Annotated in this window: 101 protein-coding genes and 2 riboswitches; of the genes, 70 read left to right on the top strand and 31 right to left on the bottom strand. The window is 58.5% G+C overall.

What is annotated here, in order from left to right:
* Positions 1-517, top strand: a 517-nt coding sequence (locus B5F98_RS12975) for an FIVAR domain-containing protein (protein WP_087370797.1), incomplete at its 5' end; no start/stop codon positions are given.
* A 307-nt stretch (positions 518-824) separates the two neighbouring features.
* A complete protein-coding gene (locus B5F98_RS06970; RefSeq protein ID WP_158099811.1) occupies positions 825-5495 on the top strand; it encodes a glycoside hydrolase family 97 catalytic domain-containing protein in 4671 nt (1556 codons plus the stop codon).
* A 97-nt stretch (positions 5496-5592) separates the two neighbouring features.
* On the opposite strand, the gene B5F98_RS06965 is transcribed toward B5F98_RS06970, so the two are convergent.
* The 5 genes from B5F98_RS06965 to B5F98_RS06945 are packed head-to-tail and all read right to left on the bottom strand — an operon-like array spanning position 5593 to position 10557.
* Positions 5593-6600 carry a TRAP transporter substrate-binding protein gene (locus B5F98_RS06965; RefSeq protein WP_087370792.1) on the bottom strand — a complete coding sequence of 336 codons (1008 nt, stop codon included), beginning with the start codon at positions 6598-6600 and terminating at the stop codon, positions 5593-5595.
* Between the two features lie 21 nt (positions 6601-6621).
* Entirely contained in the window at positions 6622-7908 is a 1287-nt protein-coding gene (locus tag B5F98_RS06960) for a TRAP transporter large permease (RefSeq protein ID WP_087370790.1), read from the bottom strand.
* The gene (locus B5F98_RS06955) at positions 7909-8502 is read right to left on the bottom strand and encodes a TRAP transporter small permease (protein ID WP_087370785.1); all 594 of its coding nucleotides are present in this window, start codon (positions 8500-8502) and stop codon (positions 7909-7911) included.
* 31 nt (positions 8503-8533) lie between these two features.
* Positions 8534-9295: a type I 3-dehydroquinate dehydratase gene (gene aroD / locus B5F98_RS06950; RefSeq protein WP_087370782.1), complete on the bottom strand. Its 762-nt coding sequence runs from the start codon at positions 9293-9295 to the stop codon at positions 8534-8536.
* Between the two features lie 44 nt (positions 9296-9339).
* A complete protein-coding gene (locus B5F98_RS06945) occupies positions 9340-10557 on the bottom strand; it encodes an MFS transporter (protein ID WP_087370778.1) in 1218 nt (405 codons plus the stop codon).
* A gap of 249 nt (positions 10558-10806) precedes the next feature.
* Here B5F98_RS06945 and B5F98_RS06940 point away from each other — a divergent pair, with 249 nt between their 5' ends.
* The 7 genes from B5F98_RS06940 (at position 10807) to B5F98_RS06910 (ending at position 18342) form a co-directional block, all read left to right on the top strand.
* On the top strand, positions 10807-11694 hold the full coding sequence (locus B5F98_RS06940; protein WP_087370775.1) for a LysR family transcriptional regulator: 888 nt from the start codon (positions 10807-10809) through the stop codon (positions 11692-11694).
* A gap of 131 nt (positions 11695-11825) precedes the next feature.
* Entirely contained in the window at positions 11826-13850 is a 2025-nt protein-coding gene (locus B5F98_RS06935) for an FAD-dependent oxidoreductase (protein WP_087370772.1), read from the top strand.
* A 30-nt stretch (positions 13851-13880) separates the two neighbouring features.
* The gene (locus B5F98_RS06930) at positions 13881-14768 is read left to right on the top strand and encodes a quinate/shikimate dehydrogenase (protein WP_087228589.1); all 888 of its coding nucleotides are present in this window, start codon (positions 13881-13883) and stop codon (positions 14766-14768) included.
* Between the two features lie 153 nt (positions 14769-14921).
* The gene (locus B5F98_RS06925; RefSeq protein ID WP_087370770.1) at positions 14922-15506 is read left to right on the top strand and encodes a helix-turn-helix domain-containing protein; all 585 of its coding nucleotides are present in this window, start codon (positions 14922-14924) and stop codon (positions 15504-15506) included.
* 157 nt (positions 15507-15663) lie between these two features.
* Positions 15664-16224 carry an RNA polymerase sigma factor gene (locus B5F98_RS06920; protein ID WP_087370767.1) on the top strand — a complete coding sequence of 187 codons (561 nt, stop codon included), beginning with the start codon at positions 15664-15666 and terminating at the stop codon, positions 16222-16224.
* On the top strand, positions 16221-17093 hold the full coding sequence (locus B5F98_RS06915) for a hypothetical protein (protein ID WP_087370764.1): 873 nt from the start codon (positions 16221-16223) through the stop codon (positions 17091-17093). Before B5F98_RS06920 ends, B5F98_RS06915 begins: the two co-directional genes overlap by 4 nt.
* A gap of 19 nt (positions 17094-17112) precedes the next feature.
* Positions 17113-18342 (top strand): serpin family protein, encoded by a 1230-nt coding sequence (locus B5F98_RS06910; RefSeq protein ID WP_158099810.1) that lies wholly within the window; start codon positions 17113-17115, stop codon positions 18340-18342.
* Between the two features lie 46 nt (positions 18343-18388).
* Here B5F98_RS06910 and B5F98_RS06905 read toward each other — a convergent pair whose 3' ends face one another.
* A complete protein-coding gene (locus B5F98_RS06905; RefSeq protein ID WP_087370758.1) occupies positions 18389-19687 on the bottom strand; it encodes an FAD-dependent oxidoreductase in 1299 nt (432 codons plus the stop codon).
* A gap of 142 nt (positions 19688-19829) precedes the next feature.
* Positions 19830-21341, bottom strand: a complete 1512-nt coding sequence (locus B5F98_RS06900) for an LCP family protein (RefSeq protein ID WP_087370755.1) — start codon at positions 21339-21341, stop codon at positions 19830-19832.
* Positions 21342-21584: 243 nt separating this feature from the next.
* Here B5F98_RS06900 and B5F98_RS06895 point away from each other — a divergent pair, with 243 nt between their 5' ends.
* Together B5F98_RS06895 and B5F98_RS06890 are read left to right on the top strand one after the other, a co-directional pair.
* Positions 21585-23495 carry a nucleoside-diphosphate sugar epimerase/dehydratase gene (locus B5F98_RS06895; RefSeq protein WP_087370752.1) on the top strand — a complete coding sequence of 637 codons (1911 nt, stop codon included), beginning with the start codon at positions 21585-21587 and terminating at the stop codon, positions 23493-23495.
* A 93-nt stretch (positions 23496-23588) separates the two neighbouring features.
* On the top strand, positions 23589-24341 hold the full coding sequence (locus B5F98_RS06890; protein ID WP_143482755.1) for a CpsB/CapC family capsule biosynthesis tyrosine phosphatase: 753 nt from the start codon (positions 23589-23591) through the stop codon (positions 24339-24341).
* Positions 24342-24423: 82 nt separating this feature from the next.
* Here the strand turns inward: B5F98_RS06890 and B5F98_RS06885 are convergent, their stop codons facing one another.
* A complete protein-coding gene (locus tag B5F98_RS06885) occupies positions 24424-24945 on the bottom strand; it encodes a nitroreductase (protein WP_087228571.1) in 522 nt (173 codons plus the stop codon).
* Between the two features lie 118 nt (positions 24946-25063).
* Positions 25064-25441 carry a RidA family protein gene (locus B5F98_RS06880; protein WP_087370747.1) on the bottom strand — a complete coding sequence of 126 codons (378 nt, stop codon included), beginning with the start codon at positions 25439-25441 and terminating at the stop codon, positions 25064-25066.
* Between the two features lie 150 nt (positions 25442-25591).
* Positions 25592-25711, top strand: a riboswitch (molybdenum cofactor riboswitch).
* 98 nt (positions 25712-25809) lie between these two features.
* Here B5F98_RS06880 and B5F98_RS06875 point away from each other — a divergent pair.
* Genes B5F98_RS06875 through B5F98_RS06830 form a run of 10 tightly spaced genes read left to right on the top strand, consistent with a single transcriptional unit; the run spans position 25810 to position 33469 of the window.
* Positions 25810-26835 carry a molybdopterin-binding protein gene (locus B5F98_RS06875; RefSeq protein WP_087370744.1) on the top strand — a complete coding sequence of 342 codons (1026 nt, stop codon included), beginning with the start codon at positions 25810-25812 and terminating at the stop codon, positions 26833-26835.
* A gap of 9 nt (positions 26836-26844) precedes the next feature.
* On the top strand, positions 26845-28047 hold the full coding sequence (gene glp, locus B5F98_RS06870; RefSeq protein ID WP_087370741.1) for a gephyrin-like molybdotransferase Glp: 1203 nt from the start codon (positions 26845-26847) through the stop codon (positions 28045-28047).
* Between the two features lie 18 nt (positions 28048-28065).
* Entirely contained in the window at positions 28066-28548 is a 483-nt protein-coding gene (moaC, locus tag B5F98_RS06865) for a cyclic pyranopterin monophosphate synthase MoaC (RefSeq protein ID WP_087370739.1), read from the top strand.
* Positions 28532-29041, top strand: coding sequence for a molybdopterin-guanine dinucleotide biosynthesis protein B (gene mobB / locus B5F98_RS06860; RefSeq protein WP_087370734.1), 510 nt, complete (start codon positions 28532-28534; stop codon positions 29039-29041). Before moaC ends, mobB begins: the two co-directional genes overlap by 17 nt.
* The gene (moaA, locus tag B5F98_RS06855) at positions 29038-30015 is read left to right on the top strand and encodes a GTP 3',8-cyclase MoaA (protein ID WP_087370731.1); all 978 of its coding nucleotides are present in this window, start codon (positions 29038-29040) and stop codon (positions 30013-30015) included. The genes mobB and moaA overlap by 4 nt, the downstream gene beginning before the upstream one ends.
* A 5-nt stretch (positions 30016-30020) precedes the next feature.
* Complete coding sequence (locus B5F98_RS06850) at positions 30021-30461, top strand: MOSC domain-containing protein (protein WP_087370728.1); 441 nt, start codon at positions 30021-30023, stop codon at positions 30459-30461.
* A complete protein-coding gene (locus B5F98_RS06845; protein WP_087370724.1) occupies positions 30458-30958 on the top strand; it encodes a MogA/MoaB family molybdenum cofactor biosynthesis protein in 501 nt (166 codons plus the stop codon). The genes B5F98_RS06850 and B5F98_RS06845 overlap by 4 nt, the downstream gene beginning before the upstream one ends.
* A gap of 29 nt (positions 30959-30987) precedes the next feature.
* Positions 30988-31791, top strand: coding sequence for a molybdate ABC transporter substrate-binding protein (gene modA / locus B5F98_RS06840; RefSeq protein ID WP_242961618.1), 804 nt, complete (start codon positions 30988-30990; stop codon positions 31789-31791).
* Positions 31791-32447: a molybdate ABC transporter permease subunit gene (gene modB / locus B5F98_RS06835; protein WP_087370718.1), complete on the top strand. Its 657-nt coding sequence runs from the start codon at positions 31791-31793 to the stop codon at positions 32445-32447. The genes modA and modB overlap by 1 nt, the downstream gene beginning before the upstream one ends.
* 5 nt (positions 32448-32452) lie before the next feature.
* Positions 32453-33469 (top strand): ATP-binding cassette domain-containing protein, encoded by a 1017-nt coding sequence (locus B5F98_RS06830; protein WP_087370716.1) that lies wholly within the window; start codon positions 32453-32455, stop codon positions 33467-33469.
* Between the two features lie 67 nt (positions 33470-33536).
* Here the strand turns inward: B5F98_RS06830 and B5F98_RS06825 are convergent, their stop codons facing one another.
* Together B5F98_RS06825 and B5F98_RS06820 are read right to left on the bottom strand one after the other, a co-directional pair.
* Positions 33537-33893 carry a CoA-binding protein gene (locus B5F98_RS06825; protein WP_087228547.1) on the bottom strand — a complete coding sequence of 119 codons (357 nt, stop codon included), beginning with the start codon at positions 33891-33893 and terminating at the stop codon, positions 33537-33539.
* A 36-nt stretch (positions 33894-33929) separates the two neighbouring features.
* On the bottom strand, positions 33930-34745 hold the full coding sequence (locus B5F98_RS06820) for a histidinol-phosphatase HisJ family protein (protein ID WP_158099809.1): 816 nt from the start codon (positions 34743-34745) through the stop codon (positions 33930-33932).
* Between the two features lie 222 nt (positions 34746-34967).
* Positions 34968-35158, top strand: a riboswitch (cobalamin riboswitch).
* Between the two features lie 107 nt (positions 35159-35265).
* Between B5F98_RS06820 and B5F98_RS06815 the strand changes: the two genes are divergently transcribed.
* The 6 genes from B5F98_RS06815 to B5F98_RS06790 all read left to right on the top strand — a co-directional run bounded on the left by B5F98_RS06815 (position 35266) and on the right by B5F98_RS06790 (position 44631).
* Entirely contained in the window at positions 35266-38715 is a 3450-nt protein-coding gene (locus tag B5F98_RS06815) for an Ig-like domain-containing protein (protein ID WP_087370709.1), read from the top strand.
* 27 nt (positions 38716-38742) lie between these two features.
* Positions 38743-39465 carry a DUF4430 domain-containing protein gene (locus tag B5F98_RS13455; protein ID WP_087370706.1) on the top strand — a complete coding sequence of 241 codons (723 nt, stop codon included), beginning with the start codon at positions 38743-38745 and terminating at the stop codon, positions 39463-39465.
* 19 nt (positions 39466-39484) lie between these two features.
* Positions 39485-40375: an energy-coupling factor transporter transmembrane component T gene (locus tag B5F98_RS06805; RefSeq protein WP_158099808.1), complete on the top strand. Its 891-nt coding sequence runs from the start codon at positions 39485-39487 to the stop codon at positions 40373-40375.
* Positions 40348-41997 carry an ABC transporter ATP-binding protein gene (locus tag B5F98_RS06800; RefSeq protein WP_087370700.1) on the top strand — a complete coding sequence of 550 codons (1650 nt, stop codon included), beginning with the start codon at positions 40348-40350 and terminating at the stop codon, positions 41995-41997. Before B5F98_RS06805 ends, B5F98_RS06800 begins: the two co-directional genes overlap by 28 nt.
* A complete protein-coding gene (locus tag B5F98_RS13275) occupies positions 41979-43280 on the top strand; it encodes an ECF transporter S component (protein ID WP_242961617.1) in 1302 nt (433 codons plus the stop codon). Before B5F98_RS06800 ends, B5F98_RS13275 begins: the two co-directional genes overlap by 19 nt.
* A gap of 76 nt (positions 43281-43356) precedes the next feature.
* Positions 43357-44631 carry an L-serine ammonia-lyase, iron-sulfur-dependent, subunit alpha gene (locus B5F98_RS06790; protein ID WP_087370697.1) on the top strand — a complete coding sequence of 425 codons (1275 nt, stop codon included), beginning with the start codon at positions 43357-43359 and terminating at the stop codon, positions 44629-44631.
* Between the two features lie 68 nt (positions 44632-44699).
* Here the strand turns inward: B5F98_RS06790 and B5F98_RS06785 are convergent, their stop codons facing one another.
* The 6 genes from B5F98_RS06785 to B5F98_RS06760 all read right to left on the bottom strand — a co-directional run bounded on the left by B5F98_RS06785 (position 44700) and on the right by B5F98_RS06760 (position 48846).
* The gene (locus B5F98_RS06785) at positions 44700-45077 is read right to left on the bottom strand and encodes a desulfoferrodoxin family protein (protein WP_087370693.1); all 378 of its coding nucleotides are present in this window, start codon (positions 45075-45077) and stop codon (positions 44700-44702) included.
* 102 nt (positions 45078-45179) lie between these two features.
* On the bottom strand, positions 45180-46520 hold the full coding sequence (locus tag B5F98_RS06780) for a hypothetical protein (RefSeq protein WP_087370690.1): 1341 nt from the start codon (positions 46518-46520) through the stop codon (positions 45180-45182).
* A complete protein-coding gene (locus B5F98_RS06775; protein WP_087370687.1) occupies positions 46505-47260 on the bottom strand; it encodes an ABC transporter ATP-binding protein in 756 nt (251 codons plus the stop codon). Before B5F98_RS06775 ends, B5F98_RS06780 begins: the two co-directional genes overlap by 16 nt.
* Positions 47261-47273: 13 nt before the next feature.
* Entirely contained in the window at positions 47274-47747 is a 474-nt protein-coding gene (locus tag B5F98_RS06770) for a hypothetical protein (RefSeq protein ID WP_087228527.1), read from the bottom strand.
* A complete protein-coding gene (locus B5F98_RS06765; protein ID WP_087228525.1) occupies positions 47744-48466 on the bottom strand; it encodes a hypothetical protein in 723 nt (240 codons plus the stop codon). The genes B5F98_RS06770 and B5F98_RS06765 overlap by 4 nt, the downstream gene beginning before the upstream one ends.
* A complete protein-coding gene (locus B5F98_RS06760; RefSeq protein WP_087228523.1) occupies positions 48463-48846 on the bottom strand; it encodes a GntR family transcriptional regulator in 384 nt (127 codons plus the stop codon). The genes B5F98_RS06765 and B5F98_RS06760 overlap by 4 nt, the downstream gene beginning before the upstream one ends.
* A 165-nt stretch (positions 48847-49011) precedes the next feature.
* Here B5F98_RS06760 and B5F98_RS06755 point away from each other — a divergent pair, with 165 nt between their 5' ends.
* The 7 genes from B5F98_RS06755 to B5F98_RS06725 all read left to right on the top strand — a co-directional run bounded on the left by B5F98_RS06755 (position 49012) and on the right by B5F98_RS06725 (position 52890).
* A complete protein-coding gene (locus B5F98_RS06755) occupies positions 49012-49335 on the top strand; it encodes a PadR family transcriptional regulator (protein WP_087370684.1) in 324 nt (107 codons plus the stop codon).
* Positions 49332-49835, top strand: coding sequence for a DUF2812 domain-containing protein (locus tag B5F98_RS06750; RefSeq protein ID WP_087370681.1), 504 nt, complete (start codon positions 49332-49334; stop codon positions 49833-49835). The genes B5F98_RS06755 and B5F98_RS06750 overlap by 4 nt, the downstream gene beginning before the upstream one ends.
* Positions 49832-50098 (top strand): cysteine-rich small domain-containing protein, encoded by a 267-nt coding sequence (locus tag B5F98_RS06745; RefSeq protein ID WP_087370678.1) that lies wholly within the window; start codon positions 49832-49834, stop codon positions 50096-50098. The genes B5F98_RS06750 and B5F98_RS06745 overlap by 4 nt, the downstream gene beginning before the upstream one ends.
* Positions 50095-50964: an NAD(P)H-hydrate dehydratase gene (locus B5F98_RS06740; protein ID WP_143482753.1), complete on the top strand. Its 870-nt coding sequence runs from the start codon at positions 50095-50097 to the stop codon at positions 50962-50964. The genes B5F98_RS06745 and B5F98_RS06740 overlap by 4 nt, the downstream gene beginning before the upstream one ends.
* 155 nt (positions 50965-51119) lie before the next feature.
* Positions 51120-51887 (top strand): EFR1 family ferrodoxin, encoded by a 768-nt coding sequence (locus B5F98_RS06735; protein ID WP_087370672.1) that lies wholly within the window; start codon positions 51120-51122, stop codon positions 51885-51887.
* A gap of 15 nt (positions 51888-51902) precedes the next feature.
* A complete protein-coding gene (locus B5F98_RS06730) occupies positions 51903-52256 on the top strand; it encodes an arsenate reductase family protein (RefSeq protein WP_087228511.1) in 354 nt (117 codons plus the stop codon).
* A 70-nt stretch (positions 52257-52326) separates the two neighbouring features.
* Entirely contained in the window at positions 52327-52890 is a 564-nt protein-coding gene (locus B5F98_RS06725; RefSeq protein ID WP_087370669.1) for a 3'-5' exonuclease, read from the top strand.
* 58 nt (positions 52891-52948) lie between these two features.
* Here the strand turns inward: B5F98_RS06725 and B5F98_RS06720 are convergent, their stop codons facing one another.
* Both B5F98_RS06720 and B5F98_RS06715 read right to left on the bottom strand, forming a co-directional pair.
* Positions 52949-53542, bottom strand: a complete 594-nt coding sequence (locus B5F98_RS06720; RefSeq protein ID WP_087370666.1) for a TetR/AcrR family transcriptional regulator — start codon at positions 53540-53542, stop codon at positions 52949-52951.
* 86 nt (positions 53543-53628) lie between these two features.
* Positions 53629-54087 carry a PaaI family thioesterase gene (locus B5F98_RS06715; RefSeq protein ID WP_158099807.1) on the bottom strand — a complete coding sequence of 153 codons (459 nt, stop codon included), beginning with the start codon at positions 54085-54087 and terminating at the stop codon, positions 53629-53631.
* 173 nt (positions 54088-54260) lie between these two features.
* Between B5F98_RS06715 and B5F98_RS06710 the strand changes: the two genes are divergently transcribed.
* From B5F98_RS06710 to raiA, 9 genes are all read left to right on the top strand, one after another.
* Complete coding sequence (locus tag B5F98_RS06710; protein WP_087370659.1) at positions 54261-55139, top strand: prephenate dehydrogenase; 879 nt, start codon at positions 54261-54263, stop codon at positions 55137-55139.
* 103 nt (positions 55140-55242) lie between these two features.
* Complete coding sequence (locus tag B5F98_RS06705; protein ID WP_242961616.1) at positions 55243-56391, top strand: AI-2E family transporter; 1149 nt, start codon at positions 55243-55245, stop codon at positions 56389-56391.
* A gap of 53 nt (positions 56392-56444) precedes the next feature.
* On the top strand, positions 56445-56726 hold the full coding sequence (yabP, locus tag B5F98_RS06700) for a sporulation protein YabP (RefSeq protein ID WP_087370654.1): 282 nt from the start codon (positions 56445-56447) through the stop codon (positions 56724-56726).
* A gap of 113 nt (positions 56727-56839) precedes the next feature.
* Positions 56840-57148, top strand: a complete 309-nt coding sequence (locus B5F98_RS13105; RefSeq protein WP_204210528.1) for a hypothetical protein — start codon at positions 56840-56842, stop codon at positions 57146-57148.
* Between the two features lie 53 nt (positions 57149-57201).
* Positions 57202-57480: a septum formation initiator family protein gene (locus tag B5F98_RS06690; RefSeq protein ID WP_087228497.1), complete on the top strand. Its 279-nt coding sequence runs from the start codon at positions 57202-57204 to the stop codon at positions 57478-57480.
* 55 nt (positions 57481-57535) lie between these two features.
* Positions 57536-58009: a S1 RNA-binding domain-containing protein gene (locus tag B5F98_RS06685; protein WP_087228495.1), complete on the top strand. Its 474-nt coding sequence runs from the start codon at positions 57536-57538 to the stop codon at positions 58007-58009.
* Positions 58010-58215: 206 nt separating this feature from the next.
* Positions 58216-59352 carry an amidohydrolase gene (locus B5F98_RS06680; protein WP_242961619.1) on the top strand — a complete coding sequence of 379 codons (1137 nt, stop codon included), beginning with the start codon at positions 58216-58218 and terminating at the stop codon, positions 59350-59352.
* Positions 59352-60194, top strand: a complete 843-nt coding sequence (locus B5F98_RS06675; RefSeq protein WP_087370646.1) for a fumarate hydratase — start codon at positions 59352-59354, stop codon at positions 60192-60194. Before B5F98_RS06680 ends, B5F98_RS06675 begins: the two co-directional genes overlap by 1 nt.
* Before the next feature lie 130 nt (positions 60195-60324).
* Positions 60325-60870 (top strand): ribosome-associated translation inhibitor RaiA, encoded by a 546-nt coding sequence (gene raiA, locus B5F98_RS06670; protein WP_087228489.1) that lies wholly within the window; start codon positions 60325-60327, stop codon positions 60868-60870.
* Positions 60871-60944: 74 nt separating this feature from the next.
* Here the strand turns inward: raiA and B5F98_RS06665 are convergent, their stop codons facing one another.
* The 4 genes from B5F98_RS06665 to B5F98_RS06655 form a co-directional block, all read right to left on the bottom strand.
* Positions 60945-61400: a low molecular weight protein-tyrosine-phosphatase gene (locus B5F98_RS06665; protein ID WP_087370644.1), complete on the bottom strand. Its 456-nt coding sequence runs from the start codon at positions 61398-61400 to the stop codon at positions 60945-60947.
* A gap of 103 nt (positions 61401-61503) precedes the next feature.
* Positions 61504-61707, bottom strand: a complete 204-nt coding sequence (locus tag B5F98_RS06660; protein ID WP_087370641.1) for a hypothetical protein — start codon at positions 61705-61707, stop codon at positions 61504-61506.
* Positions 61686-62015, bottom strand: coding sequence for a hypothetical protein (locus tag B5F98_RS12720; protein ID WP_143482752.1), 330 nt, complete (start codon positions 62013-62015; stop codon positions 61686-61688). Before B5F98_RS12720 ends, B5F98_RS06660 begins: the two co-directional genes overlap by 22 nt.
* A gap of 94 nt (positions 62016-62109) precedes the next feature.
* Positions 62110-62400, bottom strand: coding sequence for a CD1845 family protein (locus tag B5F98_RS06655; RefSeq protein ID WP_036744856.1), 291 nt, complete (start codon positions 62398-62400; stop codon positions 62110-62112).
* Between the two features lie 220 nt (positions 62401-62620).
* Here B5F98_RS06655 and B5F98_RS12970 point away from each other — a divergent pair, with 220 nt between their 5' ends.
* Positions 62621-62773 carry a hypothetical protein gene (locus tag B5F98_RS12970; protein WP_158099806.1) on the top strand — a complete coding sequence of 51 codons (153 nt, stop codon included), beginning with the start codon at positions 62621-62623 and terminating at the stop codon, positions 62771-62773.
* Positions 62770-63642, top strand: coding sequence for a hypothetical protein (locus B5F98_RS06645; RefSeq protein ID WP_087370634.1), 873 nt, complete (start codon positions 62770-62772; stop codon positions 63640-63642). The genes B5F98_RS12970 and B5F98_RS06645 overlap by 4 nt, the downstream gene beginning before the upstream one ends.
* Positions 63643-63686: 44 nt before the next feature.
* Here the strand turns inward: B5F98_RS06645 and mobC are convergent, their stop codons facing one another.
* Together mobC and B5F98_RS06635 are read right to left on the bottom strand one after the other, a co-directional pair.
* The gene (gene mobC, locus B5F98_RS06640; protein WP_027643551.1) at positions 63687-64028 is read right to left on the bottom strand and encodes a plasmid mobilization relaxosome protein MobC; all 342 of its coding nucleotides are present in this window, start codon (positions 64026-64028) and stop codon (positions 63687-63689) included.
* On the bottom strand, positions 64028-64210 hold the full coding sequence (locus B5F98_RS06635; RefSeq protein WP_087370631.1) for a DUF4316 domain-containing protein: 183 nt from the start codon (positions 64208-64210) through the stop codon (positions 64028-64030). The genes mobC and B5F98_RS06635 overlap by 1 nt, the downstream gene beginning before the upstream one ends.
* 120 nt (positions 64211-64330) lie before the next feature.
* Here B5F98_RS06635 and B5F98_RS06630 point away from each other — a divergent pair, with 120 nt between their 5' ends.
* On the top strand, positions 64331-64450 hold the full coding sequence (locus B5F98_RS06630; RefSeq protein WP_343219399.1) for a TetR-like C-terminal domain-containing protein: 120 nt from the start codon (positions 64331-64333) through the stop codon (positions 64448-64450).
* Between the two features lie 67 nt (positions 64451-64517).
* Here the strand turns inward: B5F98_RS06630 and B5F98_RS06625 are convergent, their stop codons facing one another.
* On the bottom strand, positions 64518-65411 hold the full coding sequence (locus tag B5F98_RS06625) for a helix-turn-helix transcriptional regulator (RefSeq protein WP_087370628.1): 894 nt from the start codon (positions 65409-65411) through the stop codon (positions 64518-64520).
* Positions 65412-65509: 98 nt separating this feature from the next.
* Entirely contained in the window at positions 65510-66292 is a 783-nt protein-coding gene (locus tag B5F98_RS06620) for a hypothetical protein (protein WP_087370626.1), read from the bottom strand.
* Positions 66293-66496: 204 nt separating this feature from the next.
* On the opposite strand from B5F98_RS06620, the gene B5F98_RS06615 reads away from it, so the two are divergent.
* Positions 66497-67120 carry a lactate utilization protein gene (locus B5F98_RS06615; protein WP_162613539.1) on the top strand — a complete coding sequence of 208 codons (624 nt, stop codon included), beginning with the start codon at positions 66497-66499 and terminating at the stop codon, positions 67118-67120.
* 61 nt (positions 67121-67181) lie between these two features.
* Here the strand turns inward: B5F98_RS06615 and B5F98_RS06610 are convergent, their stop codons facing one another.
* The 3 genes from B5F98_RS06610 to B5F98_RS06600 are packed head-to-tail and all read right to left on the bottom strand — an operon-like array spanning position 67182 to position 71721.
* Positions 67182-69005 (bottom strand): ABC transporter ATP-binding protein, encoded by a 1824-nt coding sequence (locus B5F98_RS06610; protein WP_087370623.1) that lies wholly within the window; start codon positions 69003-69005, stop codon positions 67182-67184.
* Complete coding sequence (locus tag B5F98_RS06605) at positions 69005-71197, bottom strand: ABC transporter ATP-binding protein (RefSeq protein ID WP_087370620.1); 2193 nt, start codon at positions 71195-71197, stop codon at positions 69005-69007. The genes B5F98_RS06610 and B5F98_RS06605 overlap by 1 nt, the downstream gene beginning before the upstream one ends.
* Before the next feature lie 23 nt (positions 71198-71220).
* Positions 71221-71721 (bottom strand): MarR family transcriptional regulator, encoded by a 501-nt coding sequence (locus B5F98_RS06600; protein WP_087370617.1) that lies wholly within the window; start codon positions 71719-71721, stop codon positions 71221-71223.
* Between the two features lie 203 nt (positions 71722-71924).
* On the opposite strand from B5F98_RS06600, the gene B5F98_RS06595 reads away from it, so the two are divergent.
* From B5F98_RS06595 to hisC, 23 genes are all read left to right on the top strand, one after another.
* The gene (locus B5F98_RS06595) at positions 71925-72881 is read left to right on the top strand and encodes a M23 family metallopeptidase (RefSeq protein ID WP_087370614.1); all 957 of its coding nucleotides are present in this window, start codon (positions 71925-71927) and stop codon (positions 72879-72881) included.
* The gene (locus B5F98_RS13450; protein WP_087370611.1) at positions 72865-73482 is read left to right on the top strand and encodes a site-2 protease family protein; all 618 of its coding nucleotides are present in this window, start codon (positions 72865-72867) and stop codon (positions 73480-73482) included. Before B5F98_RS06595 ends, B5F98_RS13450 begins: the two co-directional genes overlap by 17 nt.
* 112 nt (positions 73483-73594) lie before the next feature.
* Positions 73595-73936: a 50S ribosomal protein L19 gene (gene rplS, locus B5F98_RS06585; protein WP_087233883.1), complete on the top strand. Its 342-nt coding sequence runs from the start codon at positions 73595-73597 to the stop codon at positions 73934-73936.
* Between the two features lie 138 nt (positions 73937-74074).
* Entirely contained in the window at positions 74075-74935 is an 861-nt protein-coding gene (gene ylqF / locus B5F98_RS06580) for a ribosome biogenesis GTPase YlqF (protein WP_087370608.1), read from the top strand.
* A complete protein-coding gene (locus tag B5F98_RS06575; protein ID WP_087370605.1) occupies positions 74928-75557 on the top strand; it encodes a ribonuclease HII in 630 nt (209 codons plus the stop codon). Before ylqF ends, B5F98_RS06575 begins: the two co-directional genes overlap by 8 nt.
* A complete protein-coding gene (locus B5F98_RS06570) occupies positions 75554-75925 on the top strand; it encodes a YraN family protein (protein WP_087233889.1) in 372 nt (123 codons plus the stop codon). Before B5F98_RS06575 ends, B5F98_RS06570 begins: the two co-directional genes overlap by 4 nt.
* 11 nt (positions 75926-75936) lie before the next feature.
* The gene (locus tag B5F98_RS06565) at positions 75937-76872 is read left to right on the top strand and encodes a membrane dipeptidase (RefSeq protein ID WP_087370603.1); all 936 of its coding nucleotides are present in this window, start codon (positions 75937-75939) and stop codon (positions 76870-76872) included.
* Positions 76869-78356 carry a threonine synthase gene (gene thrC / locus B5F98_RS06560; protein WP_087370601.1) on the top strand — a complete coding sequence of 496 codons (1488 nt, stop codon included), beginning with the start codon at positions 76869-76871 and terminating at the stop codon, positions 78354-78356. Before B5F98_RS06565 ends, thrC begins: the two co-directional genes overlap by 4 nt.
* 21 nt (positions 78357-78377) lie before the next feature.
* Positions 78378-79067, top strand: coding sequence for a metallophosphoesterase (locus tag B5F98_RS06555; protein ID WP_087233895.1), 690 nt, complete (start codon positions 78378-78380; stop codon positions 79065-79067).
* Positions 79068-79171: 104 nt separating this feature from the next.
* On the top strand, positions 79172-80494 hold the full coding sequence (tig, locus tag B5F98_RS06550; protein WP_087370598.1) for a trigger factor: 1323 nt from the start codon (positions 79172-79174) through the stop codon (positions 80492-80494).
* Positions 80495-80587: 93 nt separating this feature from the next.
* Positions 80588-81169 carry an ATP-dependent Clp protease proteolytic subunit gene (locus B5F98_RS06545; RefSeq protein WP_087233899.1) on the top strand — a complete coding sequence of 194 codons (582 nt, stop codon included), beginning with the start codon at positions 80588-80590 and terminating at the stop codon, positions 81167-81169.
* A gap of 68 nt (positions 81170-81237) precedes the next feature.
* On the top strand, positions 81238-82551 hold the full coding sequence (gene clpX / locus B5F98_RS06540; RefSeq protein ID WP_087370595.1) for an ATP-dependent Clp protease ATP-binding subunit ClpX: 1314 nt from the start codon (positions 81238-81240) through the stop codon (positions 82549-82551).
* 84 nt (positions 82552-82635) lie between these two features.
* Positions 82636-85050 carry an endopeptidase La gene (gene lon, locus B5F98_RS06535; protein WP_087370593.1) on the top strand — a complete coding sequence of 805 codons (2415 nt, stop codon included), beginning with the start codon at positions 82636-82638 and terminating at the stop codon, positions 85048-85050.
* A gap of 10 nt (positions 85051-85060) precedes the next feature.
* Positions 85061-85654: a ribosome biogenesis GTP-binding protein YihA/YsxC gene (gene yihA / locus B5F98_RS06530; RefSeq protein WP_087370590.1), complete on the top strand. Its 594-nt coding sequence runs from the start codon at positions 85061-85063 to the stop codon at positions 85652-85654.
* Between the two features lie 3 nt (positions 85655-85657).
* On the top strand, positions 85658-86410 hold the full coding sequence (locus B5F98_RS06525) for a fumarylacetoacetate hydrolase family protein (protein ID WP_087370587.1): 753 nt from the start codon (positions 85658-85660) through the stop codon (positions 86408-86410).
* Between the two features lie 153 nt (positions 86411-86563).
* The gene (locus tag B5F98_RS06520) at positions 86564-87043 is read left to right on the top strand and encodes a CarD family transcriptional regulator (protein WP_087370584.1); all 480 of its coding nucleotides are present in this window, start codon (positions 86564-86566) and stop codon (positions 87041-87043) included.
* A gap of 49 nt (positions 87044-87092) precedes the next feature.
* Positions 87093-87812: a 2-C-methyl-D-erythritol 4-phosphate cytidylyltransferase gene (gene ispD / locus B5F98_RS06515; protein ID WP_087370581.1), complete on the top strand. Its 720-nt coding sequence runs from the start codon at positions 87093-87095 to the stop codon at positions 87810-87812.
* The gene (gene ispF, locus B5F98_RS06510; RefSeq protein WP_087370800.1) at positions 87812-88282 is read left to right on the top strand and encodes a 2-C-methyl-D-erythritol 2,4-cyclodiphosphate synthase; all 471 of its coding nucleotides are present in this window, start codon (positions 87812-87814) and stop codon (positions 88280-88282) included. Before ispD ends, ispF begins: the two co-directional genes overlap by 1 nt.
* A 1570-nt stretch (positions 88283-89852) precedes the next feature.
* Complete coding sequence (locus B5F98_RS06500) at positions 89853-90107, top strand: DUF3343 domain-containing protein (protein ID WP_087370576.1); 255 nt, start codon at positions 89853-89855, stop codon at positions 90105-90107.
* Entirely contained in the window at positions 90104-91243 is a 1140-nt protein-coding gene (locus B5F98_RS06495) for an aminotransferase class V-fold PLP-dependent enzyme (protein ID WP_087370573.1), read from the top strand. The genes B5F98_RS06500 and B5F98_RS06495 overlap by 4 nt, the downstream gene beginning before the upstream one ends.
* An 88-nt stretch (positions 91244-91331) precedes the next feature.
* Entirely contained in the window at positions 91332-92594 is a 1263-nt protein-coding gene (locus B5F98_RS06490; RefSeq protein WP_087370570.1) for a replication-associated recombination protein A, read from the top strand.
* 21 nt (positions 92595-92615) lie between these two features.
* Entirely contained in the window at positions 92616-92807 is a 192-nt protein-coding gene (locus B5F98_RS06485) for a DUF951 domain-containing protein (RefSeq protein WP_087233933.1), read from the top strand.
* Complete coding sequence (hisC, locus tag B5F98_RS06480; protein ID WP_087370568.1) at positions 92804-93856, top strand: histidinol-phosphate transaminase; 1053 nt, start codon at positions 92804-92806, stop codon at positions 93854-93856. The genes B5F98_RS06485 and hisC overlap by 4 nt, the downstream gene beginning before the upstream one ends.
* A 64-nt stretch (positions 93857-93920) precedes the next feature.
* Here hisC and B5F98_RS06475 read toward each other — a convergent pair whose 3' ends face one another.
* The gene (locus tag B5F98_RS06475; protein WP_087370565.1) at positions 93921-94847 is read right to left on the bottom strand and encodes a hypothetical protein; all 927 of its coding nucleotides are present in this window, start codon (positions 94845-94847) and stop codon (positions 93921-93923) included.
* Positions 94848-95516: the final 669 nt, after the last annotated feature.

Genomic DNA, 95516 nt, shown 5'->3' with positions numbered 1-95516 from the left:
CGATAAGTATGTGGAGACTCACTGGCAGGAGCTGTTGGACGCTCTGACGGGGGCTCAGGCAATCATGGCTGATCAGACTCTTTCCGAGGATGACCAGGCCAAGGTAGACGAAGCCGCCGCCGCCCTGCTGGACGCCATCCTGGCCCAGCGCTTTAAGGCGGACAAGTCCATCCTGGACGACCTCATTAACCAGGCCGAGGGCATCAACCTGGACGGCTACACCGCCGAGTCCGTGGCTACTTTCCGCACCGCCCTGGCCAATGCCCAGGCTGTGATGGCTGACAACAGCCTCTCCGAGGACGATCAGGCTATCGTGGATGCCGCTGTGGCTGCCCTCAGCGATGCCATGAACGGCCTCACCGCCGGTGGCGCTCCCGAGGCCACCCAGAAGCCTGAGAACAACGTGCCCCAGACCGGGGACAACGCCCACATGATGGGCTATGTGCTTGCCACTCTGGCTGCCGCCAGCCTGCTGCTGGGTGCAGTTGTGGTGGAAAAGCGCCGCCGCAACGGCTAAAATAATCAATCCAAATGGAGCTCCGGCTAAATGCCGGAGCTCCATTTTTTGTGAGGGCATATGCATAACTTACAAAATATTACGATGGACTTTTGAAATATTACGGACGTTGCACAAAGCTGTTGACACCAAAAGGGTGTGGTCGTAAGATAAGCTTGAATTCGGATGTGGTGCAATCTGGAAGGGGAGGGAAATATAAGAGGGCGCCAGGGTGCGCCGGATCACCGTACCGCAGACCAAGATATCGGAACACGGACCATAGGGGACCAAATGCCCCACTGAAACGGACTTTGAGGAGGGAATGTACGTGAAAAAAGGTTGGAAGATGATGGCCGCCGGAATTCTGGGCTTGCAGATGTTGATACAACCTGTGGCTATGGCCATCCCGGCGTCCTCCGCTCGGGAGGATGGAGGGGTTGCGTACCTGAGCAATCAGACTCAGCGGAATGCAGGGGAAGAACTGGATGGGGCCTACTATTTGAGTGATATCCCGGTATCCGACTACAAGACAGGCTGGGGTGACCTGGGCATCAACCAGGGCGTAGACACTTCCGCCAAGGGCCTGCGCCTGCGTATGAACGGCGAAGTGAAGGACTTTACCAAAGGCGTTGTCATTCACCCTGGAACCTCCCAGGACGGCTATGCCACTTGGGATGTCTCCCGGTACGAGGCCACCCGGTTCACTGCCTACGTAGGCATCAACACAGGTGCTGACGGGGAAGGCAGAGACCGGGGCGACGCTGCCTTTGAAGTGTGGGCGGACGACCAAAAGATCTGGGGCGACGGCGTGTTCTATAAGGAGAGCGGCGACGCTGCTTACATTGACGTGGCCATCCCGGCTGGGACCCAGCAGCTGAAGCTGGTTACCAAGTCCGGACCGGACATGTCCTGTGACCACGCTCTGTTTGCCGAGCCCAAGCTGTACCTGTCCAATCTGGACCAGCGGTGGTTTACCCTGTCCGCTCAGTCCTCCATTATCTCCGGCCAGGGCAGCACTGTCATGGTGCCCCGGGTGGAGAACATCTTTGGCACCGAGGACTTTACCCAGGAGTACACCGTGACCTATGCCACGGAAGATACCGATGTGGTTTCTGTGGAGGAGACCACCGGATCTGTCACTGCCGTGTCTGCGGGTGTGGCCACCATTCGTGGCACCGCTGTGCCCAAGGCTGGCGGCGACACCCTCACTGCCACGACCCAAGTGGAGGTCACCGAGAACGGCTGGACGCTGGCCTCTCCCGACGGCGCCATCGTGGCAGACCTGGCTTTGGACCAGGAGGGCAGCCTGCGCTACACCGTGACCCGGGACGGGGAAGTGACGGTCAGCAATGGCCGTCTGGGCCTCCAGACTTCCCTGGGCGATTTTGTCACCGGTATGACCCTGCAGGGCGAGCCGGAGGTCACCGAGATCAACGAGGACTATGAGATGATCTCGGGCAAGGCCTCTATCTATCACAACCACGCCAATCAGGTGACCCTGACCCTGGCCCTGGAGGACAGCCAGGCCCAGCTCCAGGTGCTGTGCCGCAGCTACGACGACGGCTTTGCCTACCGCTATCGCATCGTAACCGATGAGGAGCAGGAGATGGTGGTCAACGGTGAGGTGGGCTCCTTTACCGTGCCTGCCGATGCAGCCTCCGTGTCCATGCCCAACGGCAGCGGCAACTTCTCCCACGAGGGTCTGTACTCCATGAAGGAGGCGGGCACCCTCAGCGGAAAGATCGTGCTTCCCTTCCTCTATCAGATGGGAGACAACTGGGTGCTGATGAGTGAAGCGGCTCTGGACGGCAACTACACCGGCTCCGTGCTGGATGCCTCCGGCTCCACCTTCACCTTGGGCTATCCCCAGCAGCAGGGTGAGACCGTGAGCACCACCGCTCCCTTCCAGTCTCCTTGGCGCTTTGCCGTCATCGGGGACATCACCGACATCATGGAGAACACCATGGCGGAAAACCTCAGCCCCGCCCCCGATGAGGACACTTACCACTTCAGCGAGTGGGTGGACCCCGGCGTGTCCTCCTGGACCTGGCTCCAGGGTGGCTTCAACGTCCAGCGGGACCCCGAGGCCATCAAGTCCTATCTGGACCTGGCCTATGAGATGGGCTGGAACTACTTCATTCTGGATGAGGGCTGGCAGCCCAATAACCCCAACTACGGACAGCCCGGCGAGACCAAGTACGAGGGCGTGTTCGACTGGTTCTCCGAGATCGTGGAATACGCCGAAGAGCGGAACATTGGCCTGATCGCATGGGTACCCTGTGACGACCTGGCCACCGAGGAGCAGCGCAACGAGCGCCTGCCCTACTGGTCCGAACTGGGCATCAAGGGCATTAAAGTGGACTTCTTCGACCGAGAGAGCCAGGACCGCATCGCCCTGATGCAGGAGATTTATAAGGACTGTGCCGAGAATCGCCTGTTGGTCAACGTCCATGGCGCCAACAAGCCCACCGGCGAAGTGCGCACATATCCCAACGTGCTCAACCGAGAGGGTATCAACGGTGAGGAGATGGGCTACAACCGCTATGAGCAGCTGACCCTGGCCCCCCTGACCCGTGGCGCGGTGGGTCCCACCGACTACACTCCCCGCATTACCCCCACCGGTAACATCACCTATGCCTACCAGCTGGCCATCGCCATCCTCTTTGAGAGTGGCCTGCCCTGTATGGCTGGCAGCGTGCAGCAGTACGAGACCCTCACCGGCGCCTCCTTCCTGAAGGACCTGCCCGCCGCCTGGGATGAGACCGTGGGCCTGGATACGGTGCCCGGCCAGTACATCACCGTGGCCCGCCGCAACGGACAGCAGTGGTATCTGGCCGCCAACCAGGGCTCTGGCACCCGTGAGGCCTCCATCCCCCTGGACTTCCTGGGTGAGGGCAAGTATCTGGCCGAAATCTACACCGATACCGAGAGCGGCGTGGACGTTCAGCGCACCACCCGCATCGTGTCCCGGGAGGACACCATCTCCGCCTCCCTCAAGCAGGGCGGTGCCTGCGTGGTGCGGCTGAGCCAGCTCAACGCCGTGGATACCATCGACATCGTGGAGAGCGACATAGTTGTGAAGGAAGGGGAGAGCGTGCAGCTGACCCTGGATGTCATCCCGGAGGACTACAAGAACGCCGACATCCTCTGGAGCGTGGACAACGACCAGCTGGCCCAGGTCACCGACGGCCTGGTGTTCGCTAAGAACGACGGTGTGGTCACCGTCACCGCAGCTTCTGCCCTGGACGGCACCGTGTTTGACACCTGCCGGGTGGCCATCACCGCCAAGGCCCAGCTGTCCGACCAGTGGACGGTGGTCAATCCCACCAACGCCCTCACTGTGGCAGAGGACCAAGACAACCAGATCACCATTGACACAGAGGCTGGCGACTTCACCCAGAAGAATGTGCCCAAGAACAAGTTGGTGCTGGAGATTGGCCAGGGTGACTTTGAAATCTCGGTAAAGGTCAACGCGGAGATGACCGCAGACTTCCAGACCGCGGCCCTCTACGTCTGGGACGACACTGGAGCGCTGTTTGCAGCCCAGCGCCGCTATCACAGCTTCTTCGGTCAGAATGATAACCACCATATCTACGCCGCCCCCAACCGCAACGACGTCAACAGCAACATGGAGGAGCCCTGGGTCCAGGCCAATCCCCAGGACATCCAGTGCTACTTGAAGGTGGTCAAGAAGGACGGCGTGCTGTCCGCCTGGTACAGCCTGGACGGCAGCCAGTGGAATCCCATTCGGGAGGACGTGACCATTCCCAACCTGAACACCAGTGAGACCCTCCAGGTGGGCGTCTTCACCAGCAACGGTGAGCGGAACACCGTCAGTGTCCCCGTCACCTTCACCGATTTCACGCTGAATGGTGAGGTCATCCCCTTCCGGGGCGAGGAGGACGTCTACGTGCTGTGGACCGACGCCCTGGAGAACGTGAACGCAGACTATGGCACCTCCGCGCAGGACCTGAACCTGCCCGAGACGGTGACGGTTCTGCTCTCCGACGGGACCAGCAAAGAGGTTGCCGTGAGTTGGGACGTGTCCACCTATGATCCCCAGACCTCCGGCGCTCAGACCCTGACTGGCACCTTGGAGGACTTGGGCGACGTAGTGAATACTCTGGACGTCACCGCCCAGGTGACCGTGGTGGTGGGGGACAAGCCCATCGCCGCCGACAAGACCCTGCTGCAAAAGACCTATGACTACGCTCTGACCCTCTCTACCGACGGCGTCACCGACAGCGCCAAGCAGTACTTTGTTGACACCATGGCTGAGGCCAAGGCGGTGTTGGACGATGCCAACGCCACCCAGGAGCAGGTGAATGCCGCATGGGATAACCTGCTGGAGGCCATCTGGGGACTGGGCCTCACCCAGGGCGACAAGACCATGCTGGAGCTGCTCATTGGCCGGGCAGACGGCATGATGGACGATGCCGACAAGTATATGGAGGCCAACTGGCAGCAGCTGGTGGACGCTCTGGCAACTGCTAAGGACGTTCTGGCTGATGGCGACGCCATGCAGGAGGATGTGGACAAGGCCGCCGACGCCCTGCTGGATGCCATTCTAGCCCAGCGCTTCAAGGCGGACAAGTCCATTCTGGAAGAGCTCCTGAACAAGGCCGAGGGTATCAACCTGGACGGCTACACGGCCGAGTCTGTGGCTACCTTCCGCACGGCTCTGGCCAATGCCCAGGCTGTGATGGCAGACAACAGCCTCTCGGAGGACGATCAGGCTGTGGTGAATCAGGCCGTGGAGCAGCTTACCGCCGCCATGGACGGTCTCACCGCTGGTGGTGCCCCCGAGACCACCGATAAGCCTGAGGCGACCGACAAGCCCGAGACCACGCAGAAGCCGGAAGCCACCCAGAAGCCCGAGAACAACGTGCCCCAGACCGGGGACACCGCCCACATGATGGGCTATGTGCTCTCTGCTTTGGCCGCTACCAGCCTGTTGCTGGCTGTGGTTGTGGTGGAGAAGCGCCGCCGCAACGGTTAATGAAGATTGGAGCCCCGGCCATTTGGCCGGGGCTCCAGCGTAAAAGAATTGCCCCACAGGGAGGCTATGCAAGCCGACCCTGTGGGGCGTTTTTTCTTTATTGGGTGTACCCTTGATACAGCTCCGGGGAAATGGCCTGTTCAATGGCATCGTATACCCCTTGGCACCGCGCTCGAATCTCATCCCGAAGTTCCTGGGAGAGGGTGATGATCTGGGTGCCGCTCTCCTCGATGACGTCAATGCGCTGGGAGATACGGGCGTCCGACTGCTCCCGGGCGTACTGGGTGGCGGTCTGTGCCGCCTGGGTGAGAATCGCCTGGTCCTCTTCCGAGAAGCTCTGGAACAGCTGGTCGTTGACGATCAGGGAGATGAGGTGGGGGAGGTGGTTGGTCTCTACAATATAGTCCTGCTGCTCGTACAGCCGATTGGAGACGATGACCTCATAGGGATTCTCCTGGGCGTCAATGGTGTGCTGCTGGAGGCCGATATACACCTCGCTGAAGCTCATGGGGGTGGGTTTGGCGCCCAGGGCCTGCCAGAAATCCAGGTGGTAGGGATTTTCCATGGTGCGGATTTTCTGTCCTTTGAAGTCGTCCAGGCTGTACACTGCCCGGTTGGTGCTCATGACCCGGAAGCCCTGGTCTGCCATGCCCAGCAGGTGATAGCCCCCCTGGGTGTACACATCGCATACCGACTGATAGAAGTCAGGGTCGTCCAGCTTGGCCCGGCAGTCGTCCAGAGAGTCGAACACACAGGGCAGGTCAAACACGGCTAGGTCGGACATGAAGGTGACCTGCGGGGCGGTGTTCTGCACCAGAAAGGGGATGTCCCCATCGTAGCAGCTCTCCAGCAGCTCCCGGTCTCCCCCCAACGTGGAGTTGGGGTAGACCTTGATGAGAATCTCTCCGCCGCTGAGCTCCTCCACTTCCTGAGCAAACCGCTCAGCAAACAGCTGGGTTACAGTGTCCTCGGGGCTGGCAGTGGCCAACACCCACACCGGACGGGTGTCCCGCTCTCCGGTGCACCCGGACAGAAACAGGGAGAGGCACGTGGCTCCTGACAGGACGGCGGCCAGCAAGTGGCGTCTGAATTTCAACGATTTCATACCGATTTCTCCTCCGTTGTGTCAGATGAGGGCCAGGGAAAGGGCGGGGATATAGGTGATAAGCAGTAGCGCCACCAGGAAGTAGATGATCATAGGCAGCGACTTTTTGGCGATGGACATCACCGGCAAGTCCGTCAGCGAGCTGGCCACAAAGAGGTTGACGCCAACGGGAGGCGTGACAAACCCGATGGCCAGGTTGACCACCATGACCACGCCGAACTGAATGGGATTCATACCAAAGGCCTGCACCACGGGCAGGAGGATGGGGGTGAGAATCAGAATGGCGGGGGTGGTGTCCATGACCATACCCACAATGAGCAGGAACAGGTTGATGACCAACAGTACCACCACAGGGCTGTGGAAATGGGTGCTGATGAAGTCACTCACCGTCTGAGGCACCTCCATCAGAGTCAATACCCGGGAGAACGCGGTGGAGGTGGCCAGAATGAAGAGAATGGGGGTAAAGGTGCGGATGGACTCCTGCAAAATACTCCAGATGTCCCGGATGCGGATGGTGCGATACACCACCAGGCTGATGAACAGGGCGTAAAACACCGAGATCACAGCGGCCTCTGTGGGAGAGGCTACGCCGGTGTAGATGCAGCCCAGGATGATGATGGGGCTGAGAATGGCAAAGAAGCTCTCTCGCAGGACCCGGAACAGACCCTTTTGGTGGAGTTGCCCCACGGCGGCGCGGATTTTCACCTTGTCCTCGCCGTGCTTCCGGCAGTAGAACACGGAGTAGCACATGAGCAGCAGACCGATCATGAGGCCGGGGATAATGCCAGCCAAGAACAGGTCGCTCACTGAGGCCCCCGAGGCCATGCCATACATGATAAAGGGAATGCTGGGGGGGATGATGACCCCCAGGCCACCTGCCACCGCCACAATGGCGGTGGAGAAGGTGACGTCATAGCCCAGGGAGGTGAGGATGGGGATGGTCATGCTGCCCACTGCCGCCACGGTGGCTGGGGCGGAGCCGGAGATGGCCCCGTAAAAGAGGCAGGTGACAATCACCGCACAGGGCATGCCTGCGGTGCGGTTGCCCAAAAAGTAGGTGAACACGTCAAACAGTTTTCGGGAGATGCCGCCTTTGGCCATGATGATGCCGGACAGCACGAACATGGGCACGGCCAGCAGGGGAAAGGAGTCCAGACCGCTGAACATGGAGCGGATGAGGAACTTGGCGCTCACCGTAAAGGAGGGGTCAAACACAACGGGCAGCGCGGATGCAATGCCCAGGGAGATGGACACAGGGATGGCAATGACCAAGCAGATGATGAAAATCAAAAACAGCAGTGCGACCATTTATCCATCCTCCTTATCCGTGTGTTTGTAGTGGTTTTCATCCCCTGCCTCGGTGTTGGCCTCAATAAAGGACTCCGGGGTGTTGCGCTCGGGGTGGGCCGGGTCGTATACCGGCTTTCCCCGGGCCACCTGGAACTCAATGACCCAGCGCTGGAGAATGCGGAAGCTCACCAGCACAAAGGAGACAAAGGGGGCGGCCTGTACGTAGTACATGGGAATAGAACAGGCCGGAGAGACCTGGCCGCTGACCACCGCAGACATCATATAGGAGTAGGCGGCAGGGAGCAGAAAGAGGAAGAAGATCAGCTCGCAGGTGTGGTTGACCACCTTGATGGCGGCTTTGACCCGGCGGGAGAAGGCAGCGACGAACTGCTCGATCTTGATGGACAGGCACTTCTTGCTGCAATAGCTGACGCTGATGAATCCGCACCAGATGAAGAGATAACGGGTCACCTCCTCGGACCAGGACAGGGACATCCCCAGGGCGTACCGGCAGAACACCTGTACCCCCATGATGACCGTCATGGCCACCAGAAGGATGACCAGGACAAACTCTTCCAGGTTTGCATCAAGCCAACGAATCGCTTTTCTCATAGACCTTCTTCCTCACTGTATCAGGTTTGAATTACAGAGCGCCGTGGAGCAGGGTGAGGACGGTGCTCAGGTCGTTGACGCCCATCTGACCGGGGGCAGAGGCCTTCTTGGCAGCGCCGAAGGTGAGGGCGGAGCCGAACACCTCGCCGCACAGGCGGCTGATGACGCCGGTGCTGGACATGGACATGGTGATGATGGGGCGGTCGGCGTACTGGGTGGCCATCTCCTCGGTGGCGGCCAGCAGGGTGAGCACGTCCTTCTTGTTCTGGGGCATCACGGCGATCTTGGGAATGTCGGCACCCAGGTCCTGCATCTTGCGCAGACGGCCCACGATGTCGGCCTGGTCGGGGGTCTTGGAGAAGTCGTGGTTGGAGGCCACCACCTTCACCCCGGCGGCGTGGGCGCCGTCAATGATGGTCTTGACAATCTCGTCGCCGGTGAAGGCCTCCACGTCCACCAGGTCCACATACCCGGACTGGGCGGCCTGGATGTTCAGCTGAGCATAGGCCTGGGGCTCAATGGCCTTCTCGCCGCCCTCCTTGGAGGTGCGGAAGGTGAACAGCAGGGGAATCTCGCCCAGGGCCTCCCGCAGGCCCTGGAGCACGTCCAGCACCTGGGAGAAGTCGAACACGCCCTCGAACCAGTCCACACGCCACTCCACCACATCCACAGGGATGGAGTCGAAGGTCTTGGCCTCGGCGAGGATGTCCTCTTTGGTCACGCCCACGATGGGCACACAAATCTTGGGAATTCCAGTTCCAATCTCAACATTTCTCACGCGAACAGTATTCATAGCAAAGCTCCTATCTTCAACCTGAAATTGATATTGTGTATAGATTAGCTGTTTTTCTGCTCAAATGCAAGAGAAACCATCTTGGTGTAGCGGAAATTCACGAACAGGCCCAGGAGCACGCCGATGAGGGTGAGGACGATGTTCATGGTCATCACGCCGGAGGGGGTCATGTTGGCGGCGGCGGTGAGAATGGTGTAGTTGCACAGAGAGGAGGCGATCATCACCAGAGCGGTGACGGTGCCCTTGATCTTGGGGAAGAGCATGTTGCACACGGCGGTGACGATCTGGAGCAGGCCGCCGGCGCCGGCCCAGCCAATGGCGAAGGCGCCCACGATGCACATGGTCTGGGTCTTGGTCACCAGTACCAGAATCAGAGCAGCCAGGCAGATAACGGGGTAGACCATAATGAAGCGCACGTCCTTGATCTTACGGGTGAGCAGGGCGGTGACAATCAGGGCCAGCATGGTGCCCACGGAGTAGTAGGTCTGCATGATGGAGGGATCAGCCCAGCCCACAACTTCCTTGGCGAAGTTCTGAGCGCAGTTGAGCCACAGCTGGAAGGTGCCGGTGCAGGTGAAGCCGATGAGAATCATGGCGATGGACTCCACGGAGAAGCGGGTGGTCTTCAGGCTCTGGATGAGGCCCTCCTTCTTCTCCTTCTTGGCATCGGAGTCGGGCAGGGGAGCGAAGAGGATGAGCACGGCCAGCACGATGTAGCAGATGCCGCAGATGTAGAACAGGGTGTTGTAGGAAGTCAGGCCAGCAGCAGTGGTGGCCACGGTAGCGCCCAGAGCGAAGGGCAGGAGCATCTGGGAGATGGAGATGAAGAACTTGATGCCCATGGTGGCGACGCCGGGAGCAGCATAGAACACCTCACCCACAGCGGGGTAGATGCCGGTGTCCAGGAAGGAGTTGGCCACGCCGCCCAGGATGGCGCACACATAGGCGATCTGATAGCCGCCGTTGGTGCCGGCGTTGAAGGCCAGAGCCAGACCGATGAGGTAGATGGCATAGGAAGCGCCGCCGATGACACAGGAGATGCGGCGGCCCAGCTTATCGGACAGAGGACCGGCGAAGGGCAGGGCGATGAGTCGGCCCAGACCCAGGGCGGCGGAAATGGCGGTGATGGCCATGGCGGTCACGTTCCAGCTGCCAGCCAGAGCCTCTTTGATGACAGCTTGTCCCAGGATGGAGCATCCCACACCGTGCAGGAAGTAGTTCAGGTACAGGATGAGGGCGCTGGGGAGGTACTTCTTGTTCATACTGTTGTTCTCTCCTTTGAGTCTTTTCCAAGTCAGTGTCCTATATTCCGTCACAAACATAAGAAACACGTTGCGCAGTCGTTAAAAAAATAACGATCACTTACGTATAAAATTTTATCGGTTTCCGTCTAAAAATTCCAATGCCAATAACGACGAAAAATGATGCATATACGCTATGAAAGTGGTATAATCAGTTTAACTGGAAATTATGAATGAGTTTGGGAGAAACATGGAGGAAGGAGACACGTTATGACATTCAACCAACTGTACCACTTTCAGACGGTGGCCAAGTATGAAAATTACCGAAAGGCGGCGGAAGAGCTGTACATTTCCCAGCCCTCTCTCAGCCGCTCCATTGCCGCCCTGGAAGAGGAGCTGCAAGTGCCACTCTTTGAAAAGAGCGGACGGGGGGTACACCTGACCAAGGGCGGGCATATTTTTCTAGAATACGTGGACCGGATTTTGGAGGACTGCCGGGTGGCCAAGAGCAAGATGCAGGAGATTGCCAGCGGCGGCGGCAAGATTGACATTGGCTATGTGTTCCCGCTGGCCAGCCACTATATCCCCCACAGTGTGAGAAGCTTTCTCCTCCGGGAGGAGAACCGCAACGTCACCTTTAACTTCTATCAGAACCACACGGCGGCCATCCATCAGAAGGTGAAGTCCGGCGAGCTGGATGTGGGCTTTGGGGGCTACATCGACCGGGAGGAGATGGATTACTTTCAGATTTTGTCGGCAGAGATCGTCTTAATCACGCCCAAAGGGCACCAACTGGAGGGGAAAGAGATGGTGTCGGTGTACGAGCTGCAAAACTATCCCGTCATCGGATATGACCGGGAGTCCTGGCTGGGCAACTACACCCAGCAGCTCTACCGCCGCCTGGCGTTTCAGCCCAACATCGCCGTGGAGTGCCCCGACGAGCACTCCATTGTGGCCATGGTCAGCGAGGACTTCGGCATCGCCCTAGTCCCCGACATTCAGGAGATCGACCCCCAGCGGGTGAACATCCACCGCCTCTATGATATGGAGCTGGAGCACCGGGTCTATATGTTCTGGATGCGGGACCGCTACCAGCTCCCGGTGGTCAAGCGATTCGTGGAATATATGAAGGAGCAGGGGGCTGTGGAGCGGCTCTAACTATATTGATAGCTTGAATGCATCGAATTTGCACGAAAAATGTATTTTGATTTATTGGTTGCGAAGGCTATAATGAGTGTGTCACAAACAGAAGAAACACCTTGTGCGAAAAACAAACGAGGAGAAGATTCATGAAAACACACTATCCAAAAATCTTTGAACCGATCACGGTGAAGAGGATGACCATTCGCAACCGCATTGCGATGACTCCCATGGGCACCAACTATGGTGAGACCAGCGGCGAAATGAGTAACCGTCACATGAATTACTATTCCTTGCGCGCAAAGGGCGGCGTTGGCCTGATTATCCTGGAGAACGCCAATGTGGAGTACCCCGTGGGCTCCAACGGCACCAGCCAGATCCGTATTGATCACGACAGCTTCATGCCCCGGTACTATCAGCTGGTGGAGAACCTGCACAAGAACGGGGCCACCGTGGCCATCCAGATCAACCATGCAGGCGCTTCCGCATCTTCTGCCCGAACTGGGATGGAGACGGTGTCCTCCTCCAACATTCCCACTAAGGTGGGGGGAGAGGTGCCCCGTCCCATGACCCGTGAGGAGATTCTCCACACGGTGAAAAAGTACGGAGAGGCGGCCAAGCGTGTGCAGGCCATCGGCTTTGACGCCGTGGAGATCCACTGCGGCCACTCCTACCTCATGAGCCAGTTCATCTCCCCCTACTACAACAAGAGAACCGACGAGTTCGGCGGCTCCATGGAGAACCGTCTCCGCTTCCCCCGCATGGTGCTGGAGGAAGTGCGCCGCCAGGTGGGGCCCTGGTTCCCCATCATCGTCCGTGTGTCCGCCGAGGAGCGGGTGCCCGGTGGCAACACTCTGGAGGACACCCTGAAGTATCTGGAATACCTGGACGAGTTCGTGGACATTTACGACGTGTCCTGCGGTCTGAATCCCTCTCTGCAGTATCAGATCGACTCCAACTTCCTGCCTGACGGCTGGCGTGCTTACCAGGCCCGAGCCGTGAAGGAGAAGTTTGGCAAGCCCGTCATCAACGCTGGCAACTACCGGGACCCCGCCGTGGTGGAGAAGGTGCTGGAAAGCGGCGACGTGGACATCGTGGGCATGGGCCGTGGCCTCATCGCTGACCCCGAGTGGGTCAACAAGGTGAAGAACGGGGAAGAGGACATGCTGCGCAAGTGCATCTCCTGCAACGTGGGCTGTGCTGGCAACCGCATCGGGGTCAACCGCCCCATCCGCTGCACCGTCAACCCCGCTGTGCCTGAGGGCGACGTATACAAGAAGCTGAAGGTGAAGAAGAACTGCAATGTTGTGGTAGTGGGCGCTGGTACTGCCGGTATGGAGGCCGCCTGCACTGCCGCTGAAGTGGGGTGCAACGTGTTTGTTCTGGAGAAGCAGGACCACATCGGCGGTCTGTCCTCCTTCATCTCTGATCTGCCCAGCAAGTCCCGGATGAAGGACTTTCCCACCTACCTGGAGCGTCGGGCCGCCAAGCTGCCCAACCTGTACCTGTTCTTGAACACCGAGGCCACCCTGGATAAGATCAAGACCTTCAAGCCGGACGTGGTGGTCAACGCCACCGGTTCTGTGCCCCTGGTGCCCCCCATTCCCGGTCTGAAAGAGAATATTGCCGCTGGAAATGTGTCTACCATCTTTGACATGATCCGCGATGTGAACGCCGGGAAGTATCCCGAAGAAGCCTGCAAGGGCAAGAAAGTGGTGGTCATGGGCGGTGGCTCCGTGGGTCTGGATGTGGTGGAGTATTTTGCTCCCCGAGGCGCTGAGTGCTCCATTGTGGACATGCTGCCCCAGATTGGCATGATGGCCGACCCCATCACCAAGTGCTCCATGCGGGAGACCCACGACACCTACGGCGTCAAGGAGTATGTGAATACCGCTCTGCAGGAAGTGAAGGAGAATGCCTTCGTGGTCAAGACTCCCGAGGGGAACATTGAGGAGCTGACCTTTGACCTGGGCTTTAACTGCCTGGGCATGCGGGCCAACAACCCTATTCTGGAGGCCCTGGAGCAGGAGTTCGGCGGCACCGACACCGTGGTGTACAACATTGGTGACTCCGTGCGGGCCCGCCGCATCATGGAGGGCACCATGGATGGCCGCGCCATTCTCAACGTGCTGGAAAACCAGGGCTATCTGGACTCCCTGGATGAGATTCGATAACAACATTGGATAGAATGAGAGGTAATTACTATGCCTAATATCACTGGACATACCGAACTGGTGGGCCTGATGGCCTATCCCATCCGCCACACCCAGTCCCCCACCACCCACAACCTGGCCTATGACAAGAACGGCGACGACGTCATTCAGCTGGCCTTTGAGGTGGACAACGACTCTCTGGAGGCCGCGGTCAACAGCATCCGTGCTCTGAAGATGCTGGGCTCCAACATCTCCATGCCCAACAAGACCGTGGTGCACAAGTACCTGGAGGAGGTGGATGAGGCCGCTCAGCTGTGCGGCGCCATCAACACCGTGGTGAACACCCGGGACGAGAATGGCCAGGTCACTGGCAAGCTCAAGGGCTACAACACCGACGGCATGGGCTATTGGCAGGCCATCAACGAGGAGGGCATTGACTACACCGGCATGAAGATGGTGCTCATCGGCACCGGTGGCGCTGCCACCGCCATCGCTGTGTATGGCGCGCTCCACGGCATCTCCGAGATGCACGTGTTCAACATCAAGGACAAGTTCTATGGCCGTGGCGAGGAGATCGTGGCCACCATCAACGAGAAGACCAACTGCAAGGCCTACATGCATGATCTGGCCGACCTGGATCTGCTCAAGGAGAAGATGCACGAGGCCGACCTGTTCTGCGATGCCACCGGCGTGGGCATGCACCCCCTGGAGGAGCTGTCCAACATCCCCGATCCCTCCTTCTTCCGCCCCGACCTCATCGTCACCGACACCGTGTATGCTCCCCGTGAGACCGTGATGATGAAGCAGGCCCGTGAGGCCGGCTGCCAGAAGGTGTACAACGGCCTGGGCATGATGCTCTTCCAGGCCCTCATTGCCATCAAGCTCTACACCGGCAAGGACACCGATGTGGCTTACATGAAGGAGCAGCTGGGCATCTGATTGTCCTATAAGAACCATCACAGATAGAACCAACCAGTCCCTCCGACAGACGTCGGGGGGACTGTCTTTTGCCCGGTCTACGATGCGTAGGTTGAGGGGACAGGGATTCCCTGATATAATGGCACAACAAGAACAAACCAAAGGAGAACAGCTATGAATTCCTATGTCACAGGGAGTACCATCAAACGGCTACGGGAGGGGCGAACCCTGACCCAGGCCCAGCTGGGGGAGAAAATCGGGGTGAGCAGTAAGACCGTTTCCAAGTGGGAGACCGCCAAGGGACTGCCCGACGTGTCGCTGCTGGAGCCGTTGGCCTCTGCTCTGGGGGTATCGGTGCTGGAGCTGATGAGCGGGGACACCATGTGCAATGGCAACCGCTCGGCCAACATGCTCCGCTCCAAGCTGTACGTCTGCCCCATCTGCGGCAATGTCATCCACACCATGGGGGAGATGGTGGTGAGCTGCTGCGGTGTCACTTTGCCCCCGCTGGAGGCAGAGGAGGTGGACCAGGACCATTCCATCACCCGAGAAGTGGTGGAGGATGAGGTGTACCTGACGGTGGACCACCCCATGACCAAGCAGCACTACATTTCCTTTCTGGCCTACGTCACCTCGGATGGATTCCAGATGGTGAAGCTCTACCCGGAGGGAAATGCCGCCTGCCGCTTCCGCCTCCAGCGCTCCGGATATCTGTACCTCTACTGTAATCAGCACGGACTGATGCGGGAAAAAGTGTAAAGAGAGATTACGCCCCGGCTGGGTACGTTTTGTACCTGGCCGGGGTGTTGCCTTATGTGTGCCAAATTTGATAGGATAAAAAATAGAAACACACTGCAACCAACCCCTGCGTTTTACGGGATATCAAGTGAAGGGCACCGAGAAGGGAGGGAGCTGGATGGAGGACCAGGAGATTGTGGAGCTGTACTGGAAGCGGGACGAGTCCGCCCTGGAGCACAGCCGAGAGAAGTATCACGGGTACCTCAGCCGCATTGCCCAGCAGATTTTGTATGACCGGGAGGACAGCGAAGAAGTGGTCAACGACACCTATTTCAAGGCGTGGCAGTCCATGCCGCCCCAGCGGCCCAGCAAGCTGTCCATTTACCTGGGCCGCCTGACTCGGCACGGGGCCATTGACTATCTGCGCCGCCGCACCAGCCAGAAGCGGGGCGGTACCACCTATGAGATGTGCGTGGAGGAGCTGGAGGAGAGTGTGCCCGGCGGGGAGACGCCCCAGCAGGCCATGGAGGAGAAGCTGTTGGTGCAGCTGCTCAATCAGTTTCTGGAGACCCTCTCACCCCAGGCCAGAGCGCTATTCCTGGGCCGATACTACTACTTCGACCCGCTGTGGGAGGTGGCCCGCTACTGCGGCCTGGGGGAGGGGCAGGCTAAGAGCCAGCTCTTTCGCATTCGGAAACGACTGAAAGCCTATTTGGAACAGGAGGGGTTTGTGGTATGAAGGGAGAACAATTGCTCCACGCTCTGGGTGAGGTGGACGAGGAATATTTGCGCCAGGTGGATGAACTGCGGCGGATCCCCCCGAAAAAGAAGCGATATACCTGGATTCCCATGGCTGCCTGCCTCTGTCTGGTGGCGGGGGTGACGGCGTGGGCGCTACGCGGTGGAATGGGGATGCCCACCAAGGAGGGGGGGCAGGCAAACTCCAATGGGATGAGCGGCAGTGCCCAGGGGGTATATGTGCCACCCCTGAAGGTGGAACATGAGAGCGCGGATATGACGGGCTTTTTTATCTACCAAGGCCGCATGTATTCCCAGGTTGACATGGTGCAGGAAGGCCAGAAACTGGTGGGAGCGCAGCTGGGGGAGTCCAGCGGTACCATTGACGAGTGGACGTCCGAGGACCAATATCTAGAGGGTACAGGCAGTATCGGAGGAGCTTTTTATGAGGTGAGGGGCTATGACCCCCAGCACCTGCTGTGCATGGTATATGACTACGGAGTGGAGCTGTTCTGGAACAACTGCGACATCACCGTGTCCACTGGTGGGGATGTGTTGGAAGAGGTGTTCCGCCTGTCAGACGGAATTGCCCAGGCAGAGTTCCAGAGCGAATCGGACTTCCAGGGGGATACCGGGTGCACGACCCGGATCACCAGACTGGAGCAACTAGAGGCCTGGGTGAATGCCCTGACCCAGGCCCCGGCCCTTTCCAGCGCTGAGACGGATATGGGGCAGTGCTTTGGACACCTGTACCTCACCAAGGCAGATGGGGTGATGGTGCACCTGAAATTGATGGGAGAGGATTATGTGCAGATCGAAAATCTGCCGGGTGTATGCTGGCAGGTGGAATGGCTGTCCATCCTGCCGTGACAGAAAGGAGGAGGACCGTATGAAAAAGAAGTGTTTGGCCCTATTGGTGGCGGGAGGTTTGCTGTGTAGTACCCTGATGGGGTGTACCCGAACCTATGCCACTGATCTGATGGATGGAGTGAAAGCTGGAACTCCCACGGAAGTACAGGTCCAGAAGGAGACCTGGACGGGGATGTATGATTTCTCGGTAAAATTGCTACAGACCACCTGTGATAGGGGGGAAAATACCCTGGTGTCGCCCATGTCCGTGCTATCCGCTCTGGCCATGACCGCCAACGGAGCCCAGGGAGAGACCCGGACCCAGATGGAGAAAATTCTGGGAGGAAGTGTGGAACAGCTCAACGGGGCGTTGGCGGGGCTGGGTCAGGAGAACGATTCCCCCCTCTATCTGGCAAACTCCATCTGGTTTGCGGAAGGGGGAGGTATCACTCCCAATCCAGACTTCTTGCAGGTGAATGCAGACTACTATCGTGCGGGGGTGTTTGAGGCTCCCTTTGACCAGACCACCGTCACCGACATCAATCGGTGGGTGAAGGAGCACACCCACGGCATGGTGGAGGAAGTGTTGAGAGAGATTCCCCGTAATACGGTGATGTACCTCATTAACGCTTTGGCGTTTGAGGCGGAGTGGGAGGACCCCTATGAGGATTCGGATGTGTGGCAGCAGGCGTTTACCAACCAGGAGGGGAAGGTCCAGCAGGTGAGCATGATGCACAGTGAGGAGCAGTTCTATCTCCGGGACGACCAGGCCCAGGGATTTGTGAAGTACTATCAGGGAGGCCGATATGCCTTTGTGGCGCTGCTGCCGGACAAGGGAATTTCTGTTTTGGACTATGTGGAGGGCCTGGACGGCCAGCAATTGAAGGCGCTGCTGGACAACCCGACATCCGTGTCCGTGGTGGCGACTATGCCCAAATTTGAAAGCGAGATGCAAGTAGACCTTCAGGAAGTGCTGAAGAAGATGGGGATGGACCTCCCCTTTGACATGGAACAGGCAGATTTTACCGACCTTGGCACCTGTCCCGAGGGAAAACTCTACATCAACCAGGTCTTGCACAAGACCTATATCGAAGTGGAGGAGAAGGGCACCCAGGGCGGGGCGGCTACGGTGGTTGGCATGAATTCTGCAGCAGCACCCGAGGAACCAGAGGAACAGATGGTTGTGACCTTGGACCGCCCCTTTGTCTACATGGTGGTGGACACCTCCTCCATGTTGCCTGTATTTATGGGCACGGTACTCTCCGTATAACGACAAGACAACGAGCCACTCTCTGGTGAGGGAGTGGCTCGTTGTTTCACGGTTTCAAATCCTTGGTGGCCGGGTTATCGATGAGTGTTCCATCCCGAGTAAACCGGGAGCCGTGGCAGGGACAGTCCCAGGTGTGCTCAGCGGCGTTCCACTTCAAAGCGCAGCCCAGATGAGAGCAGCGGCGGGTGGAGGGGGTGAGCAGGGTTACCGTGGACTCCAAGGCGTTGACCGCCAACTGGGGGCGGAAGATGGAGCGGGCGGGAGAGAAAACCTCGGCGTATGGGTTTTGCTTGCCCTGAACCAGGTCGCACAGTAGGGTGGCTGCCACCATGGAGTTGGTCATGCCCCACTTATTGAAGCCTGTGGCCACATATACATCGGACGTGTTGGACCAATAGGGTCCGATATAGGGCAAGTTGTCCAGACTCATGCAGTCCTGAGTGGCCCAGTGGTATTTCTCCGTGGACTCTGGATAATATTCCTTGACAAATTGACGCAGTTCCCGCCAATTTCCACCCGGTTTCCCTGTACGGTGTCCGCCGCCACCCACCAGAAGCATACTGCCATAATTTCGAAAGGACAGCCCCGTTTGAGTCTGGTCCACATACATCCCGTTGAGATTAGGGGCGTGTTCCAGGGCGAGAACGTAGGAGCGGTGTTGGTAGAGCTTGATGAAGTAGCTGCCATGGCGGCTGAGAAAGGGAAAGTGGGTGGTGACCACGATGTGCTTGGCATGGATGCGTCCGTGGTTGGTGATGGCGGTGCGGCCAATGAGTTCCTTGACCATAGTGTGTTCGTAGATGTGCAGCCCCTGGGAGATGGCAGCGGCAAATTTCAGAGGGTGAAACTGGGCCTGACGGGGAAATTTTACCCCGCCTGCCACAGCAAAGGGCAGGGGTAGCTGGCTGGCGAATTCCCCGGGAAATCCAAGACGGTGCAGGGCGTCCAGCTCTCGCTCAGTATTCCGCAGGTTATCCCGGGCGTAGACGTAAGAGTCCGCTTCTTCATAGTCGCAGTCAATCTTACGACAAAGCGTTCGGTATCGCTTCAGCGCCTCTTCTTGGGCGGACAGATATCCTTTGGTTCGCTCGTTGCCAAACCGGCCCAAGAGTTTGTGGTAGATGAGCCCGTGCTGGATGGTGAGTTTGGCGGTGGTATTCTTGGTGACGCCGCTGCAGATGGTGTCTGCCTCTGCCAATACATAAGGCACCCCGGCCTGATGCAGTTGGTAGGCGCACAGAAGCCCCGCCATGCCTCCGCCGATAATGAGTACATCGGTCTTGATATCCCCGTCCAGGCAGTCAAAGTGGTTCAGCTCTGCGGTCTGTTCCCATAGTGATTTCATGTGTAAAAGCCCCCTAACACCAGATAACTCTAGTGTCCTGCAAATGACGGGAACTATACCGGAAAGAGAAAAAGATTTAGATTGAAAGAATAGCGCCCATCCTGAGAAAATCGGGATGGGCGCCGTGTAAAATGGTAGGGGATCAGGAGGTAGCCAGGGAGTGACCCAAACGCACCTTCCGCATCATCTCCTTAGCGGTATCCACCGTGGAGTAGTCGGGAATGGTGACATAGGCCTTCTGGTTGGGAATGGAGTAGGTGTAATCGCTGGACCCGGTGCCGGACACATAGTAGCTGTTGATGGTCCATGCTCCGCCGTTGGACAGCTGGCTGCGCACCAAAGTGCCGACGAGGTCATAGGGGACCGAGGTGACGAAGCTGTTCTGAGCGGCGTTCATGAGAGAATTATAGTTGGTGAGGATTTCGGGGGACATGGCCTTCTGAATGACGGCGGTGATGACCTGCATCTGATGGATGCCGCGCTGATAATCACCGTTGGGGAAGGCGTATCGCTCTCGGACGTAAGCCAAAGCTTTGGCACCGTCCATGTAGTTGATACCCTGGTTAAAGTGGTAAGAGCCTGTATCAAATTCGTACTGAGAATTCACTTCGATGCCGCCCAGAGCGTCAATGATATCCTCAAAGCCGGTAAAGTTGACCCGGAAGTAGTAGTCGATATCGATATCATAGAACTGGGCCAGGGTGTCCTTGCTGACATCAATGCCGTAAATACCTGCATGGGTGAGTTTGTCGGGGAGATCGCCCTCATCGGCAATGGACAGAGGTACATAGTAGTCACGAGGAGTGGAAAGCAAAAGTACTTGACGGGTGTTGGGGTTGACGGTGGCAATGATATTCACGTCGCTGCGGCCTGTGGCTAGCACATCGCTGCTGCGGGAGTCGCTGCCGCTGATGTAGACGGTAAAGACCTCGTCGTCCTCCTCCGGGTCTTTGGAGTGCTCCGGCAGAGGTACCGGGGAAGGCGTATCTGTATCATCTTCGCTGGTGACAGAGATGGTGCGTACTTCCCGAATCTTGGTATCTAAATCCTGGTAGCCGTCCAGTTCAGAGAGCATGTCCAAATAGGCACGGTTGATGAGCATGACATTGATGTCTGAGTTCAGTAGGGCGTCTACCAGCTCCGAGGCAGAGGCGTAGGACTTGGTGTTGGCGGTGACGTAGAACTCGTCCTGAATCTTGAGCAGGGCCGCCTTGGTGTTGTGGGGGTCCAACTCCTCCAGTACACCGAACCGCTCCCGCAACAAGTCCGACAGTTCCCGCTGGTCGTCAATTCGGACACACACCACCATCTCAGCGGTTTCCACACCACCGGAGGTAATGTTTTTCAGGGCATTGACGGTAATCTGAGCATAGTAGATGCCGACAGCAAAAGCAGCCGATAGGATGAGAGCCAGTATGGTAGCTATGGTGCGGCGGACCTTGGTGGGGTGGAGAAGGCTCAAAAGCCAGACCAGCAGCAGCAAGATCACCACCGTACCGATGAGGACTCCAGTGAGCAGCGGTGTGAGCATCTTACTGGTGATGGCGACAAACACAAGCGCAAGAGAGAGGAGCGTGAATAGCACCAAAAAGATACGGTTGATGATGCAGCTTACCTCTTGGTTTTCAGAGCGAGAAAAAAATCGCTGATTCATAGTATTGTCATCCCCTTGTGTATATATTTGTGGTGTAGAACAGGGAAGCGAAAGTAGTTTGGATCATTATAGTATAAAATTGGTCAAATCGCAATGCCGGGTGGAGAATTTAAGGTAAACTCCCCAAAAATAGGTACTGGGAATTGACAGTTGTGGGGCGTGAAGCGTATACTAATAACCGATAAAGATATAAAATGTCTAGAAATTCGGTAGGAAAACGAGAAAATGATAGAGAAATGAGAGATGGATATGAATCTGCACAAGCTTTGGCGTATGCTGGTGATTGCGGTGATGGATGCTCTATTGCTGGGAGCGTCAGCTGGACTGGCCATGTTGGTCCGATTTGATTTCGCCCTTAGCCAAGTGCCTCCAGAGTATCTGGACAAAATGGGGTATTGTCTACTGGTACAGATCGTGGTTACCATTGCTGTATTTGCGTGGCGGCGCATGTACCAGTATGTGTGGCGCAGCATCAATGTGCTAGACGTAACACAGATGTGTGTGTCAGTGCTGATTGCGTATGCTGTGAGTTTTGTATGCTGTAGTTTTATACAGCTGCCGCTGTCCCGCAGCATTTGGTTTTTGATGCTGATCTTCCAACTGGTGTTTTTGGTGGGAATGCGTTGCTCGCTGCGATTTTTCCTGGTATGCTATCATTTCTTTCGGTCACACGGGCCAGATGGACAGCGCATTATGCTGATTGGAGCCGGGCAAGCAGGGCAAATTCTAGCCCGTGAACTGCGTCAAAGCAGCCGGGTAGAGGGAAAACTGTGCTGCGTCATTGACGACAATCCCAGAATTCACGGAAAATATATAGACGGTGTGCGCGTTGTAGGGGGACGAGATAAGATTGAGTCTGCGGTAAAGCAGTACGGCATTACTCAGATTATTTTTGCTATCCCTACCATTGAGCCGGACCAGAAGTCTGAAATTCTCAATATCTGTAAAATGACTGGTTGTCGTCTTCGAGTGCTCCCTGGCCTTTACCAGATGCTCAACGGTGAGGTTAGCCTTTCCGCCGTGAAGGATGTTCAGGTAGAGGACCTGTTGGGACGCACTCCGGTGCAGCTGAACAAAGCGGTGGTATCCGACTTCCTGGAGGACAAGGTGGTCATGGTGACCGGTGGCGGTGGGTCCATCGGCAGTGAGCTGTGTCGGCAAATCGCCACCTGTCATCCTCGACGCCTCATCATTTTGGATATCTACGAAAATAATGCCTATGATATTCAGCAGGAGCTAAAGCGACTGTATGGGGTAAAACTGGATTTGAGAGTGGAAATTTGTTCGATCCGAGACAAAAGACGCATCTATCAGATTTTTGATCGATATCACCCGGATGTGGTGTTCCACGCTGCAGCTCATAAGCATGTGCCTTTGATGGAGGACTGTCCGGATGAGGCCATCAAGAACAACGTTTTTGGTACCTATCATGTGGTGCGTGCTGCCGAGAAGTATGGCGTGAAGAAGTTTGTAATGATTTCCACCGACAAGGCGGTGAATCCCACTAATCTGATGGGGGCCACCAAGCGATTCTGTGAGATGATTTTGCAGAGCAAGCGTGCAAGTCAAACAGAGTACTGTGCAGTGCGCTTTGGAAACGTCTTGGGCTCCAACGGCTCCGTGATTCCCCTTTTTAAACGGCAGATTGCCAATGGTGGACCAGTAACCATTACGGATAAACGGATCATCCGCTACTTTATGACCATTCCTGAGGCAGCCATGTTGGTGCTGGAGGCTGGCGCTATGGCCAAACAGAGCCAGATTTTCGTGCTGGATATGGGACAGCCGGTGAAAATTCTCACGCTGGCGGAAAATCTCATTCGCCTGTCTGGCCTGGAGCCCTATAAAGACATTGAAATCAAGGAAATTGGCCTGCGACCTGGTGAGAAATTATACGAGGAGCTTTTGATGAAAAGCGAGCATTTGCTCACCACGGAAAACAAAAAAATATTTGTGGAAGAGCAGCAAGTGATTTCGGGCTATGAAATTCGGTGCGGGTTGAAGTCTCTGGATAACTTTGTCTCTGCCCAGCGGCCCAAAGAGGAATTAGTGGCTTTGATGCGGTACCTGGTGCCCACCTATCGAGACCCGGAAGAGGTGAACCGTGAGGCAGTTCAGCGGCTGGGCGAGCCAAGTGGACAACAGGTCGGATAGTCAAAGAATAAATAGCGTGTTGAGTAGGAATTCCCTGCAAATAGAATCAACCGATTTGGATGGTTTTCGCAATTGCCTGGGGGAGTAGAGTGAGTGAAAACAGATATGATAGATATTCATGTACATATTTTGCCGGGGATAGATGATGGAGCATCCAATTGGAATGAGGCTGTGCATATGGCACAGATGGCAGTGGACGGAGGCGTGTCTGCCATGATTGTTACGCCGCATTGTAATATGAGATACCAGAATTTCTACACGCCAGATTTGATTGAGCACAAACGCCACTTCCAGAACATGCTCCGAGAATACCAGATTCCTTTAAAACTGTACTTTGGAATGGAGATTATGGGAAGCTATGATGTGGGTCAACAGCTGAGAGCAGGTAGGCTGGCGACCTTGAATGATTCCCGCTATCCTCTGGTAGAGTTCCATTTTACGGGAAGTGGGCAGGAAGAGACTGAGATTCTTGACTCGATTCTGCGGCATGGTTATCGTCCCATCGTGGCGCATCCTGAACGCTACCTCTATGTACAGGAGCAGCCAGAGCTCCTAAACACTTGGGGGGAAATGGGATGTTTATTTCAAATTAACCGGGGCAGTTTGCTGGGGCGGTTTGGACAGCGCGCAGAGGAACTCTCTTATTCTATGGTGGACCGAGGGTATGCGGATGTGGTTGCCAGCGACGCCCATTCAGCGACCCAGAGAACTCCGTGGATGGCAGATGTACGAGAGATGCTGGAGGAGGAATTTTCCCAGGAGGTGGCGTATACATTGCTGGAGAAGAATCCAAGGAGAATTCTGGAGGACCGAGATATGCCCAAGAGAATGGTAAATTGGTTTTAAAGAACAGAACTTACACAAGAGCCAGGGAAACCGGTGCATGCACTTGGTTCCCCTGGCTCGTTTCAACTGGGACCGATCATGGTCAAACCCGTACGATGTAGTTTCCCTTGCGGGGCGCGGCTTCCTTCACTCCTCCTGGGGCGCGATAGCCCAGAACGCAGTTTCCGATGCCCTCATAGTGCTCCGGAATCCCCCATTCACGCAGCAGAGCTTTGCCCTCGTCACTGGCGAACATCTCCTTGGCCCGGAAGATGTAGCAGGAGTCCACCCCCACAGCCTGAGCGGCGTTCATCAGGTTTCCCATGACCAGGGCACCGTCGTAGAGATAGGTGGGGCGCTGGGTGTCTGCCAGAACCACGAGGACGCAGGGAGCGCCGTAAAAGGGGTCCATGTCCCGGCCCATGATGGCGGCATTCATTTTGGACAGTTTGGCCACCAGCTCCGGCTTCTGTACCACCACAATCACCGGGGACTGCATGCCCATACCCGTGGGGGCGTAGGTGCCCGCCTCCAGAATGGCATTGAGCTGCTCCTCCTTGACCTGCTGGGGGAGAAAGCTCCGGCAGCTGCGTCGCTCTTTCAAATCTTGTAAGGTCTCTTTCATCACGCATGCCTCCTAGTAAAATTGCTCTAGCTTCATTATATCACTGAAAATCAGAAATTCTAGTACAGGAAAAGAGAAAACAGGACTCCGCCTTTGTTCGGCGGAGCCCTGTGGGAGATTACTTCACGGCAATGGCCTCAATTTCAAACAGGCCGCCCTTGGGCAGGGCACCAGCCTGCACGCAGGAGCGGGCAGGGGGATTCTCCGTGAAGTAGGTGGCGTAGACCTCGTTGATGGCGGCGAAGTCGTTGATGTCTGCCAGGAATACAGTGGTCTTCACCACGTGGGAGTAGTCCATCCCGGCGGCCTGGAGCACAGCGCCCAGATTCTCCAGTGCCTGCTTGGCCTGGGCCACAACGCCTTCAGGCAAGACGCCGGTCTCGGGGATCAGGCCCAGCTGTCCAGAGGTATACAGGGTATCGCCGCACAGCATCGCGTGGCAGTAGGGCCCCACAGCGGCGGGGGCATGGGCGGCGTGAATGGTTTGATGGTTCACAACAGATCACTCCTTGTTTCATTGGTGAGATGGTTGTTAAAACGCAGCGGCATCTATGCCAGTATACAAGAGAATAGGTAATTAGGCAAGGGCAGGAGGCCTGAGAAACATATTGTACTTCTTGATTTGTTATGATACACTGGAGTAAATATTATAGGAATGCTTCGAGCCAGTGTTTCTAAGGGTTATGTGCCTATGAAGCGCTGGCCAGGGTCATGCTGGAAACGGAATGGCCTTCCGTGTTTGAAAAGAAGCTGCTCCAGCCCCAGTCCCAGTCCCTTTCGGAAAGAAAGGGGCTTGTGTGTCGTGCTTTTGGAGGAGTGCTGTCTTTTCAGATGGCACTCCTTTTTTGATTGGAGGTAATCCCCATGAAACTCGTTGAAACCCGTCAGGCGGTGGGCCATGTGCTGTGCCATGACCTGACCCAGATCATCCCCGGTGTCACCAAGGATGCCCGGTTCCGCAAGGGACATATCGTCACCCCAGAAGACATCCCTGTGCTACTGTCTATGGGGAAGGAGCACCTCTACGTGTGGGAGCAGCAAGAGGGAATGCTCCATGAAAATGAGGCGGCGGAGCGTTTGTGTCGGCTGTGCCGCAATGAGCATATGACCACCACCCCAGTAAAGGAGGGGAAAATCGAGTTACTGGCAGACTGCGACGGCCTGTTCCAGGTGGATGTGGACCGGCTGGAGACCATCAATGACGATGATGCCATCATCATCGCCACTCGCCACACCAATACCCCGGTGCACCGTGGGGACAAGCTGGCAGGTACCCGCATTATCCCTCTGGTCATCGAGGAGGAGCGGCTACGCCGAGTGGAAGAGGGGGCGGGAGATACTCCCATTCTATCTCTGACTCCCTGGAAGGTACGCACTTGCGGGGTGATCACCACAGGCAGCGAGGTGGCCAAGGGGCTGGTCCAGGACAGCTTTACCCCGGTGGTGAAGGAGAAACTGGCCGCCTACGGCATCACCGTCACCCACCACTGTCTGCCAGGCGATGATCGGGCCGCCATCACCGCTGCCGCCTTAGACTTCCACGCCAAAGGTGTGGATATGATTCTGTGCACCGGGGGCATGAGCGTGGACCCTGACGACAAGACTCCCGGCGCCATCAAGGACACTGGAGCGAAGATCATCTCCTACGGTGCCCCGGTACTCCCTGGTGCTATGTTCCTGCTGGGGTATTTCCAGGATGGAACCCCCATTTTGGGCCTGCCTGGGTGTGTGATGTACGCCAAGGCCACCATCTTTGACCGGGTGCTCCCCCGCATTGCCGCAGGACTGCCCATTGACCGCCGGGACATCAAGAAAATGGGCCACGGCGGGCTGTGTTTGGGCTGTGCCCAGTGCCACTATCCCATCTGTCCCTTTGGCACAGGACTGTGAGGGGATAGGATGCGGGAACGCATTTCATTGGAGGAGGCCTGGGCGCTGATCACGGCCTCGCTCCGTCCTCTGGGGGAGGAGCGGGTGGACCTGGACCACGCTTTAGACCGGACGTTGAGCCGGGATGTGTGGTCCTCCATAGACCAGCCCCCCTTTGACCGCTCACCCTTGGACGGCTACGCCCTGCAAAGCCAGGATGTCCATGGGGCATGTCCAGAGCACCCGGTTTCTCTCCGTGTGGTGGAGCGGGTGTGTGCCGGAGAGGTGCCCCACCAAAGCGTCACCCCGGGCACCGCCGTGCGCATTATGACCGGGGCCCCGTTGCCCCAGGGGTGCGACTGTGTGGTGCGCCAGGAGGACACCGACCTGGGAGAGAAAGCGGTGCAGGTCTATGCCTCCGTGGGGGCCTATCAGAACTTTATTGGGCGGGGGGAGGATTACACCGCCGGGACCTGTCTGCTCTCTGCTGGAACCCGGTTAGACGCCGCCGCTCTGGGCCTATTGGCCAGTGCTGGGTGTGATCGGGTGAGGGTGTATCGCCGCCCCCGGGTGACTCTGCTGGTTACGGGGGACGAGGTGGTGCCGCCCCAGGTACACCCGCTCCCGCCGGGAAAAATCTACACCGCTAACTCCCATCTGCTCTCCGCCCGGCTGCGCCAGTTAGGGGTAGAAGTGGTGACCTGTGCCACTGTGGGGGACGACCCCCAGGAGACGGCCCAGCAGATGAGAGGGTTGTTGGAGCACTGCGATTGCCTCATTACCACCGGCGGGGTGTCGGTGGGGGAGCGGGATGTGCTCCACCAGGCCCTGCCCATGGCCGGGGCACAGCAAGTGTTTTGGCGGGTGCAGGTGAAGCCGGGCACCCCGGCCATGTATTCTCTGGTGGAGGGAAAACCCGTTTTGTCCCTGTCCGGCAATCCCTTTGCCGCGGTTGCCACCTTTGAGCTGTTGGGGCGACCCATGCTCCACGCCTTGTGCCTTGCACCTCAATTTGAGCTTGAGACACGCCGGGCGGTGCTGGACACCCCCTTTGACCGCCCCAGCGGTATGCGCCGATTTTTGCGTGGGACGTATCAGGACGGGCATGTGAGACTGCCTCAGGACCATTCCTCTGGGTCGCTGCGCTCCCTGGTGGGGTGCAACTGCCTGCTGGAGGCGCCCGCTGGAAGCCAAAACTTGCAGGCAGGGGAGAAATACACCGTCTATCTGTGAATCCGGGAGGAAGATACCATGGAACCCCAATTCAATCACTTTGACAGCGACGGCAACGCCATTATGGTGGATGTCTCAGAAAAACAGCCCACCTTGCGTACCGCTGTGGCAGAGGGCACCATCCGGGTCTCCCAGGAGGTGCTGGAGGCCATATCCGGCGGCACCGCCGCCAAAGGGGACGTGCTGGGAGTGGCCCGGGTGGCGGGAATTATGGCCGCCAAGCGCACCAGCGACCTCATCCCCCTGTGCCATCCCCTGGCGCTGAGTCACGTCAGCGTGGACTTTGAGCTGATGCCCCAGCAAAGCGCCGTGAAGGCCCGGTGTACCGCCAAGCTTACCGGAAAGACTGGAGTGGAGATGGAGGCCCTCACCGGGGTCAGTGTGGCCCTGCTCACCATCTACGACATGTGCAAGGCCATGGATAAGAGTATGGAGCTGGGGGACATCCACCTGGTGCACAAAGAGGGGGGCAAGTCGGGGGTATATGAGCGTGGCCAGTAAGCCCACAGTGGTGGCGGTGTCCGGGGTGAAAAACTCCGGAAAAACCACCCTTATTACCGCCATGCTCCCCTACTTTCATCGGGCTGGGGTACAGGTGGCGGTGATCAAGCATGACGGCCACACTTTTCCCCCCGACCCGCCAAACACGGACACGGGACGATACCTCCAGGCTGGGGCTATGGGGGCCGCCATTTACGACGGGGAGACCACCAAAGTGATCTGGCGTCAGACGCCAGACCTGCCTGGGCTGTTGGAGCTCTTTCCCCAGGCCGACCTCATTCTACTGGAAGGGGGGAAGCACAGCCCCTGGCCCAAGCTGGAGCTGGTGCGGGCGGGCAACTCCGCCCAGTCGGTGTGCGACCCTGCCACCTTGCTGGCCTTGGTCACGGACACCACGCTGTGTCTGCCGGGGATACCCACCCTGTCCCTCAATGACCCGGCGGGGGTGGCGGACTTTTTGATGAAATACCTGGAGAGGGGGCGGAGCACATGAGAGACCAGTATGGGCGGGACATCTGTTATCTGCGCATCTCGGTCACCGATCGGTGCAACCTGCGGTGTGTGTACTGTATGCCGGAGGAGGGGGTGGCGTGGATGCCCCACAGCCAGATCCTCACCTATGAGCAGATCACCCAGGTGGTGGAGGCGGCGTCCCGTTTGGGCGTGCGCCACATCCGCCTCACCGGAGGAGAGCCCTTGGTGCGCCCCCAGCTGTACCGCCTGGTGGAGGTGGTCAAAGGGGTAGCGGGGATTGAATCAGTATCCCTCACCACCAATGGGGTGCTGTTGGCCCAGCAGCTGTCCCAGCTGCGCCTGGCGGGGCTGGACGGGGTGAACTTGAGCTTGGACACCCTGGACCCTCAGCAGTTTGCAGCCATCACCCGCCGGGAGGGGCTGCTGCCCCAGGTCTTGGAAGGGCTGGAGGCTGCGGCAGGTACCCCCGGTTTGACCGTGAAAGTGAACTGTGTTCCCACCCAGTTCAATGAGGACCAGGTGGTGCCTCTGGCCAGATTGGCCCAGGAGCGGGAGATCTCCGTGCGGTTCATTGAGCTGATGCCCATCGGACTGGGGCGGGACCGCCACGGACTGACCCAGGAGCAGGTGATGGAGCGGTTGACCGATGCCTTCGGCACTCCCGTGCCCTGTGCCCGTCCCAAGGGAGCGGGACCTGGGGCGTATGTCACCTTCTCCGGGTTTGCAGGACGGGTGGGATTTATCAGTGCATTGAGCCACCAGTTTTGCCACCAGTGTAACCGGGTGCGTTTGACCGCCGATGGTCACTTGAAAACCTGCCTGCAATATCAGGACGAGGTGGACCTGAAGCCGTATCTGGCGGAGGGTGTCTCCCCCACGGCGTTGGAGGGGGCTCTGGAACAGGCCATGTACCACAAACCCGCCGGGCACCACTTTTCCACCCAGACCCAGGCGGGAGACGAGAAACACAACATGAACCAAATAGGAGGATGAGGCCCATGGGACAAGTGATGGCTGTGTGTATCAGCGAGAAGAAGGGGACCCAGAAGAAAAATGTGAACACCGCCACCTTTGTGGAGAACTGGGGCATCCAGGGGGACGCCCACGCCGGGAAGTGGCATCGACAGGTGTCTCTTCTGTCCCATGAGCAGGTGGAGGCCTTTCGGGCCCGGGGCGCTGTGGTGGACCACGGGGCCTTTGGAGAGAACCTGGTGGTGTCGGGCTTTGACTTCAAAACCCTGCCCATTGGCACCAAGTTCCGGTGTGGGAACGTGGTGCTGGAGCTGACCCAGGTGGGGAAGGAGTGCCACGCCCACTGCGAAATTTACAAAGTCATGGGGGACTGCATCATGCCCCGGGAGGGGGTATTCACCCGGGTGCTCCACGGGGGGACCATCTCTGTGGGGGATGCGCTGACCATCTGGGAGGGAGAAGCATGAGAGTTGCCATTTTGACCCTCAGTGATTCCGGTTATGCCGGGACACGGGAGGACCAGAGCGGGCCCCTCATTGCCCGCATGGTGGAGCAAGAGGGACACCATGTAGTGTATACCAAGCTGCTCCCTGACGGGATCGAGCCCTTGTACACCACCCTGTGCCAGCTGTGCGACGAGAACCGTGCAGACCTCATTCTCACCACCGGGGGCACTGGATTTTCCCCCCGGGACCTGACCCCAGAGGCCACCGCCCAGGCCATTCAGCGCCCCTCCCCGGGGATAGCCGAGGGAATGCGCTACCACTCCCTGCAAATCACTCCCAAGGCCATGCTCAGCCGTGCCACGGCGGGCATCCGAGCCCAGACCCTGATTGTGAATCTGCCGGGCAGTCCCAAGGCGGTGGGGGAGTGCCTGGAGTACATTCTGCCGCCTCTGGCCCACGGGCTGGAAATTTTGACAGGGCAGAGTGGAAACTGTGCCCGAACGGAGGAGAGAACATGAAACGGAAGCCACTGGTATGCGCATGCCTCATGAGCGCCCTGTTGCTGCCCATGTGGGGCTGCCACTCCACGCCCACCACCTCAGAGCAGACGGAGGTGGTGGTATTTGCCGCTGCCTCTTTGGAATCTGCCCTGACCCAGATTGCCCAGACCTATGAGGCCCAGCATGAGGATGTCAAGCTCACCTTTACCTTTGACTCCTCTGGGACCTTAAAGACCCAGATTGAGGAGGGGGCGGTGTGTGACCTGTTCCTCTCGGCGGCCCAGAAGCAGATGAATCAGCTGGACAGCCAGGACACCACCGGGGCCAACACCGACGGCCTGGATTTTGTCTACTCGGACACCCGCATCGACTTGCTGGAAAATCAGGTGGTGCTGGCGGTGCCCCCGGAGAACCCCGGCAAGATCAACTCCTTTACCGACCTTGCGTCCGGGGACGATCTGCTGTGCATTGGCAACGATGACGTGCCGGTGGGAGCCTACTCTCTGGAGATTTTGGACTACCTGGGCTACTCTCTGGACCAGCTGGAGGACCAGGGCAAGGTGACCTACGCCTCCAACGTCTCGGAGGTGGCCCGCCAGGTACAGGAGGGGATGGTGGACGCCGGAATGGTGTATGCCACCGATGCCAGCACCTATGGCCTCAACGTGGTGGATGCCGCCACGCCGGAGATGTGCCAGCAGGTGATCTATCCCGCCGCTGTGATGAAGAGCGGACAGGCGGACAGCTATGACGCAGCAGAGGATTTTCTCACCTATCTCTACACCAATGAGGAGGCCATTTCTGTCTGGAAGGATGTGGGCTTCACCCTGATCGCCCAAGGGGAGAACTGATGGACCTGTATCCACTCTTCAACTCTCTGCGCATTGCCGCCCTGTCCACCGTCCTCATCTTCTTTGTGGGCCTGTGGGCAGCCCAGGTGATCTCCCGGTGCCATCCGGTGGTGAAGGGGGTTCTGGACGTGGTGCTCACCCTGCCCCTGGTGCTGCCCCCCACGGTGGTGGGGTATCTGCTGCTGTGCCTGTTGGGACCCAACGGGGCAGTGGGGAGTGTGGTGGCCCGCTTGCTGGATGTGCGCCTGACCATGGTGTGGTATGCGGGGGTGTTTTCCTCGGCGGTGGTGGCCTTCCCCCTGATGTACCGCACCGCCCGGGGCGCCTTTGAGAGCTATGATACCACCCTTACCGATGCCGCCCGGACCTTGGGGCGGGGAAATGTGTGGATCTTCTGGCACATTCAGCTGCCCTGTTGCCGCCAGGGTATTTTGGCGGGGACGGTGCTGGCCTTTGCCCGGGCTCTGGGGGAGTACGGAGCCACCTCTATGATCGCAGGGTATACCCCAGGAAAGACCGCCACCATCTCCACCACAGTCTACCAGTTTTGGCGCACGGGTAACGATACTATGGCGCTGCGCTGGGTGCTGGTGAATCTGGCCATCTCTGGGGTGGTGCTGCTGGCCATCAATCTGTTGGAGCGCAAGGAGAGGTGACGGACATGTCCCTGATGGTAGACATCGAAAAACAGCTGGGGAAGTTTCGGCTCCGGGTCTCCTTTACTGCCCCTTTGGAGGAGGTGACCGGACTGCTGGGTGCCTCAGGCAGCGGCAAGACGGTGACACTGCGGTGTATTGCCGGACTGCTCACCCCGGACGCAGGACACATCGAACTAGACGGTCGAGTGCTGTTTGACCACAAACAGGGGGTGAACCTGCCGCCCCAGCAGCGGAAGGTGGGGTATCTCTTCCAGCAGTACGCCCTGTTCCCCCATTACACCGTGGAGCAGAACATCGCCGTGGCTACCCGGGACCGAATGGCGGTGGAGGAGCTGCTACGCCGCTTTCAGTTGCAGGAGCACCGACACAAGCGCCCCCGTCAGCTCTCAGGGGGACAGCAGCAGCGGGTGGCCCTGGCCCGGATTCTGGCCGCCCAGCCCCAGGTGCTGCTGCTGGATGAACCTTTTTCAGCCCTAGACACCCATCTGAGAGGGGAGATTCAGGGGGAGCTATCCCGGTTTCTGGAGCAGTTCTCCGGCCCCTGCCTTTTGGTCACCCACAGCAGGGATGAGGTGCGGCGGATGTGCCATCAGGTGTGTGTGGTCCACCACGGGGCCTCCCAGCCCATGCAGACCACAGAGGCGTTTTTCAACCATCCCCGCACCTTGTCGGCCTGCCGCCTCATGGGCTGCCCTAACATTTCCCCGCTGGAGCATCGGGGGAATGGAGTGGCGTATGCCACAGCCTGGGGACTACCAGTGCAGGTGCCCCAGAATGCCGCCTATGTGGCCATTCAGCCCCACCACATCCGTCTGGTGGATGGCCCCGGGGACCATCGGCTATTCTGTCGCTGCACCCAGGTGGACCAGGGGCCCTTCTCGGTATCGGTGTTCCTGGCATGTGGAGATGGAGCGCTGCAAATGGAGGTGTCCAACTGGGATTGGCAGGCAGTAGACCATGCCCAGGGGGTGTGGATTGAGCTGCCACCCTCCCAATTGCTCCCTCTGACAGATGAATGAAGATGCGAAAACCGCCCCGGCTCTTGAGAAACGAGAGCCGGGGCGGTTGTTGTCATGGGGATGGGGCTTATTTGCTGTACAGCCGGAGGCCCACCAGGGCGCAGCCGTCCAAGTAGGGAATGTGGTGCTCCTGGAGGTAGGCCAGCAGGGCCTCGTCGGAAGCGCCGGGCTGGATGAGCACGCAGCGGAAGGGCTTTTTGCACTCCTGGAGCAGGTTCAGACCCTTGGTGGGGTGGATGCACAGGTCGATGACATCAATGTCGTCCGGGATGTCGTTGAGGGAGGCCAGCTCCTTGCCCACAGGATAGACGGTGTAGCCCTTCTCCAGAAGGGCGTGCTTGATCTTATAGGCGTATTTTTCCGGGTTGAGGGTATCGCCCAAAACGGCGAAGCGAGACAGGGCCATGATTTCCTTGAGTTCCATGAAGATACCTCCTTTTGTCTGATGGTAGGGGTGAGGTCAGCGGATGGAGTGAAATTGGGGCTTTCTCTGGCGATAGGTACACACATAGCGGTAGCCCAGGTGTTGGAGCATCTGGGCGGCCTCTTGGAAGCCGGCGCCGATGAACTGGGGGCGGTGGGCATCCGAGCCCAAAGTGAGGATTTCGCCCCCCAGCTCCCGGTAGCGGGTGAGCAGGGGCAGCCACTGGCGGACGGTGGTGCCCTGGGTGGTGTTCAATTCGATGCCCTTGCCGCTGTGGATGACCCGGCGGAGAATCTCGTCCAGCCGGTCCTGCCAGGGGTCCAGGGTGAGGTGAAAGTCCGGGGAGAAGTAGCGCAGGGGATAGATGATATGGCCCAGCACGTCAAAGGTGCCGTCCTCCGCCAGCTCCTCCATCTGCCGGATGTAGTCCTCCAAAACGGAATTGGCCCGCTGGGGGTCGGTGCAGGACTTGGCATAGGTGAAAATACCGATGCCCCCCAGGTCCAGGCTCACGGAGTGGAGGGAGCCGATGACAAAGTCCAGCTCGGGAAAGTCCAGACAGGCCTGGACGGCGGCGGTGTCCACGGTGCTGTTGCCCAGCTCGATGCCCACCCGCACCTCCACCCGGTGGGCCCAGTCGTCTTTGAGCGCTGCCCACTGATTCAGTACGGCATCAAAGTCGTAGTGAGTGGGAAGGCGTTCTCCCCGCTGGTTTAAGAGGTTCCAGTGCTCGGTCATGCACAGTTCGGGAATCCCCGCCTGACAGGCGGCGTTGAGGTTTTCCCACAGCTGGGATTTGGAGTCGCCGGACAGGTGGGTGTGGGTATGGTAGTCAGCCAAATAAGATGGCATACAGTGACCTTCTTTCTGTAGCTCGTGAAATGTTATGGTTCTTGCTTTTAGTATACCGGAATTTTGCAAAAGAGAAAAGGAGAATGTCATGGAAAAATATATTATGTGGAAATAGAACAGTTTGGCCCAGGTAAACGGAGGGTATGGGGATAAAATCACTAGAAATGGTCTGGGTGCAAAATTCCCCTTTTCGTTTGCCTGCCTGCCATGTATAATAGAGATAATTGCATAAACCACATGTGTGATCTGTGATCGGGCAGATTGAAAAGGGAAACAGGTGCAAAACCTGTGCGGAGCCGCCGCTGTAATGGAAGAGTGCTGGCCAATATGTCACTGGAAACGGAAGTTTCTGGGAAGACGGCCAGGGCGATGAGGCCAGAGCCAGAAGACCTGCATATGATGGGACCAAGGTGCGCCCAAGGCGATGGGCGGGCCTTCCTTTTGTGTTGCCTGAAAGCGGCTGCAACCATGGGTTGCAGCCGCTTTTTGATATTCATTTCCCAGGAAAGGACTTGAGAACATGAGAGCAGAAGCGAGAAGAAGGGGGCGGCGGTGGCTGAGTCTGCTGCTGACCCTGGCCATGGTGTGGACCCTGGTATCCGGGGCGTTGGCCCTGAACACCAGCCGGAGCGGAGTGCAGACCGTGACGGTGACCATGGAGTACGCCGACGAGAGTGGCCACACCATGTACTATCTGCCCCCCACCCAGGTGGAGTTGGAGGAGGGAGATATCCTGGTGGACGTGCTGCAACGGGGCTATCAAGACCGGGGCAGCGTGACCTACAGCACCCTATACGGCTTTACTGTCACCCCAAACGATGGCCAAGCGGTGGGTGAGGTGAACTGGGGCAAAAAAGCCTGGTGGCCATTTGTGGACAGCGTCAAGGTGGGCAACAAGTACCAGGTACAGGCGGGAGAAGTGATTCGCCTCATTTACGTTCAGGACAGCGCTCAGGGTACTCCCGACTACATCCCGCCTGCCGCAGAGGCCGGACAGGGTGCTCTGGGGATCAACAAGGACAAGCTGGTATCCAGCCTGGCCCAGCTGACCCAGGCCCAGATTGACGCCAACGCCCAGGTCTATGAGCAGGCGTTGCAGGTGGCGGTGGATGGGACGGCCACCCAGGAGCAGGTGAATGAGCAGACCCAGATTGTCTCCCAACTGCTGGCCCAGAAGGTCCCCGCCACCGACATCACCGTGACTCCTGGGGAAGTGACCCTGATGGTGGGAGAGACCCAGGCCCTCACCGCCACGGTGATCCCGGAGGAGAGCAACGACACCGTGGTGTGGTACAGTGAGGACACCCATGTGGCCCAGGTCACCGATCAGGGCGTGGTCCGGGCTGTGGGAGAGGGCACCGCTGTCATCACCGCCCAGGCCAACGAGACGGTGAAGGCCACGGTGATGGTGACCGTGACGGGCATTGCCGCCCAGTCCGTTACCCTGAGTGAGACCAAGCTGGACCTGGAGGAGGGCCAGGGGGTGCGGCTCACCGCCACGGTAACCCCGGCCGACTCCACCGACGCTGTGGTGTGGCAGAGCAGTGCCCCCGACATTGTTAGCGTGGATGACAGCGGCCTGGTGGTGGCCCACCAGGCGGGAAGCGCTCAAATTACGGTGACGGCTGGCGCCTGTAGTGCCGTATGCACCGTCACCGTCACCCCTCGAGAAGTGCCCACCACCCCCACGGTGGTGTTTTACCACACGGACGGGCGCATTACCCAGTGGGACGACACCCACACCTTCACCCTCTCCGCGCTGGATGAGGGGCGGTTTGTGCTGGAGGGCGTAGCTGAGGGACAGAGCACCTATTGGAGCTGCAGCCAGCAGAACGGAGGCTCGGAGTCCTCCACCATCCACATTTCCTCCAGCGGTAAGTTTTATCCTTCGGTGGGCGAGTATCAAGCCTATGTGTACGACAAGAACCCCGACTGGTATGTGGCTCAGGAACTGGCCACCTTTACCTTGAAGGTGGTGCCCACCCAGGTCACCGACCTGAAGCTGTACCAGGATGGCTGGCCCGTCACCGGGGAGAAACCCCTCCATTTGAGCGGTACCCAGCCCCAGCAGTTGACGGTGAAGGGCTGCCTGGACGGGGTGTACATCACCATCCCCAATCAGGCTCTGGAGATGACCTCCACCGAAGGCTCCTATATCTATACCCTGGATGGGGAGAACGGCCTGGAGTTCTTTGCCGAGGACCAGTCCATGCACACCTTCACTGTGTCCCTGGCGGATAACCCCCAGGTCACCGTGAGCTTCCAGGCCACCGCCCAGCGCATTGACGTGACCGGTCTGACGGTGACCTATCCTGAGGTGTTCTACATCGAGGGGTGGAACGGCCTGGGCAACCAGTACGTGGGCATTACCTCCCATGATACCGACCCGGAACGGCGGTATGAGATCAACATTGAGCCCCACAACGCCACCGTCAAGGACGTGGTGTGGGTGTCCCACGACCCGGATGTGGCGGAGTTCCAGGCCACGTATGGCAACGGTATCGTTCCCAAGAAGGCGGGCACGGCCCGGTTTACCGTCACCAGCGTGGACAACCCCGCAGCCACCCAGGACATTACCATTCGCTTTGAGTATAAGCATCCCCTGGAGCAGGTGGAGATGGAGGAGACCACGCTCACTCTGGCTCAGTATGAGTCCATGAACCTGGACCTGCTGGTGACTCCTGCAAACGCCACCAACCAGCGGTTTACCTGGACCTACAGCCAGGACGGGATTGTGAAGGTCAACGACTATGTCACCAGCACCCCCGGCACCATGACCACCACTCACACCCTGTCCGCCCTGGAGCAGGGCACGGTGACAGTGACGGGCACCCCTCTGGACGACACCAAGGGAGCCAAGCCCATCCAGTTCACCGTGACGGTGACTCAGCCGGACGCTGTGGAGGACCTGGACTTTGACCGATATGTGACGGATAACATCCGTCACGCTCTGTCCTACCTGGACAGCCAGCTGGAGGGCAACTACACCTATGGGGCCGAGTGGAGCCTGTTTACGCTGCTCCGGGCCGGGGCCAGCCTCAGCCAGAGCGATCTGGACAGCTACTACGCCAGCATCACCCAGCAGTTGGAAAGCGGCGGGAGAATGCTGCCCACCGACTACTTCCGGGTGGTGGTGGCGCTGCTGGCCATGGGGAAGGACCCCACCGACGTGGCGGGGATGGACCTCATTGAGACCCTGTACAACTACCCCAATCTGGACCGCATGACCTCCAACATGATGAGTTACACCCTGTTGGCCCTGGATACCAAGGACTATGAGGTGCCCCAGGATGCCCGGTGGACCCGGGAGACCCTCATTGAGAAGATTCTCACCTTCCAAAATGCCAACGGCGGGTTCGGCCTGTCCTCGGCGGACACGGTGAGTGTGGATGTCACCGCCATGACCCTCCAGGCCCTGGCCCCATACCGGGACATGGAGCAGGTGAGCCAGGCCTTTGACCGGGCGCTGGAGTACCTGCGCAGCCAGATGACCAGCGACTGCGGCTACATCAATGAGGGGGATGACAACGGCTGTACCGCCGCCCAGGTGCTCACCGCCCTGGCGGTGGCGGGCATCGACCCTCTGGACCCGGACAACGGGTTCACCCACGGCAACTACAATCTGGTCACCAAACTGGACCAGTTCAAGCGGGAGTCCGGCTTTACCACCTTTATGAGCAGTGACAAGCCTGACGGCATGGGCACCGTGCAGATCGGCTACGCCCTGGAGGCCTACCGCCGCTTTGTGGCAGGGGAGAACACCCTCTTTGACCTGACCCAGTGGACCCCCGCGCCCCCCACAGAGGATGGAGACAGCGGAGAGAATCCGGGCAGCGGGGAGGAGGAGCCCCAGGTGCCCCAGACCGGAGATACCAGCCCCCTGGTGGAATCTCTGGTGATTCTGGGCATGAGCGCAGCGGGGCTGTGTGCCGCTGCTTGGACCGACCGTAAGAGAAAGAGCCGGGGCTAAAAAGCCTCCGGCGTATGAGGAGAGCCTATGAAGCATTTGAAACGATGGATGTGCCTGTTTTCCCTGTTGCTGCTGCTGACTTTGGCGGCCTGTGGAAACACGGGGGAGCAGGGCGCTGTGGTCACCCCCACAGTGTCCCCCACCGTGGGGGTGGAGGAGAGTCTTGCTCCCAGCGAGCAGCCCTCTGGGGAGCCCCAGGCCAGTGAGGCCCCGGCGACGACTCAGCAGCCCGCCCAGAGTCAGGACCGGGGAGAGTCGTCCGCAGCGGCAGCCACGCCGGCGCCGACACCCAAGCCCACTCAGAAGCCGGCGGTGAAGGCCACGCCCGCTCCCACTCCCCAACCGACTCCCACGCCCAAGGTCAACATCTGTTATCTCTCCATTGAGTGCAAGACCATTTTAGGGCGCATGGAGGACCTAACCCCAGGGAAGGAGAGTTTGGTGCCCTCAGACGGGGTGATTTTGTCCCGCAAGGCCATCTCCTTTGAGGAGGGGGAGTCGGTGTTTGACGTGCTCCTCCGAGCCACCCAGACCTACGGCATCCACATGGAGTACGAGTACACCCCCGGCTTTGGCAGCCACTACATTGAGGGCATCAACAACCTCTATGAGTTCGACTGTGGGGCCGGGTCCGGCTGGATGTACTACGTCAATGGGACCAAGCCCAACTACGGGGTGAGCAAGTACACGGTGAAGAACGGGGACGTCATCGAGTTTAAGTACACCTGCGATCTGGGCTTTGATTTGTAAGAGAGGAGGAGAGGGCGGCGTGAAGGACGAGTTTTCCCGCTGTCATCCGGGTATCAATTTCATCTTTTACCTTCTGGTGCTGGGGGTTACCCTCTTTTACATGCACCCAGTGTTGCTGGTGTTATCGGGAGTCTCTGCCGCCGCCTATCTGTTCCGCCTGCGGGGCGGGAAGGGGCTTGTGCGGGTGTGCCTGCTGGCCCTTCCGGTGGTGGTGCTCTCGGCCGTGATCAATCCCCTCTTCTCCCACCAGGGCCTCACCATTCTGGGGTACCTGCCCTCGGGGAACCCGGTGACCCTGGAGTCTGTGGTGTACGGGTTATGCACCGGGGGGATGATGGGGGTGGTGATCTTGTGGTGTGCCACCTGGCAGGACGTGATGACGGAGGACAAGGTGGTGTACCTCTTTGGCAAGGGCTTTCCCGCCCTAGCCCTCATCTTCTCCATGGTGCTGCGCTTTCTTCCCCTGTTTTTGACCCAGGCCAAGCGGGTGATGGCAGCCCAGCGGTGCGTGGGCCGGGACGTGGGGGAGGGCACCCCATGGCAGCGGCTGAAAAAGGGGGGGCGGGTGCTGTCCATCCTAGTCACATGGTCTTTGGAACACTCGGTGGACACTGCCGACTCCATGCGGGCCCGTGGCTATGGCCTGCGGGGGCGCACCCTATACCACCCCTTCCGATGGGATGGGCGTTCCACCGCCTTGGCGGCGGGGATGGCCCTGTGCTTTGGATGCGTGGCGGCGGGCGTAGTCACAGGACAGCTGAATATGCTGTATTTCCCGGTGTGGCGCATAAACGTGGCCACCGTCCCGGCCTGTGTGTGTTATGCCCTCTACGGGGTGCTGTGCGCCCTGCCTTTGATACTCAACTTGGTGGAGGATTTGAAATGGCGTTATTGGATGTGCAAAATCTGACCTTCTCCTATCCCGACGCGTCAGTCCCTGCGCTGCGAGAGGTGAACCTCCAAATTGGGGCAGGGGAATTCGTGGTGATCTGCGGGCGGTCCGGGTGTGGAAAATCCACCCTCATCCGCCAGTTCAAAAGTGCCCTGACCCCTCACGGAACCCGGACCGGAGAGATCTTCTACAAGGGTACTCCGCTGCACCAGGTGGACCTGCGCACCCAGGCGGGGGAGATTGGCTTTGTGATGCAAAATCCCCAGCAGCAGCTGGTCACCGATAAGGTATGGCACGAGATGGCCTTCGGCCTGGAGAACCTGGGGCTGGAGCTGGGGGACATGCGGCTTCGGGTGGCGGAGATGGCCAGCTATTTTGGCCTCCAGGACTGGTTTGACCGGAAGGTGGAGGAGTTGTCCGGCGGGGAACAACAGCTTCTCAACCTGGCCTCGGTGATGGCCATGCACCCCCAGGTGCTGGTGCTGGACGAGCCCACCTCCCAGTTGGACCCCATGGCGGCCACCGACTTTCTCCACACCCTCCAGCGGCTCAACCAGCAGCTGGGGCTGACGGTGGTGGTGGTGGAACACCGCCTGGACCAGGTGTTCCCCATGGCGGACCAGGTGGTGGTGCTGGAGGAGGGCAAAATCCTCTGCAACGGCTCCCCCCGGCAGGTGGGGCGGGCTCTGGCCCACCACCCTCTGGGGGTGTGCTGCCCGGTGCCCATGCAGATTTATAATCGAGTGGAGGGGGGAGAGGCCTGCCCCATGACAGTGAAGGAGGGGCGGACCTGGCTGGAGCAGTACCGGGACAAGCCCCAGCCCCCCGTAGAGACCCCTGACCAGTCCGCTCCCAGGGATTTTGCCCTGGAGGCTCGGGAGGTGTGGTTTCGCTATGACCGCCACGGGGCGGATGTGCTCCAGGGGCTCAACCTCCAGGTGCCCAGAGGGCAGCTGTACGCCCTCATGGGGGGCAACGGTGGGGGCAAGACCACAGCTCTCTCCCTCTTCTCTGGAGAGAATCACCCTTACCGGGGCCAAATCCGCATTGGCGGTCAGGTGCGAAAGCGGGGGCGGCCTCTGGAGCGGGGGATTTTGGGAGTTCTGCCCCAGAATCCCCAGTGCCTCTTTGTTCAGGACACGGTGGGGGCGGACCTGGAGGAGCTGCTGGACGAGCTGCTCCTGTCCAGAAAGGAACGGGAGGAGCGCTTGGCCCAGGCCATCCGTGTGACCCAGCTGGAGGGGGTGCTGGGCCAGCACCCCTATGATTTGTCCGGGGGGGAGCAGCAGCGGGCGGCTCTGGCCAAGGTATTGCTGCTGGACCCGGAGATTCTCCTGTTGGACGAGCCCACCAAGGGACTGGACGGGTGCTATAAACAGACCCTGGCCCAGGTGCTGGGAGCGCTTACCGGACAGGGCAAGACGGTGTTCATGGTCTCCCACGATGTGGAGTTCTGCGCCGCCTATGCGGATACCTGTGGGCTGCTGTTCCGGGGCCAGCTGGTGTGCCAGAAGCCCGCCCGGGACTTCTTTCTGGGCAATCATTTTTACACCACCGCCGCCAATCAGATGGCACGGGAGGTCTTTCCCCAGGCGGTGACGGTGGAGGATGTGGTGCGGGCATGTACACAGACAAAGTGAAGACGGGCACCGGGGCGGACAGCTGGGTGATGGTGGCGGTATGGCTGTGTGTGGCCATGGCGGCCAATGCGGCCTTTGCCCCCTGGTTTTCCATCCCGGAGCTGGCCTATCAGGGCCTGACAGACCAGTTTACCCTGTGGCGAGCGGGGGAGAGTGTGGAGTTAGCCTCTCAGCTATATCTAGTGCAGGACCCCCAGTTACTGACCCTGGACGGGGGAACGCTGGTGTGGCTGAGGGCGACCCAGCTGGCAGCAGGGCTCTCCATTCCTGTTCTGCTCCTCGCCGCGGGGCTGGCCTGGCGGCGAAAGAAAGGTGCCACGGCGGCGGTGCGGCTGTCCGCCCTCCTGGCCCTGCTCTCTGTGGCGGGGGCGGCGGTGGTGCTTGTCCGCCTGAGTGAGATACTCAACGCCGCTCTGGGCCAGGGGAACACCTTCTGGGACCTGACGGTGTTCAGCCACATGCAGCTGACCGGGTTTGCCTGCGGCCAAGGGGCGGCAGGGTTGGCCTTTCTTTTGGGAGCGGGGCGGCTGCTGAACACCCAGCGGGTGGAGTTGGCCTCAGTGCCCACCGTCCGGGGCATGGGACGGCGGACCCGGTTGGCCGCTGGGGTGATTTTGGTGCTTATCCCGCTGCTCATCGCCTTTGGCATTGTGTTTTTGAAGGGGCGTAGCTACTATTTTATCTCTATCTGTGTCATTGTGGCGGCGATGCTCCCGTTCTTTGCCGTCTTTGAGGACCGCCGACCCCAGGCCAGGGAATTGGTGCTCATCTCCTCTCTGGTGGTCATCGCCACGGCGGGGCGGGCGGTGTTTTTCATGCTCCCCCACTTCAAACCGGTGACCGCCTTGGTGATCGTGGCGGGCATTGGGCTGGGGGCAGAGGCGGGATTCCTCACGGGAGCCATGACCGGGTTTGTGTCCAACTTTTTCTTTGGGCAGGGGCCTTGGACCCCTTGGCAGATGTTTGCCTTTGGCGTCATCGGCTTCTTGGCGGGGCTGCTCTTTGAAAAGCGGATGCGGCGGGGAAAACTCTCTCTCATGGGGGTGTGCGTATATGGGTTTTTGGCCACCGTGGTCATTTACGGCCTGTTGCTGGATACCTCCACCGCCCTATCTGTGTTGGAGGGGCTGACCTGGCAGTCGGTGCTGGCTTGCTACGTGGCGGGAGTGCCTGTAAACATCACCCACGGGGTGTCCACCGTGGTGTTTTTATCGCTCTGTGCCAAGCCCATGCTGAAGAAAATTCGGCGCATGCGCAAGAAGTACGGGCTGCTGATGGAATGAGGGGGAAATGCCCCTTCCTGTGGAGCGGGACCTATGGTAGAATGAAGAAAAACACCAGATAAGGAGAGACAGCTCCATGCAACGGACCGATGAGAGATATCAAGCGTATGTGCAAATCCTCCGAGAGGAGTTAAAGCCTGCCATGGGGTGTACCGAGCCCATTGCGGTGGCCTATGCCTGTGCGGTGGCCCGCCAGACCCTGGGGCAGCTGCCCCAGCAGGTGAAGCTCCACGTCAGCGGCAACATCATTAAGAATGTCAAGAGCGTGGTGGTGCCCAACACCGGGGGCAGACGTGGCCTGGAGGTGGCGGCAGCGGTGGGGACCGTGGCTGCCCAGGCCCAGGCTCAGCTGGAGTGCATCGCCCATGTGACCGATCAGGACATGGAGGCGGTGGAGGAATATCTGGCCCAGGAGCGGGTGACCATTTTGCCTCTGGACACCACCCACCCCTTTGACATCCTGGTGGAGGTCCGAACGGGAGACGATGTGGCCCGAGTGCGGATGGTGGACCAGCACACCAACCTGGTGCATGTCAGCCGCAACGGCCAGGTTCTGCAAGAGCGGGAGGTTCCCCAGGCCATGCAGGAAAACCCTTTGCAGCAACTGCTCACGGTGGAGGACATTTTGGACTTTGCCGACAGCGTGGACCTGGAGGACATCCGCCAGCCCATCCAGCAGCAGGCCCAGCTGAACTGGGCCATCTCCCAGGAGGGACTGGAGGGCTGTTACGGGGCCATGATCGGAAAAGAGCTGATGGCCCAGGCGGGAAACGACTGGAAAGCCCGGTTGCGTGCCCGGGCGGCGGCCGGGTCTGACGCCCGTATGAGCGGCTGCGAGTTGCCGGTGGTCATTGTCTCGGGCAGTGGAAACCAGGGCCTCACCGCCTCCCTGCCTGTGATGGAATATGCGGCCATGAAGGGCATTGGGGAGGAGCGGATGTACCGGGCCATGGTGGTGTCCAATCTGCTCACGGTCCACCAAAAGACCAATTTGGGCCGCCTGTCCGCCTTTTGCGGGGCGGTGAACGCGGCCTGTGCCGCTGCCGCCGCCATTGCCTATCTGGACGGTATGGGCCTGGATGGGGTGGCTCACACCCTGGTCAATTCTCTGGCTGTGGTGTCCGGCATGGTGTGCGACGGGGCCAAGGCCTCCTGTGCGGCGAAAATCTCTCTGGCTCTGGAGGCGGGCCTGATGGGCTACGAGATGTACAAGGCCGGACACGAGTTTTACGATGGGGACGGCATTGTGAAAAAAGGAGTGGAGAACACTCTGAACATGGTGGCCCGCCTGGGGCGCCTGGGCATGCGGGAGACAGACCGGGAAATCTTGCGCATTATGACGGGACAATAAGAAAAGGGAGTGCGGACTGGTCAATCAACCAGTCCGCACTCCTTTTATCTAAGGGGGGAGAGTATCTGTTACAGTTCGGTCATCCACAGGCCGTGGAGGTTGCAGTAGGCGTACACAGCCACAGGTTTCTCGTCACCCAGATGGAACACGGCGCGGGGGGCGTCGCCGGGCTTGAGCTGGATGCGGTGGCCGCCGTTCTCGGTTTTCACATAGACCCACATGATGAAGTGCTCAGGGGTCATGGGATGCTCCACAGAACCCACCTGGACGGTGAGAACGCCGTTTTCCACACTGGCTACGGGGACATGCTTCTCGCCGCTGGCCTCTACGGTGTTGGGGGTCAGCTCCTCCATGGGCTGTCCACAGCAGAAGATGGGGACACCAGCGTCGTGGATGATGCCGACAATGTTGCCGCAGTGCTTGCAGCGCAGGAATCGAGTGTTCATGGGAAAACCTCCTGTTCCGATTCATGTATATTGGGTGCCTTTGGTACCGCTGTTATTATACCACGTCTTGCTGGAGAAAAACAGCGGTGTGGGGAAATTTTTTCAGGAAACCGGAGTCAGGGTGAGCCGATAGTCCTGGACCTGAATCAATCCTGTGATGCTCTGGCTGTGGATAAAGCGGGCAGAATACGCCAGGCCGTCCGAGTTACATACTGCTATCGACACAGATGGAGTGACCATATAGCCAGATGGAGAGGTCTGAAGGTAGGAGGCCATCACCAGGCGCTCTCCATCGTAGTAGGTTTGGAACGATACACCGAGGGGAAAGTGAGCCTGGGTCAGGTCGCAGTCCAATACGGGTACATACAGGCCAAAGTCATTTTTGGCCCAAAGGTTCAGGGATTGAACCAGCGGGGCGGGATAATCGTCTGATAAGGACAGTACCCCCAGATACGAATCTTGGATGATAAAGGTATGGTTTTCATCTGGGAGTTGGATGGGGATCTCCTGCAGCGGCTGATAGGTGAGGGTGTCCAGAAGAAGAAATTGATAGTTGTTTTCCGCCAGGTTCTCCATGAGGAGAAGGTGGTATCCGCCGTCTGACAAAGCCAGGTGTTGGGGTTTGCCGCTGGTTTGGTAGCACAGAGTGCAGTTTTGAGCAGCTAAAGCCTGGCCGCCAGAGGCGGGGATGCGGTATAGCCCATAGGAAGAGGCACCCGATACCGGAGTGCCATCCTGTTGTTCGGGGCTAAAAAGCACATAATAATAGCCGTTGGATAGGATTGCTTCGCTGTATAGAGGGGGAGCCTGAGGGGTGGAGAGGTAAATAGAGGAGATGACGAAATTCTGGTCCAGTTCCAAATCCACTTGTATGGTATCTCCCTGGCCCACAGGAATGCGGAGGGCTTGGGTCAAATCCCAGGTTTCCCAGCCGGAACTGTAAGAGTCGGGCAGGGGGATATCAGACAAAATCACAGGATAATAATCCAGATAGTCGCTCAGTACTACGGTTTCAGAGTAGCTTCCCTTGGCAGGGGCTCGGCTGGACACGTCTTCAATGATCTCACGATAGGCTTGGCCGATGACGTTGGTGGACCAATCGTCACCGGAAATATAGAACATGGAGGTGTCTCCCACAGCAATGGACAGCATAGGAGAACTCTCCTGAGGGGTATACCAGCTGATATTTCCGGGGTCATAGCGATAGTCTGTGCTCCAGGTGGGGGTAGAGCCCAAGGTTAGCGTGGTGTCCCAGGCCATATCATAATTTTGAACGGTAGGAATGTTTAACTGGAATCCCTGGGCAGCAGCAGGGTCCCCTATCTGCTGTTCCACGGTGAAGGACACAGCGTCCTGGGCGTCCAGGGCCTCCACTACTGTGTAGCCGAAGAATCCAGCCAACAGGGCAAATACCAGACAAAAAGCAGCTAACGATTTCCGCATAGGTCATCCTCCTCTCCGCTGAGCTGGGAAAGAGCGTTGCTCACCCGATCCGGTTGATAGTGGTACTTCTCTTTTACATAGTCCAGAACGGTCAATCCCTGTTCATCCAGGTCGGCGGTGGAGACGTCCCCCACAATCTGACCATCCCACAGCAGCACCGCCCGGCTGACAAAGTGGTTGATCTCGGAGAGCAGGTGAGTGGAGAGAATGACTGTCTCGGTGGGCTCCAGAATCCCCAGCAGTACCTTGTAGAAGTCCTCTCGGTTGAATACATCGTTTCCGGCAAAGGGCTCATCCATGAGAATGTAGTCCGCACCCTGGCACAGAGCCAAAATCACCTCCACCTGGTTTTGCTGGCCCACAGACATGGCACGCAGGGGACGGTTTCCCGGCAGGCGGAAGAAGTCCATGAGGGCTTCAAACCGCTGGTCCCGCCAGGTGGGGAAGTGCTCCCGATAGAAGACCCGGTGTTCCTGGGGGGTGAGGGTGGGGAAAAAGGAGTGCTCACAGGTGGCAAAGCTGAGACGGGCGATGTTGTCCCGGCCAATGGGTGCCCCGTCCAGGGTGATGGAGCCCTGATAGGACAAGAGACCCAGAATGCACTTGAGCAGGGTGGTCTTGCCCGCTCCGTTCTCCCCCAACAGCCCTACGATCTCGCCGGGGGCGATGGAGAGGTTGACCTGGTGCAGGGCATGGGTGGTCAGATGATAGGTCTTACTTACACGGTTCAGTTGCAGCATGACGATAACCTCCTTAGCTCCACAGGGCCTCCCAGAGGGAGGAGGGGAGAAAACGGTCCGGGGTAACAGTCCAATAGATGGCGAAGTCCAGCAGCCACAGCGCCAGGGATAGACCCAGGAAGAACAGTGCCGCCAACACAGGGAGGGTGAGGCAGCGGCGGGCCAGCTCCCAGCGGTCCGGGAGCCGCCGCATGAGGTATACACTGTGGCTCAGACGGGTGTGCAGAGCCCAGAAGTACCCGGCCAGGGGCACCATAGCTAGGGCGGAGACCCAGAAGCCGTAGAGGCTGGGCCCCAGCAGCAGGGAGAAGGGGGGCATTTGGACACCGGGGAATGAGACGGCAATCTGCTCGATGCCTGGAAGGGCGCGGGCGTAAGCGTTGAAAAAGGACAGGCTGCACACCAGAGAGAATGCAGTTAGAGCCACAAAACCCCGGCGAAGGACGGTGGCATTGGCCTCCACAGGGAGATAGCGCTTCCATTTCATTCTCCCACCCCTTTCCGCAGATTCAAAACCAGAAGGCCTCCTTCCACACAGCAGCCCACAACGAGCAGCACTGCCATCACGGTGGACCAGGAATGACTTCTCAGCTCCAGAGGCGTGATGGACAAGGCCAGGGGGAAGATGAAGGACCACACCAGCAGCTTGCCCTGCCAGCTCCGCACCATGCCCACCGCAGTGATGAATCCGAGACCCACATAGATCATGGTGGTACTGGCCCAACTCCACCCATCCAGCAGGGGGAGCAGGACGTGGACATACCCGCTCTGAACACTGGTGAGGAAGAGCGTCTGTTCCCCCCAGTCAAAGGTGGGGTAGAGAGTGGCCAGCAACTGGGTGGCTGCCACCACCACCGCCAGCTGGGCAAACCAGCACAGCAGCAGGACCGCCACGGCGTACACCAGATAGATGAGAAACACCTGAGTATAGGACACAGGAAGACGCATCAGGGTGTAACTCGTCTGAGTGGGGCGACTGCCATGGGAGCGCATCAGGGTGTACATCACCAGAATCAAGGCCGCCGCGGCGGGGAGGCGGAACGCGAGGTGAGAAAACACATAAGGTGCGCCGTAGCTTTCCGGGAGGACCTTGGGTATCCCCACAGCAACCCCCAGCTGGACCACGGCCATTCCCGCCAGAATGACCAGCACCCGCCAAAAGGAGGCGGCGACGGTAAGATAGAGAAGGGAACCAGTTTTTCTCATGGGACATCCTCCTTCCATAGGGTCTCGATGAGGGCGATGGTCTGGCTGCGGGTGAGACCCATGGCCCGCATTTTTTCAATATACTCCAAGGTCTGGGTGTTGGGCAGTTGCTGCTGCATGGCCTGAGACTGCTGATCGGAGAGACACACACAGCTCTTGCTTCCCGTTCGGGAGGAGATGAGCCCCTCCTCCTCCAGCAGACGAAAGGCCTTTTGAATGGTGTTGGGGTTGACCCCCAGCAGGGCGGAGAGGGTGCGCCGGGAGGGCAGCTCGTCCCCATCCTGCACGGTTCCGGCGGCAATGCCCGCCTTCAGATGCTCCATAATCTGTAGGTAGATGGGGGCCCCATCCCGGAGGCGCAGGTCGTCAAAGCGCACCATGGTGTATCACTTCCTTCCAAAGTGTATTATAGGTGTAGTACACTTTCTAACTGTATTATATGAGTAGTACGGTTTCCTGTCAAGTAGAATCTTCTTGACAATCTCGAACATCGAGAATACAATGAGGGTGAGGAATCTCGATGTTCGAGATAAGGAGGTGAGAGGATGGCACGGGCCAAGTTTCAGACCCTGTCCGAGCAGATGTTTTATGTGCTGCTCTGCCTACGGGAGGAGCGGTGCGGCATCGACATTTTGGACCAGGTGCCTGCCATGACCCAGGGCAGGGTGCATGTGGGGTCGGGGACGCTGTACAATCTGTTGGAGCAGTTTTTGGAGGCGGAATGCATTGTGGAGACCCGGGTGGAGGGGCGGCGGCGCAGCTATCTCATCACCCCCAAGGGGCAGGAGATGTTGGACCAGGAATATGCCCGCATCTGTGCCCAGGCCCGGGACTACCGACAGATCATGGGAGAGGAGGAGCGCTCATGAAAACACGGAAACGAACCTGGAAGCGATTGGCGTTTTTCGATTCCGGTGCGACCATTCGCTATTTGGAGAAACAAGCCCGGGAGGGCTGGGTGCTGGAGAATGTCTTTGGCATTTGGTGGACGTTCCGGCGAGTGGAACCCCGCACCGCGCATGTGTGGGTTACCTATCTCGATCAGGATGCGTATGAGCCCCAGCCCAGCCAACAGGTGGAGGACCTGGCAGAGCTGGGGGAGCACACGGGGTGGAAGATGTATACGGTGACCTTGGTGAAACTCCCCATTTTGTACGACCTGTGCCGGGACGAGAGGCTGTGGGCAGACCATGAGCAGGTAGACGCCGCTCCTTGGCTGGCCCAGGAAGCATATAGAAAGACGGATGGGGTACGCCTGCGGACCTATCTGCTGTGCTACCAGGACTGTGTGGTGGAGATCGCCTTCGGCTGGGAGCCTACCCAGGAGCAGATGCAGCTGGTGGGCGAGACATTTGGAGGACTACAATGAGTAATAATAAGCCTTCGCATAACTATGAGTTTTTCTCGCATACCAGCTGTGAGTTCTTTCCCTGCCATCCCATCCAAAACCCGGAGAATTTTAACTGCCTGTTCTGCTACTGCCCCCTGTATCTCATGGGGGAAACGTGCGGTGGGAACTTCACCTATACCCCGGGAGGTGTAAAGGATTGCAGCGCCTGCCTTCTCCCGCACCGACGGGAGAACTATTCCTATATCGTGGGCAAGCTCATGGAAGGGGGAGAGAAGCCGTGAGAGAAGAACGATTGGTGACAAATGAGATGGTCCGGCTGCCCCGGCGGGAGCGGGACAGCCACAAGGGGGACTACGGAAAGCTTCTGATTGTGGCGGGCAGTGAAGGGTATACCGGGGCTCCGGTGTTTGCCGCCCAGGGAGCACTGCGCAGTGGAGCAGGTCTGGTGTATCTGGGTGTGCCCAGAGATGTGTATCCCATGGTAGCCACCCGGTGCTCCAGCGCCATGCCCTTCCCGCTGCCCGACGATACGGAGCAACTGGTGGAGCGAGCCCGTAGCTGTGATGTGGTACTGGCGGGCCCAGGGATGGGGCGCAGCCCACGGGCCCAGCAGATCGTTTTCCGCCTGATTGAAGACATAGAGGGGCCGCTGGTGCTGGATGCGGACGGCCTCAATGCCCTGGAAGGACAGATCCAACGGCTCAGGACCCGAACGGGGCTCACCGTCCTCACACCCCACGATGGAGAGTTTGCCCGCTTAGCTGGATGTTCGCTGCCGCTTAACGACCGGGTGGAGCAGGCGGCTGAGCTGGCTCAGGACACGGGCTGCGTGGTGGTGCTCAAGGGCCACGAGACCCTCACCGTGGACCCTCAGGGCAGGGTGTGGCGCAACACCACCGGGAATCCCGGTATGGCCAAGGGAGGCAGCGGGGATATTCTGGCGGGGATGATTGCCTCACTGCTGGGTCAAAAACAGCTGACGGGATGTGTTTCCTGTCCCGGGGAGCTGGTGGCTTGGGCGGTGTACCTCCACGGGGCGGCGGGAGACGCTGCCGCTGCCCAGTATGGGGAGTATGGAATGCTGCCCGATGACACTTTGGCGGCGGTGGCAGGGGTGCTGCAAACCCATATACAGGCCGAACTCTGAACGAAACGGAAATATTCCTCCCGATACGCACAGATTTCACACGGTTTCACAGGAAGTTTATGTGTAGTTTTTTCTCTTTGGAACATTGACACCGGGGCCAAATTCGGTTACTGTGTGCGTAAGGAGAGAGGGAAGGATCCCTTGGAGGAACGAATATGATTGTTTATTTTTCGGCCACAGGAAACAGCCAATTTTGTGCGGAGTGGCTGGCGGACCACCGAAAGGATGACCTGCTGGACACCTTCTACTATATTCGCCACGGCGTGGCAGCCGAGCTGCAATCAGAGAAGCCCTGGGTGTTTGTCATGCCCACCTACTGCTGGCAGATTCCCAGAATTGTGGAAGATTTTATCATCCGCGGCCATTTCAGCGGCAGTCGGGACGCCTACTTCGTCATGACCTGCGGTGGAGAGGTGGGGAATGCAGAGCCCAAACTCCAGGAACTGTGCCAGCGAAAGGCTCTGACGTATCGGGGGACCTTGCCGGTGGTGATGCCGGATAACTATCTGGTGATGTTTACGCCCCCCGACCCTGCCCAGGCTGAGACCATGCGGCAAAAGGCGGTGGCCACATTGCAGCAGGGGGAACAGTGGATGGAGGAGGGCAAGTCCTTCCCGCCTATTTCCACTGGGAAGTGGGACGGCCTGAAATCTGGCGTGGTCAATCAGGCGTTTTACCGCTTCTATGCCAAGGCCAAGAAGTTTTATGCCAAGGACACCTGTATCTCTTGTGGCAAGTGCCAACATGTGTGTCCCCTTAACAACATCCATCTGGAGAACGGAAAGCCCGTGTGGGGCGCTCAGTGTACCCACTGCATGGCCTGTATCTCCAAGTGCCCCGTGGAGGCCATTGAGTACGGAAAGGCCACCCGAAACAAACAGCGGTATCTCTGTCCCCCGTATCAGGGGAGGGAGAGCCAGTAAAAAGGAGCGTAACCTATGAGTGTCTTATTTTTGCAATATCCCCCCTGTACCACCTGTAAAAAGGCCAAGGCCTGGCTGGATGAGCGGGGTGTGGCCTATGAGGCCCGGAACATCAAGGAGGAGAATCCCACAGCGGAGGAGTTAAAGGCGTGGCATGAGAAGAGCGGCCTGCCTTTGAAGAAGTTTTTCAACACCTCCGGTCTGGCCTACAAGGCCCTGGGGCTGAAAGACCGACTGCCCACCATGTCTGAGGAGGAGCAGTATCAGCTGCTGGCCAGCGACGGCATGCTGGTCAAGCGTCCCCTGGTGATAGGAGAGAAATTTGTGCTGGTGGGATTCCGGGAAGCCCAATGGCAGGAACAGCTGTGAGGTAGACGGGACGGAAAATCTGTGGTAGAATGGCCGGCAGTGAAAAAACATAAAGAGAGGCCTGTGAGAGATGTCCCAGAGAGTTGTTGCCTTTGATGTAGAGACCCCCAACTCCCTCAACGACCGTATGAGCGCCGTTGGTATCACCGTGATGGAGCGGGGGCAGGTGGTGGAGGAGTTCTATTCCCTGGTCAATCCAGAGGAAGAGTTTGAGCCCTTCAATGTGGAGCTCACCGGGATTACCCCGGAGATGGTGGCCCATGAGCCCACCTTTCCCCAGCTGTGGGAGACCATTCGCCCTATTTTGGAACAGGGAATGTTGGTGGCCCACAATGCGCCCTTTGACATGTCGGTGTTGGCCAAGTGCCTGCGGGACTATGGCCTGACCTGGCATAAGCGGGTGCCCTATGCCTGCACCTGTCAGATGAGCCGTCGGCTCATTCCCCAGTCCCCCAACCACAAGCTCAATACCCTGTGCGATTACTTTGGCCTGGAGCTGGACCACCACCACGCCGGAAGCGACAGCAGAGCTTGCGGGGAGATCTTTTTCCGCTGTGTGGAGACCGGGGCGGACGTGTCGGGATTTGTGCGCACCTATGACGTGGAGCGCATCCGCACGGAAAAAAGACGATAATATGAAACAGCACCCCGTATCCGGATTGCTCCAGGATACAGGGTGCTGTCTATTTTGGTTAAGCTTTTGTGTAGTGGCTGAGTACCATGTCCACCAGACGGAACATCCGCTGATGGATGTCATAGCCGCCGTGGCGCAGACACCAGTCGTACTCCACGCCCCGGCACGCCAGTACCAGGTCGCCGGCCATCTGGTCCACGTCACAGTCGGGAATTAAGAGACCCTGCTCTTTGGCCTCTTCGCAGTATAGGCGGATGGTGGAGGACAGCCCCGAGCTCTCCCGCTTGTCATAGTACCGGGCAAACATGCGGCTTTCGCACAGCTCCCAGCCCTCATCCAAAAAGACCTGGCACAGATAGCTGCCTAAAAACTGCCGAATCTTTTCCAGGGGAGAGAGCCCCTCCAGCATACCTGGGACCTGATGGAACAGCCATCGGGCCCGCATTTTGGCGTGGTGATTGAGGATATCGGCTTTGCTTTTAAAGTAATAGTAGAAGGCTCCGGTGGTCATACCGGCCTTGGCGGCAATGTCTCGCACGCCCACTTGCTCGAAGCCCTGTTCCTTAAATAACTGATAGGAGATTTCAGAGAGAAGCTGTTTGGTGGCCTCTGATTTTGGGGATGACGTTCCCTGTGTATGTTCTTTGTCCATATGAAGAGCTCCTGAAACAAATGGTCATAATCTTATCAAATACGTTACCACCACAGTGCAGAGAAGTCAATAACCAGCATGGGACGCTATGAGCGAGTCCGGGAGCAGTACACGCCAGTGGCAGAGACCAGAACCCGCTCCTCTTGTCCGGGAAGATAGATTTGGGCCTGGAGCTGGGCGGTGGTGCCGCCAGCCAAGAGGGTGGTGACGCGAAGCCGAACCGTCTCGTTGAGGGCCACAGGCCGGGCATAGGTGAGATTCATGGAGATGGTGGGTGTGAAGTGGCCGTAGATGCAGTAGCAGGTCAGTCCCATGGCATTGTCCAGCATAAGAGCCAGCACGCCGCCGTGCACAATGCCCATGGGATTGGAAGTCCAGGCCTTGGTATCGTACTCCAACTCCACGGAGAGGGAGGGACCGTCGCAGGAGACGAGGCGGGGACACAGGTGCAGATTGGGCTTTTCAGGATCACAGTTGGGGTGCAGGGTGTCCAGAGCCTGTTGGATGGTCTGAGAAAATTCGGATGTGGTGATGTGAAAAGCCATGAAAGACGCTCCTTTTTCTATAAAAATCGGGTACAAATATAGTAGCATAGGAAATGGCGAGGCGCAAGTGAGATTGTCCATTGACTTTGACGCTTGAAAGTGCTAAACTGCAAAGAAAGAAAACACCCATGGTCCCATCATGGGGAAGACGCATCAGAAGGGAAGGAATACCGATGGCAGAGAAACGAATTGTGGTGGTGGGATTGGGCCTGATTGGCGGGTCCATGGCCATGGCGTTACAGGGATTTGAGGACTATGAGGTGGTGGGCGTGGTGCGCTCTGCCTCCACCTATCAGAAAGCGGTGGAGCGGCACGCAGCGGACCGGGTGACCTATGACGCAGCGGAAGAGCTTCCCGGGGCGGACGTGGTGATTCTGGCCCAGGATCCTCAGGGCATTGTGTCCTTTTTGGAGGAGCACCGCAGCCACTTTAAACCGGGCAGTGTCATTGTGGACGTGTGCGGCATCAAGCGGGCCATTATGGACGGAGCCCAGTGTCTGCCCGACAACGTGGACTTCATCGGCTGCCACCCCATGGCAGGTAAGGAGGTCTCCGGCATTGACAACGCCGAAGCGGGGCTGTTCCGGAACACCCACTTTATCATGACACCCCCGGAAGGGGTGAGTCAAGAGCACGTGGACCTGGTGGAGCGCATGGCTCGGTTCTGTCAGTTCCGGGATGTGATCCGCACCACCCCGGAGCGCCATGACGAGATGATTGCCTACACCAGTCAGCTGATGCATATCATAGCCCTGTCGGTGTGCGACGACGAGGAGCTGTTCTCCTGCCGGGGCTTTGAGGGCGGCTCCTTCCGTGACTGTACCCGCGTGGCAGCTCTGGATGTGGCGCTGTGGACCCAGCTGTTTTCTCTCAATCGGGAGGCTCTGAGCCGGACGGTGAAACGGCTGGAGGGCCGCCTGGCCGCCTACCGCCGGGCCATTGAGACCCAGGACAACGAGCTGTTGGCCGCCATGCTCACCCATTCGGCAGCCCGCAAGAAGCTAATGAACCTGGAACAGGCCCGAGGCGACGACGTGCACAACTCGTTCTGACGGTAAGATTAGCATCTTCTGGTATTCATTGACGCAAGAGAGGTATAATGGTACACTGTGAGAGAACAATGAAAGCAAAGGAGTGCTGACGTTGGACAACGGAGTGTTTCGAAAATTGTTGTTGCTCATCACCTATGTGGTAGCGTTGGTGGTGGTGATTGTGAAGATCGACGTGGTGCTGGACTGGTGTTCCGGTGTGCTGCTGGCCTTCCGTCCCATTTTCATCGGCTTTGCCATCGCCTTTATCCTCAGCCGCCCCTGTAATTTCTTTGCCCGCCTCTATGCCAAGGGGCTGGGAAAGAAGAGAGAGAAGCTGGCCCGGCCTTTGGCGGTGGTCACCGCCTATGTGATGCTGTTTGCCGTCATCGGCGTGCTCATCTCCCTGGTGGTGCCGGAGCTGACCCGCAGCATCCAGCGCTTTGTGGGCAACATGAACATCTATGCTGAAAACTTGCAGGAAGTGATTGATTTTATCACCCAGCGCCTCTCGCTGGAGAATTTGGCCAAGCTGAACCTGTCGGATAAGATCAACGATATCCTGGGCGATGCCCTCAACCAGGTACTGGATACCCTGACGGGCACGGTGCCCCATCTGATTTCGGCCACCAGCTCTCTGGTGTCGGCGGTGGTGACCACGGTGATCGCCTTTGTGTTCTCGGTGTATATGCTCTCCGGTGGCCCCAAGCTCACCGCGCAGTGCCGCCGCCTGGTGGTGGTGTACCTGCCCGAATCCATTGCCAAGCGTGTGCTGGCCGTGGTGCGTCTGACGGCAGATACCTTCACCAAATACGTCTCCGGTCAGCTCATTGAGGCTTGTATTTTGGGCAGCTTGTGTTTTATCGGGATGGTGGTGTTCCGCTTTGACTACGCACCCCTGATTTCGGTGATTATCGGCGTCTCTGCGCTGATTCCGGTGGCAGGCGCCTACATCGGGGCCGTGTTGGCGGCGCTGCTGCTGGCCATGATCAGCCCCATCAAGGCGTTCTGGTTTTTGGTGTTCCTGGCGGTGCTCCAGCAGTTGGAGGGAAACCTCATCTATCCCCGGGTGGTGGGTACCTCTCTGGGCCTGCCCGGCATCTGGGTGCTGGCCGCGGTGACAGTGGGCAGCAGCCTGCTGGGCTTTATCGGCCTGGTCATCAGCGTCCCCCTCACGGCGGTGGTGTACACTATTTTGAAGTACGACCTGCGCCAGCGCCTGCCGGGGAAGGAGCTGCAAGAAGTGGAAGATCCTCAGGAATCTGGAGAGGCATAATCCCGGGACAAACCCCATATACATGAACCATCCAAGGAAAGAGGAGTGGTTGCATGGGATATGAGGTAGCGGCAGCGGCCCGCCATCACGTGACGATGGAGGACCGCAGAGGCCTGACGGTGTCCGGGGTGGAGGATGTGGAGCGGTTTGACGACACCAACATCGTGCTCTCCACCACCCAGGGGATGTTGGTGGTCAGTGGAGAAGGGCTTCACATTGAAAAGCTGTCCCTGGACGGCGGCGATCTGAAGGTAGAAGGGAAGATCGACGCCTTGAGTTATGAGGAGCGGACAGAGCGAAATGTAGGAGGCTTTTTCTCCCGGCTGCTTCGATAAGGTATGGGGATCAATGTCATGACCCAGGCCCAGGTGCTCGGACAAGGTTTCTTGTTGGGCCTGGGCCTGGGTGTGTTATATGACGCCATGCGGGGGATACGCCGGAGCTGTCCGTGGCGCTGGCTGTGGTTTCTGTTGGATGTCACATTCTGGATTGGGACGGCGGTGGCGGTGTTTGTCCACGCCCTGGTTTTGGGCAACGGGGTGGTGCGCATCTACCATGGCGGGGCATTTTTGCTGGGCGGCGTGGTGTACCTGACCACGGCCAGCCGCATTTTGCTCCCCATTTTTGTTCGAAGTTTTCGGTGGATTCACGGGATTGTTCGATTTTTTTTGACACCTGCCGTGTGTGCGGCTGGGAAAACAAAAAAAGTTTTGAAAAATCAAAAAAAGGACTTTCAAAAATGGTTGAAATGGTATAAAATAAACATTGTATATGACGTTGATGCACAGGCAGAAAAGGAGGCCGACCATAGTGAAAGTCAAACGAGCAGGCATTGGTACAAAACTGTTGGTGCTGGTGCTCCTGGTCGCTGGCGCCATCGGACTGCTGTCCATGAGAAGCCAGCTGATGGCAGCTCAGGACAAAAGAGACGAGCTGGCCCAGCAGGTACAGCAGCAGAAAGAGGAAAACGCCGCGCTCACCGACGACATTCAGCACAGCAGTGACCCCAATTACTTGGCGGACATTGCCAGAGCCATGTTGGGGCTGATGGAGCCGGGCGAGATCTGCTTTGTGGATACGTCCAAATAAAAACGGGGCGCAAACCCGCGTCCTGAAATCACAGGGAGAGGGAAAAGAAAAGTTTATGGGGTTTGAAGTTGGATCCATTCTGGAAGGAAAGGTGACTGGGATCACCAAGTTTGGCGCATTTGTTTCGCTGCCGGAGAATCGTTCCGGCCTCGTCCACATTTCTGAGATTGCTTACACCTATGTCAACGACATTCACGAGCATCTCAATGAGGGCCAGGCGGTAACGGTGAAGGTCATCGGCATTGACGAAAACAATCGTATCAACCTGTCGATGAAGCAAGTGCTTCCTCCTCCGGCCCGTCCGGAGCGCCGTCCCAACGCCCGGCCTGCGGGGCATCGGAGTGAGAACGGTGGGGAGCGCCGTCCCAGCCGCCGACCTGGCGTGAGCAGCTTCCAGGCAGCACCGCCTCAGCCCAAGGGGCCCGTGAGCTTTGAGGATCAGCTCAAACAGTTTATGGCCAGTTCGGACAGCAAGCTGTCTGAGCTGCATATGAATGAAAAGCGCAGCAGCCGTCGAGGCCGCCGCTGATTCCATGCTCTCATAGGGGCGGGCGCCAAAGCCCGCCCTGTTTTTTTGCATAAAAAGTGGCTTCCCCCGGAGAGGGGAAGCCCAGAGGTTTTGTTGCGCGGGAGAATGGAATGACTGCATGGGGGTTCCCATGCTGCGGTGATACCGCACAAGAGAGTATAGCAAACCCAGAGGAAAAATTCGGTCGAGAGGAGGGATGCGCCTTGATGATTCTCAACGGAGTCATCCACACCATGGAGGGCAAGACCATAGACAACGGCTATATCCGGGTGGAGAACGGAAAAATCCAGCAGGTGGGGCGTATGGACCAGCTGCCCGACGGGGCCGAGCTGGAGAACGCTGTGGATGCCCGAGGAGGGCATGTTTTGCCGGGACTGATGGACATCCACTGCCACCTGGGGCTATGTGGGTGCGACGGGGAGGACCTCAATGAGACCTCCCAGGTGTGTACCCCCAACATCCGGGTGCTGGACGGGGTCAACCCCATGGACCCCTATGTGAAGGAGGCCCGGGAGGCGGGGGTGACCTGCGTGATGGTACACCCCGGCTCCACCAACCCCGTTGCAGGCCAGGCGGTGCTGATGAAGACGGCGGGCCGCATTGTGGACGAGATGGTGGTACAGGCTCCGGCGGCCATGAAGTTCTCCCTGGGGGAAAACCCCAAGGGGCGGGACGGATGGCCAGCCACCCGTATGGGCACGGCGGCGGTCATCCGAGAGCTGCTGGCTCGGGCATCCGAGTATCAGTTGAAGTGGGCCACGGCGCAGGCCGACCCACAGGAGGAGATGCCTAGTTTCGACCCCTGTCTGGACGCCCTGCGCCCGGTGGTGGCGGGGGAGGTGCCCGCTCACTTCCACGTGCACCGGGCCGACGACATCGCCACGGCGGTGCGCATTGCCAAGGAGTTCGGGCTGGACTATGCCATCGTCCACGGCACCGAGGGGTATTTGATCGCCGACTACCTGGCCCGGGAGGAGGTGCCGGTGATTACCGGCCCCATCCTCACCGATCGCTCCAAGGGGGAGCTTCGCCAGATGACCTTGGAAAATGCGGCGCTTCTGACCAAGGCAGGTGTGCGGGTGGCCATCTGCACCGACCACCCGGAGACCACAGCGCCCCAGCTGTTGCTGTGTGCGGCCATGGCAGCCCGACACGGGATGGAAGAGGAGGACGCCTTGGCGGCCATCACCATCAACGCCGCCTGTATTGCCGGGGTGGACCACCGCATGGGGTCCATCACCCAGGGCAAGGATGCGGACTTGGTGGTGCTGGACGGTCCTCCCCTGGACTGGCGCAGCCAGGTGACCCATGTATTCATTGACGGACGAGAGGTGGAGAGATGATGAAAGAAATTACAAGCCGGCAGGTCTCCCAGTTGGTGCGGGAGCTGTGCATTCAGGCCAATACCATTTTGCCCCAGGATTTGCGCAATGCTATCTGTGAGGCGTGCAAGGCGGAGGCCTCTCCCGTGGGACAGGCTATTCTGGGCGACCTGCGGGAGAACTACGAGTTTGCCGAAGAGAAGGGGCTGCCCATTTGCCAGGACACCGGTATGGCCGTGGTCTTTGTCAACTGGGGCCAGGACTGCCACCTCACAGGCGGTAGCCTGGAGGAGGCGGTGAACCAGGGCGTGGCGGAGGGCTACGTCCAGGGCCACCTCCGCCTGTCTGTGGTGGAGGACCCCCTGCGCCGGGTAAACACTCAGAACAACACCCCCGCCATCCTTCATTTGCAGATGGTGCCTGGAGACCAGGTGGAGATCACCGTGGCGCCCAAGGGTTTTGGCAGCGAGAACATGACCAAGATGAAGATGTTCAATCCCTCTGTAACCCAGGAGCAGGTGGAGGACTTCATCGTGGAGGCCGTGTCTCAGGCTGGGTCCAACCCCTGTCCTCCTGTGGTGGTGGGCGTGGGCCTGGGCGGCACCTCAGAGAAGGCCGCCATTCTGGCCAAGCGGGCGCTGCTGCGCCCGGCGGGGGAGTGGAACGCCGACCCCTTCTATCGGGAGATGGAGCAGCGTCTGCTGGAGCGCATCAACCGTCTGGGCATTGGGCCCCAGGGCATGGGCGGTACCACCACCGCCCTCACCGTGGCCATCGAGCCCTTTGGCACCCACATTGCCGGACTGCCCTGTGTGGTGAACCTGGGCTGTCACGTCACCCGCCATGCCTGTGGCACACTGTAACGAGAAAAAGAAATTGTGAAATTTTCATAAAGGTATAGCGTCCGCAAAGGAAATGTGTTATACTCTTTAACAAGGAGAGAACCTCCCAATGATACGCCCTCCTGGTGGGGGGCGAAAGGAGCTGAAGCACATGAAGTTTACCTTTACGGAAAAGAAGGTCCATTTGCCCAAGGCTCTGCACAACTATGCAGAGAAAAAGGTGGGAAAGCTGGAGCGTTACTTCAAGACGGACAGCGAGGCCAATCTGGTCTTCTCGGTGGAGAAGGACCGGAACAAGGTAGAGCTGACCATCCGCTCCGGGGCCACGATTCTGCGTGTGGCGGAGAGCACCTCCGATATGTTCGCATCGGTGGATGCCGCCGTCACGTCCATGGAGCGTCAGCTGCGCAAGCATAAGACCCGTCTGGAGAAGCGTCTGCGTCAGGACGCCTTCACCCGTGTGATTCCCCAGGAGGAGCAGTCCACCTTTGTCCCCGACGTGGTGGAGGAGAGCAAGTTCGAGGTGGTTCGCACCAAGAAGTTCCCCATCAAGCCCATGACGGTGGACGAGGCCATCTTGCAGATGGATCTGCTGGGCCACACCTTCTTCGCCTTCAAGAATGACGACACGGGTGCCTTCTCCGTGGTGTATCAGCGCAACGACGGCGGATACGGCCTCATTGAGGACGAGGGCTAAACCAACTCCCATAAGATGAAATTAACCGGCTGCGGAGAACTCTCCGCAGCCGGTTTTACGTTGCCTAGGTGATATTAGTGCTGGCGCAGCTGTGCCAGAAGGCCGTTGCAGCCCTCCCATACATCCCGCCAAGTGGCCTCGAAGTTGCCGGTGTACCAGGGGTCTGCCACCTCTCCTGGACGGTCTGTGTAGTCCAGAAGCTGGTGAATTTTCCCCTGGGGGTCGCCGCCGCACATGCGCTGCATGTTGCGGATGTTGGCGTCGTCCATACCAATGAGCAGATCATAGACCTCATAGTCCGCTTTGCGCAATTGGCGGGCGGCGTGGCCGGAGCAGGGGACACCGTGGGCGGCCAGGGTGCGGGCGGCAGGGGGATAGACGGGGTTGCCGATCTCTTCGGTGCTGGTGGCAGCGGAGGCAATGGAGAACTGGTCCGCCACCCCGGCCTCTTGGACCAGGTGTTTCATAACGAATTCCGCCATGGGGCTTCGACAGATGTTGCCGTGACATACAAACAAGATCTTTGTCATTATAATATTTCCCTTCTGTTGCATGATACGGGTATTGTACCACATCAGGGCCCCGGTTTCATCCTAAATTTGCAGGCGGAATGGAGAGGTGAAGGGAGGCAACTTACTGCTTCGACTCCTCCAGCTCTCGTTTCAGCCGTGCTTTTGCCTCCTCCACGCTCTCCCCGTCCCGGGTGAGATAGCGGTCCACAAAGGCGTCCTCCATTTTGGTGTAGCCACTTACCACGCGGTCTTGAATGGCGCCAAAGGTGGCGGTGACTTTTTCTGCGAGCTTCTCATTTGCGTTTACAAGTTTGGATTTTGCCATGGTTTAACTTCCTTTCTCGATTTCCAGATTAGATAAATGCCTAGAGATAGAATGAAGGCACATACGGCAGCACCGGTCAGCGCATTCATCCACTGGGAAGGTGTGTGTTCCGATGTGCCGAAGGAGACCAACATGGACCGCTGCAACGTCAATACCGAAGCCGCCACCTCCGCATATCGGATGTTGCGGATGACCACCGACAGGGGAGAGGTGTCCCAATGCCGAACTCTTTGGACCGCGGCCACCGTAATTTTGTAGAAGGTATAGGTGGCTATCGTTTCGCCTTCGCCCGCATGGCGCTGCAACAAAGTTGTGGTAGCCAGAAATCATCCCTCCCTTCTATGAAAAAAGGGCGGCCCGTCCAGACCGCCCCCACTTCGGGCCAACATGGCCCGAGTCTGTTTAACTTGCCAGAAACCGGTACAGAGCGGATTTGCCTCCGTCCAGCGCCCAAAGCAGAGAACCAGCCGCCGCTTGCAGCCCATACGGCGAAAGAAGGAAGGCGAGGAACAGAAATACAATCCCGCCAATGGGGGTCGGCGTGAAAAAGAGGGCGATACCCAGCACCGCCAGGATCACGGAGGCAATCGTCAGCAGGAAGGCGCAAATATCAAACAGAAACACCAGCAGAGCCGCCAGAAGGGACAGCGCCAGAGCGAAGGGCGCGACTAATATTTTCAGCAGTATCTTCATCATCAAAACCTCCTTTATTCTTTCTATCTCTATTTTATCATGCCTGCCCGGGGACATAAATGTTGCGAAAGATTAGTGAATCCTGTCCCGGAGCTTCGGGTCAACATGGCCCGAAGCCATTGTTTCATAAGAAAGAATATTGTATAATCAGTGTGCGAAGAGAGGGGTGATGGATGTGAGGGAATCACAAAAGCAGTTGATTTTAATGGACTGCAAAATTATGATGAATAAATTAGGCGATATACCATTTGACATTTCCTTTGAAAAGCTTCAAACAGAGTTATGGAATATTGGAAACAAATATGGAATATCAGGCCCAGAAGTCTTTAAGATATTTATGGACAATTTCCCGAAAAAGGGGGGTAAGGCTTGAAAAAAAGCAAAAGTTTATTTGAAGCGTGTCGGGCACTAAAAAATTTGGTTCAAGTGCTATTTAAGAAAATGCCTGTCCTTTTTTTGGTGTTAATTTATTTGGTAGATTTAGGCATACGAAGCTACCTGTCAGAAGGATTTTCTACGACATACTTGTTAGGATTACTTATTCTTTTAATTTCAATAGGTATTTACGTCAGCACAAAAAGCTTTTCTGAAACTACACTCAGTTTTGTATTAGGCGTGTTAACGATTTACTCGATTGATTGGGAAAAGGCCAATATTACTTTATTTGTCATTTTATATTTAGCATATATTGTAATTGTGTTTTATGTTTCTGTTATAAGATTAGCTGCAAAGCAAGAAGCAATATTAAGCCAAGCTGCCTGCAAATTAGACATCAAAGACCATGATAGAATCTACAAACGTCTAAAAGCTATTTCTCACACGACGACAAAATACAATCAGCTATCTATATTGGATAAAAGCGAAGTCATTCGATATTTGGCCTTTCGCCAAGTTATTACCGGCGAATATGAAGAAGCTATCAATGTAATCGAGTTAATCAAAGGCGTTTGTCAAACCGATATTATTTCTTGCTGTGAAATTTACTACGGTTTCTATGCGTACTGCTATAACAAGCGACTAACAAACCCTAATATCTCCAGCGAGATTGAGAAGATGTTCGATAAAGTAACTACCCTTACCATGTCATATACGGAGTTTTTTGATGTTTTTGCCGCAACAAAAAGAATATTGGTTGAAGGGAAATTAACTTTTGAAAAGTATTTACTCGAAATACGAGAGCTTTCACTCAAAGGATACAGTAGTGAAGATATAATTGATTTGATGAAAACAAAATACCTATAAAAAATAGGAGGGATAAAAGTCGTGCGACTTTTATCCCTCCTATTTTACTTTTGAACCAGCTCGGAGAGCTCCCGCAGCACCTTTGACACCTCGCCCCACAGCTTTTCATAGTCTCGCTTCAATCCGTCGATTTCCTCCGGGTACACGCCGTAGGTATGCGCGTGTACGGCGACCTGATTGAGATTGTTGGAACAACGCCTTTGCAGCGAGATCAATTCTTTTATGGGCGCAAGGTCAACGTGCAGGATATACCCGTTCAGAGCCATCTTCCGCACATAAGCCCCGGCATTGGAAATGCCCGCTTCGGCCATCCGCTCATGGATGGCCGCCAGCTCGTCCGGCGTCACCATGACGTGCAGATGAACATTCCGCTTGCGGTTCTCCATCAGCGTTCCAGCTCCCGGCCCTTTCTGCGCTCTTTGGGCTCCTTCACTTTATCCAGCGGTTTTGCGTCCAGCTCCGGGGACGCAGGCGGGATAGGCGTGTTGTTGGGTACGCCGTCGATCATGTTGCAGTTCTGCTCTGTGGAGAGTTCGGCGGTTTTCAGATAGTTGTCTTTTTCGTGCATGGCAATCCTCCTTATCGTTCCTCATGGCTTTTATGGTTATGGAGCTGGCAAAAAGACATTACCACAAGCTCATGACCAGGTAGTGTTCTACTTTTCCAAAACCGCTTTATTCGCTATCACATGGAGTTTTTCAAAAGCGGTCTGACCAGTATCATCAAGCTGTGGCTGGAAGGGGGATGCCAGGAGACCCCGGAGGAGATGTTTGAAATTGTGAAAAGCGAGTATCAGGGGAGAGAGTAGATAGAAAAATAGAACGAGCCACCTGCCCCAGAGAGAAGGGCAGGTGGCTTGAAAACGTGTATGATCATTATGAGAAGACCACGGAAAAGTAATATGCAAAGTCCATGGATGGCTCTGCGTGTCCCTGTTCCAATTGCTCTAGGGAGAGGGGCGCCAGTCCCCATTTCCCATAGCCCAGCGCCAGCAGGCCTTGCTCAGTATCATCGGCGATGGGAAGGGTTCCCTCTACCTGAGTGGAGCCTCGGATGTAGGAGGTGATGTCCTCGACACCCTCTAGAATGGGGAGTTCCTTGGTGTGCGTGGTGCCATCGTTGGTGACCACCAGACGCACTCTGGAAGCTTCAAATTCCGGAATGAAGGCCAGCATACCGTCGGACCAGGCGGTTTCGCCTGTGGATAAAAGATCTGCCACCGCTGTTTTGCCTACCAGCTCTCCGGAGCGATACTCATACTGATACACCGTCAGTTGGTGATAAGGTTTTTTGGCGTAAAACCGGAAGAGCATGGCTCCATCGTTCTGGGACAATAGCTCCGCTGTCGTTACCTCCGGGCCATTCTGGTCTAGTGCCTGGATGTAGTTTTGAGGTTGGGAGAAGTGCCTGTAGAGGACCACGCCCAGGCAGCCGCAAACCAGCAGGGTGAGGGCCATCAGAGTGGCGATGACCTGCTTGAGCCTTCGCTGTCGGTGCTGGCTGTCCTGGGTCACTTGGATGAGATTGTCTTCCGATTTGGCCGGGAGATCCTCCCGGGGGATGTCCTCTCCGGCGAGAAACTCGTTGATGGTGATGCCCAGAATCTCGCACAGCTCCAGATAGACGGACACGTCTGGCAGGCAGATACCCCGCTCCCATTTGGAGACCGACTTATCACTCATGCCCAGCTTTTCTGCCACCTGTTTTTGAGTCAGCCCTAACGCCTTCCGCTTGCTGGCAATGTATGCCCCGATTTTCACAAGGTCCATGGATATACCCCCTCTCTTGGCTGCAAGTATAGCAGAAAGAGGAGAAAAGGAACACCCCTCAGAAGTAGAATCGGGGGAGAGAGTCAAAAATCCAGGGATTATTCCAGAATTTCATAGGGGGCCTGTTGGGCCAGCAGGGTGCGCAGCTGGTCCATGGTCCCAGTGGTTAGATCGTACTTGGGTAGGAGAAGCAGCGTATCCTGGAAAAAGGGGAGAAGCAGATCAGGGGTCTCCACAAAGAAAGACACAGTGGAATAGGGGTATACACTGGGGTTGTCCTCTGGCTGAGACACGGTGAGGCTCTGGTGGTCAAACACCGCTTGGATGGTGTGGGGCTTGAGGTCCTGGTACTTGGCAAGAAGGTTCCGTGCCTCTTTCTCAAAGGGGGTGGTGCGTTGACGCCGCCGAGAGGGCAGGACGGCGACACTCACCAGCAGGCAGGGAACCGCTGCCCACAGCAAACCTAGCATCTGATTGGGAGCGCCCAGGGCAGACATGCACAGGAAGAGACCGCAGGCCAAGTCCAGAATGGCCAGCAGGGTGCGCTGGTAGAGCCAGAGGGTCAGCTGGCCCAAGAAGAAGGCACAGGCTCCTGCCACCAGCGGGACAAACAGCTCCTGGGGGTCGATGAGCCCGGGGGCCAACAGCAGCAGGCCCAGCACCCAGAGTAGGAGTCCTAAAAACTGGCGCAGACGTTTGCGATGGTTTACCACAGGCTGGGAGCCACGCTCTGCGTTCGAGAGCTTGTCGGTGACCTGCCACAGGCCGGGAAGTCGCTGGCGGGAGTGGAGCTCCACTCGCTTTTCCAGCGCCGCGGCGAGCTGGGGGAGCAGGGCTTCGGTGTCCAGAGGGGAGAGAGAAAAGGTGAAGGAATCAGTCAATGTACCCACCTCCAAAAAGAATGCAGGTTTATCAAATTCTCCCTGAGTATACCATGGGGGATTGAGAATATCATCAAGGTTTTATTAAGAATTTTGAAAGACGAGCGGAGAGAAAAGACCCTGTACACCCTGGTGGAAATGGAGTACAATGGAACCATCTATTTGACAAAAAGGAGAGAGGCCGCCATGACCAATCACGAACCTATGGCTCTGGTGCGGGAGAAGCTCATTGAGCGCACTGCAAAGAAGCTGGAAGAGAACAATATGACTGCCTACTATGCGCCTACCCTGGAGGACGCCCGAAAGCTGGTGCAGGAGCTGTTGCCCAAGGGGTGCACGGTTGCCTGTGGAGGAAGCATGACGTTGAGTGAGGCGGGCATCATGGACCTTCTGCGCAGCGGTGACTACGAGTTCTATGACCGGGAGGCGGTGCCCCAAGAGGAGATCGACCTGGTCCTGCGTAAGGCCTTTTTTGCCGACTGTTACCTCACCAGCTGTAACGCCGTGACCGAGCAGGGCGAGCTGTACAACGTGGATGGCAACGCCAACCGGGTGGCTGCCATGACCTACGGCCCCAAGAGCGTCATCTGTGTGGTGGGATACAACAAGATTGTACCCGATTTGGAGGCGGCAGTGGCCCGGGTGGAGCAGGTGGCCGCTCCGGCCAACGCGGTACGGCTGCACAGAAAGACCCCCTGCACCGTCACCGGACGCTGTGAGGACTGCCACAGCCCGGACCGCATCTGCTGCACCACGGTGATTCACCGCCAGCAGCGGGTGCCCGGCCGCATCAAGGTGATCCTGGTAGGCGAGGAACTGGGATATTGATGGATACAAAGAATGGCACAGGTTTCTTTGAGAAAACCTGTGCCGTTCTTTTTTGCTTGGGTTAGGTGGTGGCAAACTGGCTGTTGTACAGATTGGCGTAGAAGCCGTTCTGATCCAGCAGCTGCTGGTGGGTACCAGTCTCCACGATGTCACCGTCCTTCATCACCAGGATGACGTCGGCGTTGCGGATGGTGGACAGCCGGTGGGCGATGATGAAGCTGGTGCGGCCCTGGGTGAGGCGGTCCATGGCGGTCTGGATGGCCACCTCGGTGCGGGTGTCCACACTGGAAGTGGCCTCGTCCAAAATGAGAATCTTGGGGTCCGAGAGGATGGTGCGGGCGATGGTGAGCAGCTGCTTCTGGCCCTGGCTGATGTTGCTGGCATCCTCGTTGAGCACCGTGTCATAGCCATGGGGGAGGGTGCGCACAAAGTGGTCCACCTGGGCGGCTTTGGCGGCCTGGAGCACCTCTTCATCGGTGGCGGACAGACGGCCGAAGCGGATGTTCTCCATGATGGTGTCGTTGTACAGCCAGGTGTCCTGGAGCACCATACCGAAGGCGTCCCGCATCTCGCCCCGGGCGAACTGGCGCACGTCGTAGCCGCTGAGGAGAATGGCTCCCTGATTGACGTCATAGAAGCGCATAAGCAGCTTGACGATGGTGGTCTTACCGGCTCCGGTGGGACCTACGATGGCCACCTTGGTGCCAGGCTGAATGGAGGCGGAGAAGTCGTGGATGATGGTCTTATCCGGCAGATAGCCAAAGTTTACGTGGGCAAACTGCACCGAGCCGTCGATGGATTCAGGGTCTACAGCAGGCACCGGGTCGGCCTCCTCTTCCGGCTCCTCCAGGAAGAGGAACACCCGCTCGGCGGCGGCAGCGGTGAGCTGGAGCTGGTTGGAGATGTTGGCCAGCTGGTTGATGGGCTGGGTGAACTGGCGCACGTACTGGATGAAGGCCTGAATGTCACCCACGGTGATGGCCTGGTTCAGAGCCAGGAAGCCGCCCAGCACGCAGATGGCCACATAGCCCAGGTTGCTGGCAAAGTTCATCAAAGGCATCATTAGACCGCTGAGGAACTGGCTCTTCCATGCGCTGTGGTAGAGCTTCTCGTTCATCTCGTTGAAGTCTCGGATGGAGTCCTCCTGGCCGTTGAAGGCGGTGACCACCACATGGGCGCCGTACATCTCCTCCACGTGGCCGTTGACATGGCCCAGATATTCCTGCTGGCTGCGGAAGAACTTCTGACTGTGGCGAATGACGCTGGTGACAATGATCAGGCACACTGGGAGGATGCACAGGGCAACCAGGGTCATCCAGGGGCTGATGGACAGCATCATGATGAGCACGCCCAGCAGCAGGGTCACCTGGGTGACCACCTGGGACAGGCTCTGGTTCAGGGTCTGGGTGACGGAGTCCACGTCATTGGTGATACGGCTGAGCACTTCGCCGTGGGACACCTTGTCAAAGTAGGACATGGGCAGACGGTCGATCTTCTGGCTGATGTCCGTGCGCATGGTGTAGCTGACTTTGGTGGCAATGCCCGCCATGAGCCAGCCCTGGACATAGTTGAGCAAAGCGCTGAACAGGTACAGACCGCCCAGGAACAGCAAAATCTGGGCCAGAGCGTCAAAGTCAATGGAGCCAGTACCGGCGATCATAGCCATCAAGCCTTCAAACAGCTTGGTGGTGGCTTGGCCCAGAATCTTAGGACCAAGGATGGAACATGCGGTGCCCGCAATGGCGCACACCAGAGCGATGATGAGCATGGGGAGATAGCGCTTCATGTAGCCCAGCAGCTTGATCATGGTGCCCTTGAAATCGGCTGCCTTTTCTCCCATCGGGTTACGGCCGCCCATGGGGCCGTGTCTCATAGGTCCTGCCATTATGCCAATTCCTCCTTTGAAAGCTGACTTTGGGCAATCTCCTGATAGGTCTTGCAGGTGCGCATCAGCTCCTGATGGGTGCCGCAGCCCACCACCTTGCCCTGGTCCAGAACCAGGATTTGGTCGGCATCCAGGATGGTGGATACCCGCTGGGCCACGATGAGGACGGTGGCCTGGGTGGTGTACTCCTTCAGAGCGGCTCGGAGCTGGGCGTCGGTCTTAAAGTCCAGAGCGGAGAAGGTGTCGTCGAAGATATACACCGGGGCCTCCTTGGCCAGAGCCCGGGCAATGGATAGACGCTGCCGCTGTCCGCCGGAGACGTTGGTGCCGCCCTGGCTGATGGGGGTCTGCATACCCTGGTCCAGGTGGGAGATGAACTCGGAGGCCTGGGCGATGCGGGCGCTGTTGTCGATGGTGTCCTGGGAGGCGTCGGGATTGCCGTACCGCAGGTTGCTCTCCACGGTGCCCCGGAGCAGCAGGCCCTTCTGGGGCACGTAGCCGATGGCGTCCCGCAGTTCCTTCTGGGGTAGATCTCGGATGTCCACTCCATCCAGGGTGATGCTGCCCTCGCTGACGTCGTGGAAGCGGGGGATGAGGTTGATGAGGGTGGATTTGCCGGAACCAGTGGAGCCAATGAAGGCGGTGGTCTGTCCGGGCCGGGCCACAAAGCTCACGTGCTCCAGCACATCGGCGTCGGCGCCGGGGTAGCGGAAGGACACGTCCCGGAACTCCACCACGCCTTTCACAGGCTGGCTCAGGTGGGTGGGGTGGTCGCTGTCCTTGACCTGCACCTCCGTCTGGAGAATCTCGTTGATACGCTCGGCGGACACGGAGGCCCGGGGCACCATGATAAACATCATGCTGATGAACAAGAAGCTCATGATGACATGCATGGCGTACTGAATGAAGGCCATCATGTCGCCCACCTGCAAGTTGCTGGCGGCGATCTGCTTGCCGCCGAACCACACGATGAGCAGGGACAGGCCGTTCATCACCAGGGTCATGGCGGGCATCATGGTGGCCATGGCCCGGTTGACGAAGAGGGTGTTGGAGGTGAGGTCGTCATTGGCCTTTTCAAAGCGGTCCTGCATGAACTTTTGATTGGAGAAGGCACGCACCACCATCAGGCCGCCGATCTCCTCCCGGCTGACCAGGTTGAGGCGGTCCACCAGGGCCTGCATCTTCTTAAAGCGGGGCATGGCCACGGCAAAGAGCACCAGCAGCAGGCCCAGCATGACGATGAGGGCCAGAGCCAGCACCCAGGCCAGGTTGACGCAGGTGGACAGGCCCATGATGAGGCCACCAATGCCCATGATGGGGGCAAAGCACAGTAGCCGCAGACCCATACTCAGGAAATTCTGCACCTGGGTGATGTCGTTGGTGGAACGGGTGATGAGGGTGGCCCCGGAGAAGCGGTCCATCTCATCGTTGTTGAAGTAGGTGACCTTGGTGAACACATCCCGGCGCAGGTCCCGAGCGACCCCGGCGCCCATGCGGGCCATGCAGTAGCCGGCGGCCACGGCGCACAGGGTGAGCAGCACCGCCAACACGGCCATGCGTCCACCCGTGGTGAGGATGTAGTGGGTCTGAATGGCATCGGTGTCAGCACCCAGCTGCTGATAGAAGGCCTTGACCATGGCCACACCTGTCTGCTCCAGCATGGTGTCCGGGGTCTGGGATGCCACGTCAATGGCTTGCTGGATGAGTTCTTGGGCCTGAGGCTGGGCCAGGATCTGGCCCAGGGCCTGGAATCCCTCAGCGATAGAGGCCTGGTCGTCCTCGCTGGAGCCAGAGGTCTGGCTCATGACCTGGGTCAAGGCGTAGCTGGCCCGACCAAAGGCGGTCTCCACCGCTTGGGTGTCCTGGGTGTTCAGAGCCAGGTCGGTGTCTGCGGCCTTGGGGAAGGTGGCAGACAGGTCCTCATAGTCCGGGTGGTCTGCCAGGGCCACGTAGGCCTCCTCCACCACATCCCGGTCCTCTTGGGACATGAACTGCTCCATGAGGCCAAAGGCGTCGGCGGAGATTACCTGGGGAGCGGGGGAGGTGATGCCTCCCTGTTGCAGGCCCACATTGACGATGTCGCTCATGTAGTTGGGCAGGGACAGCTCCAGCATGGCCTGGCCAAAGAGAAACACAATGCCCATCAACAACAAAACGGCATAGGGTTTCAAATAACGCTTGAGTTTCAGCATAAAATCTGGTTCCCTCCTAGAAGTTACGGTTTGCCCTGGGAAAATTCCTCTTGCACTGCCAGGGCCAGGCAGTGGAAGGCTTGGATGAGCAGCTGGGCGTTGACCCCGTCCTGGGTGTCCAGCCGGTGGAGTACCCGCTCCAACTTCCCCAACATCTCAGAGCCGGTGGTCTGGAGCAGCTCGTTGCCTGCGCTCGTCAGGTGAATCCACACCGTGCGGCGGTCCCGCTGGTCCGGCTCCCGCCGGACATAGCCCAGTTCCTCCAGCTTGGTGATGCGCTGACTCACCGCCGGCATACTCTGCTTCATGGCCTTGGCCAGGGTGGACAGGGTCATGGGGGCGGGCTCTTGGGAGCAGCCCTCACCCCAGGACAGAGCCTGGCCATTGGGACAGCGCAGGGTGTACAGGGTGAAAAATTCCGACTTGTTGATTCCGGTGTTGGGGATGGCCAGCTTCCAGGTGCGGCGCAGCAGGTCCATCTCCCGCAGCAGCTCCAGCGCACGTGGGTGTTGCTGATCCTTCAATGTTATAACCTCCCATCTTGGTACTGAACCCTCAAAAAAGGTTAAGTAACATAATTAAGAAACATAAGGGATTATAGGCGCGTCACTCCCGGTTGTCAATGGCTTTTCAAAAAGTTCACAAAATCGACAAAATTACCGGGGGAATATTCCAGCTCGCCGGAGCATAGGGTGCATTAGGTTGATTTGGACAAGGGAGGGAGCGTATGGACACAGGGGTGAGACGGCGTTCCACTCCGGCGGGGGCGCGGCGGGGAAAGCCAGCGGCCGCGCCGGGAGCGGCCCGCTGGGGGATTCAGCTGGTGGCCAGCGGCATGCTGTTTTTGTTGGTGTTTATCGGGCGAGGGGTGTTTCCCGGCCAGGCGGAGGCGGTGCGCCAGATGCTGCAAGCGGACATGGACCTGGGGAGCTGGATGCAGCAGGCAGCGGCCTGGGCGGGGGAGAAGTTGCCCGGAGCGGCGTGGCTGGAGCAACTGGTGGAGGGAACCGACCAGGGGAGCGGGAACGCAGCCGGTCAGCAGGTGACCCTTCTGAGCCAGCAGCAGGACCTGGGGCAGTCCTACATAAATGGTCACGGTGGGGCCGCAGAGGAGGAGCCGGAGGCAACGGCGACCCCTGCACCAACCCCCACGCCAGCGCCTACCCCTCAACCCACCCCAGCACCCACACCCGCCCCCACGCCGGAGGTGGTGACGGCGGTGGCTCAGGAGTACAGTCCGGACGGGGTGGCGCTGCCCTCCAATGTCAGCTATGAGTACTACGAGCTGGGGCTGGAGAAGACGGTGTGCCCGGTGACCGGGCCGGTGAGCTCCACCTTTGGATACCGCACCAACCCCATCACCCAGAAAAACGAGTTCCATTTGGCGCTGGACATTGCCGCCGATGAGGGCACGGAGATTAAGGCCTTTGCCGACGGGGTGGTGGAGTACATCGGCCAGAGCGACGACTTCGGGTTGTATTTTAAAATCACCCATAAAAACGGGGTGAGTTCTTTTTATGCCCATTGCAGCAAGCTGCTCATTCAAAAGGGGGATACCGTGACCTGCGGGCAGACGGTGGCCCTGGTGGGGGAGACGGGGATGGCTACGGGTCCCCACCTGCACCTTACCATAGAAAAGGATAAGATCCGACTGGACCCGGCCTATTATGTGGACCCGTCCTGAGGCCAAGTGGCGGGTGAGCGCCGGGTTCTGGCTGGTGTTGGGGGTGCTGTTCTACCTGGACGAGGGGGTGGGGCTGCTGCCCTGGGGATTGCTGGCCTGCCTGGTCCATGAGCTGGGCCACTTGGGGGCGGCCAAATGCCTTGGGGGGCATCTGGAACAGGTGAGCCTCACGGCGGTGGGGGCGGAGATGACTATGCGGTATTCCCGCACCCTGTCCTATGGGGAGGACACGGTGGTGGCCCTGGCAGGCCCGGCGGCCAATCTGGTGCTGGGCGGGCTGGCATGGGCGGGACAGCTCTATGTGCTGGCCGCTTTGAGCGTGGGGGTGGGGGCGTTCAACCTCCTGCCCATCCGACCTCTGGACGGCGCTCGCATCTTTCGCAATTACATTTCGCCGCTGTTGGGGCCGGAGCGGGCAGACCGGTGGGAGACCGGTCTGTCTGCGCTGGTGGTAGGGGGACTGGTAGGTGTGGGGGCCATCGTCATGGGCGCATATGCCAACGTCACTTTGCTCCTCACCTCTACGTGGCTGTTCTGGGGGGTGGTGCGCCGGGAGACCCTGGGGTGGTGGCAGAACAAGAGAAGAAAAAAAGGGAAATAAAGACTTGCTTTCTCTCGGCCACTATGGTAAAATAACTCGGTCTTAAATAAGGGTGGTCCTCTGCGCATGACACGTTGACGCACGAACGCCTGAATACTAGGAGGAAATATCAATGGAACAGCTGAAGCAATTTAGCCAGAAGTATCTGAAGGCCGAGGCCCCCGTGGCCAACGTGGGTGACACCGTCCGCGTGCACATCCGCGTCAAGGAAGGCAACCGTGAGCGTATCCAGGTGTTCGAGGGTACCGTCATCGCCAAGAAGCACGGCGGCATCGAGGAGACCTTCACCGTGCGTCGTGTGTCTTACGGCGTGGGCGTGGAGAAGGTGTTCCCCCTGCACGCTCCCACCATCGAGAAGGTGGAGACCGTCCGTCACGGTAAGGTTCGCCGCGCCAAGCTGTACTACCTGCGCAACCGCGTCGGTAAGGCTGCTAAGGTCAAGGAAGATCTGTAATTGCACCAGTTTGCACGAGAAAAGGAGCGGAATTTCCGCTCCTTTTTTTGTATTCCCACTTTCCCATAGGACAAATCTTTAGTATAATAGATAGAAAATCTGCACTGGGAGAAACGCTCCCAGAGAAAGGGGAGCACGATGAACATCCAATGGTATCCCGGACATATGACTAAGACCCGCCGCCAGATGGAGGAGGACGTGAAGTTCGTGGACATGGTGGCGGAGGTGGTGGATGCCCGCATTCCCATCTCCAGCCGCAACCCGGACATTGACTCCATGGTGGGGGACCGCCCCCGTATGATCATCTTCAACCGGGCCGATCAGGCAGACCCCAAGGTCACTGCCCAGTGGATGGCCTGGTTTAAGCAAAAGGGCTATGCGGTGCTGGAGACCGATGCCAAGAGCGGCAAGGGCGTCAACCAGTTTTCCAACGTGGTCAAGCAGGCCCTGCGGGAGAAGATCGAGGCCTGGAGAGCCAAGGGCCAGGTGGGCCGTCCCGTGCGGGTGATGGTGGTGGGGGTACCCAATGTGGGCAAATCCACCTTCATCAACAAAGTGGCCCGCCGCAAGTCTGCCAAGGCGGGGGACCGCCCCGGCGTCACCCGTGGCAAGCAGTGGGTGAACATCGACCAGGGCCTGGACCTGCTGGACACCCCCGGCATTCTCTGGCCCAAATTTGAGGACGAGACTACTGGCATGCATTTGGCCTTTACAGGCGCTGTGCGAGACGAGATTCTGGACGGCGAGGAGCTGGCCTGCGGCCTGATGGCCCTTTTGAGCGCCCATTATCCTGGCGTGTTGGAGGAGCGTTACAAGCTCAAAGACCTGGAGGGAAAGGCCGGTTGGGAGCTGCTGGAGATGGCTGCCCACAAGCGCGGCATGCTGATTTCTGGCGGCGAGGTGGACACCGAGCGGATGTCTCGGGTGCTGCTGGATGAGTTCCGAGGTGGCAAGCTTGGACGCTTTACACTGGAACGGCCGGAGGATATCCATGAATAACGGGGAAGAGCGCATCGACCTTTACCAGTGGGATGCCCAGATTCGTGCCCAAGCGGGGATTGAGCACCTGGCCGGGGTGGATGAGGCGGGAGCCGGACCCCTGGCCGGGCGGGTGTACGCTGCGGCGGTGATTCTCCCCCAGGGGGCGGAGCTGCCCTATCTCAACGACTCCAAGAAGGTGACACCCCGGCGGCGGGAGCTGCTCTTTGACCTCATCCGGGAGCAGGCGGTGAGCTATAGTGTGGCCTGGGCAGAGGCGGAGGAGATCGACCAGCTGGACATCCTCAATTGTCGGATGCTGGCCATGCAGCGGGCCATTGACGGCCTGGAGCCTGCCCCCCAGCTGGTGCTGGTGGACGGCAACCGGGACCACGGAAGCCGCTGCGCCATCACCGCTCCTCACCAGTTGGTGGTGAAGGGGGATGCCCACTCCGCCTCCATTGCCGCTGCCTCCATCCTGGCCAAGGTCAGCCGGGATCGATACATGGAGGAGATGGCCCAGGCATATCCCCAATACGCCTTTGACAAGCACAAGGGGTACCCCACCAAGCTGCACTATGAGCTGCTGCGGGAGTATGGACCCTGTCCCATCCACCGCCGCAGCTTTTTGAAGAAGCTATGAGGGGCGGGGAACAGGCCCGCCTGCTGGGCAAGTGGGGAGAGATGCAGGTGGCCAACTACCTGCGCAAACAGGGGTACAACATCGTGGATGTCAACTACCGCTGTCGGCTGGGGGAGTTGGACCTGGTGGCCACAAACCGCAAGTACCTGGCCTTTGTGGAGGTGAAGCTGCGGCGCAACGACGATATCATGACCGCCCGGGAGTCGGTGACGCTCTCCAAGCAGCGCAAGCTGCGGGCGGCGGCACTGCTCTACCTGCAAGCCCATCCCACCCAGCTTCAGCCCCGGTTCGACGTGGCAGAAATCTATGCGCCCCAGGGGACTGCCACCCGTCATCCCCACATAAACTATCTGGAAAATGCTTTTTGAGGTGAGTGGGAATGAACCGATTTTCTGTGATGGATGGACACTGTGACACGGTGTACCGCTGCTGGGCCATGGGGGAGGAGCTGCCCTACAACACCGGGGCGCTGGAGCTGGGCTCTGCGCTGGACACTTTTGGGGCCTATGCCCAGGTGTTTGCCCTGTGGACGGCCCCGGGCTACGTGGGGGGCGGATGTCCCGAAGCAGCCTGCAAAAGCCAGCTGAACTATTTCCGCCATCAGATGGACTGCTACTCTCATCTGGTGACCCACTGCACCACCGCCCGTGAGGCCCGTCAGGCCAACCGGGAAGGGAAGTGTGCCGCATTCATCTCTGTGGAGGGGGCGGAGCTGTTGGGGTGCAGCCTGGAGGGCCTGGAGTGGGCCGCCCGGCAGGGGGTGTGCGCCATCAACCCAACCTGGAATCATGCCAATGCCCTCAGCGGTTCCCACAGCGACCAGCCCCACCAGGGCCTCACCCCGCTGGGCCGGGAATTTGTGCGGCGGATGGGGGAACTGGAGGTGCTGGTGGACGTGTCTCACCTGTCCGGGGCGGGGTTCTGGGACGTGATGGACCTGTGCCAAGGGGGCGTGATTGCCAGCCACTCCAACGCCCGGGCGGTGTGTGACCACACAAGAAACTTGACGGATGAGCAGATAACTGCCATAATAGAGCATCAAGGTGTCATTGGACTAAATTTCTATGAGAACTTTGTAGGCGGCAGCCGGGACCTGGAGGCGGTACGCCGCCACTTGGACCACATCCTGGCCCTGGGTGGGGACAAATGTGTGGCCCTGGGGGGCGACTGGGACGGGGCGGAGCTCGTGGAACCCCTATCCCACATCACCCGGCTTTCCGGGCTCTATTCGTATCTACTGAGTTATGGATATGGGGAAGAGCTGCTGCACGATGTGTTTTACAATAACTTAATGAGGGTAGTGAGACAATCATGAATTATCTGAGCACGAGAAACAACAATTTGCGTATGACTGCGGCTCAGGCCATTGCCAAGGGACTGGCGCCGGACGGAGGTCTGATGACTCCCCAGGTGCTGCCCCGCCTGGCGGGAAATGCCCTGGAGTCCCTGAAGGATATGTCCTACCAGCAGCGGGCGGTGTATGTGCTGAACGGATTTTTGGAGGGCTTCTCCAGCTCTGAGCTGACGGGATATGCCCGGGCGGCCTACGGCGGTGGAAAGTTCTCTGACCCCGAGGTGGCTCCGGTGCGCCGTCTGGACGACAACACCTACTGCCTGGAGCTGTGGCACGGCCCCACCTGCGCCTTCAAGGATATGGCCCTGCAAATGCTGCCCCATCTCCTCTCCGCCTCTCTGCGGAAGAACGATGAGAAGAAGACGGTGTGCATTCTGGTGGCCACCTCTGGCGACACCGGAAAGGCTGCCCTGGAGGGCTTCAAGGATGTGAGCAAGACTCAGATCCTGGTGTTCTATCCCAAGGACGGCGTGTCTGACATTCAGCAGCTGCAAATGGTCACCCAAGAGGGTGGCAACGTGGGCGTGTGCGCCGTAGTGGGCAACTTCGACGACGCTCAGACCGGGGTCAAGAAGCTGTTTGCCGACGAGGAGCTGGCCCAGCAGCTGGCCGAGCGCGGCTATTTCCTGTCCTCTGCCAACTCCATCAACTGGGGCCGTGTGCTGCCTCAGATCGTCTATTACATCTCCGCCTACAGCGATCTGCGCCGGGAGGGCGCCATTGAGAAGGGCCAGGAGATCAATGTCTGCGTGCCCACGGGAAATTTCGGCAATATTCTCGCTGCCTATTATGCCAAAATGATGGGGGTGCCCATTAAGACCCTCATCTGTGCCTCCAATGAGAACAACGTGCTCACCGATTTTCTCCGCACGGGTGTGTATGACCGCAATCGTCCCTTCCACAACACTCTGTCTCCCTCCATGGACATTCTCATCTCCAGCAACCTGGAGCGTCTGCTCTTTGAGCTGTCCGGCCGGGATGACAAGCAGGTGACCGAGTACATGGAGCAGTTGGCGGAGAAGGGCAGCTATGAGGTGAGCGTGCCCATCAAGACCAAGCTGCACCAGACCTTTGCCGCTGGGTACTGTGACGATGCTCAGACCAAGGAGACCATCCGCCGCATGTGGGAGGAGCAGCACTACCTCATTGACCCCCACACCGCTGTGGCCTTTGACGTGCTGGAGCAGTACCGCAAGGAGAGCGGGGACGAGACCCCCACGGTGGTGGTGTCCACCGCCAGCCCCTTCAAGTTCTGCTCCAGCGTGCTGGACGCCCTGGGGGTGCAGGAGCACGCCGCTGGCACGGAGATTCTGGACCAGCTGTCCCAGCTCACTGGGGTAGAGGTGCCCCAGCCTCTGGCCCGACTGAAAAACAAACAGCCCCGGTTTGACACCGTCGCCGAGAAGGAGCACATGGTGGATCAGGTGCTGGAGCACTTGCGCTGACCGGGGACAAGGAGGGAAGAAATGGCCCTTTATGCCATCGGAGACACCCATCTGTCTCTGGGCGCCGACAAGTCCATGGAGGTGTTCGGGGGCAGTTGGGAAGGCTATGTGGAGAAGCTGGAGGAAGGCTTTTCCTGCGTATCGGACGATGACACGGTGGTGCTGTGCGGGGACCTGTCCTGGGGTATGAGCCTGGAGGAGGCGAAAAAGGACCTGGAGTTTCTCAACTCCCGGCTGCCGGGGGAGAAGTGGATTTTGAAGGGAAACCACGACTACTGGTGGAACACCGCCTCCAAGATGAATGCCTTTTTTCAGGCAAACGGCCTGGAGCGCCTGCACATTCTCCACAACAACTGCGCCTTTTACGGGGATGTGGCCCTGTGCGGCACCCGGGGCTGGTTCTATGAGGAGCAGGCCAACGCCCCCTCGGGGAAGGTGTTTCGCCGGGAGGTGATGCGCCTGGAGACCTCGCTGAAGGCGGCGGGGGAGGCGGAGAAATACTGCTTTCTCCACTATCCGCCCCTGTACAAGGGGTACCAGTGCCCGGAGATTTTGCAGCTGCTGGAGCAGTACCAGGTAAAGCTGTGTTGCTACGGCCATCTCCACGGTCCCAGCCACCGTCTGGCGGTGGAGGGAGTGCAGGGAAGCGTGGCCTATCAGCTGGTGGCTGCAGACTACATCGGTTTCCGTCCGAAAAAAATTTTGGATTGACAAAAAAAACAGTGGAAATCTTCTGTACAATCTGATAGAATGGATTGGATTTATCAGAAAGAAAGCCCCAGCCTCAGGCGGGGCTAAGTTGGAGGAACGTATACATGAACATCAAGAGCAACGAGAAGAAAGAAAACAGCGCCATTGAGCTGGTCATCGAGGTCAGCGCTGCTGAGTTTGACGCCGCCATCAACAAGGTGTACAACAAGCAGAAGAAGAACATCATGGTCCCCGGCTTCCGCAAGGGCAAGGTGCCCCGCAAGATGGTGGAGAAGATGTACGGCGAGCAGGTGTTCTTTGAGGACGCTGTGGAGGAGGCCTATCCCGCTGCCTATGATGCCGCTCTGAAGGAGGCTGGCATTGTGCCCGTGGCCTACCCCAAGCTGGAGATCGTGGAGGTCAGCAAGGACGGCTTCACCTTCAAGGCTCTGGTCACCGTGCAGCCCGAGGCTTCCGTGAAGGAGTACAAGGGCCTGGTGGTTGCCAAGCCCGAGGTGAAGGTCACCGCCGCCGATGTCAAGGCTGAGATGAAGCCCTACATCGACCGTGCCTCCCGCCTGGTGAGCGTGGACCGCAAGGCCAAGAAGGGCGACGTGGCTGTCATCGACTTCGAGGGCTTCAAGGACGGCGTGGCCTTCGAGGGCGGCAAGGGCGAGAACTACTCCTTGGAGCTGGGCTCCGGCACCTTCGTCCCCGGCTTCGAGGAGCAGGTCATCGGCATGAAGGCCGGCGAGGAGAAGGACCTGGACATCACCTTCCCCGAGAACTACACCGCCGATCTGGCTGGCGCCGCCGTGGTCTTCAAGGTGAAGGTCAACGAGGTCAAGGAGCGTCAGGAGCCCGCCCTGGACGACGAGTTCGCCAAGGACGTGTCCGAGTTTGACACTCTGGATGAGTTCAAGAAGGACCTGAAGGAGAAGCTGAAGGCCCGCCGTCAGCAGCAGGCCGAGCGCGACTACGAGGCCGCTGTCATCGACGCCCTGCTGGAGAACCTGGTGTGCGACGTGCCCGAGGCCATGGTGGACTACCGCGCCGACAAGATGGTGGAGGAGCAGGCCATGCGCATGCAGCAGAACGGCCTGAACTTCCAGGACTACCTGAAGTACATGGGTCTGTCCATGGACGACGTGCGTGCCCAGGCTAAGACCGCCGCTGACCGCGCCGTACGCACCGCTCTGGCTCTGGATGCCGTGGCCAAGGCCGAGGGCATCGAGGTCACTCAGGAGGAGCTGGACGCCGAGGTCAAGCGCCTGGCCGAGCAGTTCAACGTCACCGAGGAGCAGGTCCGTGAGGTCACCAACGAGAGCGACATGAAGCAGGACCTGGGCTCCAAGAAGGCTCTGGAGCTGGTGAAGGCCTCCGCCAAGAAGCCCGCCAAGAAGAAGGAAGAGGCTCAGGCTGAGACCACCGAGGCTCAGGGCGAGTAATTTCATCCCGTAAAAAACCAGCAAGGGAGGAATATTCCTCCCTTGCTGCTGGGTATACTGGGACTGATTTCCAGTAACGAAGGAGAGGTTTCCATGAGTTTAGTTCCCTATGTTGTGGAGCAGACCAGCCGGGGAGAGCGTTCCTACGACATCTTCTCCCGTCTGCTCAACGACCGTATCATTTTCCTGGGTGAAGAGGTGAACGCCACCACATCCGCCCTGGTTGTGGCCCAGCTTCTGTACCTGGAGGCTCAGGACCCGGACAAGGACATTCAGTTCTACATCAATAGCCCCGGCGGCTCTGTCACCGACGGCATGGCCATCTATGACACCATGCAGTATATCAAGTGTGACGTGTCCACCATCTGTGTGGGTATGGCCGCCTCCATGGGCGCATTTCTGCTCTCTGCCGGTACCAAGGGCAAGCGTCTGGCTCTGCCCAATGCGGAGATCATGATTCACCAGCCCTCTGCCGGTACCCAGGGACAGATCACCGATATGGCCATCCACCTCAAGCGTCTGGAAGTCATCAAGAAGCGGATGAACCAGATCCTGGCCGACAACTGCGGCAAGAGCGTGGAGCAGGTCACCGCCGACTGTGAGCGTGACAATTTCATGACCGCCGAAGAAGCAGCGGCCTATGGCCTCATTGACAAGGTCATTTATAATCGTTGATGATGCAAAAGGGCGGAGACAAACACTGTCTTCGCTCTTTGGCACGTCTGACGAAAGGAAGGTAATTCATGGCTCGAGATGAGTACAAAACCGTTCGCTGTTCCTTTTGCGGCAAGCATCAGGAGCAGGTCGAGCGTATCATTGCCGGACCCGGGGCATACATCTGCAACGAGTGTGTCCACCTCTGCCTGAGCATTCTGGACGAGGAAGAGCGCCCGGAGCTGGGCAGTCCGGAGATGCCCGACGTGATTCCCACCCCCCGAGAGATTCGGGATGTGCTGGATGAATATATTATCGGCCAGGAGCAGGCGAAAATCGCCCTGTCCGTGGCTGTGTACAACCACTATAAGCGGATTTATTTTGGTGGCGGGGACTCGGTGGAGCTGCAAAAGAGCAACATCCTCTTGGTGGGCCCCACCGGCTGCGGCAAGACTCTCTTTGCCCAGACTCTGGCCCGGGTGCTGAAGGTGCCCTTTGCCATTGCCGACGCCACCACCCTCACCGAGGCCGGTTATGTGGGTGACGACGTAGAGAACATTCTGCTGCGGCTGGTGCAGGCGGCAGATTACGATATTGAGCTGGCCCAGCGGGGCATCATCTATGTGGATGAGATCGACAAGATCGCCCGGAAGAGCGAGAACACCTCCATCACTCGGGATGTGTCCGGCGAGGGCGTGCAGCAGGCTCTGCTGAAAATTTTGGAGGGTACGGTGGCCAATGTCCCGCCCCAGGGTGGCCGCAAGCACCCCCACCAGGAGTTCTTGCAGATTGACACCAAGAACATCCTGTTCATCTGCGGTGGTGCCTTTGATGGTCTGGAGAAGATCATTGAGCAGCGCATGGACCAGAAGACCATGGGCTTTGGCGCTCAGGTGCGCACCGCTGCCGAGCGCAGCGAGGAGGATATCTTCCGCAACGTGCAGCCCCATGACCTGCTGAAGTTCGGCATCATCCCCGAGCTGGTGGGCCGTCTGCCGGTGATCACTGGCCTGAAGGCCCTGAACGGCAAGCAGCTGGTGCAGATTCTCACCGAGCCCAAGAATGCTCTGGTCAAGCAGTACCAGAAGCTGCTGGAGTATGACAACGTGGAGCTGGAGTTCACCCCCGAGGCCCTGGAGGCAGCGGCCCAGAAGGCGGTGGAGCGGAAGATCGGCGCCCGTGGTCTGCGGGCGGTGCTGGAGGAAGTGATGACTCCCATCATGTACGATGTGCCCTCGGACGACTCCATCGCCAAGGTCATCATCACCCCCGAAGCCATCCGGGGAGAGCAGCCCCCTGAGGTGGTGCGGGAGGAAGGACGTCCCGCCAGACCCAGACTGGGTGCAGCCTCTCTGCGGGCGGAGCCGGGCGGACAGGCGGCCCGGAAGGGAAACGCATCCTAACCAAATTTTGATAGGGGCGGGCCTCGTGCTCGCCCCTTTGCTTATATCGCCTCCTTCTGGGAGGTGGAAAGGAGGAATACAACCATGAGTGAGACCATACATGAGCGGGAAATTGTGGCCATGCCTGCCCTGGCCCTGCGGGCTATTACGGTATTTCCCCATCTGCTGCTTCATTTCGATGTGGGTCGGGAGTTCTCCATCCGAGCCCTGGAACAGGCCATGACCGGGAACCGGGAGATTTTCCTGGTGACCCAGAAGGACCTGGCGGCCGAGAACCCCGCCCAGGAGCACCTGTATCAGGTGGGGACCGTGGCCACCATCAAGCAGATTCTCCGTCTGCCCGACAACAATGTGCGGGTGATGGTGGAGGGCAAACAGCGGGGCAAAATGCTGCAGCTGCTCACCACTGAGCCCTACCTCACCGCCGAGCTGGAGCTGTTGGAGGAGGAGCCCGCCGCCCGGGAGAACACCCCCCGCACCGAGGCCCTGATTCGCCAGATCTATTCCATGGTGGAGCGATACACCGAGCTGTCCGACCGGGTGTCCCCGGAGCTGTATTTGAAGCTGCTGGCCAGCGACGACCCGGTGTACATAGCCGACTATACCGCCCAGAACCTGCCCCTGCGCTTTGAGGACAAGCAGCTCATCCTGGAGGAACTGCGCCCCGCCAAGCGGCTGGAGAAGCTGGTGCGCATCCTGGCCCGGGAAGTGGAGATCCGCCAGGTGGAGAGCGAGCTGGAGGGCAAGGTCCAGGAGCAGATGGCGGAAAACCAGCGTGACTACTACATGCGAGAGCAGCTGAAGGTGCTCCAGCGAGAACTGGGCGACCGGGGCGACGGCGACGAGATCGCTGAATACCGGGAGCGTGTGGCCAAGGCCAAGCTGCCCGACGAAGTACGGGAAAAGCTGAACAAAGAAATCAAGCATCTGGAGAAGCAGCCTTACGGCTCCGCCGAGGCCTCGGTGCTCCGGGGCTACCTGGATACCTGCCTGGAGCTGCCCTGGACGGTGAAAACCCGTGAGCGGGCCAACGTGGCTGCCGTGTCCAAAGTGCTGGAAGCCGACCACTACGGCCTGGAGAAGGTGAAAGAGCGTATTTTGGAGTTTGTGGCCGTCAAGCAGCTGTCTCCCAATCTGAAGGGCCAGGTGCTGTGCCTGGTGGGCCCGCCCGGTGTGGGTAAGACCTCCATTGCCATGAGCGTGGCCCGGGCCATGAACCGAAAGCTGGCCCGCATCTCCCTGGGCGGCGTCCACGACGAGGCGGAGATTCGAGGCCACCGCAAGACCTACGTGGGAGCCATGCCCGGACGCATCATCGCCGGCATCCGCCAGGCGGGGAGCGTCAACCCGGTGCTGGTGCTGGACGAGCTGGACAAGGTGGGCAGCGACCACCGGGGCGACCCCAGCGCCGCTCTGCTGGAGGTGCTGGACGTGCACCAGAACGCCACCTTCCGGGACCACTACCTGGAGATGCCCTTTGACCTGTCCGAGGTGCTGTTTATCGCCACGGCCAACACCACCGATACCATCCCCCGGCCTCTGCTGGACCGGATGGAGATCATTGAACTGGGCAGCTATACCGACGAGGAGAAGGTGCAGATTGCCAAGCGCCACCTATGGCCCAAGGAGCTCAAGGCCCACGGCCTCACCCGTACCCAGGTGAAGCTCAACGACCAGGCCCTGCACCAGATCATCTCCGGCTACACCCGGGAGTCCGGGGTGCGCCGCCTGGAGCGGCTGCTGGACAAGCTGTGCCGGAAGTCTGCCATGAAGCTGGTGCGGGAGGAGTGCAAGAGCGTGCACATCACCCCGGACAACCTGTCCGATTTCCTGGGCACCCGGCGCTACGCCAAGGACAAGGCGGCGGGCCAGCCCCAGGTGGGGGTGGTCAACGGCCTGGCCTGGACCTCTGTGGGCGGCGAAATCCTGGAGGTGGAGGTCAACGTGGTGGAGGGCACCGGAAAGGTGGAGCTCACCGGCAACCTGGGGGACGTGATGAAGGAGTCCGCCCGGGCCGCCCTGTCCTTCATCCGCAGCCGGGTCAGCCAGCTGGGGCTGCCTGGCACCTTCTATAAGGACAAGGACATCCACGTCCACTTCCCCGAGGGCGCTGTGCCCAAGGACGGACCCTCGGCAGGCATTGCCATCACCACCGCCATGGTGTCCGCCCTCACCGGAACCCCGGTGCGGGGTGACGTGGCCATGACCGGGGAGATCACCCTCCGGGGAAGGGTGCTGGCCATCGGCGGTCTGAAGGAGAAGACCATGGCCGCCCTGCGCAATGGTATGAGTACTGTCATTCTCCCCGAAGACAATGTGAAGGACCTGGAGGAGATTGACCCCTTGGTGCGAGAGAGCTTGAAGTTTATTCCCGTATCCCAGGCCGACCAGGTGCTGGCCTGTGCGCTGGTCTCTGACGGCCAGCCCCCCAAAGGGAATGACACCCTTCTGCCCCCGGAGGCAAAGGCTCCTGGGACGGCAGTAAATCTGTGCCAGTGAGGTGAGCGATATGAAGGTGAATTTGAATCAGGCGGAGTTCGTCCGCTCGGCAGCCAAGCCCGCTGACTTTCCCCGGGACGCTCTGCCCCAGGTGGTGTTTGCCGGGCGGTCCAACGTGGGCAAGTCCTCGGTAATCAACCGTCTGCTCAACCGCAAGAACTTCGCCCGGGTGGGCTCTGCCCCCGGCAAGACCACCCATATCAACTACTTCCTCATTGACAAACAGCTCTACCTGGTGGACCTGCCCGGCTATGGCTACGCCAAGGTGTCCATGGCCGAGCGGGCCCGGTGGGCCAAGCTCATTGAGGGCTGGTTTGCCGATACCTCTCTGATGACTCTGGGCATTCTCATTGTGGATGCCCGCCACAAGCCCACAGCCGACGACAAGGTGATGAGTGACTTCTTCCTCACCACCGACAAGCCCTATGTGGTGGTGACCAACAAGCTGGACAAGCTGAAAAAGAGCGAGGTGGAGGGGAATCTCCAGCGGGTGCGGGACACCCTGGAGCTGCCCGAGGCCGTCCCCGTCATTCCTTTCTCTGCGGAGAAGGGAGACGGCAAGCAGGCCCTGTTGGAGCTGATCTTCAACCATATGGAGGGCTGAGAGATGAAGTACGTGCGGTTTCTCAGCCAGAGCGGCCCCCAGTGGGGCGTGGTGGAGGGAGAGCAGGTGAAGACCCTCACTTGCGCCCCCTATGAGGGCGTGGAGTACGACGGAGGCAGCGTCAAGCTGGCAGACTGTCCGCTGTTGGCCCCCTGTACTCCCACTAAGATCGTGTGCGTAGGTAAGAACTACGCCGAGCACGCCCGGGAGATGGGCTCTGAGCCCCCCGGATTTCCCGTTCTCTTTATGAAGGGCCTCAACGCCCTCAACACCCCTGGCGGGGAGATCGACCCGCCGGAGTTTGTCCAGCGCCTGGACTATGAGGGGGAGTTGGCAGTGGTCATCCGCCGCCAGGCCTCCAAAATCCGGGCAGAGGACTATGCAGGGTATGTGCTGGGCTACACCTGTCTCAACGATGTCACCGCCCGGGACGTGCAGAAGCACGACGGCCAGTGGACCCGTGGAAAGTCCATGGATGGATTCTGTCCGGTGGGCCCCTGGGTGGTGGACGGGGTGGACCCCGACCGCCTGGAAGTCACCACCCGTCTCAACGGCAGCGTGGTCCAGCAGGGGAACACCCGGGACTTTATCACCACCGTGCCAAAGCTTCTGGAGTTTATCACCGCTTCCATGACCCTGGAGCCGGGTGACGTGGTGGCCACGGGAACCCCCGCTGGCATTGGCCCCATGCAGTCCGGGGATGTGGTGGAGGTGGAGATCTCCCACATCGGCGTTCTGCGCAACCAAGTGAAATGACCTCAAGAGGTGCTGTGAGCCACAGGCTTGCAGCGCCTCTTTTTTGTAAACAGAGCGTATTTTTCTTGGAAAATATTTTCCTCCCGCTTGCATTGCATTGGGAAAAGGGGTATACTAACTTTGTGATATTATACACATTTGGGAGGTGGAATCGTGTATCAGATTGGTGATAAGGTGGTGCATCCTATGCATGGGGCGGGAGTCATTGACTCCATTGTGCGCAAGAAGGTAGCTGGGAAGGTTCAGGACTACTATTTGCTCAAACTATCGACGGGAAGCATGATGGTCATGATTCCCACAGAACACAGCGACGAGATCGGCGTCCGCCCCGTGGTGTCCGGTCAGGAGGCCACCCATATTCTCTCGGAGATGGAGGACATTCAGGTGGACATGACGTCCAACTGGAACCAACGTTACCGGGAGAATATGCTGCGCATCAAAAGCGGAAATTTGCTGGAGGTGGCCAAGGTGGTCAAGGGGCTGATGTACCGGGAGACCCAGAAGGGGCTGTCCACCGGGGAGCGGAAGATGCTCCACTCAGCTAAGCAGATTTTGATTTCCGAGCTGGTGTTGGCCCAGAGCATGCCCTATGAGGCCGTGGAGGAGCGGGTCAACAAGGTTCTGCACCAATAAAATAAAAAAGGAGCCGCACGGCTCCTTTTTTCTCAGTGGAGGAAGACATATGTCATTGTTTGGACGGAAACGAAAGGGGCCTCAGGCCCCTGGCTGTGCTATGGTTGTGGTGGCGGCGGGCTCCTCTCAGCGCATGGGACAGGATAAGATGTTCCTGGAGCTGGACGGTCGGCCGGTGCTGGCCCACACCCTGGCAGCTCTGGAGGCCAGTGACCGGGTGGAGGAGATCGTGGTGGTCACCCGGGAGGACCTGGTGGGCCCTGTGGCGGCCCTGGCCCGGGAGATGGCACTCACAAAAGTGACGAAAGTGGTACGGGGCGGCGCCACCCGGGTGGAGTCTGCCCAACTGGGGGTGGGCGAGGTGTCCCCTCAGGCCAAGCTCATTGGTATCCACGACGGGGCTCGGCCCTTTGTGAGTTCCCAGGTGATGGAGCGTGTAGTGGACAAGGCCGCCCAGACCGGGGCCGCAGCCCCTGCCATACCCGTGCAGGACACTATTAAGGTGGCGGTGAACGGTGTAGTGGACCACACCCCAGACCGGGCTACCCTCTTTGCTGTGCAGACGCCCCAGATGTTCGATGGTGATCTGATTCGGGGGGCTCTGACCAAGGCGATGCAGGACAACGCCCCCCTCACAGACGACTGCTCGGCGGTGGAGCGGCTGGGCATGCCGGTATCCCTGGTGGAAGGGGACCGGAGCAACATCAAATTGACCACCCCGGCAGACCTGGCGGTGGCCCGAGTGATTTTGGAGGGATGGAACCAATGATGCGAGTGGGACATGGTTATGACGTGCACCGCCTGGTGGAGGGGCGCAAGCTCATCTTAGGGGGCGTGGAAATCCCCTGGGAGAAGGGCCTGTTGGGCCACTCGGATGCGGATGTGCTGGTACATGCAGTGATGGACGCCCTGCTGGGCGCCGCTGGGCTGTGGGACATCGGCCACGCCTTCCCGGACAACGACCCCGCCTATGCGGGCATCGACAGTATGTTGCTGCTGGCTCGGGTGCGGGATATGCTCACGGAAAAGGGGTACACGGTGGGCAATGTGGATGCCACCATCCTGGCCCAGCGGCCCAAGCTGGCCGGATACATCCCCCAGATGCGGCGCAACATCGCCCAGGTGCTGGGGGTGGAGGAGGACTGCGTCAACGTCAAGGCCACCACCGAGGAGGGGCTGGGCTTCACCGGCTCCGGGGAGGGCATGGCCGCCCACGCCGTGGCACTTCTGAACCGATAAACAAAGAAGGGCCGTTGCAAAATACACCGATTGCCCAACCACATGGACAGACAATCCCCCAGTCACCTACGGGTCCAGCCCCCTTTACACAAGGGGGCCTAAGTACTGCGGTGCTCGTTTTATCATTTTTGCTTAAATAACCCTTAGCGCAATATGTACTATTGTATGCACAGGAATAGGTATGGCAATAGCTGGGCCAGCAGGTGGAGCGTTAGCTAGTTAACTGGGCCCGTTGTAGGTGGAATACTTGGTGCAGCAATCGGATGGATTATTGGTGGATCAATATCTCGTACTCGCATTACGTCGGGAGTTAAGTTCTCTGTTGATGTTCCGTTTTTGCCCAGTAAAAGTATATATATATTGGATAGGTAGAAAGGACTTCGCAATGAGTGATAAAAAGATTAAATCTGGTCTACTTGCTGCATTACTTTTTGTGTGTATGACATTGGTTTTGTTTATTGTAAATCATTATTTTCTCAATGAGACATCTACACTCGTACAATCAATAGCAAGTGGAATCGTAGCGTTCTTTTTTGTTTTTGTATTCACACGATTTGTGAGGAAATAAGCATAGTTGTAACATCTAGCCTAACTCTAATCAGGCAGGCAACCTAGTAAACTTATGCTTTATGAGCGCTTGTCCACGTCCTTGCCAATGACGAAGTCGTGGCGCATGGAAGGCTGGAGCCGCAGCTGCTGTCGGGTGTATTACAGCAACACTTGGAATTTCGGGTGCAGCTGTTTGGGGAGTACTGAATTTTTTAATCTAAAGGTTTAAGGGAATTTATAAACTTGCACTAGATGAGTAGGTGAACTATGGGGAGGAAAAAAGTCACAGAGGGCAAGAAAGCTAGGTTCATTTTATTACTGACGCAGGTGGCATTATGGTTTATTGTTATGGTTTTGGAGTTGGTTGTTTTTGTTATTGATGGGATAGGAATTTCTGAATATATGTTTTTTTGGGTGTTTTTAGATTTAGTTATAATCATAACCATATTAACAAATATCAACAATTACAGAAAAAGCCAATAACAAGTGTGTTGCGTAATAATAGCAGGCCTTTTTACGAACGTTTGTTGTGAGTTTGAGGGCATACTCGATTTTTTGCAAATGTACAGTTTTGGTGTTTTTTTGCTTGTGTCACATTTCGCGTTTACCAAGTCTTTAGCCTGGGTTCTCTAGTCAGAAAGAATTTTCTTGCATGCAAGCTTCTCCTGTAAAGCAGAAATGTAAAGAATTTTCCCGGTGAAAAGCCTCCCTTGTGCAAAGGGAGGTGGCACGGTATTATGGGGTCCCCGCCAAAGCCCAGCGCCAGCGGGTTTGGTGGGGAGAGGAGGTGCGACGGCGTGAGCGAGACTTGCCCCGCCTCTCAGGGGCGAGGCGAGGGATACAAAGTCCGCACCGACGAGTCGGAGGGATTGATAAAATGGAAGGGCCTGTTGCAAAACCACAATTTTGCAACAGGCCCCTGGACTATCACGCGGGCACTCTTGTGCATAGGATGTGCAAGAGCGTCCGTATCTTTTTTTTGTGGGAGCGGACCATCCAACGGGAAGGGAAATGATACCATATGGTATATGATCTGATTGTATGCCGCTCCCTGACCTATGCCCAGCGTGGGGTGCGGCTGCTGGAGCGGGCCGGCATTTCTGCCTATCTGGTGCGAGCGCCCCGGCTCATTGCCCGGGCGGGGTGCGCATACTGCATCAAAGTGTCTCAGCGGTGGCTGGAGCGGGCGGTGGAGCTGATGCGGGAGGCAAAGCTTGTCCCCCGTGGTATCTATCAGCAGCTGGAGGACGGGAGCTATGAGGAGGTATCGGTATGATCTACTTGGATAGCGCAGCCACCACCATGGAGAAGCCCGCCTCGGTGCCCTCTGCCACCGCATGGGCCATGACACATATGGCCAGCCCTGGCCGAGGCGGACATGGGGCGGGGATGCGGGCAGCGGATACCCTCTACGCGCTGCGGGAGACGGCGGCCCAGCTCTTCGATGTACCCAATCCAGAGCAGGTGGTGCTCACCTACAACGCCACCCATGCGCTGAATTTAGCCATCCACGCCCTGGTGCGCCCTGGGCACACCGTGCTCATCTCCGGCTATGAGCACAACGCTGTCACCCGCCCTCTGTGTGCCCGGGGGGACCTGACCATCCGGGTGGCCCAAGCCCCAGTGTTTGACCAGGCGGGGATGCTGGCCGCCTTTGAGGAGGAGTTGCGGCGCGGGGTGGATGTGGTGGTCTGCACCCATGTCTCCAACGTCTTCGGCTTTATTATGCCCATAGGCGAGCTGGCCCGGATGTGCCGGGAGCGTGGAGTGCCCCTCATTGTGGACGCCTCCCAGTCCGCCGGGTGTCTGCCTGTGCGCCTGTCAGAGTGGGGGGCGGCCTACGTGGCCATGCCGGGGCACAAGGGGCTGTACGGGCCCCAGGGCACCGGGCTGTTGCTGTGCGGAGAGGAGCAGCCTGCCCCGCTGCTGTACGGGGGTACGGGCAGCGAGTCCCAAAACCAGACCATGCCGGACGTTCTCCCCGACCGCCTGGAGGCGGGTACCCAGAACGTCTCTGGGGCGGCGGGATTGTTGGCTGGACTGCGCTTTGTCCGGTGCAAGGGCGTGGACCGCATCGGCGCCTATGAGGAATGTCTGAGCGGCCAGCTGATGGACGGTTTGGAGCAAGTGCCTGGGGTGCGAGTATTCCGAGGCCCCAAGGGAACCCAGACGGGGGTGTGCTCCATCACCGTGGAGGGGATGGACTGCGAAGAGGTGGGAAGCTGGCTGGCCCGCCGGGGCATCGCTGTGCGGGCGGGGCTGCACTGCGCCCCGTTGGCCCACAAGACGGCGGGCACCCTGGACACTGGGACGGTGCGCCTGAGCTGCTCGGCGTTCAACACCTCCCAGCAGGTGCGCCGGGCCGCCGGGGCCATTGCCCATCTGGCCCGGTGTCAGGGCAAGGGCAGGTGAGGGGCTCCCCCTTCGCCCTTGCGAGATTCGCTTTGGTGTGCTAAAATGTCACAAGAGAATTGACAAAAGAAAGGACGGTGCAGGGGGTATGTATCAGCCCTTGGCAGATCGCATTCGGCCACAGACCTTGGACCACGTGGTGGGTCAGCGACATATCTTGGGGGAGAACGGCCTGCTGCGCCGGATTGTGGACAGCGGCAACATCCCCAATATGGTGTTCTACGGCCCCTCGGGTACAGGGAAAACCACCGTGGCGGATATCATCGCCAAGCGGTCCGGGCGCGCCCTGCGCCGCCTCAACGCCACCACCGCCTCTCTGGCCGACGTGCGGGAGGTGATGGACCAGGTGGGGACGCTGCTGGCCCCCAACGGGGTGCTGCTCTATTTGGACGAGATTCAGTACTTCAATAAAAAGCAGCAGCAGACCCTTCTGGACTATATCGAGACGGGAAAGATCACCCTTATTGCCTCTACCACGGAAAACCCCTATTTCACCATCTTCAACGCCATCCTGTCCCGGTCCACCGTCTTTGAGTTCAAGGCCCTCACCCCGGAGGACCTGCTCCCGGCGGTGGAGCGGGCGGTGAAGCTCATGGACGAGGAGCTAGGCGGAGAGAGCTGCTGGGAGGACGGGGTGAAGGAGTACCTGGCCCAGGCCAGCGGGGGAGACGTGCGCAAGGCCCTCAACGGGGTGGAGGTGCTCATGAATGCCGCCGCTACCCCGGACGGGGTGCGGACCATCACCATGGCAGATGCCAAACTGGTGGCCCAGCGCTCCTCCATGCGCTATGACCGGGACGGAGACCAGCACTACGACATTCTGTCCGCCCTGCAAAAGTCCATCCGGGGCTCGGACCCCGATGCGGCGGTGCACTATCTGGCTCGGCTGCTGGAGGCGGGGGACCTGCTGTCCGCCTGTCGGCGGCTGATGGTCATTGCCTGCGAGGATGTGGGACTGGCCTATCCCCAGGTCATCCCCATTGTCAAGGCCTGCGTGGATGCGGCCACCATGCTGGGGCTGCCCGAGGCCAGGCTAGCCCTGGCGGATGCCGCCATCCTCATGGCCACCGCCCCCAAGTCCAACTCGGGCCATGACGCCATCAATGCCGCCATGGCGGATGTGCGGGCGGGCAAGACCGGGGACTTCCCCCGACACCTGCAAAATGTCCACGCCGACGGCACAGGCTTTGAGCGGGAGCAGGGGTATCTCTACCCCCACGACTTCCCCAACCACTGGGTGAAGCAGCAGTATCTGCCCGACGCTCTGGTGGGGCGGGTGTACTATGAGTACGGCCCCAATAAGACCGAGCAGGCCGCTAAGGCCTACTGGGACAAGATCAAACACCAATGAGAGGAGGGGCATCCCATGCCCATGGATATACAGGTCGGCGACGTGCTGGAGATGAAGAAGCAACACCCCTGTGGCTGCAAGGACTGGCAGGTGCTGCGGGTGGGAATGGACTTTAAGCTGCGCTGTCTGGGCTGCCAGCGGGAGATGATGATTCCCCGGGCCAAGGCAGAGAAGGCCATCAAGCGGGTGAAACGAGAGGAGGGACAGGCATGAAAGAGTTTTGGAGCCGCCGCATTGTGGATGCGGTGCCCTATGTACCGGGGGAGCAGCCCAAGGGCCAGACCTTTGTGAAGCTCAACACCAATGAGTGCCCCTACCCGCCCTCTCCCAAGGTGGTGGAGGCCATCACCCGGGCGGCGGGGGAGACACTGCGCCTCTACCCGGACCCGGAGTGCCTGGAGCTGCGCTGTGCCATTGCCCGGCGGGAGGGGCTCAGCCCGGACCAGGTGTTCTGCTCCAACGGCTCGGATGAGGTGCTGGCCTTTGCCTTCCAGGCCTTTTTTGACCCGGACAAAGAGATCGTCTTTCCCCAGATCACCTACAGCTTTTATCCCGTGTACACCAACTACTTTGGCCTCACTTGCCGCCAAGTGCCCATGAACCCGGACTTCTCCACCCCGGTGGAGGAGCTGATGGGGAAAAACGGCGGCGTGGTGCTGTGTAATCCCAACGCCCCCACTGGACAGGGCGTGTCCCGGGAGGTGGTGGAGAAGCTGCTGCGTGCCAACCCGGACGTGGTGGTCATCGTGGACGAGGCCTACGTGGACTTCGGCGGGGAGAGCTCGGTGGGGCTCATTGACCGCTATCCCAACCTGCTGGTCATCCAGACCGCCTCCAAGTCCCGAGCCCTGGCTGGGCTGCGGGTGGGCTGGGCCATGGGAAACCCGAACCTCATCCAGGGCCTGTGCTGCGTCCGAGACTCCATCAACTCCTACACCGTGGACCGTCTGGCTCAGGCGGGAGCAAAGGCGGCGGTGGAGGACGAGGACTACTTTACACAGACCTGTCAAAAGGTAATGGCCACCCGGGAGCGCACCGCCCAGCGGCTGCGGGAGATGGGGTACACGGTACTGCCCTCTCAGGCCAACTTCCTCTTTGTCTCCCATCCGGACAAGTCCGGGAAGGCCCTGTTGGACGGCCTGCGGGAGCGTGGGGTGCTGGTACGGTGGTGGTCCAACCCGGCTATTTCCAACTGGCTGCGCATTTCCATTGGCACCGATGCCGAGATGGACACCCTGCTGGGAGCCCTGCAAGAACTGTAACTACGAAACATGCCCGTGAGCCTGGGTGATTCCCACGCTCACGGGCATGTTCATGTTTTGTGAATTATTTCTTCCGACGGCGGAGCACCCATAAAGCTACCAAAAGGACAACGATGAGGAATGCCCCTGCCACCAAGAGTGGGACAAAATCCACCAGTGTGGGGCCCTGGCTGGTAGAGCCGTTGGGCATACCCGAGCTGTCCGTCTGGGTGGAGGTTTGATTGGTCTTGGCATAGGAAAGGACCGCTTCATAGTCATAGAAGGGGTGCAGAGATTCACCTTGGAACCTGGCCTGATGGACATAGGAGCCAGTGACTTCCGCCTCGGAAGGTCCATAGTCTCCCATGGGATACCAGTAGGAGGCGATGTCGTCTTCAAACAGCAACAGCATAGGCATACGAATGCCGGGTAGTCCACCCACCAAAACCGCATCTTCCGTGGTGATTCCCGCCTGTTCCAGTTGGGAGATTTGGGTGGAATATGGGGTGAAATCGGTGTACATGGCCACTTCACTCACGGTCCATAGGCCTTCTTTTTCCTGAACAGAAGTCTGTTCCGCAGGGGTCATGAGATGCGCAGTTTCTGGATTGAGTGGCAGTCCTTTGGCCAGTGTTACCGTGGCGTACAGAGAGCCCACCTGCATGGGAATGACCCAGACGGAGACGCATTGCTCCAGATGAGCTTGAATATCGGCTTGCTGCACCAAAGACAGGTTCTCCAACTCGGTGTCAATGTAGACGGGAATGGCAGTGGAAAAATCTACGGACGTAGGGATTGCATCTTCCTCACTCTCCGGAGTGGAAAGGGTGGGCAACGTGTTCTCATACGCCACGGTGAGATGGGAGAGAATCTCTTGCTCCAGTTGGGACGGATCTGGGCAGACTTGGGAAAAGTCTGAGGGGGGTGAGGTGGCCGCAGCGGGGGCGTGAATGGGGAGTGTGGCGGCCAGAATACAAAGGGATACCAGGCATACAAACCATTTTCGTACCATACGTCAAAACCTCCTTTCTATTATGTGGCACTTTAGCAAGACATCCATGTGTGTGAGTAGTATCCAGTTCCTGATTGAATGGATGTTCCATTGAGTAGTGCGACATAGGAGTAGCTTCTCGTTACACAATTTTCCCAAGGGTCGATTAAGGTCAAATTGTCACCTGTGACACCACACAGCACCAACACGTGTCCACCGCCAGAGTTCCACTGCATGCGCATGATGAGGGGAATTTCGTCTACATTGATTTCATCATCCAATCATTTGAGCACATGCAGCCCAACATCAATTCGACTTTACTTGCTTGTATCGAGTTACATTCAATTGTGCAGCGCGGGCGGTCAGGGAGAGAGAAAATAGGAGAAAAAGAGAAATAAAACAGAGACGGAACGTTTTTTGCAGTTCACTCACTTCATTTCGGTTATATTGTATAAAATTTTTTTGGTGGCGTCAACCATTGTTTTCAAAAATAACCAATATCATGGAGGGGAAGATCCTGGTCATGACGCCATAAGAACTCCACCCTTTGACCTTTTTTGAAGGGGAGATGGGGGAATTTCGTCTACATTGATTTCATCATCCAATCATTTGAGCACATGCAGCCCAACATCAATTCGACTTTACTTGCTTGTATCGAGTTACATTCAATTGTGCAGCGCGGGCGGTCAG

Source organism: Pseudoflavonifractor sp. An44, assembly GCF_002161675.1.
In the GTDB taxonomy this organism is placed as follows: domain Bacteria; phylum Bacillota; class Clostridia; order Oscillospirales; family Oscillospiraceae; genus Enterenecus; species Enterenecus faecium.
This window is presented reverse-complemented; position numbering and strand designations above follow the sequence as displayed.

Excerpts from the sequence above, each read along its gene's own strand:
- B5F98_RS06780 (WP_087370690.1), bottom strand. The coding sequence starts at position 46,520 with ATGCGGAAATCGTTAGCTGCTTTTTGTCTGGTATTTGCCCTGTTGGCT.
- B5F98_RS06765 (WP_087228525.1), bottom strand. The coding sequence starts at position 48,466 with ATGAGAAAAACTGGTTCCCTTCTCTATCTTACCGTCGCCGCCTCCTTT.
- B5F98_RS06875 (WP_087370744.1), top strand. The coding sequence starts at position 25,810 with ATGAAACTCGTTGAAACCCGTCAGGCGGTGGGCCATGTGCTGTGCCAT.
- rplS (WP_087233883.1), top strand. The coding sequence starts at position 73,595 with ATGGAACAGCTGAAGCAATTTAGCCAGAAGTATCTGAAGGCCGAGGCC.
- B5F98_RS06935 (WP_087370772.1), top strand. The coding sequence starts at position 11,826 with ATGAAAACACACTATCCAAAAATCTTTGAACCGATCACGGTGAAGAGG.
- B5F98_RS13455 (WP_087370706.1), top strand. The coding sequence starts at position 38,743 with ATGAAGCATTTGAAACGATGGATGTGCCTGTTTTCCCTGTTGCTGCTG.
- B5F98_RS06900 (WP_087370755.1), bottom strand. The coding sequence starts at position 21,341 with ATGAATCAGCGATTTTTTTCTCGCTCTGAAAACCAAGAGGTAAGCTGC.
- B5F98_RS06630 (WP_343219399.1), top strand. The coding sequence starts at position 64,331 with ATGGAGTTTTTCAAAAGCGGTCTGACCAGTATCATCAAGCTGTGGCTG.
- B5F98_RS06770 (WP_087228527.1), bottom strand. The coding sequence starts at position 47,747 with ATGAAATGGAAGCGCTATCTCCCTGTGGAGGCCAATGCCACCGTCCTT.
- B5F98_RS06755 (WP_087370684.1), top strand. The coding sequence starts at position 49,012 with ATGGCACGGGCCAAGTTTCAGACCCTGTCCGAGCAGATGTTTTATGTG.
- B5F98_RS06730 (WP_087228511.1), top strand. The coding sequence starts at position 51,903 with ATGAGTGTCTTATTTTTGCAATATCCCCCCTGTACCACCTGTAAAAAG.
- B5F98_RS06715 (WP_158099807.1), bottom strand. The coding sequence starts at position 54,087 with ATGGCTTTTCACATCACCACATCCGAATTTTCTCAGACCATCCAACAG.
- B5F98_RS06615 (WP_162613539.1), top strand. The coding sequence starts at position 66,497 with ATGGCTCTGGTGCGGGAGAAGCTCATTGAGCGCACTGCAAAGAAGCTG.
- B5F98_RS06760 (WP_087228523.1), bottom strand. The coding sequence starts at position 48,846 with ATGGTGCGCTTTGACGACCTGCGCCTCCGGGATGGGGCCCCCATCTAC.
- hisC (WP_087370568.1), top strand. The coding sequence starts at position 92,804 with ATGAAAGAGTTTTGGAGCCGCCGCATTGTGGATGCGGTGCCCTATGTA.
- B5F98_RS06525 (WP_087370587.1), top strand. The coding sequence starts at position 85,658 with ATGAAGTACGTGCGGTTTCTCAGCCAGAGCGGCCCCCAGTGGGGCGTG.
- ylqF (WP_087370608.1), top strand. The coding sequence starts at position 74,075 with ATGAACATCCAATGGTATCCCGGACATATGACTAAGACCCGCCGCCAG.
- B5F98_RS06575 (WP_087370605.1), top strand. The coding sequence starts at position 74,928 with ATGAATAACGGGGAAGAGCGCATCGACCTTTACCAGTGGGATGCCCAG.
- B5F98_RS06610 (WP_087370623.1), bottom strand. The coding sequence starts at position 69,005 with ATGGCAGGACCTATGAGACACGGCCCCATGGGCGGCCGTAACCCGATG.
- B5F98_RS06595 (WP_087370614.1), top strand. The coding sequence starts at position 71,925 with ATGGACACAGGGGTGAGACGGCGTTCCACTCCGGCGGGGGCGCGGCGG.
- B5F98_RS06565 (WP_087370603.1), top strand. The coding sequence starts at position 75,937 with ATGAACCGATTTTCTGTGATGGATGGACACTGTGACACGGTGTACCGC.
- moaA (WP_087370731.1), top strand. The coding sequence starts at position 29,038 with ATGAGAGACCAGTATGGGCGGGACATCTGTTATCTGCGCATCTCGGTC.
- B5F98_RS06625 (WP_087370628.1), bottom strand. The coding sequence starts at position 65,411 with ATGGACCTTGTGAAAATCGGGGCATACATTGCCAGCAAGCGGAAGGCG.
- B5F98_RS06945 (WP_087370778.1), bottom strand. The coding sequence starts at position 10,557 with ATGAACAAGAAGTACCTCCCCAGCGCCCTCATCCTGTACCTGAACTAC.
- B5F98_RS06940 (WP_087370775.1), top strand. The coding sequence starts at position 10,807 with ATGACATTCAACCAACTGTACCACTTTCAGACGGTGGCCAAGTATGAA.
- B5F98_RS06605 (WP_087370620.1), bottom strand. The coding sequence starts at position 71,197 with ATGCTGAAACTCAAGCGTTATTTGAAACCCTATGCCGTTTTGTTGTTG.
- lon (WP_087370593.1), top strand. The coding sequence starts at position 82,636 with ATGAGTGAGACCATACATGAGCGGGAAATTGTGGCCATGCCTGCCCTG.
- yihA (WP_087370590.1), top strand. The coding sequence starts at position 85,061 with ATGAAGGTGAATTTGAATCAGGCGGAGTTCGTCCGCTCGGCAGCCAAG.
- modA (WP_242961618.1), top strand. The coding sequence starts at position 30,988 with ATGAGCGCCCTGTTGCTGCCCATGTGGGGCTGCCACTCCACGCCCACC.
- yabP (WP_087370654.1), top strand. The coding sequence starts at position 56,445 with ATGGGATATGAGGTAGCGGCAGCGGCCCGCCATCACGTGACGATGGAG.
- B5F98_RS06710 (WP_087370659.1), top strand. The coding sequence starts at position 54,261 with ATGGCAGAGAAACGAATTGTGGTGGTGGGATTGGGCCTGATTGGCGGG.
- moaC (WP_087370739.1), top strand. The coding sequence starts at position 28,066 with ATGGAACCCCAATTCAATCACTTTGACAGCGACGGCAACGCCATTATG.
- mobB (WP_087370734.1), top strand. The coding sequence starts at position 28,532 with ATGAGCGTGGCCAGTAAGCCCACAGTGGTGGCGGTGTCCGGGGTGAAA.
- B5F98_RS06915 (WP_087370764.1), top strand. The coding sequence starts at position 16,221 with ATGAAGGGAGAACAATTGCTCCACGCTCTGGGTGAGGTGGACGAGGAA.
- B5F98_RS06785 (WP_087370693.1), bottom strand. The coding sequence starts at position 45,077 with ATGAACACTCGATTCCTGCGCTGCAAGCACTGCGGCAACATTGTCGGC.
- thrC (WP_087370601.1), top strand. The coding sequence starts at position 76,869 with ATGAATTATCTGAGCACGAGAAACAACAATTTGCGTATGACTGCGGCT.
- B5F98_RS13275 (WP_242961617.1), top strand. The coding sequence starts at position 41,979 with ATGTACACAGACAAAGTGAAGACGGGCACCGGGGCGGACAGCTGGGTG.
- B5F98_RS06960 (WP_087370790.1), bottom strand. The coding sequence starts at position 7,908 with ATGGTCGCACTGCTGTTTTTGATTTTCATCATCTGCTTGGTCATTGCC.
- B5F98_RS06905 (WP_087370758.1), bottom strand. The coding sequence starts at position 19,687 with ATGAAATCACTATGGGAACAGACCGCAGAGCTGAACCACTTTGACTGC.
- B5F98_RS06660 (WP_087370641.1), bottom strand. The coding sequence starts at position 61,707 with ATGGCAAAATCCAAACTTGTAAACGCAAATGAGAAGCTCGCAGAAAAA.
- B5F98_RS06725 (WP_087370669.1), top strand. The coding sequence starts at position 52,327 with ATGTCCCAGAGAGTTGTTGCCTTTGATGTAGAGACCCCCAACTCCCTC.
- glp (WP_087370741.1), top strand. The coding sequence starts at position 26,845 with ATGCGGGAACGCATTTCATTGGAGGAGGCCTGGGCGCTGATCACGGCC.
- B5F98_RS06475 (WP_087370565.1), bottom strand. The coding sequence starts at position 94,847 with ATGGTACGAAAATGGTTTGTATGCCTGGTATCCCTTTGTATTCTGGCC.
- B5F98_RS06500 (WP_087370576.1), top strand. The coding sequence starts at position 89,853 with ATGGTATATGATCTGATTGTATGCCGCTCCCTGACCTATGCCCAGCGT.
- B5F98_RS06910 (WP_158099810.1), top strand. The coding sequence starts at position 17,113 with ATGAAAAAGAAGTGTTTGGCCCTATTGGTGGCGGGAGGTTTGCTGTGT.
- B5F98_RS06825 (WP_087228547.1), bottom strand. The coding sequence starts at position 33,893 with ATGGAACTCAAGGAAATCATGGCCCTGTCTCGCTTCGCCGTTTTGGGC.
- mobC (WP_027643551.1), bottom strand. The coding sequence starts at position 64,028 with ATGGAGAACCGCAAGCGGAATGTTCATCTGCACGTCATGGTGACGCCG.
- B5F98_RS06555 (WP_087233895.1), top strand. The coding sequence starts at position 78,378 with ATGGCCCTTTATGCCATCGGAGACACCCATCTGTCTCTGGGCGCCGAC.
- B5F98_RS06790 (WP_087370697.1), top strand. The coding sequence starts at position 43,357 with ATGCAACGGACCGATGAGAGATATCAAGCGTATGTGCAAATCCTCCGA.
- B5F98_RS06570 (WP_087233889.1), top strand. The coding sequence starts at position 75,554 with ATGAGGGGCGGGGAACAGGCCCGCCTGCTGGGCAAGTGGGGAGAGATG.
- aroD (WP_087370782.1), bottom strand. The coding sequence starts at position 9,295 with ATGAATACTGTTCGCGTGAGAAATGTTGAGATTGGAACTGGAATTCCC.
- B5F98_RS06685 (WP_087228495.1), top strand. The coding sequence starts at position 57,536 with ATGGGGTTTGAAGTTGGATCCATTCTGGAAGGAAAGGTGACTGGGATC.
- B5F98_RS06545 (WP_087233899.1), top strand. The coding sequence starts at position 80,588 with ATGAGTTTAGTTCCCTATGTTGTGGAGCAGACCAGCCGGGGAGAGCGT.
- B5F98_RS06680 (WP_242961619.1), top strand. The coding sequence starts at position 58,216 with ATGATTCTCAACGGAGTCATCCACACCATGGAGGGCAAGACCATAGAC.
- B5F98_RS06850 (WP_087370728.1), top strand. The coding sequence starts at position 30,021 with ATGGGACAAGTGATGGCTGTGTGTATCAGCGAGAAGAAGGGGACCCAG.
- B5F98_RS06845 (WP_087370724.1), top strand. The coding sequence starts at position 30,458 with ATGAGAGTTGCCATTTTGACCCTCAGTGATTCCGGTTATGCCGGGACA.
- B5F98_RS06800 (WP_087370700.1), top strand. The coding sequence starts at position 40,348 with ATGGCGTTATTGGATGTGCAAAATCTGACCTTCTCCTATCCCGACGCG.
- B5F98_RS06815 (WP_087370709.1), top strand. The coding sequence starts at position 35,266 with ATGAGAGCAGAAGCGAGAAGAAGGGGGCGGCGGTGGCTGAGTCTGCTG.
- B5F98_RS13450 (WP_087370611.1), top strand. The coding sequence starts at position 72,865 with ATGTGGACCCGTCCTGAGGCCAAGTGGCGGGTGAGCGCCGGGTTCTGG.
- B5F98_RS06920 (WP_087370767.1), top strand. The coding sequence starts at position 15,664 with ATGGAGGACCAGGAGATTGTGGAGCTGTACTGGAAGCGGGACGAGTCC.
- B5F98_RS06635 (WP_087370631.1), bottom strand. The coding sequence starts at position 64,210 with ATGCACGAAAAAGACAACTATCTGAAAACCGCCGAACTCTCCACAGAG.
- B5F98_RS06675 (WP_087370646.1), top strand. The coding sequence starts at position 59,352 with ATGAAAGAAATTACAAGCCGGCAGGTCTCCCAGTTGGTGCGGGAGCTG.
- tig (WP_087370598.1), top strand. The coding sequence starts at position 79,172 with ATGAACATCAAGAGCAACGAGAAGAAAGAAAACAGCGCCATTGAGCTG.
- B5F98_RS06965 (WP_087370792.1), bottom strand. The coding sequence starts at position 6,600 with ATGAAATCGTTGAAATTCAGACGCCACTTGCTGGCCGCCGTCCTGTCA.
- B5F98_RS06745 (WP_087370678.1), top strand. The coding sequence starts at position 49,832 with ATGAGTAATAATAAGCCTTCGCATAACTATGAGTTTTTCTCGCATACC.
- B5F98_RS06930 (WP_087228589.1), top strand. The coding sequence starts at position 13,881 with ATGCCTAATATCACTGGACATACCGAACTGGTGGGCCTGATGGCCTAT.
- ispF (WP_087370800.1), top strand. The coding sequence starts at position 87,812 with ATGCGAGTGGGACATGGTTATGACGTGCACCGCCTGGTGGAGGGGCGC.
- B5F98_RS06925 (WP_087370770.1), top strand. The coding sequence starts at position 14,922 with ATGAATTCCTATGTCACAGGGAGTACCATCAAACGGCTACGGGAGGGG.
- B5F98_RS06955 (WP_087370785.1), bottom strand. The coding sequence starts at position 8,502 with ATGAGAAAAGCGATTCGTTGGCTTGATGCAAACCTGGAAGAGTTTGTC.
- B5F98_RS12970 (WP_158099806.1), top strand. The coding sequence starts at position 62,621 with ATGATGAATAAATTAGGCGATATACCATTTGACATTTCCTTTGAAAAG.
- B5F98_RS06485 (WP_087233933.1), top strand. The coding sequence starts at position 92,616 with ATGGATATACAGGTCGGCGACGTGCTGGAGATGAAGAAGCAACACCCC.
- B5F98_RS06735 (WP_087370672.1), top strand. The coding sequence starts at position 51,120 with ATGATTGTTTATTTTTCGGCCACAGGAAACAGCCAATTTTGTGCGGAG.
- modB (WP_087370718.1), top strand. The coding sequence starts at position 31,791 with ATGGACCTGTATCCACTCTTCAACTCTCTGCGCATTGCCGCCCTGTCC.
- B5F98_RS06665 (WP_087370644.1), bottom strand. The coding sequence starts at position 61,400 with ATGACAAAGATCTTGTTTGTATGTCACGGCAACATCTGTCGAAGCCCC.
- ispD (WP_087370581.1), top strand. The coding sequence starts at position 87,093 with ATGTCATTGTTTGGACGGAAACGAAAGGGGCCTCAGGCCCCTGGCTGT.
- raiA (WP_087228489.1), top strand. The coding sequence starts at position 60,325 with ATGAAGTTTACCTTTACGGAAAAGAAGGTCCATTTGCCCAAGGCTCTG.
- B5F98_RS06830 (WP_087370716.1), top strand. The coding sequence starts at position 32,453 with ATGTCCCTGATGGTAGACATCGAAAAACAGCTGGGGAAGTTTCGGCTC.
- B5F98_RS06655 (WP_036744856.1), bottom strand. The coding sequence starts at position 62,400 with ATGAAGATACTGCTGAAAATATTAGTCGCGCCCTTCGCTCTGGCGCTG.
- B5F98_RS06750 (WP_087370681.1), top strand. The coding sequence starts at position 49,332 with ATGAAAACACGGAAACGAACCTGGAAGCGATTGGCGTTTTTCGATTCC.
- B5F98_RS06820 (WP_158099809.1), bottom strand. The coding sequence starts at position 34,745 with ATGCCATCTTATTTGGCTGACTACCATACCCACACCCACCTGTCCGGC.
- B5F98_RS06720 (WP_087370666.1), bottom strand. The coding sequence starts at position 53,542 with ATGGACAAAGAACATACACAGGGAACGTCATCCCCAAAATCAGAGGCC.
- B5F98_RS06775 (WP_087370687.1), bottom strand. The coding sequence starts at position 47,260 with ATGCTGCAACTGAACCGTGTAAGTAAGACCTATCATCTGACCACCCAT.
- clpX (WP_087370595.1), top strand. The coding sequence starts at position 81,238 with ATGGCTCGAGATGAGTACAAAACCGTTCGCTGTTCCTTTTGCGGCAAG.
- B5F98_RS06895 (WP_087370752.1), top strand. The coding sequence starts at position 21,585 with ATGGATATGAATCTGCACAAGCTTTGGCGTATGCTGGTGATTGCGGTG.
- B5F98_RS06495 (WP_087370573.1), top strand. The coding sequence starts at position 90,104 with ATGATCTACTTGGATAGCGCAGCCACCACCATGGAGAAGCCCGCCTCG.
- B5F98_RS06885 (WP_087228571.1), bottom strand. The coding sequence starts at position 24,945 with ATGAAAGAGACCTTACAAGATTTGAAAGAGCGACGCAGCTGCCGGAGC.
- B5F98_RS06490 (WP_087370570.1), top strand. The coding sequence starts at position 91,332 with ATGTATCAGCCCTTGGCAGATCGCATTCGGCCACAGACCTTGGACCAC.